Source organism: Verrucomicrobiia bacterium (assembly GCA_023953615.1).
Taxonomy (GTDB): Bacteria; Verrucomicrobiota; Verrucomicrobiia; order Limisphaerales; family JADLHS01; genus JADLHS01.
On the sequence record JAMLJH010000002.1, the window covers coordinates 1 to 115343 of the forward strand.

Sequence of the window (115343 nt, forward strand, 5' to 3'; positions counted from 1 at the left end):
CCCCCCACCACTCAGACCTTCGAGATCAATGACATAATACATTCCATTCTCGTCAAAGCGCTCCAACTTGTAGCCGCCAACCAAATTCTTGGTTGATGGCTCGCAACCGCAAAGGCAAACGCTAGCGGCAACACTTGCAATCAAAAGTTTCATTCCACACATAAAATTAAGTCCGATTTGCGGCCAGGAAACCTGGAAGGCGGCGGCGGCGCTGCCTGTCAACCGATTTGGATGATCATAACTCTTGGTTGTCGTCATCCGCAGCGTCGCGTTGTTCGTGAACCACAGTTTCACCAATGGTGATTGGCCAAATAGGAATACGTTGCTGAGCGCATCCGGAACGCTGCGTCAGTGCTTACTTTCATTGACGCCACGCGAGCGTTGATTGGCTCGTGGGTGCTATTTCGTCCCCAATCGCTCACAGAGTTTCTTGGTGGCTTCACTCCCGAAGACTTCACAACCGCCTTCCGCGTAAGTCCGCAAGGCCTCTGAGGCTTTAATTTGAGCCGCACTGACATTCTTAAGCGCCTGGTTGAAGACCTCTTCCTTTTTTGCTTTCAAGCTATAGGCGACCAATGCCGTAACGATTTCGAGTTTATCCTGCCCGGTCAATCTGTCCTGCACAGAATTGGTTGTGGCATCTTTTAGCACTAACAACCGCTTCAATAGTAGGTTTTCAAAAATATCCACTCGATCAGTTGAAAGTGCCAGCAAACCGATCGTGGCAATATTTCTTTCGCTTCCAAGCCGAACAACATTGGTCGCCGCCATCAATGCTTCGTCATGCGATTTTAATCCTGCTTTGGCTCCAGCAAGCAAGCTCCAGCCCTTCCAATCGTTTGAATAAGTATTGACGTACTCCCGTGCTAGTTCTGCTGCTTCAGGGTATAAACTAAACATGGCGTAACTGCGACCAATGGGGAGTTTCATTTTGGTCGTGATTCCATTGGTATGCGCCAAATGATAGGCAACAATTTTTCCCATGTTCGCTTCGTTGACGACTTTGGGCACCTCTTCTACCGGCACTTTCCCTTTATCGTATTGCTCCAGTTCATTCCGGATTTCTTCAGCCTCAGCTTTTGTCAAAGGCGGAAATAATTTCTTTAATTCCTTGGAACGCTCTTGGGCCGTTGACAGGAAAGAGAAAACCATAACAAGGGCCAGAGTGATGGCGATTTTGGTGTGTATTTTCATTTTATCAAAATCTCAGGTCCGACCAGAGGGTTTTGGTTTTGACTACTATGTATTTCATTTCCGCAACATTTGCTTACGTCACCAATGTAGTGGTCTCCGCTCATTCCTCGGCCATCATGCCTCCACAATGGCGACAATCAAGCCCGCCCGAAAGCTCAGGATCACAACTACGCGGCGCGGGATTCGACTGCGGCAATGCAGCGGCGGCAGATGGTCGGGTGTCGGGCATCCGCGCCAACATCGGTTTCCCAATGCCAGCAACGTTCGCATTTTTGACCGGCGGCTCGGGTGACGGTGAGGGCCGGCGTCTCGTTGTCGCCATCCGCCAAGGTCACAGCCGAAACGTTGAGCAGTTCGCGCAGGGAATCCAAGTTCGTGCGTGCGGCTTCCCAAAGCGGTCCGCGTCCGGTCACGGTCAGTTGCGCTTCCAGTGATTTGCCAATCCGCTTGGCCTGTCGCGCTTGCTCGAGCTCCGGCAAGGCCAGTTCGCGCAACGCGAACAAGTGCTTCCAGGTGGTGATTTCAGATTCCTCGCGCTGGAATCCGCTCGGCGACCATTGCGCCAAATGCACGCAGGCTGTCGGTTTGGCGGGTATGAACTCCCACGCTTCATCGGCGGTAAACACCAGAATGGGGGAGAGCATCTGGCACAGCCCCGTCACCAGCTGATGCAACACCGTCTGAGTGGACCGACGGCGCGGCGCGGCGGCCGGATCGGTGTAGAGCCGGTCCTTGATGATATCGTGATAAACCGCCGACAGCTCGACGGCGATGAACTGACTGAGCTTTTGGTACACCACATGAAACTCGCTCGCAGCGTAAGCCGCAGCCACCTCGGTTTCGAGCCGCGCGAACTCGCCCAAAATCCAACGGTCCAATCCGGTGAGCTGCGCCGCGGCCACGGGGTGCCGGGCGGGATCAAAATCGTAAAGATTGGAGAGCTGGTATCGCAGCGCGTTGCGGATGCCGCGATAGGTTTCACCGACCTTGTTGATGCGCTCTTCACTGACGATGATGTCGTTGCGGAAATCCTGCGAAGCCACCCAGAGCCGCACCACGTCCGCGCCGTATTTTTTAACGTACGCCTCGGCGGTCTGCGGCTTTTCGTAACCGCCCTGTTTGCTCTTGGAAATTTTCTCGCGATCCGCATCCACCATGAAGCCATGCGTCAACACGGTTTTGAACGGCGCCGCGCCGTTGCCGGCCAACGACAACAGCAGCGAGGACTGAAACCAGCCGCGATGCTGGTCGCTGCCTTCAAGGTACATGTCCGCTTGAAACGGCTGGGTCGCTCCGGCGATTTCAGGTCGGCGGGCAATGACCGAACGCGAGGACGAGCCGGAATCAATCCACACGTCAAGCGTGTCCTGCGACTTGGTCACGGCTTCCGCGCCGCGCCAATCTGCGGGCCTCACCGCAGTCCAAAGTTCGGCGGCGGATTTTTCAAACCACACGTTCGAGCCGTGCTGCTCGATCAAGGCGGCGGTGTTGCGGACGATTTGCGCGTCCAGAATGGCTTCGCCGTTGGCGTCGTAAAAGGCCGGGATCGGCACGCCCCACGTGCGTTGGCGGCTGATGCACCAGTCGGGGCGCGATTGCACCGCGCCGCGGATCCGGTTAACGCCCCAGTCCGGAACCCAGCGCACCCGGTCAATCTCGGCGAGCGCGCGCTGGCGAAAATCCTGGTGATCAATCCGGATGAACCACTGATCCATGGCGCGAAAGATGATCGGCGTTTTACTCCGCCAACAATGCGGGTAGCTATGGTGGTAATTCTCCTGATGCAGCAACGCCCGGCGCTCGCGCAGTTCGTGCAGCACCACTTCGTTCGCTTCGCTCCGACCGTGCTTTGCCAAAGTGGATTTGCCGAGCATGTGTCCCGGCATCTGCTGCTCGATCGGCAGATCGGAAGTGTGAACCAATTCGCCGTCGTCGTTCACCGGCGAATAGATGGGCAAATCGTGTTGACGCCCCAGATGGTAGTCATCCAGACCGTGTCCCGGCGCGATGTGGACGAAGCCCGTGCCGGTGTCGTTGGTGACGAAATGGTCCCCGGCAAACAGTCTGCCGGTGCGCTGACAGAACGGATGGTGATATTCGAGCGTTTGCAGGAATGTTCCGTCCAGACTGCGAATAATCTGGTAACTTTCCCAACCACACTTCGCCGCGACCGCGGGCAGCAACGCGGTTGAAACGATGAACTGCTCCGCGCCCGCCTGCACCTGCGAATAGCTAAACGTGGAGTTGTAGGCGACGGCCAGATTGGCGGGCAACGTCCAGGGCGTGGTGGTCCAGATGACGATACTGACGCCGGGTTGTCCGAGCACGGGGAACTTGACGAACACACTCTGACTAACGTGATCCGCGTATTCCACCTCGGCTTCGGCCAGGGCCGTGCGCGCGGGGATGCTCCAATAAATCGGTTTCTTGCCGCGATAAACAAACCCCTGCGCCACGATGTCGGCAAACAGACGCAGCTCGTCCGCTTCGTATTCCTTGTTGAGCGTCAAATACGGATTTTCCCAATCACCGAGCACCCCGAGGCGTTTGAATTGGGTGCGTTGGATGTCAATGAACTTGCGCGCATAAGCGTCACAGGCTTTACGGATGGTGGCGGCATCGGCGGCGGTGTTGCCGGCCTTGCGCATTTCCGTGGTCACCTTGAATTCGATCGGCAGGCCGTGACAATCCCATCCGGGAATGTACGGCGCGCTTTTACCGCGCAGCGTCTGATACTTGATGATGATGTCCTTGAGAATCTTGTTGAGCGCCGTGCCGATATGCACGTCGCCATTGGCGAACGGCGGTCCGTCATGCAGGACAAATTTTTCCGCGCCGCGCCGCGCCGCCTGGATTTGCGCGTACAAACCGGCCGCCGTCCATTGCTGCAATCGGATTGGCTCCCGCTTGATCAGGTCGGCTTTCATCGCGAAATCCGTGTGCGGGAGGTTCAGTGTATTCTTGTATTCCATTACTAAAAGGAGACGGAACGGTATCAAAAGAGCCGCATACCCGTCAAACGCGCCGCGAAATGAACGTGCAATGAACGCTTCGTCTTAAAGTGGCACGGTCGTTCATCATCAGGAATCAGATTAGAACCGGCGCGCGCAGCGGACATCATTCCGGCCACCATCGCTCATTGGGAAATGCGTGAAAACCGCCAAAACCCCTAAAAACCCCTAAAAACCAGATGCGCGGCCCTACCACTTGTGAGAAAATGCGTCCATCGGAATGTTACGCAGAAAAATCTTTCAAAACCCAAGTCTGATGCTGCTGCTGTGCGGCGTCGCGCTGGTTTCGCGGGTGCCGGCCGCACCCACCTTCGCCAACGGGGTGACGGCGGGTGTGGTTTCCATTCCACAACTGGACGAATGTTCCGGCTTGATCGCCAGTCGCAACAACGCCGGAGTGCTTTGGGCTCACAACGACTCGGGAGATGACGCCCGCATTTTTGCCTTGAGCACGCAGGGGCAACTCCTGGGAATTTACGAATTAACTGGCAACGCCACGCACGTGGATTACGAGGATATCGCCATTGGTCCCGGGCCGGTGCCGAATGTGTCGTATCTGTATGTGGGCGACATCGGCGATAATAATGCCGACCGGAAGAACATTCGCATTTATCAAATTCCGGAGCCGGCCGTTTACGCACGGCAGCAGGCCAATCCGCCCACACGCGATTTGAAAGGCACCCGGCGAATTGTTCTCACCTATCCCGATGGCGCGCACAATGCCGAAGCCCTGTTCATTGATCCCACAACTGGCGATCTGTTCATCGTGACCAAGGAACCCACGACCAGCCGCATTTACACCGTGACCCAGGCCGCGCTCAACGCGGGCAACAAAGCGGAGTTAACTTACGTTTGCGACCTGGTCTTCGATGTTCCTTCCGCGGCAGACATGTCGGCTACGGGCAGGGAAATCATCATTCGTCAGGAAGACTTTGCCCGCTTATGGACGCGCACGAATGGTGAAAGCATTGCTGCGGCTTTGGCGACGACCCCGATCGTGGTGCCGGTGATTGGGCGACCTCTCGAAGGCAATGGTGAGGCAATCACTTTCGACGCCGACGGCAACGGTTACTTTACCCTGAGCGAATCCAGCAGCGCCGAACCGCTTTATTACTTTGCCCGCACCAGCCCGGATGGTTCGCGCCCCACCCAGGTGCTGGTGGCCGCGGGCGCCACCTGGAAATTTTTGGACGACGGCAGCAATCAAGGCATGGCGTGGCGGCAGACCAATTTTGATGACTCCACCTGGAACGCTGGTGAGGCGCAATTCGGTTATGGTGACGGCGACGAACAAACCGTGATCAGCTACGGCGCGAACGCCAGCAACAAACATCTCACCACCTACTTCCGCAAAAGCTTCGTCGTGAACCACGCGCCCTGCCTGGAAAACGTCACGCTCAAATTGCTTGTGGATGATGGCGCGGCCGTTTTTCTGAACGGCACGGAGATTGTGCGCTACCGTCTGGCAGCCGGGGCGAGCTTCAACACGCCCGCAGCCAGCGCGCAACCTAAGGACCTGGAAGACACCTGGTTCAGCTTTCCGATTGATCCCAATCTGCTCGTGCGCGGCACCAACACGTTGGCGGTGGAAGTTCATCAAGTCGCCGGCAACGATTCCGATCTGAGCTTCGATCTGCAACTGACCGTCAAGGAAAGCGGCGCGGTCAACTTTATTGATTGGACGGTGCTGAACCACGTCGCAACTTTGACCCTCTGCGGTCCCAGTGGTTCAAGCGCCGTGCTGCAAGCCAGCACCAATCTGACGACGTGGACCAATCTCGGCAGCGTGCAATTCACCGACGGCACCGCGACTTTAACCGTGCCGCAATCGGCGAATCAGCCCCACCGATTTTTTCGCGCCGTTCAATGAACGAAATGCCGGCGGCAGCAACGCGCGGCTCAACTGATCACGGACGCTTCTCTTCGGCATCAATAAAGTCCACGAAATTTTTAATGTCGTCGCGATCGGACAATCCGGCCTGTTCCTTGCGCATCTTGAGGCGCGCCTGACCCTCCCCGTCATCGGGCTGCGGATAATTCAGCATCTTGGCCAGCAACGCCGCTTTGTCCGCGGCCGGACGCTTCACATGATGCTTCACCCAATCGCAGACTTGTCCATCCGTGATGGAATTTTTCACCACCGCCACCATTTGTTCGTGGGTGACTCCAGCGGCTTCAAGCCAGCTTTTATCAAAACCGCGCGCGCCGAAGTTCGGCTGGTAATCCGGATGTAATTTACCTGCCAGGTGCAGGCGGATTTTGTCAATGTAACGCGGCAAGTGCGACCAGCCATCCATCGTTTCACGCGGGCTGCGGGGAAAAATAATCTCGCTCATGTCGGCATGATGGCAGGCAGCGACCCGGCCTGTCAATTTTACGCCTGAGCCTGCTGAAAGACGCGGCACGAGTCGTCGCCACACGGACATGCGGATTGCCATTCGTCCCGGCAGCCGGTAAAAACGCAGCGCGTGATGATCATCAGAAAATCAAACCCGGTTCGTTGGCGCGAGGTAGCGGTTGGAATTCTCCTCGGTGCCGTGCTGCTCTCCGGTCATTGGGCGACTGCGCAGAGCCAGTTGTCGCTCCGCGTCATGACGGCCAATCTGACCTCCGGCAATCAGCAGAGTTATCTCGATCCGGGGATTCGGATTTTTCAGGGGCTGCAACCGGACATTGTCTGTGTTCAGGAGTTTAATTACGGCGGCAGTTCCCCGGCGGAACTGCGCAGTTTTGTGGACACGGCGTTTGGCACGAACTTCCATTTCATTCGCGAGAGCGAATCAGGCTACGACATTCCCAACGGCATCATCAGTCGTTGGCCCATTCTCGCCGGCGGCTCGTGGGATGATTCAGCCGCGCCGAATCGCGGTTTTGCGTGGGCGCAAATTGATCTGCCGGAGACCACCAACGATCTGTACGTCGTGAGCGTGCATTTGCTCACCGCCAACGCCAGCACTCGTAACGCCGAGGCAACCCAACTGAAGAATCTCATTCTAACGCATTTCCCGGCGGACGCGTGGATCATCGTCGGTGGCGACTGCAATACGGATTCACGCGCGGAAGCGTGTCTGACGACTTTCAAAACCTTCCTCAGTGACTCGCCCCGACCGCACGACGGCAGTTTGGAGAGCAACGAAAACACGAACGCCAGCCGACAGAAACCCTACGACTACGTGTTGCCCAGTTTTTCGCTCACCAACTTTCTCACCCCGGTCGTCATTGGCGCGCGCGCTTTTCCAAACGGTTTGGTGTTCGACTCGCGCGTGTATTCCCCGCTCAGCGCCGTTGCGCCGGTGCAGGCGGCGGATTCCGGCGCGCTCAATATGCAACACATGGGCGTGATCAAGGATTTCGTTCTGCCGCTGGTGGGCGACACGGATGCGCCGATCATTCTCGCCCAACCGCAAAGCCAAACCAACGTGATCGGAGCAACCGTGACCTTCACCGTTTCCGCCATCGGAACTCCGCCGCTGGTCTATCAGTGGCTTTGGTTTGGAACGAACCTTCCGTTCGCCACCAACGCCGCTTTGTCCCTGCCGAATGTGCAGTCCACAAATGCCGGTGCTTATGCGGTTGTCATTACCAACGCGTTCGGCAGCGTCACGAGTCACGTCGCGCAATTGGTGCTTCAGGAAGCGGTTCCCGGCGAGATCGTTGTGCTGGCGGGTTGGGAGGTGGGCGGTTTGTCGAACTACGGCCCTTCACCCTTTGCGCCGACTACCAATGCCGCGCACCTCACCGTCACGGGGTTGACGCGCGGGACCGGAGTGGGCGTCAGTGGCACGGCGGCGGCCAGTGCTTGGGGCGGCAACGGTTTCGATTCCAGCTCATTGGCAACGGCGGAAGCTGCGGGTGATTTCGTCACGTTTGCCATAACCGCCGCTGACGGTTACACGGTGTCCTTCACCAATCTCAATCGGTTCGATTATCGTCGCTCCAATACCGGTCCCGCCAATGGTGCTTTGCAATACCAGCTTGGCGCGGGCAATTTCATCACTCTGGCTAATCTGACTTACCCGGTGAACGCCAGCAGCGGGGTGTCGCTCGATCCCGTTGACCTTGCCCACGTCAACGCGCTGCAAAACGTTCCAGCCGGGCAAACCGTCACCTTTCGGATCGTGAACTTCGGCGCCACCAGCGCCGGCGGCACCTGGTATATTTATGATGTTGCCAAAAGCCCCGCGCCGGATTTCAGCATCATGGGTTCGGTCAACCCATCCCGTCCGCCCACCGATCCCCCTGCGCTGCCACCCACGCTGGATCAGGTCGGGTGGATGAATGGACAATTCCAATTCACGGTTAACGGTACTACGAGTTCGAATTATGTCGTTCAGGTAACCACCAGTCTTCACGACGGCAACTGGCGTTCCGTACGCACCAATTCCGCGCCATTTATTTTTGTGGAAACTGACTTCGGAGAATCGCCGCAGCGCTTCTATCGCGGTCTGATTGCCCCGTGAAATTCAAACCGAGTTCACGGGTAAGTTTACTGTTCCACCGTGCTCCGGATTTCGCCGGTGTGCAGTCGTGTGCGCAGGGCTTGTCCGGGTTTGACCCGGACGGCATCCCGCACCACCGTTCCGCTGCGCGCATCCAGCGTGATCGAATAACCGCGCGCCAGCACTTGCTCGGGACTTAACAACCGCAAACGGGTGGTGGCGGCGCTGAAGCGCTCCTGTTGTGCGCGCAGTTGGAGGCGACCTTGTTCCAACAACCGGCGCGTGTTTAATTGCCACCGTTCGCTCTGCTGTTTCACCAACCGCTCCGGTCGCACCAACTTCAGTCGCGCGGTCGCATTGCGCCAGGCCGCGATCTGTTCTCGCGTGCCTTGTCGCGCGCAGCGGGTCAAGGAAGCGCCTAAATCATCCAAGCGCTGCGCCTGCTCACCGAGCCATCGGTTCGGATGCACGCGAGCGAACCGGTGGGCAATGGTTTCAAAATCCTCCCGAGCGGCCGAGCAACCACGCTGCAAATAAAACTTCAACATTTCCGCCGCTCCCAGAATGAATTCACGACTGGAAAATACGCCCTCCGTAATGATTTCCGCCGCCGCGCTGGGAGTCGCGGTGCGCACGTCCGCCACAAAATCGGCAATGGTAAAATCAATCTCGTGACCGACTGCGGAGACGACTGGCAGCGCTGATTCAAAAATCGCCCGCGCCACGACCTCCTCATTGAATGACCATAAATCTTCCAACGAACCGCCGCCGCGCGTCACCAAAATCAAATCCAAACCGTGGCGCTGAGATTTGGCGGCGGCACCGCCACCTGCTTCTGACCGAACCAGACTCCATTCATTCAGCCGACGAATGGCCGCCGCGATTTCGCGCGCCGCCTCGGCGCCCTGCACCCGACAGGGAACCAGAACAATTTCCAAACCGGGGTCGCGCCGCTGAATCACTCGCAACACGTCGCGAATCGCCGCGCCGCTGGCCGAGGTCACCAATCCCAGGCGCTGCGGATAGCGGGGAAGCGCCCGCTTGCGTTCGGCAGCGAATAATCCTTCCGCCGCCAGTTTTTGTTTGAGCTGCTCGAACTTCAGTTGCAACGCGCCCACGCCCTGCAACTCCACCGCGCGCACCAGCAATTGATACTGGCCGCGCGCTTCATATACCGTCACCTCCCCTTGCAACAAAACCTTCTGTCCGTCAGCCAGCAAATCGCGATGCGTTACTTTTTCCTGACGAAACAACACGCACGCCAGTTGCGCACCCGCGTCCTTGAGCGTGAAATAGATGTGGCCCGAACTGCCCTGCCAGCGGAAGTTGCTGATCTCGCCGCTCACCCAGATCGTTCCCACCTGCTTTTCCAGCAACCGCTTGACCTGCGTGGTGAGTTCGCTGACGGAAAGCACGCGGCGGGTTTGTTCCGGTGAAAATAATTCGCCGAAGTCCCACTGCGATTTTGCTTTTTTACTCATTCAGTCATCGGGTAACAAATTTGCAATCGGGTTCGCGGAAGGATCAAGCGCCTCAATCCAATCGTCGTCCGGCCCTAATTGGTCGGCCCGGCTTCGATGCGCAAGAATTCCGTTGGTTGAGCCGCGACCACCTCCGGCTGCGATAAAGCGGCCGGCAACAGACAAAACCCGCCGGCTCGAACGACTACGTTTGGCAGGCGAACCTCGCCGCGAATTACTCCAATAATCTGCATTCGCGCCGCCGGCAGTTTGACTCGTCCAGAATCAATCACGCGATACTGTTCCACCGTGAACAGCGGATCGCGCACCAATTCGCGCCGAGATAAATTACCCGCCACGATCTCCTCGGCCTTCACCAAGGCCGGCTCAAAGTCGTTGAAATCAATGCTCGCCAGGGATTGCGAAAGGTGCAGCTCGCGCAGCTTGCCATCCAAGCCGACCCGATTCCAATCAAACACGCGATACGTGGTATCGGAGTTTTGTTGAATTTCAAAAATGACCAATCCCGCGCCGATGGCATGAACGCGGCCACTGGGCAAAAACATGGTGTCTCCAGCCCGCACGAGCACGCGATGAAAACAATCCGCCACACTGCCGTCCGCGAGCTGGCGTTCAAAATTCGTCCGAGAAATTCCACGTTTCAATCCCGCGTAAAGCTCGGCGCCGGATGCGGCGTCAGCCACAAACCACATTTCGGTTTTGGGATCGCCCCGCAATTTTGCCGCCTGCGCCGCCGGAGGATGCACTTGCAGTGAAAGTTTCTGTTGCGCGTCAAGCAACTTGATCAAGAGCGGAAACCGACCGGCGGCCAACGGAACGTCCCCCAACAAATCCGTCCGATGATTTTCCAGCAGCCAATGCAGCTCGCGTCCGGCGAAAGCGCCGTTGGCGATGACGCTGACATCATCAGGGCGATCGGAAATTTCCCAGGATTCGCCAATCGGTCGTGCGGGGGGCAGATGCTTGCCGTAGAGCCGCTCCAGGTTGCGCCCGCCCCAGATGCGCTCCTTGAAAATCGGCTGAAAAGTTAGTGGATAAAGTTGAGACATGGCGCGAATCAAACCCGCATCAGACCGGCCTGGCCAAATGTTAACGCAGCAACCATTACTCAGGCGCCGTTGGGTTGAAGTGGCGCGGCTGCGCTCTTGCGACTCCGCCGCGTCGTGGTCTTGATGGGTGGGTTGGCCTTTTCCTCGAAATAACCATAAGCGCGGAATTTATCGTAGCGCTGCTTGAGGCGATCGGCGGGTTTCAGGGCGCTTAACTGTTCGAGATGCCGCAGCACCGCCGTCTTGAGCGCCGCGGCCGTTTTCGCCGGATCCGTGTGCGCTCCGCCGAGCGGTTCGGGAATGATTTCATCCACCAACTTCAGCTCCAGCAAATGTTTTGCGGTAATTTTCAGCGCTTCCGCCGCCTTGGGTGAAGCGGCCCGATCCTTCCACAAGATCGCCGCGCAACCTTCCGGACTGATGACCGAGTAATAGGCGTTCTCCAAAATCAACACGCGACCCGCCACCCCGATGCCTAACGCGCCGCCCGACCCGCCTTCGCCAATCACCGCCGCAATGATCGGCACTTCCATCAGCATCATTTCGCGCAGGTTGACGGCGATAGCCTCGGCGATGTGACGTTCTTCCGAGGCGATCCCCGGATACGCGCCCGCCGTGTCAATCAACGTAATGATCGGCAGTCCAAATTTATCCGCCAAACGCATCAAACGCAGCGCTTTGCGATAGCCTTCGGGATGCGCTGAACCGAAATTCCGCAGGATGTTTTCCTTGGTGTCCCGGCCCTTTTGGGTGCCGATGACCATCACGCGGTGTTCCCCCAGTTTGGCCAAGCCGCCGACCACCGCGCGATCATCGGCATATAACCGGTCTCCGTGCAGTTCTTCAAAATCCGAGAACGCCAGTTTGATGTAGTCCAACGTGTAAGGCCGCAACGGATGCCGGGCCAGTTGGACGCGTTGCCACGGAGTCAGGTTGGAGTAAATCTCGCGCCGGGTTTCTTCGATCTTGACCTGAATCTGCTCGATCTCCGTTTCGAAATCCACGTCGAGCGAGTGGGATTCGGAGTGTTGGCGCAGTTCTTCGAGTTTTTTCTGAAGTTCAAAGATCGGCTTCTCGAAGTCGAGCTGATGTTTCATGCGGAGGACATGTTAGGACAGGCGAAACAGGAATCAAACGCGAATCTTCGAGGGTAAAACAGAGGGCCGGACTTGCGTCCGGCCCCGAAGTGACGAGGTTTTAACGCCTTCACTTAAGGCGCTCAGAAGGGCAGCACGGCCAACTTGGAGGGCGCTGTTCGCACCGTGCTGCGAGCAAAACCTCTATGCCAACCCTAAACGAACAGCGAAATTCTATTCCACCGATACTAATGAGATACCCAAACCCAAGTCTTCGTTCAAACTTTTCAAGGAACTCTCCGCTCTCTACTCCCTTGTCACGCCATTACGACTTGTACGAAATCGCGAACCGTAAGAATCTGGATACAACCTGTAATGGGAGTAGAGCAAATCCCCCAAGCCGCCGCAAGCCTTTTTCAAAAATTTCTCAGGAGTAAAATTCATCCGGCAACTTCGGAGAGAAATTCACCCCGCTAATGTGAGGTTTCACGGGAATTTCACTTGCATGACCCGGCAAATCTGCTTAACAAACAGACATGGATTCCCGTCGTGATTTCCTGAAAAAAGCCGCTCTACTCGCCGCTGGCGGCGCCAGCGGTGGTTTGTTCCCCGCCTCCATCCAACGCGCGTTCGCCATTGATCCGCCCGCCGGTTCAACGTACCTCGACGCTGAGCACGTGGTCGTGCTGATGCAGGAGAATCGCTCGTTCGATCACGCGTTCGGTCGCTTGCGCGGCGTACGTGGCTTTAATGATCCGCGCGCCGTCAAGTTGCCGGATGGAAATCCCGTCTGGCTGCAAAGCAACAAACAAGGTGAAACCTACGCGCCCTTCCGGCTCGACCTGCACGGCAGCAAATCCACCTGGATGAGTTCGCTGCCTCATTCCTGGGGCGACCAAACCGCCGCGCGCAACAGTGGTCATCATGACGGGTGGCTCGATGCGAAGCGCTCGGGCAACACCGCTTACGCACAACTGCCTTTGACCCTGGGATTTTATGATCGCGAGGATCTGCCGTTTTATTACGCCCTGGCGGATGCGTTCACTGTCTGCGACCAAAATTTCTGCTCTTCCCTGACCGGGACCACTCCCAACCGGCTCTACCTGTGGAGCGGCACCATTCGCGCCGAACCTTCCATGCAATCCAAGGCCAACGTCTGGAATTCGGATGTCAGCTACGGCTCGGAAGCGCACTGGAAAACCTTTCCCGAACGCCTGGAAGAATCCGGCATCTCGTGGCGGATTTACCAAAACGAACTCAGCCTGGAGACCGGCTTCAAGGGCGAAGAGGAGGCGTGGTTGGCCAACTTCACCAATAATCCGCTGGAGTGGTTTTCGCAGTATCACGTGCGCTTCCACGAGCGATTCCGGCAAGAGTTGCCCGCCATGGAACAGGCGACGGAAACGCACTTGAAACAATTGGAGGCCAAAACAGATCCCACCGATCAGGAGCGCAAAAAAATCACCCAGCTCCAGGCCGAATTAAAACGCATCCGCGGCTGGCGGGAAACTTACACCGCCGCCAATTTCGCCAAGTTGCCGGTCCGCGAACAGAACCTGCACCGAAAAGCGTTCACCACCAATCTGGGCGATCCGGACTACCGGAAACTCACCAGCCAAACTTATCAGGACGGAGCGCAGAAACGGACCATGCAAATGCCCAAAGGCGACGTGCTGCATCAGTTTCGGAAAGACGTGCAAAGCGGACAGTTGCCCACCGTATCGTGGGTCATTGCTCCGGAACGGTTCTCGGATCATCCCGGCTCCCCGTGGTACGGCGCATGGTACATCAGCGAGACCTTAGACATCCTTACCAAAAATCCCGAGGTTTGGAAAAAAACCATTCTGGTGCTTTGCTACGACGAAAACGATGGTTACTTCGATCACGTTCCCCCCTTCGCGGCGCCGTCGCCAAATGTTCCCGGGGCCGGAAAGGTTTCCGTGGGAATTGACCCTTCAGTGGAACACGTTCCCACGTCACCGGACCGTCCGACGCTGCCCATTGGTCTGGGATTCCGCGTGCCGCTGGTCATTGCCTCACCGTGGAGTCGTGGGGGCTATGTGTCCTCGCAAATTTTCGATCACACTTCGATTCTGCAATTGCTTGAAAACTGGCTGACTCATAAAACCGGCCAGGCGATCAAGGAAACCAATATCACCGACTGGCGACGCACCGTCTGCGGCGACCTCAGTTCCGTTTTTCGACCGTTTCACGGTGAAAAGATTCCGTTGCCCAAGCCGGTCGAACTCGCCCCCTTCCTGGGTTCGATTCACCAGGCGCAATTCCGTCCTCTGCCCTCTGGTTTCAAGCGCCTGAACTCCGAGGAACTCGCCGCCACCCGCAACACCCCGCGCCCCCTCCGCGGTATGGTCGAGCAAGAGCCGGGCACTCGACCGGCCTGCCCGCTGCCGTACGAATTGGCGGTGGACGGTCGCTTGAATGTGGAGCGCAAAGCCCTGCGCATTTCCTTTGTCGCGGACAACCAATTCTTCGGCAAACACGCCGCGGGCGCACCGTTCCGCGTGAACGCTCTGACCAAGACCCACACCGCCGCGGGCAAGCTGGAGACCAATCGCGTTTGGGATTACACGGTGAAAGCTGGAGATCGCTTGATGGACGATTTCGCGTTGTCAGATTTCCTTGATGAGCATTATCACCTGCAGATCAATGGCCCCAATGGCTTCCGCCGCGAGTTTCAAGGCAATGCGGATGATCCCGCGTTGGAAGTGCAACTGAACCCGACCTCCAAGAGAAATCCGGCCAGCACGGTCTTGCACCTGACCAATCACCACGCCGATCGTTCCCTGACGGTGACCATCACTGACCTGGCCTATGGCACGGGAGTGCAGACCGTAACGCTGAAGCCAGGCGAAACCCGCAATGTCGCGTGCGATCTGGCCGCCAGCCACGGCTGGTATGACTGGCAGATTCGCGTCAAAGACGCGCCGCGCTACGAGCAACATTACGCGGGCCACATCGAGACCGGCAAGGAAAGCTCCAGCGATCCTCAAATGGCCTGATCGCACCCGGCTTCATTCGCCCTCACCTTTATCCGTGGGGTCGGCGCATTTTAGAACCTGGGGACATCGTGACCTCGATGTTAGAGTTTGGGTAAGTAGGCTGGCCGTGGAACGGCCAGCCTGGTCGTTTTACCCGGACTCCAAGGAGTGCGAAGAGCCGCAAAAATTTACGGCGTCTGCAGTAACCGTCGCACCCAGTCGGCGGTGCGCTCCAGGTAATGATCCGCAGCCAGCGGTTGATAATCCAGGTAGGTGAAGCTGGGAATCCACTTCGGCATGGCGCGTTCAATCTGCGTGCCCTCATGCCATTCGTTGAACGAGGTGATGGCCACCAGTTCCGGAGTCACGTTCAGCGCTGCCGTCCACATGCGATCGTAATACGCGTCGCCTTCCCGATCGCGGGTGTTCCCGCCGTTCCACGGTCGAATGCGGGTGTCAATGTAGCCCGGCGCAACGCAGGGGATGAATAGCTTGCCGTGGGCGCGCGCCCATTCCATCAACTGCGGCCAGTTTTTCACCGTCGAACCATAGGTGAACCCGTCCGTCGCAAAGTAGGTGTAGAAACCATCGAATCCGCCGTCCGTCATGAACTGTTCCTCCCGCTCCTTCACCCACAGGCCAATGACCACGGCGTCAAAGGGGGTGCCGCGCAGCGTTTGCTGGCCGTTGGGTTGCAGCAACGTCGCCCAGTCGCTCACCGGAGTCAGGTAGGAGTCATAAACAAAAAAGACGGGACGCTGATCATGGCTCGCGAGTCGTTGCAGTGCGGGTGAGTCGCCAAATTTCTCCAGCAAATAAACCACCGCTTCCCGCGTGGTGGTCGCGTTACGTCCGGGAAAGGGTTCAAGATGAAAATTGATCTTCAATCCGGTGGCCTCCGCCACTTGGAACAACGCGGGTAACGCGCGGTCGGTGAAGGTGTCGCGGCCCCACCAACTCACGGAAATTGTGCCCACGCCGGCCTGTTTCAACTGTCGGACGTGTTCCTGTAATACTTCCGGATCATTCACGCTGTAACAACCCAGCGCCGGATAGAAATCCGCTCCGATGTCCGCGCCGCCCGGGAAGGCCCGGGGTGGTTCGTTGCGCACGGCGACGGGATGATTCCAATTGGCATAACGACCGTCGCGCGTCGGATTGCCGTACCACGGATAATAAAAAGCAATGACGCGATCCGTTGCGGGCGGATTCGTCGGCGGTGTTGCGGCGGTGAAGCGCTTGAAATACTCGTCGCGCCAACGGTGGCCGGCGGCGGGATCAGTGACGCAATCGTTCCAGTCCAGATCAGCACGAACCTGGGGCGCGGTGCGGGGCAAACCTTCAGTCGTGAAGCGCCGGGCCAGTTGCTGAAATTCGCGTCCCCACGCTTTGATCGTGCCGTCAGCTTGGTACAGACCGGTTAGTTCACTGACATCGGTAGCCTCGGGTTGATCGTAAAAGCCCCAGTTAAGCCACCCGCAGGCCAGACCAGTGGTGGTTTCAATCAACCGCCGACACCATTGCGCTTGTTGCGCTTCCGAAGCGAACGGATGGCGTCCCTGGTCGAAGCGCGGTTGGCCGCCGCCATACCAACCAAACTCGGCTACAATTACGGGCTTGCCAGTTTTAGCCACTTCCGAGACGACGCTGTGCAAATAAGCGAGGTTGCGATTTTCCTCTCCGGCATCGCGATACTCAAACGCGCCCCGGTCCAGCGGATAGAAATGAATTTCCATGAAGTCCAGAAAGCGAGCCTGCCGACCGGGATGGAACGCGGCATAATGCTTCACACTGGGGAGCAGACTCGGCACCGACCATTGCACCAGACCGACGGTCACGAGCGCCTGCGGATCAGCGGCTTTGAGCGCGACGACCTGACGGCGCGTCCATTCGTCCGCAATGGATTCACGGAACGATTGATAATCCCGCAGCTCCCGGCTGCCCGGCGAGGGTTGCGCCGGCGGTGGCGTGAAGGCGCCGAACGCCGGAAGATTGATTCGACCCCACGCTTGCGTGACGTTGGCCATCGAGTCGTACTGCCGTTTCAGCCAATCGTTCCATTTCACGCGCAGCGCCGGAGTATCCCACGGGACTTGTGGTTCGTTCAGCAGATCGTAGGCGAAGATGACCTGACGATCGCGGTAACGCGCCGCAAACGCCGACCAGAATTGCTCCAGGGCGGCGAGGAACGCTTCGTCCGCGTAACGATCCGGCTTGGCCCAATCCGGCAAGCCTTCCCAATGATCCGGGCCGGTCGGATGCACGTAAATCCCGTTGGCCTCGGCAATTTGCAGAAACTCGTCAAATTTCGCGAGGCCGGCGGCATCCAGTTGCCCCGGTGTGGAGTAGAACGAGCCGAAACTCAGAAAGACCCGGACGCAGTTCACGCCGGCGGCTTTCATGCGTTGGAAATCGGCGCGCGTGGCGGCGGCATCGAATTGCTTCCATACCTGCGGCGCCCAACCCGTGCCGGGGCGATAGTAGTTCACGCCGAATGGAATGAACGGTCGCCCGTCGCTGGTGACAAATCCCCGGGCATCAGGCGCGATTTGAATGCGTGGCAGCTCGGGAGTCGTCGCGGCGCTGACGGTCGCCAGTGCGGAAGCAACCAACCCGACGCTGATCGCCAACAGTGTGATGCCGCGCCGACGCAAGAGGGGTTGCGATGAGCGACCTGACTTTATCGAGTGGCGCGATCCGACGATTGATTTGCAATTCATGAAAGGCATGGAGCAAAGGGATGAATTAGTCCCCACGTTGTGGCGGGGAGAGTGAGGCGTGGAATGGCCGTTGCGCGAGAAAACACCGGATGACGGTTACGCCAGTTCCGTGGCGTATTGTTGAATCTTGCGGATGGCGGCGGCGATCTGCTCCATGTCGGTGCGCGGGCCGAGCAGCATGTTTTGCGTGAACCACACCGCTTGTTCACAAACCCGATCATTTTGCGGACAGTTTTGAGTTTGCTCCAACCACTCCCGCATACGCTTCTCGCCATACACCTTCAGGAAATGCGGGTCCTGCGCGAGATTGGCCACGTACGCGCCCCGGTGCATCGGACCGTAACCGCCGGAAGCGCCCACCCCTTCCTTGCCGAGTGCGGCGAGAAATTTGGCGCGTGGCAGTCCGGCGAATCGCTCCGAATCGTAGCGGAACATGTACAAGTGATACGCGCTGCGGGTCGTGCCGGGATACAACTTGGCGGGCGTGATGCCGGGAACCTCCCGGAGCAATTGCGTCAGGTAGTTAGCGTTTTCGGTGCGGCGTTGAGTCTGTTCCACCACGCGGGTCATTTGCGCCGTCAAGAGGCTGCCTTGGAATTCGCACAGACGCAGATTTGAGCCGCGCGTCCCGGCGTAGCTGAAATTATCGCCCGTGACTTTCTTGGCCTGACCTTGGGTGTGAAAATGGTAGCAGGCATTGGCGAATTGGTCGTCATTAGTCAGCACCGCGCCGCCTTCGCCCGAATTCAAATTTTTGCTGGCCTGAAAACTGAAACAACCGCCCAAGCCCAGTGTGCCCACTTTCTGTCCGCGCCACTCGCCCAGATGCGCCTGACAAGCGTCCTCGATGACCGGGACGTTACGTCGCTTCCCAATCGCCAGAACCTTATCCATGTCCACCGGGCTGCCCGCGATGTGAACCGGAAGCAGCGCCTTGGTTTGCGGAGTGATCGCCGCTTCGATCCGATCCGCGTCTATTTGAAAGCTTTCCGGATCCACATCCACAAAGATGGGCAGCGCGTAGTTCAGCACGATGACATTGTAGGTCGCCACGAACGTGTAGGGCGTGGTGATGACTTCATCGCCGGGGCCGATGTTCAACGCGCCCAACGCAGTGGTCAGCGCCGCGGTCCCGCTGGCGGTGGCGAGCGCGTGTTTGGTTCCGGTCAGCTTTTCATACTCGGCTTCAAAGTGCGCGACGCTTTTGCCCGAGCCACGATACCAATGCTTCGATTGCAGCGTGGCCAACAGCGCCTGCTCCTCGGTTTGATCAATGACCGGCCAGCTCGGGAAGCTGCCGGGAAAAGCTTTAGGCCCGCCGAGGGCGGCCGGTTTGGCGGCGGTTTCCGCACCGCGAGTGATTTGGGGCATACCGAAAGCGAGACTGGCGCCGGCGACGGTGGTGGTGCCCAGAAATTGACGGCGGGTAACTTGATTTTGCATAAGGCGTTCTTGATGTTTTTGTTGGCCATCGGTTCGAGCGGATTGCGGCCCAACCGGTGAATTGCTGGCACATGCGTAGGCCATCCGGCGCGGAGCGGCAAGCAGAATGTGCCGTTGCCGACACGGAAACGCCGCTTCCGCGCGCCGCCGGACCGGAATTGGCAGAGATTTTGCAATAATTACCCGAATGAACGACGTTCCGTCATGGCTTCCGCGTTGGTTTTCGCCCACCATCTTCATGCTGGTGCTCGCCAATTTAGTTCCCATTTACGGCGTAATGGCGCTTGGTTGGGAGGTGTACCCCGTGGTGCTGCTGTTCTGGACGGAGAATTTGATCATCGGCGGTTTCAACGTGTTGAAGATGTTGAGTTGCCGTCCGCAGGAGGCCGAATCGTGGCTGGTTAAAATATTTTTCGTGCCGTTTTTCTGCTTCCACTATGGCATTTTTACGCTGGTTCATGGAGTATTCGTCGTGGTTCTGTTCGGTGGCGGCTTGCGTCAAGGCGCACCGCCGCTTCAGTGGAGCGAGGTCTTTCACACGATCGGACAACTTCACCTCGGTTATGCCGCCGCGGCGTTGCTGGTGAGTCACGCGTTTGCGTTCGGTTACAATTTTTTGTGGCGCGGCGAATACCGCACCGCATCGGTGCCGACCCTGATGCAGTCGCCTTACGGTCGGGTGATTGTATTGCACCTGGCGATGTTGGGCGGCGCGTTTCTGATTTTGAAATTACACGCTCCTCAAGGAGCTTTGGCGTTGTTGGTGCTTTTGAAAATTGCGCTCGATGTCCTCGGGCACCATCGGGAACTGAAAGGCCAAGCTTCGAGAACCTTTACGCACCATTTTCCCACGCAACCCACCCAATTCACCGCGCCGTAATGGCCGTTGGGCCGGGTGACTATTCGGTATGCACGCGGTAGAAACGCATGGGGCCGGCGGCTGATGAGTTGGTCAGTTGGATCAAACCACCCGTGCCCGGAACGGTTTGCTGGAGCTGCCAGGTGATTGGCGGCGTCAAATTGGTGGTCTGCTCCACCACGTAGGTCAGCCCAAACTGGCTCGTAAACGACAGAGTATATTGCCCGTTGCGCCAGGCGCCGACGCCAAGTTGCGGCGACAACCACGGTTGCACTTCCACCGTGGCTTGGGCCGAAACGCCGCTCGGATGATCTGCGTTGTAAGCGGTCAAGGTTACGGTGTAAGTGCCGGGCGTCGCCCAGGCATACCCGGTTTGGTAGGATAAATTCGTGGCGATGACGCCGTCGCCGAACGCCCACTCGATCCGGGCGGCGCGCCCGTTGATTTCTCCCGTCAGTAATTGCGGTATCGCCGCGGCGACTTGCGGATGCGGAATCGTGAGCGTCACGGTCAACGGGCCAACGAAGGCGGCTTCCACGACTTCGTCGCAACCCATGGATGGCGGATTACTCCAGGGATCACCGTCCAGGTCCAAGCCGCTGGCGGCTGATGCCAGACCCGCGCCGCGACACGGCGAAGTAGCGGCCAGATGGAAACCATCTACGAACTGCGGGTCACCGGTGATATTGCCCGCACCGTCAGGCAAGGGTGCAGCGCATGAATACGACACCTCGGAAGCATACACATTGTCATTGGTGTCGTTATTGTTTGCCTCCGCTTGATTAAAGTAAATGATGCTATTAACAGCCTTGGAATTCGCGATGCCGCCACCACTGTTGGTAGTGGAGTTATTGACCACGGTGCAATTGAACAGCTCGCTGGCCTTGGCGCCGCCGCCGGATCGTCCACTGCTGTTACCTTTAATCAGACAGTTGTGTAGTTGACTGTCATAGACACCGCCACCGTCCCACCCACTCTGATTAGCTTTGATTACGCAGTTACGCAGTTGACTGGCATAGGCGCCACCACCCTCGCGAGTTGATGTGTTCCCAACTAGAATGCAATTGTCCAAGCGACCGCCCACTATGCCGCCACCCGCACGCCCCGCCGAACAATTGGTGATGATGCAATTAGCCAACTCCGCAAAAACCGCTTCGCAGAAAACACCCCCTCCACCTACGATCGACTGCATGGTTTCACCTTCGCGCAGTGTGAAGCCACTTAACCCAGCCGGATCCGCAGCCACCCACGCACAACGGGTCGCGGCCGGTGAGCTGGCGCCGCCATATCCACTGATGTGAGTAACCTCCGGGCCATTCACACTGGTGACCAGCAACGGTCGATCCAGCACCATTCGATGCCGGTACCGTTCGGGACCGGCGACGATACGGCCTCCGGTGTTGTAGAGGCCATTGGTCACCAAGACGATGTCACCGGCCTGAGCGGCATCAATTGCCTCCTGAATGTTTGTCGCTGCCGTGCTCCAATTTAGATACGGTGATTGGGGTGTCGTCCCAGCAGCGTCAACGCAGTGTACCGTTACTTGCGTCACCGCACTGGTGGATGATCCGACCGTGTTGCTGATAACAACCTGATACGCCCCTGCATCTGTCGGATCGAAAGCGTTTATCAACAAGTCCGGTGAATCCGCCGCGGCGTATTTCGTTCCGTTGGTCAATACCAGACCGTCCTTGGTCCACATGGCGGTGAACGGCGTCTCCCCGGCAGCAACGGCACTGAGCCGAACCTGGCCGGTATGGGGACTGGGTCGGGGATAGGGCTTGCCAACCAGTGGTTCAGGCAGCCATTCATCGCAGCCGATGGCGGGTAGATTGGCCCAAGGTTGACCATCCAGATCCGTGCCGATGACCTGCGTCGGATCACCCGCGCCGCGACACGACGAAGTGGCGGCCAGATGGATTCCATCCTCGAGTAATTGCGGGTCCGCGTCGGTGTTCCCGACCCCGGGCAAGATGGGATAAGTGCAACAGTAGCTCAGGACCGGTGGCTGCCCTGGGTGATTTTGTAAGATCGGAAAATTACCGGAGAAGGAGTGCCAGTTGTCCCAAATGATGGAGTTCACGGCGATACCACCAGTCATGCCGCCGATGCAGTTTCGAGTCACGGTGCATTGGTGTAGAATGCTGTTGACAACCGCTGCCTGCGCCGAAGTCGCAAGGCTAGTATTTCTGACGATGGCACAGTTGGTTGCACGGGACAGACTGATCCCTCCGCACTGGTTGTCGGTAATCAAGCAGTTCACCAAAACAGCTCCGTGCGCGGCCCCTTGAACTGCGTTAGGAGCGAACTTGATGCGATTTTGTGAAAGCACACAGCGTTTCAAAAACCCGGAATAGGCGCCGCCTCCGAACCTAAACGCATCGTTATCGGTGATGATGCAATCGAGCACGAAAGTATCGTTCGAAGAGGTGCAAAAAACGCCGCCGCCACTCGATTCAAAATCCAGTCCGCTACTCAGTGTAGCGCCGCCGCGCAGAGTAAAACCGCGCAAGGTCGCGCCGTTGGTTAACCACGCACACCGCACGCTGAGCAAGATGTTTAGTGACGAGTAACCCTGAATAATAGTAGCTTCCGCTCCGTTCACGCTTTGCACCGTAATCGCTTTGTCCACGGTAATCCGGTTGGTAAGCATTGAGGTCACCGGAGGTAAGTTGGGAGAGGGCGGCGGTTGCGGCGGCGTCAGTTTGCCGCCGGTGTTGTAAACGCCGTTGGTGACCCAGACGACGTCACCGTCGTTGGCGGCGTCAATGGCTGCCTGAATGTTCGTGGCGGCACTGGCCCAGTCTGTGAACGGCGTGACATGCCCGCCGGTCAGGGAGACATACCGCTCAGCCGTCCAAGCCGTGGTGGTGCCCAGCCCGGCCAGAATCAGACTCAGCAGAACGGGTGTTGGTTGGGTGACGCAGCGGAGAGCGCTCTTCATGGTTTTCATGGTCGGTTGCATGAGGTTCAAACTCGAACGCCCAGAGATTGATCCGGTTTGTTTCTTATGAGAACGCGATCATTATCCCGTTAATCCGTTAAAAAACAAGAGAAATCAATGGGTTCAAACCCGGTTCTCGAGTGAGGCATGTTCACGCTCGGTGTCGAGGCTAGCCGGTGGGAATTGGAGGGGGCGGTTTGCGAGTGGATGGCGGTGCGGGCTTCACATTGTCGAGCGCACCCAGCGAAGCTGACGCTGCAGTTTTCCAAGCGATTTCCCCGGCTTGCTTCGTTTTTGATGCTCCGCTATCGTCCTTGCGTGGCATGGAGAAAGTTGAGTGGGTTGGTTGCGGTCTGGATCGTCATGGGTTCAGTCGCGCTGGCTGACGTCGTGGAACTCAAGGATGCCGCTTCCGTTTCCGGGAAAATTTTATCCGAAAAAAACGACTCCATCGTGGTGGATGTTGGTTACACCGTCCTGGTCATTCCGCGCGCGGCGGTGGCCAAAATTATCCCGGGCGATTCAACTCCGTCGTCCACGCTGGCGGCGGATTCAACCAACCAAACCGAGGCGGCGGCTCCGTCCGCTCCGGCGCTTGAAACGGCGGCGGCGGGCGGATTTTACCAGGTCGGTAATGGCGCGGGTGGCGACCGTAGTGTGCGCGAGTTGGTGAAGCAATTGGGCGAGGCGGTGGTGCAAATCCGCACGCCGGCCGGACTTGGTTCGGGTTTCTTCCTTAACGAGGACGGTTTCTTGATCACCAATTTCCACGTCATCGAAGGCGAGACGCAGATTTCGGTCGAGGTCTATCACCAGAAGAACGGACAGTTGGAGCGCAAGGTGTATAAGCAGGTGCGGATTGTGGCGATGAACAAGTTTGCTGATCTGGCCTTGTTGCAGGTGGAAGACCGGGACGCGCCCAAGTTCAAGTTCGTGCGCATCGGCAACTCGGATGTGCTGGCGGTGGGCGAACGGGTGTTTGCCATCGGCAGTCCGCTGGGTTTGGAACGCACGGTGACGGAAGGTATTCTCAGTACCAAGACCCGGCAGATGAGTGGCGATTTGTATTTGCAGACCACGGCCCAGATCAATCCCGGGAACAGTGGCGGCCCACTGTTCAATCTACGCGGGGAAGTGGTGGGCGTAACCAACATGAAGGCCACGTATGGCGAAGGGTTGGGCTTTGCGATTCCTGCCGAGCGCCTGCGCTACTTTTTGGATCATCGCGATGCGTTCGCGTACAGCAATGACAATCCGGGCAATCCGTACCGGTATTTGTCCCCGCCAACCCCCGCGCAATCCGCTGAGACCCAAGCCACGCAATGACTGTTCTTACCGATGGGCCGATTAAACTGACAACCCTATGACAGAAAATTATTGGCGCCGGAGCTGGCGGAGTCGGGCGGTGAGTTATGTGGCGGGTTTCGTCTGCGTCTTGAGTTCGTTGGGACGCGCCGCCGTTCCTCCCGCGGAAAAATTGTTGCCGCCTGAAACCCTGTTCGTCCTGACCGCGCCGGACTGGAACAAACTGGCGGCGGCGTTCCGTCAATCTCCGCAAGCGCGACTCTGGGACGATCCCGCCATGGCGCCGTTTCGCGCCAAGGTTGTCTCCAAGTGGACGGAGGAAATTGTAAAACCTTTGGAGCGCGATTTGGGCATCAACTTTGCCGATTACCGCGCGTTGCTCCAAGGGCAGTTGACGCTGGCCGTTTTACCGGAAGGCTGGCTCGATGAAAGCGGGGTCGCCGGAACTCCGGGGATCGTGCTGCTGCTGGATGCGCGTGATCAGGGCGAGTTGCTGACCAAGAATCTGGCGACGCTACGGCAGCGTCTGGCGGCGGCCGGGAAGCCGCTGCGCACGGAGAAAATCCGTGAGGTCGAATTTTCCATTGTTAATCTGACCACCAACGACATTCCGGCCACCGTGCGCCGGCTGTTGCCGCAAAAACAGGAGGTGCAGGAGCTGGGCGCGAACGCCCCCGCCAAATCAGATGCGACGCAGTTGGTGTTTGGTCAGCGCGGATCGCTGTTGATTTTGAGCACGACCTCAGCCGCTGCGGAAAAAATTGTGACCCGTTTGAGCGGTTCGGGCAGCCCCACCCTGGCGGACGCCACGGAATTTGAAGCGGGTCGTCAGGCACTCTTTCGCGAATCGCCTTTGTTCGGTTGGGTCAACGCCAAACTGCTGCTGGATCTGGCGGTGAAAAGTTTGGCCGCCGGTCAGAGCGCCGAAGCGCCCAGCCCCATTCCGCGGCCGAACCTGGAAAAAATAATGACGATCACCGGTCTGAACGGCTTGAAATCGCTGGCGTTCGATTATCGCAACAGTCCTGGCGGACCGTTGCTGGGATTGTTCTTGAGCGCGCCGGAAGCCACGCGAAATGGATTGCTCAAGTTGCTGGCGCTGGAGGCCCGGGACGCCGCTCCGCCCGCCTTCATCTCGGCGGACGTGTTGAGATTTGCGCGTTACCGCATCGCGGGGCAGCAAGTCATCGCCACGCTGGAGGCCGCGTTGAATGAGATTTCGCCGGGTACGTTCAATTTTCTGCTGAGCAATGCGAACGAAGCGGTCCGGCTCGATGAACCGGATTACGACCTGCGAAAAAACATTTTTGAAAACCTGGGGGATGACGTTATCACCTTCCAGAAACCGCCCCAGGGAAAAACCCTGGCGGATTTGGAAGCAACATCGAGCGTCGTGCTGGTCGCTTCTCCCAACGCGGAGAAACTGGCCGCATCACTCAAGGGGCTGTTCATTGTGGCGTTGCCCCAGGGCGGCTCGCCGCAAACGCGGGAGTTTCTCGGTCGTAAAATTTATACGGTGAAGCTGTCCGGCGTCATCGGCGGCGACGACGCCAACGCGCTGCATTACGTGGCCAACGGTGGTTACGTGGCTTTCAGTTCCCGCGCGTCGGCGTTGGAAGATTATCTGCGCAGCACGGACGATCAGGGGCTGGCCCTGCGCGCCACGGCTGGATTTGCCGCGGCGGTTGAACAGGTGGGCGGCATGAACACCGGTTGGTTGAGTTACGAGGATCAGCGCGGGACCATGCGGTTCACCGTTGATGCCCTGATGGCGTCGGCAGCCATGACGAATCGCAGTGAGTTTGACGCGGTGTTTGCCAGTCTGATTCCGTTTGCACCACCCGAGGCGGAGATGAAAGAGTGGTTTGACCTCTCGTTGCTGCCGAGCTTTGACAAAATCGCGAAATACTACGGCTTCACCGTCACCACCAGTCAGACCAGCGTGAAAGGGATTACGTTTCGATACTTCGCTCCCACGCCGCCCGAGTTATTGCAACCAGCGTCCCAATAGTTCACGCGGGCGCCGGCAGCGGTGGCGGCGGAAGAATCGGCGTTGCTCCGAGGTGTTCGCCTGAGGTTGCGGGAAAAATTTTCCGTCACGTCAATTCGGAGTGATCAGGGCTTTACTGTTCAACAACCAGATCATCCCGGCCACCAACAACAGGATGAGGAGGATGAGCAGGCTGAACAGAACCACTTTTAGTCTGCGCCCGCGACTGCGCCCTCGCCGGTGGTAACGGTTTGACTGGTTGCGACGGGTCATGCCCACAGTCTTTGCGGATTCAGGCGCGGCTGGCAATCAAAAGTTCAATCAAAATTCCACCGGGCCATCAGAGCGCTTCAAGTATTTCGACAGCCGTTGTGAGACGGCGTCCCCCCGGCTTCAAGCCAAGAGCCGGTATCAAACTGACGACCGCTTGTTGGTTCGCGACGAGATTCGCGCTCCAGCAGGTTGCCCCAGGCCAGACCCTCGTGGACATGTACTCCGTTTCTCCATCCAGGCTCAGCCTTTGAATGTTGAGATGCGTTCGATTATTTCGGCTGGCTCCAACGCCAATCCGAATCCTGTTTCACGTAGAGCGTTTGCGTGGGGAAGGCGAAGCCGATGCCCTCGGTATCGAAGCGTTCCTTCAAGGCGAGATTCATCTCCTGCATGCCGTTCAAGTATTCAGCATAATTGGTCGAATGCCACCAGTGGATGACAAGGATGTTCAAGGCCGAATCTTCAAACTTGTTGAAACTGATGAGGCAATTGGACGAGCCGGGATGCCCCTTGTAAACGTCTTCAATGATTTTGAGTGCTTGCTTGACCTGTTCGGTAGGGGTGTCGTAGGTGATGCCGATGTTCATCACCGTTTGAATGGTGGGGCGCGCGCTGATGTTGATGATAATGGCGTTGCCCATGGTCTTATTCGGAATGGTGACGAGGAAGCCGTCCAAACTGCGCACCCGGGTGCTGCGCATGCCGATGCTTTCCACCGGACCATCTATTTTGTCGAGCACGATGCGGTCGCCGATGCGGAACGGCTTGTCGAGAAAAATGGCGATTCCACCGAACAAGTTGGCCAGCGTGTCTTGCGCGGCCAGACCAACCGCCAGACCGCCGATGGAGAGCGAGGCGATGGCCGCCGTGATATTGACGCCAAGATTGTCCAAAGTCACCAGTGCGGCCACCACGATGACGAAGGCTTTCAAGCTCTTGCGGATGATCGGGAATAGTTGTTTGTTGAACGCGTCGTCTTCTTCCGCATCTTTGCGTTGCCGCCAGAAGTTGATGAGGAGATCCACAAACTTCATCACCATGTAGGTGAGGGAGACCGCGACAATGATGGTGAGGCCCTTGGCGAGCACTTTCTCGACGATTTCCGGCCATTCGAACACGTCCAGGCCAATCCGCAGTAGAACGATAAAAGCGACGACTTTGATTGGTCCGTTCAGGACCTCCAAAATCATGTCGTCCAGTTTGGTCTCGGTTTTGGCGGTCCAGCGTTTCAGCCAGACGCGAGTGAGGTAATCCAAAAACTTGGAAACGTAGAACGCCAGGAAGATGTAAATGAGGGAGAACAGATATTTCCAAAGTTCATTGCCCCAGAGCGTTTGTTTCAGAAACGGAAGTTGTTGGGAGAGCGATCCAATCCACTCCGGCGTTTCATGTGCTGGCGGCAACGTGACGACGGCACTGGTGTTCGTGGCGGCGGTTGGCGCCTTGTCCTGGGCGGCCAGATTCCACACCGACCAAGTCAGAATAACCAGCAGGATGAAGAGAGCGATCCGATGAACTTTTGTAAATGACATCCGCATGATGTCATTAAACGGAAATCAGAAAAGGGTGACAAGCCCGGGGATGATTTCAGCCGCCCGCGACGACTTTGACGATCTCCAACCGGTCGTTGGCTTGAAGTTGGCGCTGGGCAAATTCCGACGGCGCGACGGCTTCGCCGTTGTGCTCCACCACGACGCTGCGCGGCAACAGTTTTTGTGCGACCAAAAATTCCTCAATGGTGCAGGGAAGCTTGGTCGTGATGGTCTGACCGTTGGCGATGATGGCGTTGGCGCTCATGTGAACAGGTTATCAAATTCGTTATGCGTGCCGATCCAAATCCACTCGATGGTAGCGCCGCTTCGTACGCCGCCGGCGCGATATTGGTCATTGATGCGCACCGACCAGATATGGTCATGCGCTTGAAGTTTCTTGAAGCGCAGGGAAGGGTGATCAGGATTTTAGGCAAATAGACGATACGCGGCGCAGGCGCGCGGTCTTCACCAAAAGGGCCAGCGGTAGATACGCGCGTCAAAAAGCGGGCCGGGCTTTCGAGATCACAGTTTGTCCGGATCAAGCGGTTCCGCCGAGCCTTCGCGCAGCGCGTCCGCCGCGAACTGCTCCAGCTTGGGATGGGATTTTTCTGCGGCGAGGATGCGTTCCCATTCGCGGTCGCCCGCTTGTTGTTGGAGGAAGCGCGCGAAATCCACCACGGCGCGGGCTTTATCTTCCGGCAGGCTGCCAACAATTTCAATCAACTCTTTCGCCGCCGTTGTCATGAGCAAAGACTAATCCCGCTGAGAAAACTCGGCAAGTGCGCGTCCCACCACGACGCGGCGCGGCAACAGTTTTTGCGTGACCTGAAATTCCCCGATGGTGCAGGGGAGCTTGGTCGTGAAGGGCTGACCGTTGGCGATGATGACCGCGTTGACCAAAGAACACACGGGCTGCCGCTGGGCCGGGACGAATTGGAAGCGAAGTTTAGGCGACCGTTTGCGATAGCAGGGCATGGAGAAGAAACCCTCCCGCGACCGATTGGTTCAATCTTTCTTCCAAAAACTTCACCCGCCAGTGCAACTCCCAAAGCAAACGCTAATGTCTGGAGTGTTGTCGAATTGACTCCAATTAAATGTTATCGGAGCGGGCTGGCGAACGGGAGTTTGCTGATGCGTTGCCCCAAATCCATGGTTGCCAAAGATCTGGTCATGAGTTTATCCACCAAACGCGAATTGCTGGCTCACATTCACGCCTCTCAATTCTCATTTCTTTGCCGTCCACTCCCTTGCCTCTTTACGGAGATGGCTGGGCGCGACAATACGCTGATCTCGGATTGACGGGATTGGAAATCGCCAATGTTCGGCGGCTCAACGCGCCAAATAAGAAGCCGGAGAACTTTCGCTCTCCGGCTCAATTGGGGGCGCAAATTTTTGCTTACGAACAACCGAGGCTTTCGCCGCAGTTCAAGCACTTGTAGCACGATGCGTTACGCACCGCAATATGACCGCAATTCGGACAGGTCGGCGCGTCTTGTTGAAAATGCTTCACGGAATCGCCCAGGGTTTTAACGACCCCATCCTCAAGCGGCGACTCAGCCCGGGTAACCGTCGCCGTTTTTAACTCGAGAATGTCGGTGTCATCCGCGAGCGGCAGATCCGGCACCGGACGGTTCACTTTTTTTTTAATTTCCTCGATCAGTCCGGGAATCGCCAGCTCGGGTTGGTTGCGCAGCTCCGCGTTCTTTTCACGGTATTGGGGAATAAACTGCATGGCCATCCAACGGAACACGTAGTCCGTAATGGACGAGGCGTTGCGGATTTCCGGGTTTTTGGTGTAACCGCTTGGCTCGAAGCGCTGATGCGCAAACTTCCGCACGAGCGCTTCCAACGGAACGCCATATTGCAGCGCCATGCTGGTCAGAGTGCCAATGCCATCCATCAGGCCGCCAATCGTCGAACCTTCCTTGGCCATGGTGATGAACAGTTCGCCGGGCTGGCCGTCTTCAAACAAACCGACGGTGAGATAGCCTTCGTGTCCGGCAATATCAAATTTATGAGTCAGGGCACTGCGCGTTTCGGATAACCGGCGGCGCAAGGGTTTGCCCGCCATCTCTCGCAGCCGGGTCACCTCGCTGTCCAGCTCTTTGAGGCGCGTTTCCAACGCGGCGGCGTCCGCCGGGGTCGCCGCCGCGCCAGACTGATTCTTGTCACCATCTTTGGTCTGCTTGGTGTTGAGGGGTTGAGAGCGTTTCGAGCCATCGCGATAAATCGCCACGCACTTGAGTCCCATCCGCCAGGCCTCCACGTAGGTGTTCCGAATGTCCGCGACCGTGCAGTCGTTGGGCATATTGACGGTTTTGGAAATCGCCCCACTGATAAACGGCTGGGCGGCAGCCATCATTTTGAGGTGCGCCAGATAGCCGATGCTCCGCTGGCCGCGAAACGCTTTGAACGCGCAGTCAAAAACCGGAAGATGCTCGGGCTTCAAGCCGCTGGCAATCGTGACGCCGTTTTCCTCGACGTCTTCAATGGTGTCGAATTTTTCGACGTGACCGACGATGGTTTGAATCTGTTTCTCGTCGTAACCCAGGCGTCGCAAACCTTCGGGTACGGTGCGGTTGACAATTTTCAACATGCCGCCACCGGCGAGCAGTTTGTATTTCACCAAGGCAATGTCCGGCTCAACTCCTGTCGTGTCGCAATCCATGAGGAACGCAATCGTGCCGGTGGGTGCGAGTACCGTGACCTGCGCGTTGCGGTAGCCAACTTGTTTGCCCCGGCTCAACGCGCGTTCCCAGCAACGCCGCGCTTCGTCCTTTAAATAACCGAACTCCTCGCTCGGATGGATGTTTTCCACGGCGGCGCGATGCAGCTTGATCACATCCAGCATGGACTCGACGTTGCTTTTCTTCTCGGGATGCGAGACTCCGGAGCATCGCGCATCCTGGTAACCGGCAAACGCGCCGCTGTTGGCGGCGATGGCCGCGGATTGCTCGTAGGCGTGTCCGGTCATGATGGCAGTGATGGCGCCGGCCAAAGCGCGACCTTCGTCGCTGTCGTAGGGCAAGCCATAGCTCATGCAAAGTGAACCGAGATTGGCAAATCCAAGTCCGAGGGTGCGGAAAATATGCGAGTTTTCCGCGATATCCTTGGTGGGATAGCTCGAGTTATCCACCAGGATTTCCTGAGCGGTGATATAAATCCGCACGGCGGCTTTGAAGCGTTCGAGATCAAACTGGCCGTCATTCCGCTTGAACTTCATCAGGTTCAGCGAAGCCAGATTGCAGGCGGTGTTGTCGAGAAACACGTATTCACTGCACGGATTGGTCGAGTGAATGGCTTTGGTGCCCTTGCAGGTGTGCCATTGCTGAATCGCGCCGTCATACTGCATGCCGGGATCGCCGCAGACCCAGGTCCCTTCCGCGATTTTGTCCAACAATTTGCTGGCGTCCTTTTTCTCGAGCGGTTTGCCGGTGGTGGTGGCGCGCGTCCACCATTCCTTGCCGGCCAATGCCGCTTCCATGAAGGCGTCACTGGCGCGCACCGATAAATTTTCGTTTTGATACATGACGCTGCCGTAGGCATCGCCATTGTAGGAGCCATCGTAGCCCTGCTCGATCAGCGCCCACGCCTTCCGCTCCTCTTTTTGCTTGGCGTCAATGAACTCCTCGATGTCTCCGTGCCAATCGCGCAAGGTGTTCATCTTGGCCGCGCGACGGGTTTTGCCGCCGGACTTCACCACGTTGGCGACCTGATCGTACACCTTGAGGAAGCTCATGGGGCCGCTCGGCCGACCGCCGCCACTAAGTTTTTCACGCGCCGAACGGATCGGCGTCAAATCCGTGCCCGTGCCCGAACCGAATTTGAAGAGCATCGCTTCGGCATAGGCGAGGTGCATGATGCTTTCCATATTGTCCTCGACGGACTGGATGAAGCAGGCGCTGCATTGCGGAAATTCGTATTGGGTCGGGGCGCGCTCGGCCTGCCGGGTCTTGCGGTTGATGACCCAGTTGCCTTTGTCAGAGTTCTTGCCGATGCCGTATTGGTGATAAAGCCCCACGTTAAACCAGACCGGCGAATTAAACGCGCCGTATTGATTCAGGCAAAGCCACGTAAGCTCATCGTAAAAAATCTCACCATCGGCTTTGCTGAAGTATCCATCCTTGATCCCCCAATCAGCAATGGTGCGGGTGATGCGATGAATGAGCTGGCGAACGGATGTCTCGCGTTCGGGCGTGTTTTGCTCACCGTAGAAATACTTCGAGACCACCACCTTGGTCGCCAGGACGGACCAGGACTTCGGCACTTCGACCTTTTCCTGCTTGAAGATGACCTTGCCGGCGTCGTCGGTGATCTCGGCAGTGCGCTGATCCCATTGCAATTGGTCAAAGGGATGAATCCCGGCGCTGCTGAACACGCGTTTAATGGGCAGCGATTTATGAGACCCTGATTTTTTGGTTGGCACACCACGCGAAACGGACGCCGCGCCGGCGGCTCGGCGATGGGCGGATTTGGTGGGAGCGGTCATAACATCTTCACGTGCGTCAATCATGTTTCAATACCTTCAAATTAGCGATTTTTCCTGCGTTATGCCCAATCTTTCCGAAGACAAAAAATCAGCCAAATTCGGCTCAAAACGGTCAAACTTTCGGAATTCCGGGCGCTGTTTGTTGGAACAAAATCCCCCAACTAATTGGGGAACGCGGGCATGTTGCTACTACGGATTGTGTGGCTCAAGAAATTTTTTCAAAAATAATTATTAAAAGATATTCGCAATTAAAAACTCTCAATTTTGCGGGCAGATTGCGATTTTTTCACAAGATATTCACCGACATTAACAACCCGAATGACCGATATGAGGCACGACCAGTTTTTCAGCTGAAGATTGTCAATGGAATCGTCGCCGCGAGCGCACGGATTCAAGCCAATTTCCGATCCTTCAAATATCGAAAACTTCGGAGCTTTTCGCATCAAGCAAAGCATCCGGCGGCGGTAACCCAAGCAATTCTTTCGTGGATTTCATTCGTTCTCGGTTATAGTGGGCGCATGTTTGATGACTTGAACGACCTCTACCAGCAGGTCATTCTCGACCACTGCAAGAAACCACGGAACTTCCACACGCTGCCGGCGGCCACTTGTTCCGCCCAAGGTCACAACCCGCTTTGCGGGGATCAGTTGAAACTTTTTTTGGTGATGGATGCCGACATCATCACCGACATCAGCTTTGTCGGGTCGGGTTGTTGCATTTCCAAAGCCTCGGCCTCGTTGCTGACGGAATTCGCCAAGGGGAAAACCAAAGCCGCGGTCGAGAGCATGTTTGGCAAAGTCCACGACATGATCACCACTGGAAAGGCTGAAGCGGACGTGGGCAAGCTGGCAGTGTTTGCCGGAGTGTATAAATATCCGTCCCGAGTCAAATGCGCCATCCTCGCATGGCACGCGGTAATGAGTGCGCTGAAGGAAGGTGGCGGTTCCGTGTCCACCGAATCCGAAGCCGCCTGAAAAAAGCGTGCGGAATATTCAACCGCGCTTGCCGCGCCCCGAATAAACCAACCCGACGCCTGCTGTCACCAAAACGGCGCCGCCGACGTACGTCCAGGTGATGCGATTGCTTACCGAGGAACTGAAAGTTTGGTGCAGTCTGCCTTTGACGGTTTGCGACTCGCGGTAGCCCCAAACCAACAAACCGGCTCCGACAACCAGAAAAATAATGCCCAGGGTGCTTTTCATCAGTTTGAATTTGTTTCTACGTTACATCCGGTGATGGGTTAACCGCATGGCGATGAATACGCCTTGAAACAAGGCGAAAATCACTAAACACGCGCCGGAAATCCGTTCCATTTTCAACAAAGTTCGATCGGTAAACTTTTTTTGCCCCAGGGAAATGGCCCAGCTCAAACCCATGAACCAAAGCCCGACTCCGGCCGTCACGCCGGCGAGGCAGGCCAGTTTATCTTCCCAGGTGGGCCTCACCAAACCGCGGGAAATGAAGATCGCCCCGAGCACAATCCAGCCGAGCAATACGCCGGGATTTGCCAGCGTGCGCACAAACCCGGTCACGAATGCCGAGTGCGGTTTCAATCGTTGTTCGAGTTTCAACTCAATTTTATGTTCGATCCGCGCCATCGTGGGAACAGATTTGGCCAGCAAGAATTTCACACCGAGAAACAGCATGAACGCAAAACTAAACACCTCCATCAGCGCTTTGATCATGCCTTGCTCGAAGAAGGCGGCAAACCCGGTAAACGCAATCGCGCAATAAATCATTTCCATCAGCGTCGCGCCGATCCCGATCAAGGCCGCCCACTTGAATCCACGCCGCGCACCTTCGTTCAGGATGGTGAGATTGACCGGCCCCACCGGAATGGACAGAGCCACGCCCGCCAAAAATCCCGTCAAGGCGGCAATCAAAGCAGGGGGCAGTTCCGGCATGGTCGGTCGCTATGCTGGCGAGGCCTCATCCTCGTCATCCTCCAAATCTTCCTCAATGATATCGCGCCGGATCCGCCGCGACACATAGGGTCGAACAAAGCCGTAAATCAGATAAGCGGTGAAGAACAGCGGCAGGATAAACATTAACGCCTCACCGCGTGTCACCACCACGATCCCCAACAATAAAATCGCGACCAGCATCCCCGGAAAGGATCGGGTGGTGCGCAAATTGAGCACCTTAAAACTCGGATACTTCACGCGGCTCACCATCATCCACGATAAAAACAACATCAGAACCGGAAGCAGATAACGCCAGCGAGTGTGCGTGATCCGCTCATCCATCAACCCCATTTCGTTGAGCCAGATCATGAACAGGGTCAGCGAAGCCACCAACGCCGCCGCCGAAGGAATGGGAAAGCCCAGAAATTCCCGACCGCCGCCACCACCGGGCGCACTGGCCATGGTGTTAAAACGCGCCAATCTAAACGCGCCGCACACCAAGTAAATCGAGGCGATGAACCACCCCAGCTCCGCGTACTTGATGAACACATCCTTGAGCACAATGCGATGCACCAGAAAGGCCGGGGCCGCGCCAAAAGAAATCAAGTCCGCCAGCGAATCAAACTCGCGTCCAAAGGGGCTGTCCGCACCGACCATTCGCGCCACCCGCCCGTCAAACAAATCAAAAACACAGGCGGCCAAAATAAAGGCCAGCGCGACTTTGATCGCCGAATAGTCTCCCGCCCGCAGATCCGCTTCCACGATCTTGGTCAGGGCAACGAACCCGCAAAACAGGTTGCCCGCCGTCAAGAGGTTGGGCAGGAAGTAAATCTTGAGTTTTGCTTCCAGCGGCGCACCGCCAGCTTGCTTTCGATCGTCAGCCATGCTTTGCCGTGGTCGGAATTTTCTCAGTCCATGCTTCGGCTTCACCCGCCGAATCCAACCCCGAGCATGTTTAGAGTAAGGTTGGATTACGCTTGCACAAAGTACAAAATCAGCGGTTTTCTGCTTTTACGCCAGGCGGTTCATTGGCACAGTGCCAACGTGGGGATCACCCTCCGTCAATTCAACGAAATGTCCGCGCGCGTCAACGGCTCGAAGTCGTGCCGAACCGCGCGCCCCGCCGCCATCCAACCGCCTCGGGCCGCCGCGCATCGGATCATTCTCGGCTTGGACCCGTCCCTGCGCGGCACGGGATACGGGGTCATTGAAACCGGGTCGCCACATCCGGACGCGCTGACGCACGGCACCATTTCCTGCCCGCGCGACTGGACTCATTCCCAATGCCTGGCGCATATCGCCAAAACGCTGCGCGGAATCACCGGTAAATTCCAACCGACCATCTGCGCCGTCGAAGGATTATTTTTCGCGCAAAATTTGAAAACGGCGCTGGTCATGGGTGAAGCCCGTGGCGCCGCGCTGGCCACGTTGGCTGAAGCGGGTTTGGAAATTTACGAAATCGCCCCCCGCAAGGTAAAACAAGCCATTGTGGGCTACGGCGCCGCCCAAAAAATTGCCGTGGCCAAAATGGTGCAACGACTGCTACGACTCTCGCAGCTTCCCGCCGCCGACGCGGCGGATGCCCTCGCGCTTGCCTTGGTTCAGGCGCAGAATCTGGAACGCAGTCGCTTCAGTTTGAAGCCCCTCAAACCCGTTTGAGCATCCGCTCGCCTGTTCATGATTTCTTTTCTTCACGGCAAACTGGTGGAAGCGCTGCCCACGCAAGCAATCCTTGACGTTCACGGCGTGGGTTACGACGTGCTGATCCCGTTATCGTCCTATGACAAACTGCCCGCGCCGGGCGAAACGGTGAAAATTCTCACCCACCTGGCGGTGCGCGAAGATGCGCAAGTGCTGTATGGCTTCATGACCGTCGCGGAACGCGAACTGTTCCGCATGTTGATCCACACGGTCAGCGGCATTGGCCCCAAGCTCGCGTTAAATATCCTGAGCGGTATGAACCCCGTTACGTTTCGCGGCGCGGTCGCCAACGGCGACGTCAAAGCCCTCTCGCAAATTTCCGGCGTGGGCAAAAAAACCGCCGAACGCATTGTTGTGGAACTGCGCGATAAAATTGGCGCCGCCGGAGCGTGGGAAGCCTCCAGCGCGGCGCGCACGCTGTCGGCCGCCGATCAAAAAATCAACGACGCGGTGCTGGCCTTAATGGCGCTGGGATTCAAGCAACCCGAAGCGCACGACTCGATCCGCGCCGCCCTGGCGATGTTGGGCGATAACGCAACGGTGGAGGCCCTCGTCCGATCAGCACTGAAAAAAGGCTCATGAAGCCCGACGCTTCACCATCCCATCCCGGCACGCCACTCCGCGCGGCCCGCCCCCGATCCGGAGTCGTGGTCCCGTATCAAGCCAGCCGGTCCCAACGGATTTTTGCGCGCGTGATCTGGCTGTTGCTGTGCGGGCTGGCGGCGACCGTCCGATTCAAAATTACCGATGAAGCGGGCTACCTGAGCAAGCCGATGGAAAGGCCAACCATCTTCGCCGTCTGGCATAACCGCCTCGCCTTGGTTCTGGAATTATACAACCAACACGTTTGCCGTCGGCAACCGGGACGCCGAATGGCCGCCATGGTCAGCGCCAGCAAGGACGGCGGTTTGTTGGCCCACGCTTTGAAATTATTCAAGGTGGAGCCCGTCCGCGGTTCATCCTCGCGGCGCGGCCCGCAGGCTTTACGCGAACTGGTGAGCTGGGGGGAGCGAGGTTACGATCTAGCCATTACTCCGGATGGTCCGCGCGGCCCGCGTTATACGGTTCACGACGGCGTGATCGCCTTGGCGCAACTGACCGGTTGCCCCATTCTGCCGGCGGCGTATCACTTGAACTGGAAAATCCAACTGAAGAGTTGGGATCGCTTTCAAATCCCCCTGCCCTTCGCGTGCTGTCGGGTTACCATTGGCACGTTGATGCACGTTCCGCGTGATGCTTCGGATGCTGAGCGCGAAGAGTTCCGCCGCCAACTGGAAACCGAACTGCGCCGCATTACGAAAGACTGAGGCCCGGCCCTCAAGGCCGCGGCACAAAAAAGGCGCAGCCTTTTGAACTGCGCCCAAGACCGCGGTGAATCACGCTTACTTTTTCAACTTGTCCAACGCGGCGGTAAATGCCTTCGGTCCACCTTTCATATAACCGAGGGTGCCCACCTGTTTACCCTCGCCGTTCAGAACAATGATGGTGGGATACCCCTTGATGTTATACTTCGCCGCCAACGCATCATTCGCCTTTGTCTGTTCCGCGCTCAGTTTTTTCTTCATGGGGAAGTCCACCTCCACACAGACCAGATTCTGCTTCGCGTAAGTCGCGAACTCTGGTTGCGAAAAGACTTCCTTTTTCAATTTGATGCACCAGCCGCACCAGTCCGAGCCGGTGAAATCCAACATGACGAGTTTGTTCTCCGCCTGCGCCTGCGCCTGGGCTTTGACCGCATCCGTCTGCCAATTGACCGCATCCGCGGCCATTACGCCGGTTACAGTCAATGCCGCAATCATTCCGAAGATAAGTTTTTTCATAATCATTCCGTATTTTAGCAACTTTTCGTTAGACGGCCAAACTGGCTTTCTGTTCAAGCTGCGTCCGCTTCCCGGCCAGAACCGTCGCCACGGGCTTGCCTTTCAACGGCCAGCCGTAGAACGGATTATTTTGCGCCTTGCTCATCGTGGCGTCCTTGTGCCAGACCCACGACCGGTCCGGATCAAAGATCGTCACGTCAGCGGCGGCCCCAACCGACAACGTGCCTCGCTCCAAACCCAGCAGCCGGGCCGGGGCAACCGTGTATTTCGCAATAAGATCCGCCAATCCTAAACGGCGCGAGTGATACAATCGCATGAGCGCCAGCGCAAATTCGATTTCCAATCCCGTGATGCCAAAGGGCGCGCTGTCAAACTCCACGTCCTTTTCAAAATCACAGTGAGGCGCATGATCGCTGCATAAAATTTCAATCGTCCCATCCACAATTCCATCCAATACCGCTTCCCGGTCCCGCGCCGAGCGCAAGGGAGGATTCATTTTGAAATTCGTGTCGTAGCTCGGCCAGGCCGGAAGCTCGGACGACGCCTCCGAACCGCCAAAGACGGGCAGCAATTCCTGTCCGTCCCGCGCCCAAAACTTCTCGCTGCCCGCGATCGCCGCATCCGTCAGCGTGTAATGGTGCGGACAAGCTTCGCCCGAAATGCTTACGCCACGGCGTTTCGCCTCGCGCAACAACGCCACGCTGCCCGCCGTGCTGATGTGCTGACAATGGATGCGCGCGCTCGTCAACTCCGCCAGCAGAATATTCCGGGCGACGATTACCTCCTCACCCGCCGCCGGCCAGCCTTGCAAACCCAGGCGCGTGCTCCACTCACCCTCGTGCATGACCCCGGTCGTCACCAACGCGTAATCCTGACAATGATCCATCACCGGTAGATCGAACATCCGGGCGTATTCACAGGCGCGACGCATCAACTCGTTGTTTTGCACGCAATGACCGTCGTCCGTAATCGCTTTAACGCCGGCTTGTTTCAGTGAACCAATGGGCGACAACTCCTCCCCGGCAATCCCCTTTGTGATGGCGCCCGCGACGAACACATTCACCAGTCGCTGGTTTTGCGCGCGTGCGCCCACCAAGACGACGTTGCCCGCGTTGTCAATCGTCGGTGCGGTATTCGGCATGCAGAGCACGGAAGTAAATCCGCCCTTGGCCGCCGCCGCCGCCCCCGTGGCAATGGTTTCCTTTGCCGTCTGCCCCGGCTCGCGGAAATGCACATGCAAATCAATCAATCCCGGACAGACCACCAGCCCGCTCGCGTCAATCGTCTCGTCAACGGAGGCTGGCGGTACGGTCGCGTCCGCCCCGACGGCGGCGATCTTGCCTTGGCGGATCAGGACATCGGCAATCGCATCGAAGCGGTTCGCCGGATCAATCACCCGGCCACCTTTGATCAGCAATGAACTCATCGGGTCGAGGCTAACGACGGTGCATTGACAACGCAAGCGCACCCGGTATTATTCGACCCCGACCGGCGCGGGCGTAGTTCAATGGTAGAACGGCAGCCTTCCAAGCTGCACACGAGGGTTCGATTCCCTTCGCCCGCTCCATTTTCAGCACAACGCCGCCTCACCTTTTCTTGGCACATCAGGCATTAAAGCTCCCACCGCAAAATCACATTTCTGAAAATCCAAAACCATCTTAAGCACATGAGGTGAGGAGGTTAGCTAATGAGTAAATCACACCGAGAAGCATCTGACCCGTTCCCTTGAAGCTGCCGACCACAAAACGACCTTGAAAATTTTCCACATCGAATCGCGAGCCTTGATACAAAAAACAGAAAAATTTCGTTGAAAAATTAGTCTTTGCTGATAAAATCGCCAGCGTATGAAAACCCAAACCAACAGAGTAGATAAATTGCGAGAGACAATTTCGACTCCCAACGTCGCGGTTCTGACGGCGATCGTCGCCTTGGCGATGGCGGCGTCCTGCGGCCAGGCCCAAACCTCGGTACTGCATTATAGTTTTCCCGATTCTTGGGATGGCAGCGGGGCGACGGTTTTGGATTTGAGCGGTGCCGGCAATAATGCCGATGTGAAAGCCACCTTGGCGCTGGCTCCAACCGTTCCTTCATGGGCCACCTCAGGTTCCCAATCCATCAACACCAGCAGTGGAAGTCTGCTCACTTCGGCGACGATGCTGCTCGACAATGCGAGTATCGCGGCGGCAACCGGTTTCCGATTCGACGTCTCCTTCCTCTGGGATGGTACCGACAGCGAATCCTGGGGACATGTCCAAAAAATCATTGATTATGCGGGCACAGAATCCTTGCAACTGGTCACCTCCGCAGGCGAAGCCGCATTAAGCTTCCGGTTCAGCGATTCCACCGATGTCCTCACAACCACCATCCAACCGAATACCTGGTATCACGTCACGGCACTATTTGATACCGGCGGTAATGCGGTTGATGGCGATGGAAGTCTCGCGGGTACCGCCAGCATGATTGTAAATGGCGGTAGCACTCTCTCGGGGGCAGCCATTAAATCCAACTTTGGCGACAGTTTGGACCGCGGAATCGGTGTCGGCCAATTGGCCTTGGCCAGTCACTTGGTCTTCTTCAACGGACTGATTTATGATCCACAAGTGACGCTGGTGCCCGAACCCACGTCACTGACACTGCTGGGGCTGGGCGGATTGGTAATGTTGGCTCGCCGCAAAAAAGCCTGAAGTAATCCGTTTTATTCAACGCCGCAAGCACTGCTCACGTAAGCACTCTTGCGGCGTTTTTGCGTACCGAAAGTCAGTGTTCAGGATAATGCTCGCAACGGGAAGCCTCGGACGAATTATCCAGCAAGTAAAACCAATCAGCCGCGCTTCCTCACCCGACGCAAATCCCGCGACTCCAGGCTAACGACGCATCAAAGCTTCAATCGTCTCAGCTTCAATTGGCACGTCCGCCATCAAGTCGCGTTGGCCCGTTTCCGTAACCAAGATCGTGTTTTCCAACCGGATGCCAAAACCCTCGTCTTTCAGATAAATCCCCGGCTCGCACGAGAGCACCCAGCCGGGCGCGATTTTAAGGTGGTTATACGTCACGTCATGCACATCCAACCCGATCGGATGCGAAACGCCGTGCATGAAATAAGGCCGAACCAGTTCACGAGCGGCGCCGGCGCTCCGAAGCTTCGAGGCTTTGATCAAACCAAGCTCGACACATTCCCGGGCGATCAATTCCTCGCACTCGGTTCGCAAATCGCGGGTCGTTTTGCCGGGCACCATCGCTTTGACCATTGCGCGGAAGACCCGCAATACCGCGTTGTAAACCTGCCGTTGACGGCGCGTGAAACGTCCGCTTACGGGAAGGGTGCGCGATAAATCGCTCATGTAATTGCCCAAACCCGCCGCCACGTCCAGCAGCAGCAACTCGCCCTTCCGACAGATTTGATCGTTACGCACATAATGCAAAATGTTGTTGTTCGCGCCGCTGGCGATGATGGGCGGGTAGGCGAACTGCCCTTTGTGCCGGATGAATTCGTGCGCGAACTCGGCCTCGATCTCCGCTTCGTTGACGCCCGGTCGCACAAACCGGGCGGCGCGTTTTAATCCCTTGCCGGTCAGTCGGCAGGCGGCTTGGATGGCGGCGACTTCATGATTGGATTTGACCGACCGCAAAGCGTGCATGAGCCGCGCCAGACGCTCGTAACGATGCAAGGGAAACTGTCGTTGGCACTCACGCACAAACCGTTCGTCGCGCGAGACCACTTGGTGGTCGGCGCGCTGATGTTCGTTGGAGTTCAAATAGAGAGTTTCCGCTTCACACGCCAACTGACGGAATAGACCGGGAAAGTCCGACAACCATTTCACGTTTTTGATGCCGGAAATTTTTGTCGCCTCCTCCCGGGAAAGCTTGTGCCCTTCCCAAATGGTCAAATGCTCGTTGGGCTGGCGCAGAAACAAAATTTCTCGTTGCTCGGGATCGAACGCATTGGGCGCAAGCAACAACCGGGTTTCCTCCTGATTAATTCCCGTCAGATAAAACAGATCGGCATTTTGCATGAATCCCATGGTGCCGTCGGCATTGGTCGGCATCACATCGTTGGCGTTCAAAACCGCCACAGAGTGCGGCGCCAAGGCCTTGACCAGACGCGCGCGATTGAGCGCAAACAATTGCTGCGGTAACGAAATCGGTTTCATGACGTTTTACTTTGACCGGAGCAAACTCTAAAGAAACTGGTGCGTAAAACTAAGAAAATTCCGATTGCGGCGACGCCCCCAACCCACCGATAACCCAGTTGTGCGCGGGCTAATCTGGCGTAGATTCTCCCCATGGAAATTCGCCTTCACTTCAGAAGCGTCGCAACGGTCGTTTTCAGCCTGTTGCTGGGTGCGACCACCTGCGTTCAAGCCGATTTGATCGAAACGAAAACCGGGGATCATTACAACGGCACACTTATTTCGATGAACGCCCATAATTTGATCATGACCAATGAAATACTTGGTCGCATCACATTGCCCCGAAACAAAATAGCCCGGATAACGCTGGCTCCTGACCTCGCCCTTTCGACCTCAGCCGTTGCCACCAACCCCATCGTCCCGGTAACTCCCACCAATGCGGCCGCACGGGCACGCAGTCTTTTGCAGCAACCCGCCACCGCTACCGGTGCGTCGAACATCATGCAATGGGTGCAACAAGAGCTGCTCACCGGAGCGGATCCAACCGCGCAGACAAAATTTCAAGCCCTGGCCGGAGGACTGTTATCCGGGCAAATTTCGGAAGCGCAAATCCGGGCGGAAGCGCAGACCGCAACCCAGCAACTGCGCCAGTTGAAAAAAGACTTGGGAGACGACTTCGGCGATGAACTGGACGGCTACCTGAACATCCTGGATCATTTTCTATCGCAACCAGGCAGCACCGCGCCAATTTCCAATTCTGTCGCGCCCCCAATCCCAAGCTCATCCGCCAATCACTGAAATCACCCGTTATTTCCGGCCTTCAATTTTCCGACAAAAAATATTGACCGTTGTAACCTGAATAGTTACTTTAATTCCGTTGTTATGCGAACCAGTTGTCGGTTTGCCATGGCCGTGCATGTTTTGGCGGTTCTGGCGTACAAAGAAGGAGAGCGGGTGACGTCGAGCTTTCTGGCCGGAAGCGTCAATACGAATCCGGTCATCATCCGGCGGCTGTTGTTGGCGTTGCAACGGGCGAAATTGGTGGACACCTGCAAGGGCGCGGGCAGCGGATCGCGACTCAACCGCGCCCCCCGGCAAATCTCGCTGGCGCAGGTTTATCGGGCCGTCGAAAATGCCGAGACTTTTGCCACGCCATCCCGGAAACCAAATGCGGACTGTCCGGTGGGGAATTGCATCATTGAAACCTTGGAACAAATTTTCACCTCGGCCCAAAAAGCGATGGAACAGGATCTGGCCAAACAATCGCTGGCGGATGTGATTGAACACATCAAAGCGGCCGGACTGTGCAATAAAACCAAACGCCGCTGAAATTTTTTTGAACGGTATTGTAACTAATTTTGTTACATACGGAGAAATTTAAGATTATGCAAACATTTGCGAATCCCGAGAAAACGAGTCTCAAGGCCGAATCCGTTGATTCGGAATCCCGGTTTGCGCAGTTGCGCGATTGGTTCGCGCAAATCGCGAAGGTTAAGCCGCTCCGAGGATTGATTGATGTGGAGAAAATCGCGGAAGGACCGCGACTAATCCGCGAGCGCATCGAAATAGCTTGGGCGATTGCGCCAATGACGCCGGCCCTGGTGCCGGTCAGGAGCCGGAATGACGGGAGAACGAAGATTAAAAATCATTGAAGGTTGAAGAATGAACATGAAAGCGACAATTGAAACTGATGAGAAAAATTTCCAATCAGAAGTGCTGGCGGCCACGCAACCTGTAGTCGTGGATTTCTGGGCGGAGTGGTGCGGCCCCTGCAAAATGTTGGGTCCCGTGCTGGAAGAAGTGGCCCAGGAAAAAAACGGCCAGGCCAAGGTTGTGAAGGTGAACGTGGACCAAAATCCCGGCCTCGCTTCACAGTACGACATTCGATCCATTCCGACGTTGCTGTATTTCCACGGCGGCAAGCTGCGCGATTTGAGCATCGGCGTAACCAGCAAAAAGAACATCGTTGATAAAATTGACGCATTAATTTCCGCACCGTGAAAAAGAAAGATTCCAAAATGAAAACTTTAACTGGTCCCAAGTCCGCGACCAAAACCCGTCGGACACCCGCAAGCCTCCGCAAGATCAGCCGGGCAATCACTGGGTTTACCCCCGTTGCCGTGCCGGGACGACGCGCGGCCAAAGCGCCCATCCTGCGGGAGACCATTCCCGTCGAGTCGTCGAGTTCCAATGGCGCGCGCGGCGATCTCTTGCAGTTGTATCTCAACGAAATCGGGCGGGTCAAACTGCTGACGCCGGAGGAAGAAGTCACGCTGGCCAAACGCATCAAACGCGGCGACAAAGCGGCGCGCGAGCACATGATCAAAGCCAACCTGCGGCTCGTGGTAAAAATCGCCCGGGATTACGAAGGCATGGGTGTGCCGCTGCTGGATTTGATCAACGAAGGCAACATCGGCTTGATGCGCGGAGTGGAAAAGTTTGATCCGCGCAAAGGGGCCAAACTCTCGACCTATGCGGGTTTGTGGATCAAACAACAAATTCGCCGGGCGCTGGCCAACCAGGCTAAAACCATCCGGTTGCCGGTACACGTGGTGGATCGCGTCGCGGATTTGCGGCGGGCGGAAATGAAATTGCGCGAAACGCTCAACCGCGAACCAACCGACGAGGAACTGGCGCATGAAGTCCAATTGGACGAACGCCGGGTGCGCCGTTATCGGCAGGCGGCCAAGGCGCCGCTGTCGTTGGACGCTCCGATTGGCGATGATGATTCCAATCCCATTTCAGAAGTCGTCGCCGACCCCAATGCGGCGCTGCCGTATGATCGGCTGGTGACGGAAACCGACACCAATCTGGTCCGCGAAGTCATGTCCAACCTGCCGGAGCGCGAGCACAAGATTCTTTCCTTGCGGTTCGGTTTGAAAGACGGACGCGAACGCACGTTGGAAGAAATCGGCGATCACTTTGGATTGACCCGTGAGCGCATCCGACAAATCCAGGAACAGGCGCTGAAAAAATTACGCGCCCGGATGGAAGCGCGCGACAAAATGGAAGTCAACGACGCGCTGGCTTTCGTGGCCTGAGTTAAACCTGAGTTTCAAAAACCTGCTGAATATGAGCCTAAACTTCAAATCGCCGGATCTGACTCAACATCCACCGCGCAGTCCGCGAGTGCGGCTGGGTGGTTACGCCCTGTTGCCACGAATGCTCGATAAATGCCGCGCCACCTTGGCTGGCAAGAATGGTGACTACTCATACAACTGTCCGCTGGATCAGGAGCTTCTGAATTTTCTTGGACTGGATCCGGAAGCGTTGAAACGGGAGGTCGCCACCGGCAAAGGTGATGGCGAGCTGTTGGAATGGATCAAGGCTCATTCCCAGCACCAACGTGCGGCGTGGGAAATTGCGCAATGGAGCGCGTATCAAGACACGCGCAGTCCGGAAGGCGATCCCGAAATATTGGAGTGGTTCGCCGAAACCATCGGTAAGCTGACGGCGACCCGAAAAGATGTTCGCACTTATGCCGAACTGCTGGACCTGGACGATTACGTCAGCTTCGGCGGCCAGGCATAGTAGCCTGCGGCATCCTCGCGCCACCGCGCGGATTGGAGTTCAGTACTTAACGCGATCCGGTTTTTGACTCCACGCGGCAAACACGTCGAGCGCGTCCGCACGTAGCAATTGGCGCATGGGAATCTGGCGCTTCGCGATCGGCGCGGCCACTTCGTGATAGATCAGCGCGTCATCAAAATCAATCCGCTGCGCGTCCTGGCGGGTGTTGGCGTAATAAACCTTGCGCAGCCGCGCCCAATAAATGGCGGAAAGACACATCGGACAGGGTTCGCAACTGGTGTACAACTCGCAATCGTTGAGTTGGAAAGTCCGCAAACGGCGGCACGCATCACGGATCGCCGCGACTTCCGCGTGGGCGGTCGGATCATTTGTCGCCGTCACTTGATTCCAGCCGCGACCCACAATCTTTCCCTGGCGCACCACCACGGCGCCAAACGGCCCGCCCTGATTGCCCCGCAACGCTTTCCGCGAGAGCCGGATGGCCTCGCGCATGAACTTGGAATTCATGGAAACAACACGGCGGGATTTTCCGTTTGCGCCAGGAATTTGCCTCCCGACCATACCGGCGCAATCCCGCCATTACTCCACTTCCGGATTCGATGAAGCGCCGCAAAGCGAAAATTCGGAGCCGCGCCGCCCTGCCCGCCCACCAGTTCCGCGCCGCGCCGGACGTTGTCCATCATCCACGCCGGCAGCAAATGGTGATAGGGATTACGTTGGACTTCGCCGACGTGAAAACTGGTGCCGGTGATCAAGTCCGCCAGATCGGCGTCACTGAATTCCACCGCGAGGTTGGGATCATCCATCGCGCCCCAGAATTCGGTTTCCGCCGTATAGCAGGAAAAGCTGGCCGGCAAGGTGCGCAACGCATCCATCACCAGATAATGCACGCCAATGTGCGTTCCGTTCCAATCGCGCTCATGCGGAAAGATAATCACCTTGGGCTGGTGCTTGGTGAGAATGTCAGCGATCACCTTGACCATGCCTTGCCAATGTGCCGCATCGGTTTGGCGGGTTTTCGTCGTGACTCGTTCCAGGCCATTCGGGCCGGTCGTCTGCACCTCGAAACCCAGATAGGCGCACGCCTCGCGTAATTCCGCCAGTCGTCCCGCTTGGCGCTCTTTTTTGCTGCCTTGAGTTACGGCCACGTCCACCACTCGGAATTTGCCTTCGCGCAACAGTCGTAATGCCAGTCCGCCGGAGATGGTTTCATCATCAGGATGAGGCGCAAAAAACAGGGCGCGCGGCGCGTCTGGCGCGAGCGTTGGGCGCGCGGCGGGCGGAAACCCGCCCAGCGGAATCCCTTTGGCCGTTTCCATTAAACGAACCGTTTCCGCGACGAATTGATGATAGTTCTTCATGATTATTTTCCTTTGAGGTCCGGCAAACTGGCCGCCGCAATCGCTTGTCCGTGCCGCTTGTCCTTTTCATCAGGAATATGAAACGCAATCTGCCCGGCCAGTTCCGGAAATTCCACCTGCAGGACTTTGCGCGCCTCGGACAAAATCAAATCGCCGCCCGCGCCCGAGGTGACTCGTCCCAAGATCAACACGTGATGCAGATCGTAAAAATCGGCGAAGTGCGCGATGCCATAACCCAGATACACGCCGATGGTCTGATAGATTTTGCGCGCGCGCTCGTCCCCTTGCAACATCAGCGCCTGCACCCGTTTGAGCTGCTCCGGCAACGGCAGGTCCTGCGGCACTTCAATTCCCGCCGGGGCCAACAAACGGCCGACGCATTGTTGTGAAAAATACTGCACGCCGCAGCCGTAATCACCGGACCACTCATCACAAGGCGCTTCGGGATGATAATCCACCGGCACGAACGCCAGTTCGTTCAACCAGGTGGTGATATTGCCCTCGGCATTGACCCAGCCGCCCGCGGTGCTGGTGCCGAGTGAAATGCCCAACACCGAATTCACGCCCAGCGACATCGAAGCGGCCAGCGCCGTGACTTCACCATCGTTCACCACTTCCAACGGAACGCGCCATTGCTTCTGGATATCGAGGAACATGTCGCGCACGCGGCGTTGGAATACGTCTGGCGGCACCCCGCGAAACAGCGACGCCACCTTCACCCGGTTGTTCACATAAACACCCGCCGCGCTGCCTCCGATGGCATCCACGCGCGGCAGATGCGCCGCCGCTTTACGCAAGGAATCCATGATTCCATCGAAGTGATATTGCGGATCGCTTTGGAAATAGGGATTCCACTCCGTCTCCTCGCTGAAAACCACCTTACCATCAATCACCGCCGCCGCTTTCCGATCGCTTCCCCCCAAATCGAACCCAATCCGGCAACCGTCCAGGTGGCGTCCGAGTGCTTGTGTAAAGGACCGCTCCGGGGGCAGCTCGTTTTGATGCACCACTTCGATCGGATGATCAAACATGCGTTGGCCGACCGTTTCCGAATCGAACTTGCCCGTGGCGGACTCGCGATAGTGCGCGGCCAGCCGGGTCGCCAGCCGGGCCGGGCCGTTCAGGTGAATCCGCCAACCGCCCCGCGACCAAAGCAGAAATTTCGTGATGCGTTCCAAGTGTTCGTAATTGGCGTCGTCCTGATTCGCCGCCTCCGGAAAAATCTCGGTTTGAAAGTGATAAACCGCTCCATCGGTCTGCTCCAACGCCAGGCGCACGGACTGCGGGGGACCGGCTTGCCGGGCGGCGGCGCGGAACGCGCGCCCGGCCAGAGCGGCGGGACGAAATTGAGCGTCCAACACCGGCACACAACGCGGAGCGACCAACGGAAGACAAGTTTGCTTAGTTGCCATGCTCTTCTTTTAGGCGACTCGTTCACCTACTTCAAGCAATTCACGCGCGCCGGCCGAGAACCGGTCAAGCAACGGCGCGAGCGATTGCGCCTCAAACCACCAGCACCGGACACGGCGCGTGACGAATAATTTTCTGCGCCGTCTCGCTCAACGAGGTATAGCCGCCACCCGCGCCAATCACCACCAGGTCCGCGCCCAAAGCCTGCGCGGATTCCGTCACCTCGAAGAAGGCCAGACCGTTGCGGATCGAAGTTTCCACCAACCGACACTTTCCGAGCATCTGCCGCCCCAACGTGCTCAGTTCCAATTTGGCTTCGGCATAATCTTCCAGTTCCGAACGCGTGGTGTGCCGTTGCGGCTGCCCGGTGGTTCGACTCGGGAAAGACGGCTCCACGACATGCACCAGCATCAACGACGCATCACACCGCACCGCCAGTTCGGCGGCGCAGGCCAGCACCGCTTCGTCTTCCGTGGAAAACTTCACTCCCACCATAATGCGACGGAAGCGCGACTCGGCCGGCGCACCGGACCTTCCCGCTCGGGACGAAATAACCGCTTTCATAAACACCTTGTCATTTAGTGAAAGCCTAAGTTCACCGGCCTTCACCGGCTCCACTTCTCTTGTCGTTTTATCATCCTCTTTTGTGGGCGTTTCGCGGCTTGTCGCGCTTCGGGGTTCTGGCTACGTTGCCGCTGTGGAAAGCGGTGAAAAAAAGAAATTCATTGAGGCACTGTCGCAGTCCCAGATTTATCAGGACTACGAACGCGCCTTCACCAAGGCAACCGGCCTGCCGCTTAGCCTGCGTTCCGCGGATTCCTTTCAACGCGCCCACGATGGCAAAAAATCTGAGAACCCGTTCTGCCTGTTGATGGCGGGAAGCAACCGCACCTGCGCGGCCTGCCTGGAAACGCAACAGAAAATCGTGGACACGGCCAGATCCGGCCCGCACACGGTGAAATGTTTTGCCGGTTTGTGCGATACGGGCGTGCCGGTTTCCGTGGGCGATGAAATCCTCGGCTTTCTACAAACCGGCCAGATTTTTTTGCAACGCCCGACCAAGGCGCGCTTTGCCAGGACCGCGAAACAACTGGCGAAATGGGGTTGGAATTCCGATCTGAGCCAGCTCGAGGAGGCGTACTTCCAGACGCGCGTCATTCCGCCTCAACAATACGAATCGGTGCTACGCTTGCTGACCATCTTTGCCCAGCACCTCGCGTTGGTCAGCAACCAACTGCTCACGCGCCGCGCCAACTCCGAACCGCCGACCATCACCAAGGCCAAGCAGTTCATCAGTGAACATCAAACCGAGGAGATTTCGCTGAGCGATGTCGCCAAAGCCGTGAATACCAGCACGTTCTACTTCTGCAAAATGTTCAAAAAGGCGACCGGCCTGAACTTCACGGATTACCTTTCACGCGTGCGCGTGGAAAAAGCGAAAAACCTCCTGCTGAATCCCAACCTGCGCATCAGTGAAGTCGCGTTCGCCGTTGGCTTCCAATCACTAAGCCATTTCAATCGCGTCTTTCGTCGAATTGCCGGAGAACCTCCCACGCAATACCGCGAAAAGCTGCCCAAAAATTGATCGCCGCGGCGGCCCGCAGACCTCCATTAGCCACGTGCATCAGCTGCCGACAATTTAAGCGGCGTTTTTCCAGATGCATTCGGATGGCAACGTGCGAGATTGCCTCATGAAAAGCCTGCCCCCGCATTACGATGACCAGGCCACCGGCGCGAGGTTCCTGCGCGCTTCCGTGTTGACCACTGAAACGACGACCTTGTCCAGCGACGAATCCGAACGGCACCACGAGGCGCTGCCGCTGGAAAAAACCTTGCAGCATCAGGCCGCCGCCATGAGTGATCTCCTCGCGGAAATTTTGGAACGTCCGATGACGCCGCGGTTCTGGGGCATCAATGAATAAGGTCCGGCGGTAAGCCGGGCGTTGAAACTTGTTTTGCCGCCAAAACGAGCGCGGGAGGTAATGCAACTATTCACTCACCAAGGCCCGCCCGATTCGGAATTACTTGAAAAATCTCGTCTCGCGTCCATCATGTCGCCCGAACGCGTTCATTAAGACATGACCCAGCAAGCTACCCGCAGCGCACGAAACGTGGCCATTATTGGCGGCGGACCTGCCGCCGGCACTTTGGCGATCCAACTCATCCGCTCCGGCTTTCGCGTGGCGCTCTGGCACAAACCCAAAGCCGCGCCGTTGATTGTGGGCGAATCCCTCGTGCCGGCGCTCATTCCGATGCTGCGCCAATTGGGAATCGAAGATGAAGTCCGTGGCTACAGCGTTTTGAAACCGGGGGCCACGTTCAACCTGGGAGCGGAGCAATCCTTTTCTTTCTCCTTTGAAACTTTGCACGGGCTGCCTCGCTACGCCTACAACGTGCCGCGCGAAAAATTCGACGCCACTCTACTGGCGGCCGCCAAAAAAGCCGGAGCAGCCGTCTTCGAGTCTCCCGCGCAAGTCACTGCGGATCCCAAGACTGACCGCGTTGCTCTTGCGCCGGAAACCTTGGCCGCCACCAACGGGTTCTTTACAGCACAACCGGATTGGATCGTGGACGCCACCGGACGCTTTCGGTTGCTGCCCAACCTGCTTGGCATTTCCAGTCAGGAAGGCAATCGGAAAGACGCGGCATTGTTCGCGCACGTGGACTGCGCGCACCTCGACCACGAGGGGCACGTCCACACGACGCGCATGGATCGCGGCTGGAGCTGGCGCATTCCCCTGCCGGGGCGCGTCAGCTTGGGCATGGTGGTGCCGGCCGAGCATCTGTCGCAATTCGGCGCCACCCCCGAAGATCAATATGACGGGTTGTGCCAGCGCGATTCACAGTTGCGCCTCGTCGCCGGCCATTCGCGGCGCCTGACGCCCGTGATGAAATACGCGAGCTACCAGCTCGTTTCCGAACGCATGTTTGGCGCGAATTGGGTCCTGGTGGGCGATACGGCCGGTTTCGTGGACCCCGTATTTTCCAGCGGACTTTTCCTCGGCATGAACGGGGCCTTTCTGCTGGCCCGCGCGCTGGCCAAAGGTTCGACGGAGGCGTTGCAACATTATGAGCGCGAACTCAAACACCATTTGAAAACCTGGCAAGGCATCGTGGAGTATTGGTACAACGGACGCTTGTTCACCTGCTTCAAAGTCGGTCAAAAACGCCGCGACACGCTGTTGGTAAAATTGATCTTCCCGCACATGAACAAGCACATGGGGCGCATCTTCGCGGGCGCCGCTTCCAACTCTGCCTACAGCGTCGGCTTGCTGCGGTTCGCCATGAAATACGCGCTGGAAGATGAAAACCCGGACGACCTGAAAGTCCGTTAGGACCGGAATCCCAATCGCGCCGCTCAAGCCCGACGACACTTCAGCCAGGTGTGAAACTGGCCGACCTGGTCCCGCTGTTCGATCACTTGCAATCCCGCCTCCCGCAAACAACGCAGTAAATCTTCCGAGTGGTACATCTGGCTGTTGCCGTTCGCGATGCACGCAAAGTAAAGCGAAGTTTGCTGGAGACAAAACGCGGCGGTTTCGTTGGGTTGCCGATCCCAGAACAATTCCAGAATGTGCAACGTGCCATTATCGCCCAGCGCGCGCGCCGCGCGCTTCAAAATCGAAACAATCTGCGCCTCGGAAAAGCAGTCCAGAAACTGGCTCATCCAAATGACTTCATAACCGCCGGGCAATTCCTGTCGCTCATCCAGCAGGTCCACCGGGTGAAAGGCCACGCGCTCGGTACCATCGCCTGATTGTAGCGCCGTGCGCGCCAGCTCCAGTTGCGGAGGCAGATCCGCAATGGTGACGCGCACCGTCGGATCGTAACCGACACACTGCATCGCCCAGCGCCCCGTATTGCCGCCCACATCGAGCAACTGTTGGGGGCGATCGGCAAACACCAGCGGCAAGGCGGCGGGAAAGGCTTGATCGGAATAATAATGGTCGAATGCCAGCCAACTGGCGCGCGCCGGTTCGGGTAAAGCGGAAAGGCCTTGATAGAAAGTTTCCCAATTTCCCAGCGTCGGCAATCCCGCCGGACGACCGGTGGCGAGAGCTTCATCCAGATGATAAAAACCGCGATAGCAGATGTCGTGGACCACATCCATGTTGATGCGGGTCATGGGATCCCGGAGCATGAAATACCCCAGTCGCGTGAGGATGAATCGGTCTTGATCGTGGCGAAACAACCCGATGCCCAAGCCGGCTTCCAGCAACACTTTCACGCCGTAACGCGGCACACTGCCTTTGGCCACCACCTCGGCCAGAGTCAGGCCGGGATCGCCGGCTTGTCGCACGATTTCCAAAATCCCCGTCTGCCGCAGCACCCGGCAGGCTTGGAACGCCACCGGCCCGAACGCCAGCCGCTGCGCCGCAACCTTGGCGTCCAGGGCCGACAGATCATCCGTGGAGAAAAATCGTTTCGGGTCGCTCATTAAAACTCGACGCCTTAGTTCCGCGCCGCGCCCATCCCGGCGGAAACCGTGGCCAACGCGCGCAAAGCGCGGTCCGCTTGGGCAACAAACGGATTCGCCTTGTCCCAGACATATCCCGCCAACACGGAGCACACTTTCGGCATCATGTCGGGATTACGTTGCGCCGCGAACAAAATTTCCGGCAGCCGCCCGTCATACCACGCGTCAATATACGCCCGGAAGGTGTCCACGCCTTGCATGATGAAGTCCGCGTAATCGCGCTGCCAGTCCACCGCCTCCCCGCGTAATTGTCGCGCGACCACCTGCGCGGCGCGCAACCCGGATTCCATCGCCAGGGTCACTCCGGAACTGAACACGGGATCGAGGAACTCCGTGGCGTTTCCCGCCAGCGCGTAACGCGGTCCAAACAACTGCTTGATGGAAATCGAGAACCCCTTGATGCGGTGCGGCGGAAAAACAATTTGCATGTTCGCCAGACGTTTTGCGCCATTCGGCTCGCTGTTGACGATCGCGCGCAGTTGCGTCTCCGCATCGCCGGGGTAGCGCGCGTAAAATTCCGGTTCCGCCACCACTCCGATGCTGGTGCGCCCGTTGGAGAATGGAATGATCCACAACCACGCGCCCTCCGGGTGCATGCACACCCAGATTTTTCCCTCGTCCCGACCGCGCGGACGGAGATCCCCCGTCACGTGCGTGAATAACGATTCCCGCACCGGATAATGTGAGGGCGCTTCGAGATCGAGCATGCGTGGCAGCACCCGACCGTAACCGCTGCAATCCAGCACAAACTGCGCAATCACGCGGAGGGTTTCGCTATCGGGCTGTTTGATCTCGGCCTCGACCTGCGCCTCGCTGAAGCGCACCTGCTTCACCTCATGCTCGTAGCGGATGTCCACACCTCGGGACGCGACCGTGTCCGCAATGACCTGGTCAAACTCCGCCCGCGGCGCGTGGAAAGTGTATTTCCAACCGTCCCCCGCCTGATGTTCAAAATCGAAATCGCAGATTTGATCCCCTTGGCGAAAGACCGCGCCCGTTTTATGAATGAAACCACAGGCTTCCACGGGCGCAAGAAAATCCATTTCCTTCAGCAGGTCCATCGTGCGCGGCAACAGACTTTCACCGATCACGAACCGTGGGAATTTCAATTTTTCGACCACGAGCGTCCGCACGCCTTCCCGCTGTAAACTAGCCGCCGCCGTTGCTCCCGCCGGCCCGGCGCCGATGATTAACACATCCGTTTTTATGGTTTTCATTTCGTTGTCCTTAGTGGTTAAAAATTCGCTTTCAGTATTTTGCGACGACGCTAAGCGAGCGACGTTGCTCCCATGCCATCAATCGCGCAAACACTCCCGTTGCGCCGATTCGGACTGCAACAACTCCGCCACCCGCGCAATATCACCGGTCAACGGCCGGTCGCATTTCATTTCCGCCGAAACGCCCCGCACCAGGTCATACAATTTCCGGTAATCGCCGCCCAGCGTCTGCTCCCGACCCCGCGCGTCGGCGGCCTGCGCCAAAGCGAGCGCTTCAATCGCCAGGAGCTTCCACACCAACGGCAGCGCCCGGCGCGTTTTTTTGGCCGCGATGCAACCCATGCTGACCACATCCTGATTGTTGGCGTTGGTGGGTATCGTCTGAATGGACGCGGGCGTTCCCAGCAAACGCGCCTCCGCCGCCAGCGAGGTCGCCAACAACTGCACACCGCCGAAACCCGTGTTCAATCCGGGCGCCCCCGCCGCCAGCAACGGCGGCAACCCGCGGCTATAACGCCAGTTCACCAAACGCTCGATCTGCCGGTCCGCCAACAGCGCCAGCTTGATCAGACCGAGACACAAATAATCGCTCACCATGGCGATTTGTTGACCGTAAAAATTCCCGCAGTGAATGACCATGCCCGTGTCCGGAAAAATCAGCGGATTATCCGTGCTGGCATTCAACTCGCGCGTCACCACTTGTTCGACGTGCCACAACGCTTCCTGATAGGCGCCAAGAATCTGCGGCGTGCAACGCAACGAATACGGGTCCTGAATTTCCGTGCCCGGATCCACCGGCTTCGCTTGCGTGCCCCACTGGTGCTCGTCAATGCGCCGTGCGTATTCCGGATGCGTCCGCAACGCGTTGGTAATGCGTTGCGCCACCAATGCTTGTCCGCGAAAGCCGCGCGCGCGTTGCGCCTGCTGGCACAACACTTCCGGCTCGCCGTTCAACACCTGAAATAAACACGCCGTCAACAGTTCCGCCCAGCGCAATGCGCGATCCGCTTCATGCGTGGCCAGCGCCGCCAGCCCGGTCATCACGGACGTGCCGTTCACCAGCGCCAGACCTTCCTTGGCCTGCAACACCACCGGCTTTAATCCCACGCGCTGCAACGCTTCGATGGCGGGCAATCGCGTTCCGTCCACCCAGGCGTAACCGAATCCAACCAGCAACCCGGCCATGTGCGCCAACGGCACCAAATCTCCGCTCGCACCCACGGAACCTTCACTCGGAATCTCCGGTAAAACGCCGCGATTCAACGCCGCCAACAGCAGTTCAATCAGTTCTTCTCGAATCCCGGAATAGCCCCGCGCCAGCGCGTTGGCGCGCGCCACCATGATCGCGCGAGTTTCCACCGTGGAAAACAAGTCTCCCTGCCCTACCGTCAGGTGATGCAGCAGATTGACCTGATGCTGCGCCAGGTCGGCATCCGACACGCGAAAGCCGCTTAACGGTCCAAAACCGGTGTTGATGCCATAAACGGCGCGCGGTTCCGCCGCCAGTTTTTCCACCAATTGCCGGCTGCGCTGAACTCCCGATCGTGCTTCCGCCGCCAGCGCGCAGGGAGCGGCCTGCGTTGCGATCTGCCAGGTGTCAAGAATTGATAAATTATGCCCGTTGATTGGAATCATGCGCGACAAACCAGCCGGCATTTAATCCCAAACAACCCGGCGAAGCAAGCGATACACCGAAAGCGGGTGTGTTTCCCCCCAGACATTAGCGTTTGCTTTGGGGGTTGCACTGGCGGGTGAAGTTTTTGGAAGCAAGATTGAACCAATCGGCGGCGGGAGGGTTTCTTCTCCATGCCCTGCTATCGCCAACGATCACCTAAACTTCGCTTCCAATTCGTCCCGGCCCAGCGGCAGTCCCCCCTGGGCGGGCTGCCGGCCCTTGAAGCGCTGGCCCAACGGTTTGATCTCTGGAACCAGGTCCGCCGTCTGCCCGGCCTGGACCCGCGCACCCGCCGCTCCCACGGTTACAGCCCCGAACTGATCGTCGCGCAAACCAGCAGAGGCAACGTACACAGGCAGGCGATGAGGCAAATCTCTTTCATATATGGCCAACTACTGGGCCACGGATTACTGCAAAGTGCGTCGGTTAACAACTCGTTTTACCAAAAAAACCAAAGGAGTGCGACGTTTCCGGTCGCAGTGTTTGACGCAATGTCAAACCATCTCCACGAGACGGACAAAGAAATGATTGGCAAGGTAATGGGAATTTGGGGGAGCGCTGCCGTCCTCGGCGGTGGTCGTTCGCGGCCTCGTGGACGATATTCGCACCGTCTCCAAATGATTGCAGAATGTATCCATGCGCTTGTGCTGTCGCCGTGCCGAAAGGTAAAACCGGGTTGCGCTGGTTGGCAGATTTTATTTCCACCACCATGTGAAGAGCGGCGCGAGGATCAGCGCCGGGAAGTAGTCGGCCAAAGGCGCGCGACGAATTTCAAAAATCACCACGCCGACGACGCAAACGATGAGGCCGCCGACCGCGTTCACGGAGTTCAACAACTCATGCGCGCGCAGCCAGGGTTGTAGATAAATGCTCGTCGCCATGGTGATGGTGCCGAAAAACACAAAAACCGGCACCGCCGAAACCATGGCGCTGCTGCCAAACATCATCACGAAACCCATCGTCGCCAAGCCATCCATGAGCGCTTTGACGGCCAGCGGATAAAAATAGCCCGGTTCGCCGGCAACGATCGGCAGCGCGTCTTGAATCGCACCCAGCACCCCCAACGGGGCCGCGCAAAATAAAATGGTGCAGGCATTCATGCCGTGGCTGAAGCGATGTCGCGGATCCGAGCGGGTGGCTTCAATCAGCTTTTTAGCCAGTTGCCCGAGTTGGTTCAGGCCCGCTTGCGCGCGCAGCAATCTTCCCAGCAGACTCCCCAGCATCAGCGCCAGAAACGCAATGCCGATTTGTTTGATCATCTGGCCGAAACTGCCATCGAGACTGAGCCAGGTGAGGCGCAGACCGAAGAACATGGCGCCCATTCCCAACGTCACCTTGAAGAACATCTGGACCGAGAGCGGCAGCGGCTTTCGGTAAATCAGCCCGCAAAGGCCGCCCAGAATGATGGCGCTCGCGTTCAAAATGGTTCCAATCACGCGCAGACTGAAACATTTAAGCGCCGAATCGAGAAGCTAAAAATTTTGTCGCGCCGAGGATTTCTCCCCCCGTATTTCATTGCATCCGGGTTTGCACCGCGCGCGACTTTCCGCAATACTCGGCCTCCATGAGCAATTCACCTCGGGCGACCATGACTCCCTGGTATCGCGGGTTGACGGGTTATCACTGGTTCGTTTTCGCCGTGGCCAGCGCCGCCTGGTTTTTCGACTGCCTGGATCAGCGCTTGTTTTCGCTGGCGCGGATTCCAGCGCTCAAATCGTTGATGGTGGACGCGCAACCGGGCGCCATTCAGGCCGCCGGGAAAGAGGTCACGGCCATCTTTCTTATCGGCTGGGGCATTGGCGGACTCGTCTTTGGCGCGTTGGGCGATCGGTTTGGTCGCGCCAAAATGCTGACTTCCACCGTTCTGCTCTATTCCGTTTGCACGGGACTCACTTTTTTCAGCCGCACCTGGATTGATTTTGCGCTGCTGCGCATGATGACCGGCCTGGGCGTGGGCGGGGTGTTTGGTCTGGCGGTGGCGTTGGTGGCGGAAACGGTACCCGACCATTCCCGCACGGGGGCGCTGGGCATGTTGCAAGTGTTGTCGGCGGGCGGAAACATTTCCGCCGGGTTGATCAAGATGCTGATTGATCATTTGGAGACGGTGGGCACCATCACCGCCGGCGCGGGCTGGCGCTGGGCGTTTCTGGTGGGCGTATTGCCCGCGTTGCTGGTGGTGTTGATTCAACGCTATCTCAAGGAGACGGACCCCTGGTTAAAACTCAAAGCCGCGGGCCGATTGCCCACCGGCAGTTTCTTCGCGCCGTACCTCGGATTATTGCGCGAGAAACGCTGGCGTAAAAATCTCTTTGCGGGCGCCCTCATCGCTTCCACCGGCGTGGTGGCTTATTGGGGCATTGGCGAATACGGCGTGGATTTGCAACGCAATGTTTTCCAAACCTATTATCAAAACCTGGGCCTGTCTCCGCAGGAAATTCAAGCGCGTCTCAGTCACGCCATCAATGTTTCCTACATGCTTTCCATGCTGGGGGCGGCCATCGGCATGTGGATCTTTACGAAAGCCGCTCAGCACCTCGGGCGGCGTCCGGCTTTCGCCCTGGGCTTCAGTCTCGCCATGGTGGTGACGGTGATGGTGTACTGGAAAATGAAGTCGCCCGCGGACGGTTATTGGATGTTGCCGTTGATGACCAGTTGCCAATCGGCGATGTTCGCCGGCTTCGCCATCTATCTGCCTGAACTGTTCCCGAGCCGACTGCGTAGCACTGGAACGTCCTTCTGCTATAATCTCGGTCGCTTTGCCGCGGCGATTGGCAGTTTCTTTTCCGCCACCCTGGCCACGCAGGTGTACGGCAAGTTCGGTTCGCCCCTGACGGAGCGTTACTCGGCCATGACCATGTGCGCCATCTTCCTGTTTGGTCTGCTCGTTCTGCCGTTCGCGCCGGAAACCAAGGGCAAGCCGCTGCCGGAAGATTGACGGATCGTTACATGGTTGAATCGTTAAATCGCAGCCGCGTACGTCGGCGCTGATCACTCATTTACAATCTCCAACCACTTTTTTCTTTCGGGTGTTTTGTGGTCAAGAAATCCGTGTCCATCTGTGGACATCCGTAGTTTAATTTTCTCCCATGCAACGCTGCGCCTGGCCCAAGACGGAACTCGACATCGCTTACCACGACCACGAATGGGGGGTGCCCGTCCATGACGACCGCCGGCTGTTCGAGTTGCTGATTCTCGAAGGTGCGCAGGCGGGATTGAGTTGGACCACCATTTTGAAGAAACGCGAAAATTACCGGCGCGCGTTCGACCATTTTGCGGCGCGTAAGATTGCGAAGTACGACGCGACCAAGGTGAAATCATTGCTGGCCGATTCGGGCATCGTGCGCAACCGCTTGAAAATTGCGGCCACGATCCAAAACGCGAAAGCCTTTCTCGCCGTGCAAAAGGAATTCGGCAGCTTTGACGCCTACCTCTGGCGATTCGTGGGCGGCAAACCGATTCAGAATCGTCGCCGCTCGCTTCAGGACATCCCGCCCCGCACTGCCGAATCCGACGCTTTGAGCCAAGACCTGTTGCAACGCGGCTTCAAATTTGTCGGCTCGACGATTTGCTACGCCTACATGCAAGCCATCGGCATGGTGAACGATCACACAACGGATTGTTTTCGACACCGGGAATGTCGGTGATCGGGATCAAAACATCCACTGACTAAAGTTCGCCGGTTTTGTGGCGTGATGGATCGCTGCTCCGCGTGGAGCGTTACACGCGGAGGAAAATTTTGCGCTGGTAGAGGAAGCGTACGATCCAGAACGCAATGAGCAATCCGCCCAGTGAAATCATCAAGTCGCCAAACCCCTTGGTGACGCGCGCGTCGAGCCAGACCTTGACATCTCCCCCGAGCACTCGGGTGGACAAGCGGCTGAAGGACCCGCCGAGGAAATTTTTAATGAGATAAATCGTGATGGCGTTCATGCCCATCCAGACGAACGGCTGACACCATTTCTGAAATTTCCAAACGTCCACAATCAGATAAAACGCACCCAGCAGCAGGGCCGAATAGCCGCCCGCCACCAGCACGAACGACGAGGTCCAGATTTTTTTGATGACGGGGAATTGCAATCCCCACAACCAGCCGAGGGTCACGCACGCCACGCCGCCGCCGAACAGGCAAAGCAGTTTGCGGCGGTCCGGCAAGGTCTGGTGGCGCAGGATCAAGCCCGCAAAAATTCCCAGCAACGCGGTGGCCACGGCCGGCAACGTGCTCAAAATACCTTCCGGATCCCAAAACGAATCCCACCGGCGCCCCGGCAGATATTTGAAGTCAACATGGTTCGCCAGGTTGTAACCCTCGTCGAATTTACCGGTGACGCGCTGGGTCGTTTCGTCATACATCCGTTCGGCCGCCAGCCAGGCGGGATTGTTCTTGGTGGCGGATGGATTGGCCGCGCCCGAACCGATTTTGCGGAACAGTTCAGCACTGGCGGCGTCGCCCGCCTGTTCGGCCCGGGTGATGAGGGCCGATTTTTCCAACTGAATGTCGCGGATCGGCACGAACGTCAGCAACGCCCAATAGCCCACCAGGATGCCCGCGCAGACGCCGACCAATACGCGCGGTTTCAAATAGATGAACAGCAAACCGGCGAAGGTGTAGGCGAGCGCGATGCGATTCAACACTCCCATCAACCGGATGTCCGGCCACGGATTCGTGACGCCGCCCGAGTAGAAAATACCGATCAAGAACAGCAGCACGCCGCGTTTCAACACGCGCCACAAAGCGCGGCCCCGACCGGATTCATTGGTGATTTTGCTGAGCGAAAAAACAATGGCCGCGCCGACCATGAAGACGAACAGTGGAAAGATCAAATCGTAGAAATGAAATCCTGCCCAGTCCGCGTGGTCCAACTGGTTTGCGAGGAATTTCGTCGCAGGATTTCCGCTCATGCGATTGAGCGCATAGACCAGGGAATCGGCGCCAATGATCCAGAACATGTCGAAGCCGCGCAGGGCGTCGAGCGACATGAGCCGGGTGGATTTGGTTGGAGGAACGGGAGTATCAGTCATAGAATCCAGGTGAAAAGAATGACGGCCACGAGTGCCAATCCCACCAGCCACCAGACCCAGTGGAGGCCGCGTGGTTTGGGTGAGCGCGGGCCGAATTCGCGCTGCACAAATTCGTCGTAATTGAAGTCTTCATCGGGCAGGCCCAGATCAGCGGCGGTGGCGTATTCCGCCGCCTCAGCCCAGCCGGTCTCCGCGTCCGCTCCGCAATGAGGACAGGCCCTGGCCTGGGGTGGCACAGGCGTTCCGCAATGGGGACAAACTTCCGGCGCTTTCATCAATCTCGGAGCAGAAAGTGTGGGCGCGAGGCTGTCAGTTCAAGCCTGATTTCCAATCCGGATTTTCCAATCCAGGAATTATTGCGCCTCTGGCAACATTGCGCTGGCCGCCCCGCTCCCCGAATCTGCCGGGCTGGTTTTTCCCGGTTTGCTTTTTCGCAGGGGATTGAGCAAAGTTTCGACGCTTGATTGAACTTCTCATTTTAGCGGGCTTGGGTGGTTTGGCTGCCGGGACGATTCACGTCTGGAGCGGTCCGGATCATCTCGCGGCGATTGGCCCGCTGGCAATTCAGCGGCCCAAGCAAGCTTGGTGGCCGGGGATTCGCTGGGGGTTGGGACACTCGGCGGGCGTCACCGTGATCGGGCTGTTGTCACTCTGGCTGCGCGATCTCATTCCCGTGGAACTGCTGTCCACCTGGGGCGAACGGATGGTCGGCGTGCTGTTGATCGGAATTGGATTTTGGGCGTTGCGGCTGGCGCTGAAAAATAATCTTCACACTCACGAGCACGAGCATGACGGAGAGCGGCACGTGCATATCCACACGCACGCTCCGGGGGAAACCCACTCCGCTCCCGCGCCTCACTATCATTCTCACGCGGCCTTTGGCATCGGCACGCTGCACGGGCTGGCGGGCAGTTCACATTTTCTCGGAGTGCTGCCGGCGCTCGCTTTTGAAACCAAACCGCAAGCGATCACTTACCTGGTTGGCTTTGCCGCGGGCACCGTGCTGGCCATGGCTTTGTTTTCCTGGGGCGTGGGTTGGATTACGACCCGGTTCGGCGCGACCGCCTTGAAAGTTTATCGCGGCTTGATGGGCACGGCGGCGGTGGCGGCTTTGGGAGTGGGTATTTTCTGGTTGGCCACCAGTTGGGGTTGACGCTGCGGACCACCGCTCGCGCCGGTTTCTTGCCGACGAAATTTTGATTCAACCAATTCGTTGCTTGACGGAAGTGGGAGCGTGAGTTCAGAGTCGCATGACCCGAAATCAGGCGGGCGAAGATCATGAAACGGCACGCGCTACGCAATTCTGATTCCCGGCTCGGCTTTACCCTGATCGAGTTGCTCGTGGTCATTGCCATCATCGCCCTACTTGCCGCCATGCTGCTGCCCACGCTGGCCCGAGGCAAAGCCGCCGCGAAATCCGCCGCGTGTAAAAGTAACCTGCGGCAGTTAGGAATAGCACTGACCCTGTACGTGGGCGATTATGACAAGTATCCGGGGAATGGAATAGTGGTATTTCCCGGGGCAACATCGGAAGATTCTGGGGGTTCGTCTGTTATGTTTTCGAGGAGCGGGATGAGTTGGCTAAAACCATACCTCGCGGAAAAATATGACATAAACTCCCTTTACAATGTTACCCTAGGAGCGATGACCGTACTTCATTGTCCAGCGGAAAAGCCCATACCTCCGAGTCCGTCTGGGGGGCTTCCCGGCGCGACACTTCCCGATTCTGACTATGGATATAATGAACTCGGCACGGCTTGGAGGAATAGTTTTCACGGACTGGGGCTAGGATTCACGATTCAGTTTAGCGGCTTTGATGAAGCGGGGCGACTGTCAGGCGAGCAAAGCTATATTAAAGCTGGTGATGTCAAGAATGCTAGCGACCTCATAGCGATCGGTGACGGTAATTCTTGGCTTGCTCCCGAGTATCCCTATCCGTTGGGACCTTTAGAGGATCGGCCGCACGCCGGGTCGGTTTTTCTTCCTCACGATGGCCGAGCAAACATGGTGTTTTGTGACGGCCATGTGGAACAGGCGAAAGGCGAGGAATGGACAAAAGCGACTGATTCGGCCCGCAAGCGGTGGAACATTGACAACGAGCCACACCCCGAGACGTGGTGACCCAGATCTGATCAATTCGACTCAGTGGATACCGAAGGAGTGTACGCCGTTTGTGATCTGGGGTTTTCAAATATTACCCGCGATGGCAACAATAGCATTACCGTATCTCTCAGTTGTCTCAGGAGGGTCACCGTGCTGCCATCAACGGGATTAGGGCATTTTAAGTATTCCTATAGCCGCCGACACGGCGCAGCGGCCTTCCAACCTCAGGCCAAGCGTTGGGGTCAAACGGGCGGCCGCCCTTGGTTCGAAACGAGCACCGGCGCGACCGCGTCTTGGACTGCGGCAGTCCGCTGCCGCTGTGGAATCATCGGCCCGCGACCGGAAAGCGGCAGAAGACTGCCGCAGTCCAAAACCTCGCGGACAGAGGCGCCATTCCCCATCCGGACCCCACCTTCATGGGGTTACACTCGCTCGGCGCCACGGCTACAACTTTAATTAAACCGCTATAGTGTCATAAAGCCGTAAGTACATCGGTCTCATTGGCTGATTACATTGTTAGCTTGAATTGGCCGACCTTGATTCATCTTGCCAGTCCCGCGTGTTTTTTCCATGCTCGGACATGGCTGCGCCCTCGCGAAACCTCGACTCCCAATTCTATCAAAACGCGGATGATTTCTTTCAATCGCAATGTCACGCGGGATTGACCTTTGACGATCTGACTCTGGCGACTTTGTATTCGGAAATTTTGCCCCGGGATACCGATCTCAAAACGCAACTGGCGGAATCGCTCCAGTTGAACGTGCCCATCATCTCGGCGGATATGGACACCGTCACCGAGTCGCGCATGGCCACGGCGATGGCCTTGAATGGCGGCATGGGCCTCATTCATTACAACATGTCGGAACGTCAGCAGCTCTCGGAGGTCAGCCGGGTAAAGTATCACGTGCCGGGCATGATTCCCGATCCCATCAAAGTGGCGCCGGATCAACTCGTCGGCGACGTGGTGCAAATGGTGGACGAACGCAAGTTCAGTTTCAGCACCTTTCCGGTGGTGAATGAAAAGGGGGTGTTGGTCGGTTTGCTGTCAGGACATGTGGTCAAACCGCGTTACGCGAAACGCACGGTGGCCGAGGCGATGACGCCGCGGGCGCAGGTGCAGACGATCAACAAAAAGGAGCTGGGCAAAGACCCGATCGCGCGAGCGGACAAGTTTTTTACGGAACGACCGGGCATGCACAAATTGCTCGTGGTGGACGACAACGATCAGTTGCACGGTTTGTTCACGATGAACGACATCGAGCGGATCACTCAGGAAAAGAAGGCGCAATTTCGACCGGCGCGGGATGCGCAGTTCCGGCTGGTCTGCGGCGCGGCGGTGAGCGCCACGCGCAATGCGTTTGGCGAGTTGGATCGCGATCGCATCGTGGCGCACGTGGGGGCGCTGGTGGAACGCGGCGTGGATGCGGTGGCGGTTTCCACGGCGCACGGTCACAGCAAAGGGGTGGGGGATACCGTGAAGTTGCTGCGTTCGGAGTTCAAGCATTTGGCCATCATCGCGGGCAACGTCACCAGCGGGGCCGCGGTGGAATATCTGGCCGAGTGCGGCGCGAACGCGATCAAGATTGGTCAGGGACCCGGCTCAATTTGCACCACGCGCATTGTTGCCGGAGTTGGGATTCCGCAGATGACCGCGCTTTACGTGGCTTCGCGCGCGGCAGCCCGGAAGGGTGTGGCGATTCTGGCCGATGGCGGCATCACCAAGAGCGGCGATCTGGTAAAGGCGTTGACGCTGGCCGACGCGGTGATTTGCGGCGGTATTTTGGCGGGTTGCCGCGAAGCGCCGGGCGAAGTCATGGAGATCAGCGGCAAAATTTACAAGCAGTATCGCGGCATGGGCAGTCTGGCCGCGATGCGCGCCGGTTCGGCGGCGCGTTATGGTCACGACAAGAACCCCACCCAAAAAGTCGCGGCGGAAGGGATTGAGGCTTTGAAAGAAGTGGTGGGGTCAGTGGAACGGGTGTTGAGCCAGCTTGTCGGCGGTATTCAATCGGGTATGGGCTATCTCGGCGCGGCGACCTTGCCGCAGCTCCGGGCCAAGGCCCGCTACATTCGCGTCAGTCCTGCCGGCATGAAGGAAGCCGTGCCGCATGACGTAGTGGAATTGAAGACGGGGAATTGACGGGCCGCGAGCGGTCCCCCCGCTCGCAGCGCTCCGCAAGGTCGAAGACTTGGAATTGCTCGAACGCGTCTCTCATCATCCATGCGCTGCGGATGGAGACCATCCGCGCTCCGGTATCCTCTCGGGTCGCGAGCGGTCCCCCGCTCGCAGCGTTCCGCAAGGTCGAAGACTTGGAATTGCTCGAACGCGTCTCTCATCATTCGTGCGCTGCGGATGGGGACCATCCGCGCTCCGGTATCCTCTCGGGCCGCGAGCGGTCTCCGCTCGCAGCGTTCCGCAAGGTTCGAAGATTTGGAATTACTCGGGCGCGTCTCTCATCATTCACGCGCTGCGGATGGGGCCCATTCGCGCTCCGGTATCTTCTCGGGCCGCGAGCGGTCTCCCCTCGCAGCGCTTCGAAAAAGCTGCGCATCAGCCTTGCCTCGCGAAGTGTTTCCCGGCTCAATTATCGCCATGTCTCAGCCACCCAAATTGCGCTCCGACGGTCCTCCGCATAATCCGGGCGTGCGGGAATTGATTGCTGGTAAGCGACGATGGGCCGCCCCGCAGGCGAAGCAACAAGACGTCGCCAAGCTTGGTTTTCCGGGCTGGCATGAGCGTGGTTATCTGCCGCACCGCGACGAGCCGAGATTGACTCAATTCGTCACGTTTCATCTGAATGATTCTTATCCCGCCACGTTGCGGGTCGAATGGGAGGCTCTGTTGAAAGTGGAGGATAATCTGGAAAGACACCATCAATTGGAAGCCTACCTCGACAAGGGGCGGGGTATTTGTCATCTGCGCGACCCGAGGATCGCCGGTCTCGTGGATACGGCTTTCCAGTTTTATCATCGGCGATACTTTGACTTACGTGCCTGGGTAATCATGCCCAACCACGTCCACCTCCTGTTCGGGATGGACGTAATTCCGTTGGGTCGGATTATCAAGCAACTCAAACAATACACGGCGCGGGAAGCTAACAAGCTGTTGAGACGGTGCGGCCAATTCTGGGCGGAAGATGCGTGGGACACGTATATGCGTGATGCGGCGCACGAGTTGAAAACTCGGAAATACATCGAGAATAATCCGGTGAAAGCCGGGTTGGTGAAAACTGCCAAAGACTAGCCGTGGAACAGTGCCCGGTTTCGCGATGAAAATGGAGTGCTGCGTCTCTGGCGGGCCGCGAGCGGTCCCCCGCTCGCAGCGCTCCGCAAGGTCGAAGATTTGGAATTACTCGGGCCGTCTCTCATCATTCATGCGCTGCGGATGGGGACCATCCGCGCTCCGGTATCCTCTCGGGCCGCGAGCGGTCTCGGCTCACAGCATTCCGCAAGGCCGAAGATTTGGAATTACTCGGACGCACCTCTTGCCATTCACGCGCTGCGGATGGGGACCATCCGCGCTCCGGTATTCCCTCGGGCCGCGAGCGGTTTCGGCTCGCAGCGCTCCGCAAGGCCGGAGACTTGGAATTGCTCGAACGCGTCTCTCATCATCCACGCGCTGCGGATGGCGACCATCCGCGCTCCGGTATCTTCTCGGGCCGCGAGTGGTTTCGGCTCGCAGCGCTTCGCAAGGCCGAAGACTTGGAATTGCTCGAACGCGTCTCTCATCATCCATGCGCTGCGGATGAGGGACCATCCGCGCTCCACAACCGTGCCACAACTGTGCGCTGCGCTTGCCACGGTAACCAAGGCGCGCCAGTTTCCCCGATTGTGGGACTTGCTTTGGTTGAGCCTGTTTCTAATCCTATCGCATGAAATTTTGTTTCCTGTTGGCCGCTGTTTTATTGAGCGTGCTGTTGTTCGGCTGCGTCACTACGAAAACCAAGGTTCAATATCCAACGACTGCCATCACAAATCAGGTGGATGTGTATCACGGCGTTGCGGTCAAAGATCCGTATCGCTGGCTGGAGGATGATAATTCCGCCGCGACGAAAGCATGGGTCGAGGCGCAGAACCGGGTCACGTTTGATTATCTCGGCCAGATTCCACAGCGCGCGGCGATCAAGGCGCGATTGACCGAGCTGTGGAACTTCGAGCGTTACGGCACACCGTTCAGGGAAGGCGGACGTTATTTCTATTACAAGAACGACGGCCTGCAAAATCAAAGTGTGCTCTACACGTTGCCCACGCTGCAAGCCGAGCCGACCGTTCTGCTCGATCCGAACAAGCTCTCGACCGATGGCACGGTGGCGCTGGGCGGTATTGCCATCAGCGAGGATGGCAATCGCATGGCGTACGGATTATCCACGGCGGGATCGGACTGGCAGGAATGGCGCGTGCGCGACGTGCGGACGGCAACGGATTTGCCGGACGTGATCAAGTGGGTGAAATTCTCCGGCGCCTCGTGGACCAAAGATGGGAACGGCTTTTATTACTCGCGTTATGATGAGCCGACCGAAGCCGCGAAGCTCACGAAGGCGAATTATTTTCACAAACTTTATTTCCATCGCCTCGGCACGGCGCAGAGCGAGGACAAGCTGATTTATCATCGCCCCGATCAGAAGGAGTGGAATTTTGGCGGCGACGTCACGAAAGACGGGCGTTATCTCGTCATCACTTCCAGTCAGGGCACGGACCCGAAGAATCGCGTGTTGTATCAGGATTTGCAGACACCGGACGCGCCGGTGGTTGAGCTGTTAATGGAGTTCGATGCCGATTACTCGTTTATTGATAACGACGGACCGGTGTTCTGGTTCAAGACGGATCTCCACGCGCCGCGCCATCGGGTCATCGGTATTGATACCCGGAATCCGGCGCGCGCGAACTGGAAGGAAATCATTCCGCAAGCCGCCGAAACGCTCACGGGCGTGAGCGTGCTCAATCATCAGTTTGTATGCACCTATCTCAAGGACGCGCGCAGTCAGGTGAAGGTGTTCGGGCTGGATGGCAAATTCGTGCGCGAGATCGCATTACCGGGCATTGGCTCGGTCGGCGGGTTTGCCGGGAAACGTCAGGATACGGAGACGTTTTATTCGTTTACCAGTTTCACCACGCCGGGCGTAATTTACCGGCTAAATTTAGTTACCGGGCAAAGCATGAAATTTCGCGCGCCGCAGTTGAAGTTCAATCCGGGGGATTACGAGACCAAGCAGGTGTTTTATGCCAGCAAGGACGGAACAAAAGTGCCGATGTTCATCACGCACAAAAAGGGGCTGAAACTGGATGGCAAAAACCCCACGCTGTTGTACGGCTACGGCGGATTCAACATCAGCCTCACGCCATCGTTCTCCGTGGCGAACCTGGAATGGATGGAGATGGGCGGCGTGTATGCGATGCCGAACTTACGCGGTGGCGGCGAGTACGGCGAGGCGTGGCATCAGGCGGGCACGAAGTTGCGGAAACAAAATGTATTCGACGACTTCATCGCGGCGGCGGAATGGTTGATCGCCAACGGCTACACGAATCCGAAGAAGCTGGCGATTGCGGGCGGCAGCAACGGCGGTCTGCTGGTTGGCGCTTGTTTGACGCAACGTCCGGATTTGTTTGGCGCGTGTCTGCCGGCGGTAGGTGTGATGGACATGCTGCGCTTCCAAAAATTCACCATCGGCTGGGCGTGGACGAGCGATTATGGTTCATCGGACAACGCGGAGGAGTTTTCCGCGCTCTACAAGTATTCGCCGTTGCACAACCTCAAGCCGGGCACGAAATATCCAGCCACTCTGATTACGACGGCCGATCATGATGATCGCGTGGTGCCGGCGCATAGTTTCAAATTTGCGGCCACGTTGCAGGCCGCGCAAGCGGGGTCGGCGCCGACGTTGATTCGCATTGAAACGAAGGCCGGTCACGGCGCGGGCAAGCCGACCAGCAAAATCATTGAGGAAGCGGCGGACAAATGGGCGTTTCTGGTGAAGGCGTTGGAGATGAAACCAGTGCTCGGCGGCAAGTGATGTAGCGTGTGTTGCGTTCGGAGCGCAGCCGGATTGATGAAACTGTGGCCGCGCAAGTGCAGACGGTTGGGTTCGGAGTGCGGGCGGTCTCCGCCCGCAGCGTTCCGCAAGGTCGAAGACTTGGAATTGCTCGAACGCGTCTCTCATCATTCATGCGCTGCGGATGGGGACCATCCGCGCTCCGGTATCCTCTCGGACCGCGAGCCGTCCCGGCTCGCAGCGTTCCGCAAGGTCGAAGACTTGGAATTGCTCGAACGCGTCTCTCATCATTCATGCGCTGCGGATGGGGACCATCCGCGCTCCGGCATCCCCTCGGGCCGCGAGCGGTACCCCGCTCGCAGCGCTTCGCAAGGTCGAAGACTTGGAATTGCTCGAACGCGTCTCTCATCATTCGTGCGCTGCGGATGGGGACCATCCGCGCTCCGGCATGGATTCGACGCTTGCTGCCGAATCGAAGTTTGCGCCGCCTTACTTGGGCGGCTACAGTCCGGCGCGTCGGTCGTTTCAAGCCTGATTGGAACATGAAATCATTCAAACACTTATTGTGCTGCCTGGCGGTTGTGTCAGCCGCTCATTCTGCTTCGGCTCAAGTTCCGGAAAATCTCGTCGTCGAAGGCGTGCCGCCGCATCCGGAGGAGTTGAAAGCGGCAGCAGGGCGGTATCTGGAATTTCGCGCGGCAGGTTTTACTGGTTGGCATCCGACCAAGCGCGAGATGCTCATCAGCACGCGCTTCGCGGATACGCCGCAATTGCACGAAGTGCGCCAACCGGGCGGGAGTCGCCAGCAACTCACTTTCTCCGCCGAACCGGTGCGCGGCGGCGTCTGGCAGCCCAAACACGGTCGCTACATTGTCTTTGGGCAGGATCGGGGCGGCGGCGAGTTCTACCAGTATTACCGGTTGGATCCGGACACCGGCAACATCACGTTGCTGACCGATGGTCAATCGCGCAACGGCGGTGGACGGTTTTCTCACGACGGCGAATGGTTCGCTTACACTTCAACGCGGCGGACGGGGCGCGATAACGACGTCTGGCTCATCAATCCCGCGCGCCCCGAGACCGACCGGTTGCTGAGTGAACTTTCCGGTGGCGGTTGGCAGGTGAGTGATTGGTCGCACGATGGCAACCAACTTCTGTTGCAGGAATATATTTCGATCAATCACAGCCGGTTGTATCGCCTGGATCTCAATAGTGGAGCGAAGACCTTGATCACGCCCGATGGAGCGACGCCCGTAGCTTATGGTAACGCGCGTTTCGCCCGGGATGGGAAAGCCATTTATTGCACGACGGATCGGGGCGCGGAATTCGAGCGCTTGGTTCGATTGGATTTGGTCACGGGGACCATCACGGTTCTGACCACGGACATTCCCTGGAACGTCACCGAGTTCGAGGTGTCGCCGGACGGCAAAACCATTGCGTTCATCACGAACGAAGCGGGCATCGGTCGGTTGCGGCTGATCAAGGTTCCGTCCGGAAAGCGCTCGCAGCTCGTCCCGTTGCCGCTGGGGGTTCCTTCAGGGGTGAAATGGCATGAGAACGGGCGTGAGCTGGCCTTCAGTTTCAACACCGCGCAATCACCGACAGACGCTTATGCCTACGACGTGAAAAAGCGGCGGTTGGAACGGTGGACGCAAAGTGAAACCGGGGGATTGAACCCGGCCCATTTTCGCGAGCCGGAATTGATTCGCGTCAAGAGTTTTGATGGCCTGGAAATCTCGGGATTTTTATATCGTCCAGACGATCAAAAGTTTCCTGGCCGCCGACCGATCATTGTGAACATCCACGGCGGGCCGGAAAGTCAGTCGCGCCCGATTTTTCAAGCGCGCAACAATTTTTACCTGAACGAGCTGGGCGTGGCGATCTTGTTTCCGAACGTGCGCGGCTCAAGCGGTTACGGCAAAACTTTCCTGACGCTGGACAACGGGTTCAAACGGGAGGATTCGGTCAAGGATATCGGCGCGTTCTTGGATTGGATCGCCACAGACGAGTCGTTGGATGCCGGGCGGATCGCGGTGATGGGGGGCAGCTACGGTGGTTACATGACGCTGGCGAGCTTGGTGCATTTTAGTGATCGTTTGCGTTGCGGCGTGGACGTCGTGGGCATTTCCAGTTTTATCACGTTTTTGAAGAACACCCAGGATTACCGGCGTGATTTGCGCCGGGTCGAATATGGCGACGAGCGTGATCCCGCCATGGCCGAATTTTTCCAACGCATTTCGCCGCTGACCAACGTGGACAAAATCCGCAAGCCGCTGTTCGTTGTTCAAGGACAGAATGATCCGCGGGTGCCCGTCACCGAGGCCGAGCAGATGGTCCGAGCGCTGCGCGATCAAGGTGGCGTCACCTGGTATTTGATGGCTAGGGATGAAGGCCACGGTTTCGCCAAAAAGAAGAACGCTGATTTTCAGTTTGTCAGCATGATCCAGTTTCTACAGGAATATCTACTGCGATGAACATCCAGCTTCGGCGCGGCGCGTCCGTTTGGTTGCGGGAAGGCAAATTCCTCGTTGGCGCCTTATTCCTGCTCGGGCTTGGGAGCTTCAACGCGAAGGCGGAAGCCTGGCGGGAGGCATTGCGGCAAATGCCTTTGATTTCGGGGCCCGTGGTTTTGGATCAATCCAATTGTGCGCCGGTGATTTTGAACAGCTTTTGCTCCAACGCGACCGTCAAAGCGCTGATTTTCATGCCGGGAGCGACGGATGAATTGTATTTTTTCAAACGCATTAAAGTCGCCGTGACCAATGCCCAGCCCAGTGTGTTGGACGCAATGGCGGCGTTGACCAACCAATCACCGCTCCGGGTCACGTTTCAATCACCGTTTGTGTTGTTGTATTCGGGTGAGGACGTCTTGCCGTTGGATTACACCATCAAACATGAGCGCACGCAAAAGAAGTTGATGCGCGCCAAGCCTCTGGCGCACGTGGAGTCACTGGATCGGGATTGGTCGCACTTGTTGCGCCTGATTAAAAATCAGGTTCCTGCGGTGTTGATTCCTTACGAGGGCACGATCGGGTCGTGGCATTTCTATCGGCACACGTTCGCGGGCTGGAATCTGACACCGTGGGAAGTGCTGGAAGCGGCGGCGCTGGCGGGCAAGACCAAGTTCACCGTGGTCCGCAACGGCGTCGTGTTTGAGGTGGACCCGCGGATGGGTGAACTGCCGGATTTGAATCGGACCCCCGGGCCGTGACCGGGATTTTCCCGGGGAAAATTCTTTTGGCGCAGAGACAACGAAGACAAGTTTTTGTCCGCGAACGGGACAAGCAAACCGTGGTCAAATCGAATTTCCCGCGAGTGCTGGTGCTGGTATATGGATTGCTTTTTGAGCGGCATGAAAATGCGAAGCGCAACTCTCTCCGAGCTGGTTTCGCGTTTCTTTCCGGTTACGCCTCAGCGCGTAAACGAAAGCCCCATCATAGTTCCGCTAGTTACGTATCGGGCGCACGCCTGATATTCTTCTCTACTGGGTTTGGTTTCTGGGGGCTGGCTCGCACCAGCCCCCAGTTTTTTCGTCCACCGATTAAAAATCGTGGGTCAGAATGGCTTCCGCGCGACGACAAAGTTCGCGTCCGTAATCCGTCCAGATGCCTTGTCCCCAGTAGCGGTAGCAACTGGTTTGCGAGCAGAGCAGGTAGAACAGCGCGTTGCGATAGCGGTGCTCACGGGGAGAAATTTTTGCCTGTAAAACTTTCTCGTTGAACAGCGAGCTGACCTTCTCCATCGGGCCGAGAACATTTTCATAACCGCGCACCCAGGAAATGTCGTTCGTCCAACTGCCGCCCTCCATGTTGAAATGGTGATCCTCCTGTTTCAATTGCGCGATGACTGCCGCGAGTTTTTGGACTCCCGCTCCGGGCGAAAAGCGCTCCCAGATTCGTTTTTGGTGAATCGGTTGCAGCGGAGGAAAATCCGTGGCTTTCAGGCCGAGCGCGTAAAGCTGATCCAGATATTCCGACACGTTCAACAACGGCGTGGCCGAGCCGCTCGCTTCACGCACCACTTCCATGAATTTCGGCGGAAACTCATTCATCATCACGCCGCCGTTTTCGCCGTCGGCAATTTGCGTCACCAGCGGGGGCACGGATTTTCCGGCCAGTTGCCAGCGCGACAAACCTTTGGCTTCGTAATAGGGCTGCATTTGGGCCACGAGTTTCGTGTCGCTGCCCTGGGTTTTGATGATGGCGATGATGCTGGCCTCGTCGCCATTTGCGTTCCGGCAGATCAACCGATGGGGTAAATGCTTCTGCTCCGGGCCGCTGCCGGTGGCGGGCTGCTCCACGGTATGTTCCTGCACCAACACCCATTCGTAACCGCAATCCTTCAAAGTTTTGACGAATTCATACGCAACATCCGGATGATTCGGCAGCGCCATTTCGGCGGGTGAAAAACCGCGAATGCGTTGGAGGGCCTCCAAGCCAAAGATGGCCGCGAAGTGATGTTGAAACGCTTTCACATGCAGACGAAAATCCTGGACCGGTGTGGAAGGCGCCACCGCGTGTCCCCAGGCCATTCCCAACCATTCCACCGCCGACTGATAGGCAGGTTCACAAGTGATGCGCTTGAGCTGGTCAAACACGTCGTGCAGCCCCATCTGCCGCAGGCCATGAAACAGAGTGCCGGAGTATTCGAGCATGACCCGGGGTTGTTTACCTTCGGCCACGAGCTGCGGAATGAACTCGCCCATGCGCTTGTAACACCAATGGAACACCGTGGCGTTGTGGTTATCCCCGATGTTGGGGTGGTCCATCATGTATTTCAGGTTGCTGATGACTTCCGCGGTTTGCAGATTGGCGCCGCCGGCGGGAATGAGCGGTTGGTGCATATGCAGCGCAATGGCGCACGCGCTGTTGAGGTTGCTGAAATCAATGCCCCCGCGCGGCGCGGCGTGGTGGCGGTCGCGCAGTTTTTTTTCGACAATGGCTTCGTTGCCACAAAGGTTGGGAAGGCTCTCAATGTATTCCGGGAAAGCGTTAGCACTCATAAATCGCGACGTGATGCTCCGGCAGACGGAGCGCGGAGTCAATGAACCACTGACATGCGGAGGCGGAGACACCAGGAAAATTGAGCACCTGGTGGATTAGAGCACAAGGTGCGTGCATGTTCCTCGATAAACATGCGTGAAGATAAGAGGTTTACGCATTGGATAGTAACAGGATGCGCCTCAGTGTACAGGGCCGATTATTTACCACTTACCTTCGGCGGCGCGGCGTGATAGGATGCCACCATGAAAACGGAAGTCGTCGCCATTCCCACCAGCGTTCTTTCATCCGTTGAAACATTGGATGAATTGCAGGACTGGCTCACCGCGCAAAATCCCAAGCTGATCGCCGAGTTGCGCGAAGCGCGCCAGCAAGACCTTGACGGCGGGTTCAAACCTTGGAAACCCCGCCATCTGCCATGTCCTACCGAGTCGAAATAGGCGGGCGGGCCGACGCGCAACTGGCCGGACTGGATACCGCCATCGGCGCCAGCGTGGAGCGCAAGATTCAATGGCTCGCTGAAAATGCCGCTGACATGGTGCATCGGCGGCTTGTGGGAATGCCGGAGGACCTGGCGGGACTCTGCAAACTCCGCGTGTGCTCCCGGCGGCGGTGCTGATCACCATCACTGGCTATACCGGCGAGCCAAAGTCATGCCTTTGCCTACTGCAGCCTCCGGTGAGCGCGGTTATCGGCAACAGCGTGGCGAGCATTGGATTTTAGTCACGCCATTCGTCAGCCATTCCACTTTGGTAATTGTGGGCCGGATCAAAGTCAGCATGTCGCTTGTCCACGTTACCCCCTTCACCAAAATAACGTGTCACCGGCACCCACCCTTCACCCAGTGCCGGCGTGGGCGCTTCCGGCGGGAGCGTTTTGGTATGGAACGCTGCCATCAATTCCTTTCTAGCGTTGCAATCGTTGGCGTATCTCGCCAGACTGGCGCGGTTAAAAAATTATCGAGCCATTAAGTGAAAGGCTGACGTTGTTTATGAATATCAATCCGGAAACGGACCTTGACCTGGAAAAGTTGTTTCTGCCGGCATGGGCGCAACAAGACGCCAATACCGCCAATCGCTACGCGAAGTACACCGGCGAAGAGGGCGCGGCCCGATCGGAACGCGGCGAACACCGCGGTTCGCGGTCACGCCGTACTGACGGCGGTTTCGATCGCAACAAACGTCGCCCGGACGGCTTCCGAAAGCCCCGCCATGATGATCAATCATCGCCTCGTTCGCGACCGGGTGAGGCTGGTGCGCGCGGCCAGGGAGCGCGGCGGGATTTCCCGCGCGGTGAGCGGCGCGAGGCGCGTTACGCTCCGCGTCGGCCGGAACTGCCGCCGTTACCGGAGATCACGGCCGCGATTGTTCCCGATGAGCGCGGCGTTGAGTCCATGGCGCGTCAGGTCAAGATGACGGGGCGGGCCTTTCCCTTGTTTGACATTGCTTTCCTCATCATCCAAAAGCCCGAGCGTTACAGCGTGAAATTCACGGTGCGGAAGGATCCGCAGGGGAAGGTTATTCAGCCGTTGTTTCGTTGTGGATTGGATGAGACGGTCTGGTTGACTGAAGCCGAAGCGGTGGCGCATGTGTTGCAGAAGCAATTCGCGACCTTTTATCAGGTGGACAAAGTGGCGGCGGAAGCGCCGAAGGGCGTTTATACATTTGTGGCGCAGTGCGGTTTAAGCGGCGTGATTTTAGGCCCGCCCAATTATCATGATTATCAGACCAAGTTGCGCAAATTACATGCGGAGCGTTTTGCGCGCATGCCGTTTGAAGCCTTCAAATCGCGCGTGAAAATTGTGCGCGATGAGGCCGTGGTGAAGCAGTGGGTGGAGGAGCAAAGCTGGAAAACGGAATACACCTGCCTCAATGTGCCGGAGCCGTTGAAACTGATGACGCGGGAAGCCGTCGAGGAACACTTTGTGGCGACGCACAAGGAGGCCATCATTAAACCCACGGAATCGCATCTGGTCGGCGGCGTGGCGGCGCGCTCCTTGCACGGTGGGTTGGGGCGTCTGGTCGGTAATCTGTTGGCGGAACAGCGTCGGTTTCCGATGCAGATCGCCACCGCTTTGAGCCAGGCGTTTGCGCAGCAGGGGTTGCAATTTTTCAAGGTGAATAAAACCGTGACTCATGTCGCGGTGGCGCGGCCGCATTATTTGGACTTGGAAAACACTCCGGTATCCGTCGGAGTAAAGCGCATTGTTGAGTTCATCAATGCGAATCCCAAAACCACTCGCCGAACTTTGGTTGAAGCTTTGGCCCCGACGCCGGCCGCGCCCACGGTGATTCCAGTCGCGCCGAGTGGGGAAGCAACAGCCACCACGCCGCCGGTTGGCGAGCCAGCCAAACCCGAACCGACCCCTGAGCAGACCGCGTTGATTTCTGATCTACACTGGCTCATTCACCAAGGTCATGTATTGGAGTTTGCCGATGGCCGGTTGGAAACGGCCAAAAAACCGGTGCCAAAGCCGCCCAAGCCAGCGGCTGTGTCGCCCCCGGCGCCGGCGGAAGCAGCGCCGTCGGTCGAGGCGGCAACCGCGCCGGCCGCAGCACCTGCCGTCGTTAGCGCGCCGAGCGAAAGCGGTGCGGTGGCGCGTGCGGACCTCGCTGATGGAACGAGCCAAACCAATCCGCCCGCAGTGAATTTGCCGGCAGCGAATTTAACATCGCCGACTTCCGAGACTTCGGCGCCGCCCGTTGATTTGCCTCCGCCCGGGTTGGGCTGATTTCGCGAACCCTTGTCAAATAAGCAACCGCGCCTGAGCAGTCCCGCAGCAGGCGCGGTTTTTCGTTTCAATGATTCGCGGAAAAATCACGCCTTGGCCAGGCGCTCAAAAATTCCGGCAAAAGTGGATTTGGGTTCTGCCACCGTTTGCCGGACTTTGAGCTGGCCGAGAATTGCGTGCCAGCCGATGTAAATTTTATGCCACTGGTTTTCGAGGCTGCGCAGCGCCCCTTCACTCATTTCGCTGAGGTAGCGCAGGGAAGGGGAGTTGCCAATCAAGCCGTGGATTTCCTCCTTCGTCGGCGAGGCGACTTCCATTCCCGAGAGGATGAGTTCGAGTTCCTGCACGAGGACGCTCTTGATTTCCAGGAAGTGGGTTTCATCGTCGGCGTTGAATTTTTTGGAGCGCGCCAGATTGATGAAACTGTTGAATTGCTTCCAACATTCGAGATAGTTCTCGGTTTGCTGGATTAACGGATTAACTTTGGTGTTACTCATAATAGGGACTGCCTGCGTTTATAGGACGTTTGACTTTGCGGAGTAGTAAGAAAAATGATGGCCCCGCCGCGCATTTCGCGCGCGGTAATTTTCAAGCCGGGAAAATGAATAACCAGTTCGCTCAGCGGCAGCCGGGCCTCTTGGGCTTCGGTGAAGGCCCGCACCACCGCATCGCCAATTGAGGTCAACAAACCGTTGGGAAACGCCGAGGGAATGGTGGTGGCCAAAATCCGGCCCGTGCGATCAATGCTAAAGCTGCCCGTGTAGAGCTGCAAAAGTGGTTTGCTGGATCGGAACCAACTGGTTATGAAGCCCATAAAGTGACAATTTTGTTCATGCGCTGACGTAACTCGTCGGCGCTCAGTTCCGTCTTCCAGCCGACACAAAGATCCGTGCCGCCCTTGTTGGCAATGGTGAGGTTTTGTTGCGGTCCCATGCCGGTGATGAGGTCGAGGTCGCCGGCTTGCAAAGATTCACCCAGAGCGCGAAAGCGGTTGACGGTCTGGCGCACCCAGGTGGCGACCAGATCGGGATTGTTGAGACCGCGTGAATCAATTCGCGTTTCCGCCACCAGTTTCAACGCGAACTCAACCCCGTCCGTTTCCATCAGGGTATTCAGACCGCTGGAGGTGTTTAATGGAGCGGCGTTCGTGCTAATGGGTGTGTCGGCATTATCCGTGGCGATGGGCGTTTCTTTGCTCTCATCAATCGCCTGTGCCGTTTCAAGCAGGAGCGCGTTGTACGGTTTGAAAATGGTTCGTGGCCGATCCGGTTCGGCGGGGAGGAATTCAAAGTTACCCGCCCTCCAACACAGGATGCGTTGAAAGGCCTCCTCGCCCCGGACCTCTTCGGTCTCCGCGTCAACTACATCCCCGTTGCTGATCCAGATGCGTCCGGTAAGTGGGCCATTGGTAATGCGGAGCACGGTTGAAGTTTGCGAGATACATTCCAGTTGTACGAGGTCCACCAGGCTCTTGCTCTGGACGCCGCGGAAACCGACTTCGTCTTCCCGGACAATCAAGGAGTCCATACACTCGACGAACTGCGCCATTTCCTGTTCCGAGGAAGGTTTCGACCAATAGAGATCCACTCCCAAAGCGTAAACTCGCGAGCGGAAACGCTCGTCGGCATTCGAGGTCAGCACGACCGTGCGCAGGTCCGGCCATCTGCGTCGCGCGATGGTCAGTAATTGTAATCCATCCATGCGCGGCATGCGCAGATCGGTGACGAGCAGACGGTACTCATTGCTCTCCAACATGGCCAACGCCTTGGTCCCGGTGGTGGCGGTGTCCACCTCCGGCTGGCTGGATAACTCCGCGAAGGTATCGCGATAGATCTCCAGTAACTCCGGGTCATCATCCACTAACAGAACTTTGCGTCGGATCTCCATTGTTGACGTGCGTATCATGCCGCGACCTCTGGTTCGACTGCGACCAGAGTGACGCTGTGCCATCCAAGCAAGAGACGTTCCGATATTTTTGCCGCACCAACATTTTGCGCAAATTGTGAACTGGTTGCGAAACCCTGACGGTTCGAGCTGGTTTTGCGGCCTTGGTGAGTACGGCGTTGCGGAGCCGGGACGTGGACAAGCAGTCCATCAACGAGACAACTCGTGCCTCGCCAAGTCATCCCGTGGTGACGCGCGAGTTATCTCGTTGCCTTGGAATTTTGGTCTTTCGCGGTAAAGAACCGGTCAATTGTCATTCATTGGCGCTCATGGCATGTCATCTGCAAGAGGGCGGACAAGTCGTAAACGGTTTTATAGTGGTAAGTTGAAGAATCACACTACTGATGTCCGGCGCTTCACTGCAACGTGGTGCCGCGCAGCAAAACAGCGAAATGGCTGATACTAGACGATTGTATAAAAATATGAGCGCATCCTCTTCCAAAGGCGTCCGTTTTGGCATTTGGGGTTTTTTCAAAGGTTTGTTTCATCGTGCGGATGACGCGGATTTGCTACTCGCTGATGATGAAGCTTCGCTGGAAACGGCTTCGCAACTAACGCCGCCACCGGTTGAAGTTGCTCCCCCGGTCGCTCCGACCGGCAAATCCGCTGCGGCCACGCCATCGCAAAATCTCAACGTGGATGTGCAAGACGCGGGGGTGGCGCCCAGTGTCGCCATTCCGTTGCAGGCGATTTTGAATAATTTTCCCAACGAGTTGCGCGGTCGGGTTCGGGTGCAAACCGTTGGCGATCTGGCCATCAACGTGGCCGCTGATAAAATTTTGGCACAGTTGCCGCAAGGTCAGGTGCGATTGCCTTTTGGTGAAATCCGCAAATCCGCGCCTCAAGTGTTCTCCGCCGGGGTGGATTACGATCGGATCTCAGTTGCTTTGCCGCTGAACGAAGTGCTGTCGCGATTGAATCCTGGGTTGCTGTTGCGTCGCTCGCAATCGCGGCATCGGGTGGAAATTCCCGATGAAATCACCAGCCCCTTTGATGGGCGCGGTGAAGGTCTTTCGGTGGGGAACGCAAAACCGGTGCAGCCCGCTGCGCCACGTAAAACCGCGCCCGAGCAGCTAATGCCGGAGCGCGGTCCGATTTCACACGCCCCCGCGACTCCGACTCCCAAGCCCCGGGCCAAAGTCGCCTTGCCTCCCGAATTGGAAGCTATTCCAGCGCTGTTCGGTCCCAAGGCCGCTCCCGCTGCGGCTCCAAGTGCGGCTAGCACCCCATCGGCTCCGGAGCCGATTCCATTTAAGATGGCGACCCCACCGCCATCTCGCCCGGTATCGCCAGCACCGGTTTCCGTTGCCGCTCCCGCCCCAAGCATTCCAATGCCGACGGTGGCCGCTGCCGTCAGTAAACCCGTCGCGGCGACGCCAGCCGTGTCGAGCGCGGTCATTTACGCTTCGTTGCGTTCGTTATCGGAGAGCTGGCCGGAGGCGGTGCAACAGGAAATCACACAGGCGGGTTTGGGCGAGTCCAAAGTCGCTTTGCCGGTGGACCAGGTGGAGACAGCGCTCAAACGTGGCCGGATTGTTTTTCCTTGGAAACTGGTTCGCTCGTGGATCAGTCCGGCGGCGCCCGTCTCGGTTTCCGCGCATGATGCGGCTGAGTTGGAATTGCCCTTGAAGATCGTTGCGCCGCTTTTCCTGAGTCGCAAACATTCTGGAAATGGTGCCGCCGGCAAAGCCGCGGTGGGTCAGGATATTCCTGATCTCTTCTTCGGTGGACCCGCGAAAACGGATGCGGCCCCACCGGCGCCAGTGGCTCCGGCTGCCGCCCGGACGGCACCCGCTCCCGCGGCGCCGGTTGCTCCAGCAGCTCCCGTGGCTTCACTGCCGCCCCAACCCGTTGCGCCTCCGGCGCCGAGTGTGGCCAAATCGCCGGCGGGGATCGTGACTGGGCTGGTTCCTCCCGCGACCGCGAAAGCTGCTCCTGAAGCCGATTCGCTCAACGCCAAGTTGCCTGGCGGGGCCACGGATCGGATCGAAGACACTAATTTCTATCTCTGGAGTGACGCGTCGGAGACGACCCGACTCCACCTCGAAAGCCTCAAGAAGACGGGGGCGAAGGGCACCGAGTTTGCCAAGCGTTACTCCTCGCCCAATGAGATTGTGGATCGCGCCATGAAGATTCCGGGAGTGGCTGGCGCGCTGGTCGCTTTGCCCGACGGTTTGATGGTGGCCAGTCGGATTCCGCCGGAATTCAATGGCGACACCTTGGCCGCGTTTCTCCCGCAGATTTTCGTCAAGGTGAACTCTGCCGCAAAGGAATTGCGCATGGGTGAGTTGAACAATGTCAGTTTCACCGTGGGCGTCACCCCATGGAAGATTTTCCGCGTGAACGCGATTTTCTTTGCCGCCTTTGGTCAAGGGGCGCAACCGATGCCGACGGCGCAGTTGGCCGGGCTCGCAGCGGAGTTGGACCGCAAAAATAAGTAAGTTATGGCTATCATTAATCAGGCAACCAAAGAATTACAGGTCAAGGTCGTCTATTACGGTCCCGGCATGTGCGGGAAAACGACGAACCTTGTCCAGGTTCATGATCATGTGCAGACGCAGGCCGGGAACAAGGGTAAACTGGTCTCACTGGCCACGAGCTCGGACCGGACCTTGTTCTTCGATTTTCTGCCCATCGAGGCAATGTCCATCAAAGGCTTCAAAACGAAATTTCAGCTTTATACCGTGCCGGGGCAGGTGATTTACAACACCACGCGCCAGCTCGTGTTGCGCGGCGTGGATGGGATCGTTTTCTGCGCGGATTCGCAATACGAGAAGATGCAGGAGAATGTGGAGAGCTTCCAGAACCTGCAGGAGAACCTGCGTAATCTGCGGCTGAACCTGGATGAAATCCCTTACGTGTTGCAATACAACAAGCGGGATTTGCCGAATGCGGCGCCAATCGAGTACATGGAATTTTTGCTCAACAATCGAGAAGTGCAGGTGCCGTCGTTTCCGGCGGCCGCGCACAAATGCGAGGGCGTGTTCGAGACCTTGAACATGATCACGCGCATGTTGTTACACAAATACGTGAATCAAGGTCAACCGCACTATGCCTGACATGACTACGTTACCGCAATTATTGGAAGAAGACGTCCAACGGATGGATCGCGTCCTGGTGGATTACCTGGACCGGAGCGACGCCGTGACCGCACTGGTCATTGACAAAGGCGGATTCCTGATCGCGCATCAAGGGGACAACCGACACTTTGATTTGACCACCATTGGCGCGCTGGCCTCCGGTGCGTTTATGGCCAACCAGACCATCGCCAATCTGGTGCATGAGGACAACTTCGAGAGCGTGTATCAACAGGGCGGCAAATACAGCATGTTCTGCGCAAGCATTGACGAGCATTGCCTCTTGATGGTGATCTTCCCGTCCAAAACCGGCGTCGGCGTGGTGAAATATCATGCGGCCGAAGCGCGGAATCAAATCGCCAGCCAACTCAAGATCGCGCAACAACGCGATCCGGGTCGCGGGGTGGATTTGTCCGTGTTGAATCTGGCGGATCCCAGCGAAGTTTTCCGGCGCAAGCTCTGAGGAGTTTCCCAAGACGCTTGCGTTAATGAATTACGGCGATCCTTCCACGCAAGCGCCAAGGTATCCGGGTTAGTACTTTGCGGCGAGCCAGTCAGCCCGAGGCGCTTCTGCGAGTACGGAAGCGCGACTTCAGTGTTTGGAAGAATCGTCCGGCTTCGGCTCGCTATCCTTGGTGAGCCACCAAACCACCAGTGCCGGACCAAAGCAAATCGTAATGCCAATCGGCACTCCCATGATACTCCAAAAGACATCCATAATTCGGTCGTAGCATTGCGGGTTTCACCTGCCTTGTAAAGTTGGTTCTGGTGTGTCTGCCGACGGGATCCTCGTTTCAGGCCGCGGATGAAAAATCAACCGGCTGCACTCTCTTACAACTTGGTCAACCAGTTTAGGATTTGCTTGTCAGTCGCCGGCTCCCTCTGAACCGTGAAGTCACGTGTCGCGCGGAGTGCTTGATAGCCTTGTTGAATGGCACTCTGCTCGAATTGGTCGCCGGTGTTATGAATCGCCAACGGCTGCGGCGCCGCCAGCAACGCGGCGGTTTCAAATCCGCCCAGGCTGAGCAACCCCGGGCAAAACAGATCGTCATCCAGCCAGGCGGCTTCCCCACCGGTTGATAGATTGTTCAAATCAGCGACCACGGCTTGCGCGCCCGGCGCAGCCAACAGCGACCACCAACCGGCGCGACCTTCACCGCACAAGATCACTCGCGGCGCGGCTTGGCCGGAGGGGAACAGTTTGCGGACGCTGTCGCAAACGGTGAGCAGATCACCAACACGCTGTTGGAGGCGGGTGCGATTGTAGGTGGTGTAAAAATTCTTGAAAGGATCCGCTGCGGGGCCGGACGAGAATTCGGAAATGACCACGACCGGATAACCCTCCTTGAGCAAGGCCGCCGCCAAGCCTTGCGGATTTTGTTCCGCGGCACAATATCGCTGCGCGCCATTCTCATGCGCCAATACGATCACCCGGTTGGCTTTGCTGGATCGGCGCCGGGGTTTATCGGGCTGAAACCGGATTGCTGTGACCGCGTCCGCGTTGTTCTCGGAACGAATGCTGAATTCCATGGCTGCCCAGCCGTCTCCCGCGCGCACCGGTTTGAGATTGAGTTGGGTTTCCGTGATGGGCCAGTCCGCTTGCAGCGTATGTCGCCAGAGCGGCTGCATGGTGGAACGGAACGCATCGAAGTCGCGTTTCTGTTTTGGCTGCCCGTTGGCCAACTGGACGCGGTGCTGCGTTTTCAAGTAATCCATCAATTGCTGATCCGTAATCGCGTCGGCGGGCAACTGGTCATCCGGCCACACGCGCAGCTCTTGGTCCGGATCCTTGGTATAGGGTTTTTCAGCCAGGGATTGCGCGTCCGGCGCGTCCAGCAACCATCGGTTCAGCCAGGCGTAAACGGCTTCGCGGCTGGTTTGATTGTAATTGTGGTCAAAGTTGAAACGGAGGTGGCGCAATTGATCGGGAACGCCGAGTATTTCATACGCGCTGGCCACCGCCGGTCCCTCCACCGTCGGCGTGTCCTTGGTCCAATCTCCCGTGGCGGCAATCAGAATTTGCGGGCGTGGTGCGGCGGCGGCCGCAATGTCCATGTTGGAGAATTTCACGCGTAACCCCGGCGCGTTTTCACAGAGACAACCGCCCTGCATGGAATGGGAAACCATGCAGACAGGTGCTTGCACCACCAGGCGGTTTTCGATCGCGCCCAGAATGAAAGTCTGCGTGCCACCCCCCGAGGCACCGGTGCAACCGAGACGCGATTTATCCACATCCGGCAGTGATTCAAGGAAGTCCAGCGCGCGGATGGAATTCCAGGTTTGCAAACCCATCAAGCTGATGTTCCAGAGTTGGCATAGTGCGTTCGTGCCAAAAAACCGGTGTCGCGATCCAAAGTCGGCTCCCGGCTGACCGGCGCGTGGGTAATTGGCAAAGCTCGTGTCGTTGTAACCGACCATGTCATAGGCGAACGCGATGATGCCCTGTTTGGCGAGGTTGATGCAGCGCCCCGGAATGGAACCGTCCTGGCCGTCGGTCAGGCGACCGTTGCTCCAATGGCCGTGCGGATTGAGTACGGCGGGAAATGGTCCGGCGCCCTGTCCACGGGGACGATAAAGATTTCCGCCTACATAAAACCCCGGACAACTTTCGAACGTCACCCGTTCCACCGTGTAATCTTCATGTTCGATGCGTCCGGAAACTTGCGCGTTGAGCGGCGTCTTTTCCGGCTGCAGCCACAGACCGCAACTGATCCGCACCTGTTCGCGAATGTCCTGGGCGCGCGCTTCCCACTCGCTGCGTGAGGTCGGTGGCGTAAAGGTGCGCAAGGTGTCCAACGTGTGCGTTTCCGGCTCGACGGCCGGGAGTGCCAACGGTAACGCGACGAGAGCAAGCAAGACCGAGCGGATAAATTTCATAAGCGGAGCTGGCCGACGTCTTCGTCCGTTCGTGCTGACGACGGGGCACGCCGGAGTTGCGCCGGATTTTTCAGAGATGGTGTTGAATTGAGTCAGTGACCGCGCGTTCATGATGGTGCGTCATTCTGCGTGTCAAAGCGGGAAACTGCCAGGATAAATTTCCTGATATGACCGGAGCCACGGGCTGAATCACGCCCCGTCGCCGTTGTTGGCTGGCATTTGGCTTGACGCCGATGTGTTGTTTAATGAAGCTGGCGACGAAATGAAAGCCACTTGAGTTGTCACGCACGCTGGAGCGTAGCCGATGAGAATCGCGATTCATCGCCGCCGATCTGGCGAGTGGTCGTCCCAAATCCAGGGCGAAGTGGTTTTTTACTAGATCATTAAAAAATCCATCGGCCGCTTAATGCGGCACAAACCAAAAGGAAGCAGCATGAAATACTCGTTCGTAGGGGCTGGCGTACTCGCGCTGGCGTTGGCAATGGGACCGCAAGCCCAAGCCCAAACCGGTAGTGACGGCATGATCATTATTACCACCCGCAAGAATCAGGATCTGACTTGGGGATATACTGACGCTTGGAGCGCCTTGGGACCCGGTCAAATTTCACCGGGGGATGTCTTGATGGGGTTAGTACTCGGAGATAACGGTTACTCCAGTCGCCTGATCATTGATGCCGAGCTTAATCCGATTCAGGTCAACCCTCTGCTCGGCACCCCGGGAGACCAGAACTTATATCTTTTCCCCGATAATTCGGATTTCAACGCGAGTCTGATCATCCATTCCGGCTCCAGCGCTTCCGGAGACATCAGCGCGCCCAACACGTCCGGTGTTCCGATTATCATGGGGGAACATTCATGTATCGCCAACGGTTACCGTCTGGCGCACAACAGCCTGTATCTCTATGCGACCCCCAACCCGACCAGCACGGGCACGGACGACGTGAGGAATAACGAAGCCAGTCAGGGCGGCACGAACCAGTATATGAAGGTGCTGCTGCCCAACCATCCGATCATGCAAGGCATTCCGTTGGACGCGAACGGCATGGTGAAGATATTCCGGGATCCCTACCCAGAAGAAGGTGGCCTTCCGGGTGACGGCGGCGACGTGGGTAATCATACCCCGACGGGCGGAAAGAAGAACTATGAATATGCCTGGACCGTGGCGAACGCCAGCGATGCCGCCCCCGGCACTCAGGTAATTGGCGTTCTCGGCGGGTATCCGGAACGGGCCTGCTTCGCCGTTGCCGACGTGGGCGCTCAGTTGGGAGATTATACCAATGAGGATCCCGAGCACCCATGGTCCATCGCTTACGGAGATAATAAGGCGCACCAGCGGCTGGTACACTTTTGGGTCAACGAACAAGGCTCCGGCGGTTCCCGACGTTGCTTCAATTCGTTGACTGACATTGGCAAGGTCATTTTCATCCGCACCGTCAAGTGGGCTTTGGGTGAAACGCTGGAGCCGTATCAAGGTGTGGGACTCATTCGAGTATCAAAAGTGGATGACCAGCAAATTCAACTGGAATGGGATGGAAATCCAGCCAAGCACTATAAAATTCTCGCCACGCGGAATCTTGCCGGCGTCGCCGACCGATCCAACTGGCAGACTGTGGTCCAGGATCTCGCCGTGGTGGGGGGCGTGGGCACCGTGACCTTTGACGTTTCGGAAGCGGGGCAATATGCCTTTCTCCGTGTTGCGGAGATGAATTGACTCTTCGGTTGCGACTGAAGGACCATTTGAATTCAAACCACAATGGCCCTGGTCATTGTTGCCTCTCGTGTCAGCGGCCGTGGGTAATCAACAACCCAACGGCCGCTGATAACGGAGCTCCGTCTCGAGGCAGATTGAATCAATCCGGTTGGATCGACTTAAAAAAGCGTGTAGATGAACGGGGCAACACCCGTGCCCGCCAGCAGGATCAGCAAACCGAAAATCAGGAAAACCACCAGAATGGGAATCAGCCACCACTTCTTGTTGTGACGCAGGAAACCCCACAGTTCGGCGAAGAAGCCAGGCCGCGCCTGCTCTTGGGCGGCGCGCTCGAATTCTTTTAGGTCCCGCTTGCTCATGGTTTGATTCGCCGCGTCACTTTAGTACTGGCGAAAATATCGGCGCAGGTCTTGGGGTTGCTCTTTCGACAGCCACAAACTTTGTGAATCCGGTCGGGCGCGCAGGAGCATATCGCGTCCGCGCCAGCGGAAGACCAACGCCAGCGGGGTGATTAGTCCGTAAAAAATCAGCGCCAAGACGAGTTGCGAAACGACCCAGCCGATGGGAAAGGCGATGAGCATTGCCGCCGTGTAGCCCCAGCGAATGGCGGCGGGGTGAATCAAACCCACTCCGCCGATAAGCACGGCAACGCTCACCAGGATCAGCGCGGCAGTTTGATGCCCATACTTCATCCATTGTTGGCCGGCGACGAGCAGTCCGAACCCCAACCCGGCGCCGGCGAATTGACGCAAGACTTTCTGACTCGGCGGCTTCCGCAGGTCGGTCCATTTCATGAGGTCGCGAAGGTTGGCGGTCTAATCGAGTTCAAATCGGGTCAAATGTTGTGTGCGTTGTGCCGGGGTGAGTTTGTTTTTCTGATGTTCCTTGTGCAACACAAAATCTTCCAGAACGAGTACGTCCAAGTCCGTGGCCAGAAAGCAATGGTAGGCGTCGCGTGGCGAGCCGACAATGGGTTCACCGCGGATGTTGAAGCTGGTGTTGACCAATACCGGACAACCGGTCTGTTCCATGAAGGCCTTCAGCAGACGATAAAACCGGCCGTGCCGGGCGGCGTCCACCGTTTGCAAACGGGCGCTGTAATCCACATGGGTTACGGCGGGTAGTGTGGAACGCACGATGTTGATCCGTTGACGCAGATCGGGATCGGTCCGCATTTGATGAACCTGAGCTTCGGAGAGTTGTCGGCGGTGTTTTTCCAAGAGGTCGGCAACGAGCAGCATGTAGGGGCTTTCTTGGTCGGAACGGAGTGCGAAATAATCCACGGCGTGTTCCCGCAGCACGCAGGGTGCAAACGGACGAAAACTTTCCCGGAATTTGATGCGCAGGTTCATTTTGGCCTGCATGGCGGGGTCGCGGGGATCACCCAGAATGCTGCGCGCTCCGAGCGCGCGCGGGCCGAACTCCATGCGACCCTGAAACCAACCGATGATTTTTCCCTCCGCAAGCCAGCTCGCCACCGCCGCCAGCAGGCGAGCTTCGTCGTCAAACCGGGTATAAGTTGCCTCGGTCTCGCGTAGAAAACTTTCGATTTCTCCATTGGAAAAATGCGGTCCGAGCAAGCTGCCTTTTTGGGCGTCGTAACCGCGCGGCACGCGGGGCTTTTCCAGGAGCTGATGCCAGACAAACAGCGCCGCACCCAGCGCCGCGCCGGCGTCACCCGCGGCTGGTTGAATCCAGATGTTTTCAAATGGCCCTTCACGTAACAAGCGACCGTTGGCGACGCAATTGAGTGCGACACCGCCGGCCAGGACCAGATGCTTCATCGCGGTCCGGCGGTGGGCTTCGCGGGCCATGCGCAGCATAATTTCTTCGGTGACCGCCTGAATGCTGGCGGCCAGATCCATGTGCCGTTGTTCCAGAGGTGACTCGGGCTGACGCGGCGGACCGCCGAAGCAACGATGGAACTTCGCGCTGGTCATGGTTAATCCCTGGCAATAATTGAAGTAGTCCTGATCCATCCAGAAACTGCCGTCGGGTTTCAGTTCAAGCAGTTCGCGGAGAATTAAATCGCGGTAGCTCGGCTGGCCGTAGGGCGCAAGTCCCATGAGCTTGTATTCGCCGCTGTTGACCTTGAAACCGCAGTAATACGTAAACGCGGAATAGAGCAATCCCACCGAATGTGGAAATTGCAGTTGGGCTTGCAGTCGCAACCGGTTTCCTTCGCCCACGCCCAACGTGGCCGTGCTCCATTCACCCACGCCGTCCACCGTCAGAATTGCGGCCCGCTCGAAGGGGCTGGGAAAGAACGCGCTCGCCGCATGGCTTTCGTGATGGTCGGTGAAAACCAGCGGTACGTGTCGGGCTTGCGGAAGATGGCAACGCAAGGTGCGGCGCAGGTGCAGTTTGTCCTTCAACCAAATGGGTACGGCGAGGCGGAAACTGCGGAAGCCGGCGGGAGCGTGAGCGAGATAGGTTTCCAGCAACCGTTCAAATTTCGTGAGCGGTTTGTCATAAAAGACGATGTAGTCGAGGTCCTTGGCATCCAAGCCGGCTTCCTGCAAACAGTAAGCCACGGCTTGGGTGGGGAAGGTCGCATCGTGCTTCTGCCGGGTAAACCGTTCCTCTTGAGCGGCAGCCACGATCTCGCCATCTACCAACAATGCGGCCGCGCTGTCGTGATAAAATGCCGAGATGCCCAATATGGTGGTCATGATGACTCGAGTTCTGACGCGCGATGTTAATAACCCATGCGGGCCAGTTTGCAAGCGTCACCGCGAAACGTCATCCGCTTAAGGCGATCAGCTGCGGCAGGTGGAACAACCGTTTTCTCGTAGCGTAATGGCCGTTGGGCCGGGTGACTATTCGGTATGCACGCGGTAGAAACGCATGGGGCCGGCGGCTGATGAGTTGGTCAGTTGGATCAAACCGCCCGTGCCCGGAACCGTTTGCAGGGGCTGCCAGGTGATCGGCGGCGTCAGATTGGTGGTCTGCTCCACCACGTAGGTCAATCCAAACTGGCTCGTAAACGACAGAGTATATTGCCCGTTGCGCCAGGCGCCGACGCCAAGTTGCGGCGACAACCACGGTTGCACTTCCACCGTGGCTTGGGCCGAAACGCCGCTCGGATGATCTGCGTTGTAAGCGGTCAAGGTTACGGTGTAAGTGCCGGGCGTCGCCCAGGCATACCCGGTTTGGTAGGATAAATTCGTGGCGATGACGCCGTCGCCAAACGCCCACTCGATCCGGGCGGCTCGCCCGTTGATTTCTCCCGTCAGTAATTGCGGTATCGCCGCGGCGACTTGCGGATGCGGAATCGTGAGCGTCACGGTCAACGGGCCAACGAAGGCGGCTTCCACAACCTCGTCGCAACCCATGGATGGCGGATTACTCCAAGGATCACCGTCCAGGTCAAAACTGCTGGCGGCTGACACCAGACCCGCGCCGCGACACGGCGAAGTAGCGGCCAGGTGGAAACCATCTACGAACTGCGGGTCTCCGGTGATATTGCCCGCACCGTCAGGCAAGGGTGCAGCGCACGAATACGACACCTCGGAAGCATACACATTGTCATTGGTGTTGTTATTGTTTGCCTCCGCTTGATTAAAGTAAATGATGCTATTAACAGCCTTGGAATTCGCGATGCCGCCACCACTGTTGGTAGTGGAGTTATTGACCACGGTGCAATTGAACAGCTCGCTGCTAATGGCCCCACCACCTTCGAGGCCGCTGCTGTTACCTTTAATCAGACAGTTGCGCAGTTGGCAGACTGCGGCACCGCCGCCGTCCCAGGCTGATTCATTCCCGATCAGGATACAGTTGTCCGCTCGACCACCAAGTATGGCGCCACCTCGGCCTGCCGAGCGACAATTGGTAATGACGCAGTTGCCCAACTCGGACGATGGCCCCTGACATAAAACACCACCACCTTCACGAAAGGGCGAGGTGGTGCTGCCGTCGCGCAACGTGAAGCCACTCAACCCCGCCGCTTCAGTTAGCCAGGCGCAGCGCATCTTGGCTTCCATTGTTCCTTCGCGGACACCGTCGATGTAGGTGACTTCAGGGCCGTTCACGCTGGTAACGAGTACCGCCTTGTCCACTTCCACCCGATGTTGGCTAAGATCAAAGTCTGAAAGACGGCTGCCAGAGTTGTAGATACCATTGGTGACCAGAATGACGGCGCCCGCCTGGGCGACATCAACCGCAGCTTGGATGTTCGTTGCGGCCGTACTCCAGTCAAGATACGGTGGCTGCGGATTGGCCCCAGCCACGTCAACGCAATGAACTGTCACTTGCGCAACCGCGCTGGTGGAGGTACCCGCCGCATTGCTAATGACGACTTGATACGCCCCTGCATCTGTCGGATCAAACGCGTTCACCAGCAAGTCAGGCGAATCAGCGGCCGAGTACTTGTTTCCGCTGGTCAGGACCACTCCGTCCTTGCTCCAAGTGGCGGTGAACGGCGCCGCACCGGCGGCCGGGGCACTCAATCGCACCTGTCCATTGCGGGCGCTGGGCCGGGGGCGCGGTTTGCCCGCCAAGGCGTCGGGATGCCATTCATCGCAACCCATGGCGGGCGGATCGGCCCAGGGTTGACCATCCCAATCCGTGCCGATGATCTGCGTCGGATCACCCGCGCCACGACACGGCGAAGTGGCGGCCAGATGAATGCCGTCATCCAGCAATTGCGGATCGTCGGCAATATTGCCGGTGCCGGATGGCAACGGATAAGTGCAACAGAAACTCATGACCGGGAGTCGCCCAAGGTAGTTGCGGATGATGACATGGGTGGGGTACAGGACTGACCAATTATTCCAAATGATGGAGTTCACTGCCAAACCTTCAGATACGCCTCCCCCGGTGTTGAGAGCCACGGTGCATTGGTGCAGGATGCTATTCACAACTGCTACGTCGTCCCGATCCCTGACGGAGACATTTCTGACGATGGCGCAGTTGGTGGCTTTGGACAGGCTGATGCCGCCGCACTGATTCTCCGTGATCAAACAATTATTCAATACCGCGCCTTGAACGGCACCCGGAGATATGGCGGGCCTGAACCGAACGGTGTTCTGTGCAATCACACAACAGTTCAGAAAACCGGAATAGACGCCGCCCCCGATCCTAAAAGCAACGTTATCGGTGATGATGCAATCGAGCACGAAGGTATCGTTCGAAGAGGTGCAAAAAACCCCGCCGCCACTCATGTCAAAATTCAGTCCGCCACTCAGTGTAGCGCCGCCGCGCAGAGTAAAACCGCGCAGGGTCGCACCGTTGGTCAACCATGCACAGCGGATTGCCATGGGGCCGTTGGTGATTCCGGGTTGCCAGTAACCCTGAATAATAGTGGCTTCCGCTCCGTTCACGCTCTGCACCGTAATCGCTTTGTCCACCGTCACTCGGTTGGTGAGCATTGAGGTCACCGGAGGTAAGTTGGGAGAGGGCGGCGGTTGCGGCGGCGTCAGTTTGCCGCCGGTGTTGTAAACGCCGTTGGTGACCCAGACGACATCGCCGTCGCTGGAAACGTCAATGGCATCCTGAATGTTTGTGGCGGCATTGGCCCAGTCCGTAAACGGCGCGACATGCCCGCCGGTCAGGGAGACATACCGCTGAGCCGTCCAGGCCGTGGTGGTGCCCAGCCCGGCCAGAATCAGACTCAGCAGAACGGGTGTTGGTTGGGTGACGCAGCGGAGAGCGCTCTTCATGGTTTTCATGGTCGGTTGCATGAGGTTCAAACTCGAACGCCCAGAGATTGATCCGGTTTGTTTCTTATGAGAACGCGATCATTATCCCGTTAATCCGTTAAAAAACAAGAGAAATCAAAAGCAGATTATTCGTTCGTGCCTCGATCCGAGTTTTGGGGATCTAGCATGGCCAGACGGTTCGTCGGAGGGAAATTCCGAACCGCAGGTCTGCCGCTTGCGTCACGATAAATCTCCAGACGTTCGGCACTGAAGCCGGTGGCTTGGGGCGAAGGGCAATTACAACCTTGAGGATTTAACATGCAGCGCGGCGGCGCCGGGGAAGGGAGCTTTGAATTCGTGGGCCCCGTCGCCGGTCTGGAGGCGTTCCGGCAGCGCGCGTTCCGATTGCGTTGGGTGAATCCACTCGATTTGGTAGGTGCCGGCCTTGAGTTCGAGCGAGAACGGCTGCGCTCCGACTGGTTGGTAAACGAGGTATTCTTCGCCGGGACAGGCAAGGCAATAGCCAGTGGAAGCGAGTTCATTGCGAGGCGTCAGGGACGCCAGATTCATTTGTTCGGCAATGTGCCGGGTCCGGCCCAACGCCGCGCGGATCGGCTCCCAACCGCGATCCACACCCAATACCGAACCGTCGTATGGATCCATGAAAATTGGATTGTGACCCCGGACGAAGCTCTTCCAAACCCAGTCGGCATTGCCGCCGACGCCCCAGATATGATCGGTGTCCAACAGGCTGACTCGCTTTTCATTCCAGGCGGGCGGGTTTTCTCCAAAACCGTCCGCGCGTCCGGGCGAAACCCAATCCGCCGGACTGGCCAGTAGCGAGGGCAGGCGTTCCGCGCCGTGCCCCGTATTTCCGACCGGATGTTGTTTCGGTTGGGTGCGCTCGTAATCCTGAACCGTCTGGATCACCCACCAGTTCCATTCCTTTTCGCCGCCCTCGTTGATCACTTCGTAGAGCACGTTGTCCAAGTCGTTCAGCGTGGTCACGACTTTGCGGAGGTACGCGGCTTGCCAGACATTGACGTCGGGGTTGCGCCGGGTATGAACGTGTCCGCTGAACGCGTCCGCATCCACGACGGCGGGGGCTTGAAGATTGTTGGCAGGATTCAGGGGATGGGAGCGCCAGGCCCAACCATCATCGGTGCCGCGCCGCCGGTTGCCGTGAAACAAACCCCAACCCTCGAACAGCATTACACTGACATAGATGCCGCGTTTTCCAGCGGCCTCCACCCGCGCGCGCAGGCGCTGGAAGTATTCAGGATTGAACTCGGTCAGATTGAATTTCGGTTCGCCATCCAGAGCGGTACCCGGACCGGTTCGTCGCCACGGCAAGGGGGCGACGTGATGAATGAAGTCTTTTTTCAAAGCGCCATTCGCGCGGGTGTCCCAAGTGGTGGAATCCCAAGTCCACAAGCGAATGAAGTTATGACCATGATTTTCCAGAAAATCGAGATAAGCCTCCCAATCGAACGGCTCGGGTGGATTGCTTCGCCCCATGTCCACGAGATTGTTCCAAGTGTGCGATCCCGTGAGATAGACCGCGCGCAGCGCGCCATTCGGCAAGCGGGTGCCGTCCGTGAAATAGCGCGGATTATCCGGGTGGGCGCGCAGCGGTCCGGCGGCGGGGGCTGCCGTTGAATTCAGCACCAGGAAGCACAAGGCCGTGCTGAGCCGCAGCGCCGATCGGCCCGCTGCGTTGATAAAAGTTTTTAACGCCACCTGGTCGCGTGAGGCGGGCGGTATTCCAGCGGGCGCGGCTGGTTTTCTTGGCGTGTTCATCGGCATGGGTGCGAGCATGATGCGCGCGGCGGTGCGCTGCAAGTCCAGACCCGGGCAAATGATTCGCGCGCCGTGCCGCGGCTCTGCTCGGTCGCCCGGTCGTTTGACCGTAACGCTACAGTGGGTTTGAGCAAATGCCGCTGCGGGTTCGACGGCTTGAGCTGCACCACACCGGGGTCACGATGTCCCAGACTTTCCCACGCTGCGGGCATTTTGTTTTGACAACCGACGGGAAACGCGTTGGCATGACTCGCGACACGGTCAGTTGATTAAGTTTAACGGATGCAACCATGAAAAAACTCAATGTAGGAATTATCGGTTACGGTTGGGTCGCCACCGCGCACATTCCGGCCATCAACGCCAGTTCGCTGGGGCAGGTTACTGCGGTTTGTTCCCGTCGGCCGCTGGACGGCGGCGCGCTCAGTCGGCAATACGGTTGCGACATCACGGTTTACAATGACTTGGAGGTGATGCTGGCGAATCCCGAGATTCAGGTCGTCTCGATTTGCAGCATGCCCAGTTTGCACGTGCGGCAGGCGGTGCGCGCGGCGCGCGCGGGCAAGCATTTGATTTTGGAAAAACCGCTGGCGCTTTCGCTCAAGGATTTGCACACGTTGCAACAAGCGGTGCGACAGGCGCGCGTGAAAACCTGCGCCGGATTTGAGCTGCGTTATTCCAGTCAATTTCAAACCACCCGCACCGTCCTGGAAGCCGGAGTCCTCGGCAAATTGCATTATGCGGAAGTGGATTATTATCACGGTATCGGTCCGTGGTACGGCCAATTCCGTTGGAACGTGAAACGTAACGAGGGCGGCAGCGCGTTGCTTTCCGCCGGTTGCCACGCCCTGGACGCCTTGCTCTTTTGCATGGGTGGCGAAGTGGAAAGCGTCGCGAGCTACAGCGCCAAATCGGCTAATCCCACTTTCCGCGCCTACGAGTATCCCACCACCAGCACCACGATCTTGAAGTTCAAGGACGGGCGCATCGGCAAGACGGCGGTGTCCATTGATTGTTTCCAACCTTACTACCTGCACACGCATCTGGTCGGCAGCGAGGGATCGCTCCTGGATAACAAATTTCATTCCAACAAACTGGGCACGAACAAGCAGCAGTGGAGTGAGTTGGCGCTGAAGCTGGCGGATTCCGGCGACGTTTCGGATCACCCGTACGCCGCGCAATTTGAAGCCTTCTTCAAGGCGATCGCCGACGGGAAGGAAATGCCATTCACCAATCTCGAATCTGCCGCCAAAACCCACGAGATTATTTTTGCGGCGGATAAATCGGCCGCCACGGGGAAACCGGTGCGACTCTAACGCGACCCCAAAACCAACCTTATTTTTATGCCCAAACCCACCGCCCTCGCCATCGTCGCGCATCCGGACGACATCGAATTTTCCATGGCCGGCACGCTCGTGCTGCTGCAACGCGCCGGTTTCGAAATCCATTACCAGACCCTGGCCAACGGTTGTCATGGCAGTCAGGAGTACGGTCCACGGCAGTTGGCGCGCCTTCGTCTGGGCGAAGCCAAACGCGCGGCCAAAGTCCTGGGCGCGCACTTCCATCCGCCGTTCGTCAACGACATGGAGATTTTTTATGACCTCAAATTGGTCCGGCGCGTGGCGGCGGTCATCCGCGAGGTGCAACCCACGATTGTGCTGACGCATCCGCCGGTGGATTACATGGAGGATCACACCAACACCTGTCGCGTGGTCGTTTCAGCGGCCTTCACTCACGCGATGCCGAACTTCCAATCGCTTCCGCCCCGGCCAACGGCCGATTACGATCTAACCATTTACCATTGCATTCCGCACTCGATGCGCGATCCGCTGCGCCGCCTGACGCCACCGGAAATTTTCGTGAATATCACCGACACGCAACCGGTGAAGCGGCGCGCCTTGTTGGAGCACAAGAGCCAGATCGCGTGGTTGGTCGCCAGTCAGGGCATGGATTCCTTTGACGCAAAGATTGAGGCGGACGCCAGATTGCTCGGCAAACTCTCGAAGAAGTTCAAACTGGCGGAAGGGTGGTCGCGCCATTTGCATTACGGTTTCAGCGCGAACGAAGTGGATCCGCTGCGGGATGCTTTGGGGAAAAACTACGCGCTCAATCGCTCCTACCAAAAATTCCTCGGCTGATCCGGCGGTTTGCCCTGATTGCGACAGCAACTGAATAATTAGCCGGAACGATCAGTTGGTCCGGGTGGAACGGCCAACTTGGCCGTTCTGGGCGGCAACCTGCCGCCCAGCTGAGCGTGCGGGGATCGCGCCCCATTGGGTTCGCACTCTTTGCGTTCGGCTGTCGGGCTGGTAGCCCGACAGAACGGGCCAGTGGCCCGTTCCACCGGAACTCCAATCGAATGGTTACGGATTAGTGCTTGTGGACCCGGTGCTATTGCGCCCACCGCACGCGATAAAAGCGCGTGGCGGGCGTGCTGGTCGGATCGGTGACTGTGGCGGTGTTGCCCGTAAGCAGAATGCTTGTCAGCACGTTCCAGTTCAGTAGCTCGGTCGAAGTCTGTACTTCGTAAATGTTGCCGGCGGCACCCGCGAATGAAAACTGCGCCTGACCGCCGCTAAAATTCAACGAGCTGACGTTGATCAATGGCGTGGTGTTGGTGTCGAGCGTGTCGGCGCTGAAGTTGTCGAAATGCGCGCCGCGCGTTCCCGGATAAGTTGCCGGACTGCCCGGATGCCAACTGTAACCCACACCGCAAACTCCGGCCGGGTGAGCCGTATCGTTCATCTGAACCAACAACGCGCCATCCAGATAAAAGCGGAGGTTGTTGCCGCGCGCTTCAACACGCATTCGATGCCAGCCGCTGGTGGCGCGATATTGTGGCGTGGCAAAAAAATCCGTGATGGCCGCGTCGGTCAATCTGGCCGCGCGCAACCGCCCGTCGTCGCTGTCCCAAAGGAACGCGTAGCCATTACCCGCGCCTTCGAAGGTGGTGTCGAGTCCGGCGAACCCATCGTCACGTAGAAAAATTCCGTAGCGTTCCCACGCGCCATTGGCGAGGTAGCCGGGCGCATAATTGAAATACACGTCGCACTGGACGTAATAATTCTGGTGGCCGGGTTTGCCCACGGTCACCGATTCCGTGGTGCCGTAACCGAAATTGGTGCGATCCGTCACCAGCAACGCTTTGCCGTCACCGCCCGACGCCGGTGGACTGAAAGTTTCCACCACCGAACGGTTGAACTTGGGTCGCCCGAACATGGATTTGCCGACAGTGCTGAAATTTTCCTGAATGGGAAACGTGTTGTTCGTCAACGTGGCCAGATCAATCCCGGGCCGCGTCAGTTGGGGATAGACAATCATCCGCGCGGTGGGTTTGACCCAACCCCACGCGGGCGTCGCGCCGGGCAGCGGAATGCGATAAAACCCGTTCGTGCTCTGATCCGCGACAAAGCGTCCGCCGCCAAACAGAATCTGTCCGAGTTGGCTGGCGCTTTCATTGGGTGTGGCGCGCATGGCGAACTTCGTGGCCAACTGCCCGAGTTGGGTAAAGGGAACCTTATCCGGCAGCGTCTGAATCACCGTGCCGTCAAAGACTTCATAGGCGTCCGCGGCGCGAATCCAGCCGCTGCGGTACGCGGTTTGATTCGGGATGAACACCAGGTAATAACCGTGCTTCGGGTAGCTGCAAAAATAAAGTTGATCCCGGTGCGCGGTGGTGATGACGGGGCTGCTAACGAATCGGTCGGCGCGAATGGGGGTGCTCGTTGCCGCGACGCGAATGACTCGTCCCACCTGCATCGTTCCGGTGGGATTGAACACGATCGGATACTTGAAATGTCCCCAGTAGAACGGACCTGTTTGCGTGCCGCTGCCGCGCACCTCGGTTTGCACGTGAACGTGCTCGGAAGTCGAGTTGCCCGTGTTGTCGGAGTAACCGACCAGATCGCCCACGTTGACGGGTTGGTTCACGGCCACCGTCACTTGCAGCATGTGCAGATACAGCAGGTCCAGCGGTTCGCCGTTGGGCGAAAAGCCGTTCGCCTGAATGCGCACGTAATTGCCGCCGTAAGTGGAATGATCGTTGGGGGGAAGGCCGTTGACCACTTCCGTTACGAGGCCCGAAACGGCGGCGTACAGCGGCGTGCCGCTTTGCACGGAAAAATCGGAGCCGATGTGGTTGTCATAAGCGTGAGGTGAAACCCAACTGGTCCCCGACCAACCCGTCCAATCCGCAATGACGCCATTTGCCGGGTTCAAATCCTTGAAGGCCTCGATGATGAAACCGTCCGCAAACGGGAGGAACTCGTAAGGCCCGGGCGCAACCTGGGCGCCCGCGGTGGTTGCGATGGCGATGGCCGCAAGACCGCCAAACCATCCGAGTGGTGCGGCCAGCGAACGACGAAACTTCTGATTCACGATCCCAGCATACGAGCGCCGTCAGTTCAGGCAATGGTCTTTCGCCATGCACTTTTTGTTTGAGTTATTTGCTTGAGTAACGAGACTACCGCGACGAACCGATTTAACCAGTAACGAAAACCGCTTATGTCACGCAAACTCAGCGCCATCTCGCCCGATTGGTGGGACTACACCACGCTCGACGACGAAATCATTCGCGACACCGTCAAGCTCACTCCGGAAAAAATGCTCCAGCTCTCGCGGCCCGGCTTCAAGGTCGCGATGTATGACACGCTCGAAGATTTTTATCTGGCCGAAGCGCTGGAATACGTCGCGGCCTGGAAGCAATCCACGCCGGATAATCCGGTGGGCATTTGTGGCCCGATCGGTCCCACGGAACAATTGCCCCTGGTGGCGCGGATCGTGAACGACCTCGGACTCAGCGTGCGCTCGGGACATTTTTGGGGCATGGACGAATGGGTGTTGGATGGCCGGGAGGTGCCGCCCAGTCATCCGCTTTCCTTTGAAAAGGCTGATCGCCAATTGTGCTTCAATCGCATCCGCAAAAACCTCGTGATGCCGGATGGGAATCTGCACTTCCCGAAAGTGGACGCGACGGCGTTCAAGCGGAGTTGGAATGTCGGGGTGCGCTGCGCGGTGATGCAGGGCGGTCAGGGCGACGTGAAACATTGGGCTTTCAACGATCCGGTGCGTCGTACCGGCAAGTACAAAAAGGCCCCTCCGACGCCGGCGGAATACCGCAAACTCGGCACGCGCGTGGTGAATTTGCATCCGCTTACCGTCGCGCAAAATGCGCGCACCTCGGGCGGCGGCAATATTTCGCTCGTGCCCACGCAGGCGGTCACCGTCGGTCCGGTGGAAACCTGGAAAGCGGAGAAAGTTTCCATCTGGCACGCCGGGCATCACGACAATCCTTTCGGGCAACGCCTGACCTGTTTGATGGTGGCGAAGAAAATCCCCGATTCGTCCGTGCCGATGTCGTTGTTGGCGGACCATCCCAACGTGCAATTCAATTATTATCGTCCGGGGATCGGCACGTGCGCGGTGGCCATGCATTGAACCGGATCGCGCCCGACTCCGCGGACCGACTGCGCTTTGAGCGCGAGTTGTGGCAAAGCGGCCTGACGCGCGTGGCTGGTGTGGACGAAGCGGGACGCGGACCGCTGGCCGGCCCCGTCGTGGCGGCGGCAGTGATTCTTCCCCGCACCTGGTTGCAATCCGGGTGTGACCAACGCTTAATCGAACTGAACGATTCCAAGCAGCTCGCGGAGGCCCGGCGCGAGGAATTTTTCGCGCTGCTGATGACGCATCCCGACCTCTGCCACGCCATCGCCGTGGTGGACGCCGCCGCGATTGATCACCTCAATATTCTACGCGCCACGCATCGCGCCATGAATGAGGCACTGGCGCAGTTGCCGCATCGTCCCGACCACGTCCTGGTGGATGGCCGACCGGTGAAAACCATGACGCTGCCGCAAACCGCGCTGGTGAAAGGCGATGCGCGCAGTTATTCCATTGCCGCCGCCAGTGTGTTGGCCAAAGTGACCCGGGACCGGTTGATGCAGGAGTTCGATCGGCAATTTCCCGAGTATGGATTCGCCACGCACAAAGGCTACGGAACGGCGCAACACTTGAAAGCCCTTGCCGCCCACGGCCCCTGTCCGATCCACCGCCGCAGCTTCGCACCGTTACGGCCGCGCGAACCGGACTTGTTTCGTTCCCACCTTTGACGCGGAGATTGTGACGCGATCACGCCTTGCCGCACCGCCTTGGGTGCGGCGAAATGAGGTTCCATGGTCTGGCGTTTTGAGTTGAAATGACTAACAGTCACTTACGTATGAAGTTGTTGAACCAGTATATTGTCCTTAAAAAGGAAGAAGCGAAGAAACAGCTCATCTCCATTCGTTTCATAATTAGCACAGAGGTATGAATGGTCAGCAACAGAAAAGGCGATGATCACAATCTTAATCTTGCGTTTGATTGCGGTGGTTGCACTCGTTGTATCAATCTACGCTTACGATAACTTGATCCGACGATTCTGCGGGAAATACCCAAACGAGTGGCGGCTTGCAGGTCGTCCGTGCGGGGTTATCTTTCAAGGTCGCCAATGGTTGCAAGTGAGTTCGCTCAGACAAATTGCAATATTCATCAAAATAACTTTCAGTAGGCCTGGCTGGGTTGCAAAAGATGAAAGACTTGCATCGCTTTGGAAGCTCCACCTTATAAGCTATGGCACTCTTATGGTGGATGCCATTCTGCTTGGCTGGCACGCGCTTTCTTCACAGGCTGCCTGACCGATTACTGTTGCCGTGAATAATCGCCTGTGGGGCACGACGTCAAAAACCAGCACCAGCACCTCACTCCACACGTTCCGCGTGGATGGAAAGAACCAAGTGACGAAATGGAACCGATCAGCGGTTCAGTCCGATTCGATGAGGTGATTACTTCTGGGAGCGCACTCGTCTCGGGTGCGGTTCGCCGCGTCTCGCGTCGAACACCGGATGGTGCGGATTGGCCGCAAGTTGGTGCGATTTCTGTCGGGCGGGACGCCCGCCAGCACACGCGAGACGCGTGTGCTCCCCAGTTGCCGTTGCACGATCGCGACCGCGAAATAAGCCAACGGCGCGGTGGCGGGGCAGTTTGAATATGACCCGTTTTTGCAAGTTATCCGGGCGACGGAGCTGTTGGCGTATCGGATGTCGCTCTCTCGGGCGGCGAAGTATCACGACGGTCTTTTATCAAAGCATTGACAAAGCGAACCAAACTAATGAGGCTGGTCTCTGTGAAAGCCCAACCGACCAGCAGTGAACTTCGCGCCTTTGCACACTCGTTAAACTTTTTTTCGAGGAAAAGAATGAACTTCGCAACGAGGTACAGACCATATCCCTTGTGTCTGGGGCTGATATTTGTTCTATCGTTGGTTCAGCTTACCAAGGCAGCGCTGCTGTTCGAGGACAATTTTGATCGTAGCTTTCCGGGCTGGGAGGTTGTTCAGCCGCCGGGGCAGTACATAGACGGCCCTTTGTCCTGGCGATACGACGTTGTCAGCGGCGCGTTTACCGAGCAGAGCAACATTTACACGGACAACGCGAGTTACTCTCCCACCGCTGTGGCGCCCATGTTGATCAATGCGGCAACTACGACCGGTGCGTTTACCTACCAAGCGCGTTTGACTGCGGGGGACGATGATGGTTTTGGTCTGGTTTTCGGCTATCAGAATCCCACTAACTTTTATCGGATTGTTTTTGCGCGTCAGGCGCGCAGTGCCGGGTTTCCGTGGACCGGGTGGAGTGTGGATCGCATGGTGGACGGTACCGCCACCAACTTGTTTGGGTACGGCAAACCGGGATATGCTCAAACCTTCATCAATCGCGCCGGGATTGCGTTCGACGTGACCGTGTCCGTGAATGTCGCCAACCAACTGACTTTGCAAGTGGTGGATAATCCAACCGGCAGTTCAGTAACCTATCCGCTCGTCACCGCCCAGGAACTCCCAGAGCCGGTGGTTGGGCGGGTGGGCATTTTTACCTGGGGAATGAGCGGCGGATCGCCCAACGGCTTCCGCATCGAAAACCTGGATTTGTCGCCGAACGGCTTGGCGGGGAACCCGAACGCCCTGACAGATTGGACCGCGTTGATCCCTCCGCGCATGGCGGGAAATAACGCATCACTTTCGAGCCAACCCTTTTGGTCTTTGCCGACCGGGACCGATGGCGCTTACGGGCGGCTCGAGGAAAGTGGAGATTGTTTTGCGGGGAACGATGCGGCCGGTCAGGTGGATTTCACGGGGCCGACCTTGGTGGCCGGAAATGAAAACTGGTCTGATTACGTCTTCGCCGCGCGAATTACTCCTTGGGACGATGACGGTCAGGGGATCATTTTTCGTTACCAAAATCCGTCGAATTTTTATCGTATTGCGTTGCGAGCCCAAGCCTCCAACATCGGCATCCCGACCGGACTTTCCATTCAAAAAAATATCAACGGTGTCTATTCAGAAATTTATCGGGATAATCCTCCCATTTACCGACCGGCAACTGGAGTGCCGTACGATCTCATCGCCAAAATCAACGGAGAGACATTGGACGTCGCGCTGGTAGTGGACCCCGACGGAACGGCGGAAGTTTTCGACTACGGCCCTTTCACCGTTACGGGCAGCGATCATGGCAGGATCGGACTCTTGAGCTGGGCCATGACTCGCACGGATTTTGATTGGGTATCGGTTCACGATGGGGCCGCGCTTTACGTTTCGTCCGCTGAAGGTTCGCCCAGTCCCGCTCGCGGCGTGCACAGTTATCCTCCCGGACAGGTGGTGAACTTATGGGCGGGGCTGCCGGATTTCAGCGTTCCGGGAGTGCGAAAATTTCCCATCGGATGGGCTGGGACCGGTGTCGTTCCCGCCACGGGCAACACCACTAATTTGACGATTCGAGCCAATGATTTCTCTCGCCTCGCCTGGCTTTGGCAGACGGAGTATCAATTGACGGTGACCAATCAATCCGGCGGCACGGTTTCCTTTCCGGCTGGTGAATGGTTTCCGGACGGCAGCAACATCACCGTTAGCGCTCACGCCGATCCGGGTTTCGTTTTCGAGGGTTGGTTGGGAGATTTGCTGTCAAGTTCGCCGACGCTGAACTTCGTGATGGATCAACCCTATCACCTGCGGGCGATGTTTACGGCGGATAGTGACGGAGATGGATTACCGGATTCCTGGGAGCTGGCGTATTTCGGCAATCTCTCGGAAACGGCCGCCGGGGATCCAGACGCCGATGGCCGCACCAACTGGCAAGAATTTCAGGACGGCACCAATCCAACCGTGGCGGATATTTTACGGATCGAAAGTTTGGAACTGGTCAACAATCAGAGCGTCCTCATCATTTCAAACAATACGGGCACGCGCTTTAGTATTCAGGATGCCATCACCATCCCCGGCACTTGGACGACTCTGGCAACGACTCAGTATCTCAACACTTACACCTCGGCGTTACCGTCCACTTCCACCGGTTTTTGGCGTTTGCAACAACCCAAACGCGCTCCGGAGGTTCTGCCGTTTGTGCCGGGTTCGTGGACGCTGGTTTTACTGCCGGACACGCAAGTTTATTCGCAAAGTTATCCTGAACTCTTCAAAGACCAAACCCGATGGGCGGTTGCCAACCGGGAGCGCTACAATATCAAATACGTGTTGCAACTTGGAGATATCGTCAATGTGCCGTACGCGTTGAATCAATGGACGAATGCGCGCGCCGCGATGTCCATCCTCGACGGGCAGGTACCTTACGCCATCGCCACCGGCAATCATGATCACGGCTCAACGGGAGTTTCTTCGGATCGCACCACTGTGGTGAATGACTTCTTCCCGGTTTCCCACTTCACCAACTGGCCAACCTTCGGCGGCACGTGGGAGCCCAATCGCATCGAAAACAGTTACCATCTGTTCAGTGCGGGCGGAGTGGATTGGATAGTGCTCGCACTGGAATGGGGGCCGCGCAATTCTCCCGTAGCCTGGGCCAATCAAGTGTTGGCCAATTATCCCGATCGGCGGGCCATCCTGATCACGCACGCCTACATGTATCATGACGAAACCCGTTATGATTGGGCCACGCGCGGCGCCACCCAACAATGGAACCCTCACTCCTACGGCACGGCCAGCGATCCCGATGGCACCAACGACGGCGAAGAGTTGTGGGGAAAACTGGTCAAACGCCATCCCAACTTTGTGTTGGTCTGCAACGGCCACGTTTTGGGTGATGGTTTGGGGCGACTCAGCAGCACCAATGATTTTGGCGGCGTCGTTCATCAAATGCTGGTGAATTACCAAATGAAAGCGCTTGGCGGTGAAGCCTTTCTCCGGTTGGTGGAATTCCTGCCCGATGGTAAAACCGTGCAGGTTAAAGCCTATTCGCCGCTGTACGGCACTTACAAAACGGATTCACAAAATCAATTCATCCTCACGTTGGATCCACCGTTGTTTTGACAAGTTGACCTGCAGCTCATGACTCCCACAAAGCTCTGAACGGCGCGAGTCTTTAAGCGACGACGATTCAGGAAAATTCTGGCGTTGCGAAAATTCGATAAAATTCGAGCTTGACTGATTAAGGAATTTAGTCTTCGATGCACTCAAGTTACGCCAAATCAAGCCTACGCCTGAAAAATTTGCACAAGGCGAGTCAGTGTATTAACGCGTACCAAACAACTAAGCCTGAACGAACGTACAAACTATGAAATCCTCAACGACTCACCAATGGTTTGCTCTTCCCACCCTCACCGTCGCTGTCCTGCTCGGTGGCGCACTTTCCCTGCGCGCCATCCCGGCAGAGGTTCTATACTCTGACGATTTTGAAGGGGGCATCCCAGGTTGGACGGTGGCGCAATCGCCGGGAAGTTACACAGACGGCCCCGTGCTTTGGCAATTTGTCAAAGTGGATAATTCTTTCCGCGAAAACAGTAACATCTACTTCGACAATGCTACGACTGGAGTTTCGCGGCGCACGGCCATGTTAATCAGTGAAGCCACCGTGCCCGATAATTTTACTTACACCGCGCGCTTGGCTGCCGGTGACGACGACGGTTTCGGTTTGGTCTGGGGGTATCAAGATTACGCAAACTTTTATCGCGTTTCCTTTGCCCGCCAAAATCGCGCAGAGTGGCCGCATACCGGCATCATGGTGGATCGTATGGTGGATGGAGTTCCCGAGGATCTTTCCGGTCCGCATCCTGGTTACGTGAATACCGTGGCTGGGCGGCCCTTTGATGTTTCCATCGGGGTCACCAATGGCTTGCTGACCTTGCGAGTGGTGGACGATCCGCTGGGCGCAGTGGGTGGCCCCATTCCCTACGACCTGATTGTAGATCAACCGCTGCCCACCATGGCCAACGGTAAAGTGGGCCTCTTCACTTGGGGCATGCAGGGACCTAATTCACCAGCTGGGTTCTCCGTCCAGAGCCCGGCCCTCAATGGTAATCCGCTGGATACGGAAGCCATCAACACTGTCCTGACCAACGGTTGGAGCTTCACGGTTACTCCGAGTTCGTCCAATGATTACCCCAACGACACCGGCAATTGGGGTTTTGGTGTCGGTCTCGATGGTTCGCTGGGGATGATGATCGAGAACAACGATAGCGCTCCGGAAAATACTACTGCCACCAGCACGAACACCCCGGTGAATGCGGCCGTGGCCGGAGATGTGAACTGGACCAATTATATTCTCAGCGCCCGCTTCGTCACGCCGGATGATGATGGTTTTGGATTGCTGTTGCGTTACCAGGATCGAACCAATTGGTATCGGATCGCGTTCCGGCGGCAGAACAGTCAGTCGGGCATCAAGCAGGGAATTTCCGTGCAGAAAAATGTCAATCGAACCTTCGACCAAATGTTGTCGAGCACGGCTTTTATTCCTCCGATCAACGCTCCTTTTGATGTGCATGCCGCCGTTCGCAATAACCTTCTGCAAGTCATGTGCGTGGTGGATCCGGATAGCCCGATTCCGACGATTACCAGTTTCGGCCCCATTGACATGGGGGCCAGCGCGTTAGTGCCGGATAATCTGCCCAATGGCAAGGTTGGCGTTTTTAGTTGGGCCCAGCGGAGCGCCGGTTCTGGCGGATACGGGACGGGGGTGGATTGGCTCCAAGTCCGAAAGGTCAACAACGAAGGCTTGCTGATCTCATCAACCTATGGAAGCCCCGAGCCGCCGGTGGGTCTGAATGATTTTCCCATCAACGGCTCGATCACGGCTCGCGTTGATAATGTTGTGGTGACTGCGCCCGGGATTCGTCAGGTGTCCATGGGCTGGTCAGGCGGCGGCTCTGCACCTACTTTTGGCTCGACCAATGAAGTCGTTTTCACCCTCACGCAACTGTCGTATGTGAGCTGGAACTGGCAGACTCAGTATCAGCTCGCCGCCGGGGCAACTCCAGGCGGCTCAATCGTAACTTCGGACGGGCCTTGGGTGAACCGGGCGGCCGATGTCACCCTTGAGGCGGTTACGAATCCAGGTTACGTCTTCACTGGTTGGAGTGGCGACACTCGATCCACTGCGCCGAAGCTGACTTTGACCATGAACCGGCCGTACTCAGTTACCGCCAATTTCGCGGTGGATTCCGACGGCGATGGCTTGCCGGATGAATGGGAATTCCAGTTTTTTGGCAATCTTTCGCAATCGGGGGGCGCCGATCCTGACCAGGATGGAAAAGATAATCTCACGGAGTTGCTAATGGGTACCAACCCTACCTCGCGCGAAGAAGTGGTGCTGACCGATGAGTTGTCTTCCCGGTGGATCAATGAAGCCCGCGATCGTGCGTTGCCGGGGTGGTTCGTAGTCACCAATTTCGGCCCCGACTTCCGCGGCGTCTGGGATACCAGTGATCAGTACCGCTATGCAGATGCGCCGGGACCGGACGATTTTCCGTTTATTACGCAAACCTCTTTCGGCACCAACGCCAGCTTCCAAGGTCCGGCCATTGTTGTTCGTCCGGATTCGTGGAACCCGGCTTGGGCGGATAATTTTTCCCTCTCGGCCGAATGTAGCGTTGGGGACAACGACGGCATCTGTCTCTACTTCCGCTACCAAAATCTCACCAACTGGTACCGGGTCACCTTGTGCGGTACGGATGCCCCGGGCCTGATTCGTCCGTTCACCGGCATTTCGGTTCAAAAACGCGTGGACGGCTGGTTCTCGCTTGTCGAGACGAATTTGATCCAAGGCGAAGGAGTACTCGGGGCGGTATTTCCGGACCCGTTGGATACGTCGGGTTTTAAGAAACTGCGGATTACAGTCAATGGGCAGGGTAATGACTTCGAGGTTCGGGTTATTGGCTGGAATAGTTTCCTGTTCCCGGCTGACTGGGATCCTGGCTTTGAAGTGGTGCTTGGCTTTACCGATGATTCACTGTCCACTGGACGTATCGGAATCGGATCTTGGGCCGAAGGTACTTTTGGCAATTGGAATGCCACCGAGAGTAATCCCGTCGGCTCGGGAGTCTTGATTGACAACATCAACTTGCAGGTCAACGGGACCGACGTCTTCACGGAAGATTGGGAAAGCGTGCCGGATCATGCGCAGTTACCAGCCGGTTGGGAGAATCCGTATGCTGGAGAACTCTATGGATTGGCCGGTGATTGGCACGTTTCTGCGCACGGAACATTGGCCAACTTTACCCGTCGCTACGGTTCACCGCAATCCGGTACCGTGGAGTCTCCCCGTGCGGATGGAGAAGGTCCCATTTTGCTCGCGCCAGCGATAACCAACGCCTCCTATGTGTTGGCGCTTGGAATCCATCCTCTGGACGACGGAGGCATGGGCTTCGTCTATGATTTTCAGGGTACCAACAATTACGCCCGTGTGCTCTTCAACTCGCGCGCGCCAGGCACCGGAGGCATGCTCCAAGGCGTAAACGTCAGCCGAAAAGTTAACGGGACGTGGTCCGACGTTCTCGTTGGTGATAACACCTTTGTTTACGCGCCGGGCAGGCCGTTTGACGTGAGCTTTGCCAATAACAACGGCTATTGCGTACTCGTCGCCTCGCTCACGGATGATCCCGCCCAAGTCCATCGTTGGAGCTGGGCGGATCAACCAGCTGCCGCCGGCAACCGCGTGGGGGCGGCCATTTGGGATATGCCCGATGCACACTACACCTACTTCCAGGTCAGCAGTCTGGTGCCCTCGACACCTTATGAAACCTTGAAGATAACCTCCGCCGCGCTTGTCTCCGGCAATATCGTCTTGGGAATTCAGAAACCGGCCGGTGCGACCTATCACCTCCTGAGCGCCCCGAATGTGCTCGGACCGTACAGCACCAATGCGCTAAACCAAACCGGGGCAGAATATATCGAACCGGCGCCAACCGGGAATCGGTTCTACCGACTCCAACTTGTGCCGTGAATGGGAGCCACCACGCCAGTGAGGTGTCACCAATGAATTCCCAGTTTGAGAAATTCGCGAGTGAACGTCATCGTCAGATCTGTAAGGTTGTGGCGTTCACTCTGATCGAACTGCTGGTGGTGATTGCCATTATCGCGATCCTAGCCGCCATGCTGTTGCCGGCTCTTTCGCGGGCCAAGGAAAAGGCGTATCGGATTAGCTGCCAGAACAATAACCGGCAGGTAATGATCTGTGCTCAACTCTATTCTGAAGATTGGCCGAATTACTACTACTACACCACCAGCATTGGCGATGATTCGGCGCCGCAATCGTATTACCCCGCACTCATTCCCAATGTTAAGGTGTTCAATTGTCCGAGTACCCGAAATCAAATTCGGATGGATTACAAGGATCGCACCGGAAAACTGCTGGATCTTTCAGAAACCTGCCGAGGTGATCGGCTCTCCAAAGTATATCAATATGGCACCAGTTATGAGTTCTTCGGTAAATTTGAACGCGAGCCGTATCGGGATATTTACAAAAATCCCCGGACCGTTGCGCCGATGGGCGCCACCCGTGTCGTAATCGTGGTGGATGCTGACGATACCAGCTCGGCTTTCCCAGCCAACAAACGAAACAACCGACCTGACCCACCCAATAACCACGGCGAAACCGGTTGGAATTGGGGGTTTGCCGACGGTCACGCCGAGTGGGTGAAAGCAATTGACACCTATCAAAAACTTCTCGACAGCTACATGACCAGCGGCACCGAGTACGGCCCGGGACCATAGCGACGTGAACCTGTGATGTCCGTGGAAGTTCCACGGGATCAAAGATTTCCTGAATTGGGGGCTTGACGTTTTGGGATTGCGGTTTATACACAGAGACAGGCAATCATTCACAACAACGACCTCTTATGACACTAACAAAACGTGACTTGGTGGTTCGGATCAGCCAGGCGACCAACCTGAAGCAGGAAGACGTATTGAATGTCGTGCAAAAAACCCTGGATAACATCGCCGAGGCGCTTGCCAAAAACGATAAGGTCGAGTTGCGAAATTTCGGCGTGTTTGAAATCAAAATTCGCAAGGCGCGCGTGGGGCGAAATCCCAATCAGCCGGAGACGGACGTGCCCATTCCCGCCCGGGCGGTGGTGAAGTTCAAGCCCGGCAAGGAAATGGCGGCCGCCGTGCTGAAGTTGTCGTCCACGTCGCCCGCCGCCTGATTTACCGCTCGACCGACCCGCTTTCGCACTGCGGAGCATCTTTTTCTTTTTTGCTCCGGGCGGCTTTCGCGTAAGCTGCGGACTTTATGGAGCATTTGCCCGGTTTCCGTGATTTCTACCCCGAACCGTTGCCGCATCAGGACGTGTGGAGCGCCGACGCGCGCCAATATCTTTTCGGCAAGTGGCGTGAAACGGCGCGGCGTTACGGCTTTCGCGAATACGACGGACCGCCGCTCGAACCATTGGAATTGTTCACGCTCAAAAGTGGGGCGGAGATTGTCGGTCAGCTTTACAACTTCAAGGACAAGGGCGATCGGGAAATTGCACTGCGGCCGGAGATGACACCAACGTTGGCCCGGATGGTGGCGGCGCATGAGCGCAATTACAAGAAGCCCATCAAGTGGTTTGCCATGCCGCAATTGTTTCGTTACGAACGCCAGCAAAAGGGGCGATTGCGGGAACACTTCCAATTCAATGCCGACATTTTTGGGGAAACGGATGGCGCGGCGGACGCGGAATTGATCGCGTTGTTGATTGATACGTTGCGCGCGTTTGGTCTGACCACGCAGGATTTTGTGGTGCGCCTCAGCAGCCGTAATGCGTGGCAGGATTATTTCACCCAACACGGCGGACCCGCGGGACGCGAGTATGATTTTTTTCAGGTGATTGATAAATTGGAGCGAACATCACCGGAAGAATCGCAGAGCCAGCTCGTGGCGTTGGGCTTTTCGCTCGAGGCGGTGCAGGGCTTCATCCGTTCCGGCGAGCCAACGGCTGAGTTGGCGGCGATTCTCGACAACCTCGCCGCGCGCGGTCTGCGCGAGTTTGTGAAGGTGGATTACCACGTCGTGCGCGGCCTGGCGTATTACACCGGTCCCGTTTTCGAGGCGTTCGACGTTCAGGGCGAATTTCGCGCCATTGCCGGCGGCGGGCGCTACAACAATCTGGTGAAGCTGATCAGTGGCGGTAAAGTGAATCTGCCCGCACTGGGATTTGGCCTGGGCGACGTGGTTTTGCTGGAGCTGCTCAAAGCGCGCGGCCGGTTGCCTGGGTTCGGCGCACAGGTGGATGTCGTGGTGTTGATTGAAGATGAAAAGTTGCGCGCTGGCTCGTTGCGGTTGGTGCAAACTTTGCGCGAGGCGGGGCGAACCGTCGAGTATGCGCTGACTCCCACCAAGCCGAACAAACAGTTCAAGCAGGCGCAGGAATTGCGCGCCGGATGGACGATAAAGTTGCAATCGGAAAACGCGGTGGAAGTTCAAAACCTGCAAACGCGCGTCCGGCAATCCGGTCCCCTCGCGGAAGCACTGAGCTTGCTGACAACCGCATAGGCGCGTTCGCCGGATGATGGGGGCGGCTTTGATTTCTCGAATATTTTCAACCTGATTTCACACGCATGAAATTAAATCCGGAGCGGCGTCTGGCCGGCATACTTGAACCGGTCTTTGCCATTCGCACGGAAACCGACCTCGGCATTGGCGATACGGATGGCGTGCGGCAAATGATTGATTGGTGCGCGCGGCTGGGACTGAACCTTTTTCAAATGCTGCCGATCAACGAAACCGGCGGCGATAATTCTCCTTACAACGCGATCAGTTCGATGGCGATTGAACCGGCCACGCTGGCCGTTACTCCAGAGGCCATCCCGGATTTATCCGCGGCGGAATTTTACGCTCGCGCCACGGAAGAACGCGTCGCGCCCTTGCGTCGCGGAGCGGTGAACTACCCGGCGGTCAAGGCGCTCAAGCACGAATTGCTCGAAGCGGCTTTTGCAGGATTTTTGGAACGGCATTTTGAGCGCGGCACGCAACGCGAGGCGGACTTCAGGCAGTTTTGTAAAGCTCACGCGGTTTGGCTGGCAGATTACGCTTTGTTCCGGACGTTGCTCGAGCAGCACGATCATTCACCCAACTGGGAACGTTGGCCGCAGGAGCATCAGTCTCCGCAAGCCGCGCGCACGTGGCTGGCGACCTTGCCCCCAACCGGGCGCGCGGAGTTGGAGCGCCGGCAGCTTTATTTTTCCTACGCACAATGGCAGGCGTTTTTGCAGTGGGAACAACTGAAAACTTACGCGACGCAAAAGCAGGTCTATCTGATGGGCGACATTCCCTACGGCGTCGGACGGAACAGCGCCGACGTTTGGGCGAACCGGAGTTTGTTCGATCTGGATTGGAGCGGCGGCGCACCACCTGAAACCACCTTCAAAACTGATCCGTTCATTGTCAAATGGGGGCAAAATTGGGGCGTGCCGTTGTATCGCTGGGACGAGTTGCGCCGGCGCGATTTCAACTGGTGGCGTCTGCGGGTTGGTAACATCCGGAAGGTGTTCCACCTGTTCCGCATTGATCATGTGCTGGGGTTGTTTCGCATTTATGCGTTTCCCTGGACGCCGGATCGCAATGACGAATTTCTACCACTGACCGAAGCGGAAGCCGCGGCGCGCACGGGGGGGCGGTTGCCGGGTTTCAAGGCGTGCCCCGATGATACGCCCGAGCATAAAGCACGCAATCAGGCACAGGGTGAGGAATTGTTGGAAATGATCCAGGCCGCGGCGGGGGAGACGGTGGTGATTGCCGAGGACCTGGGATTGGTGCCGGATTACGTGCCGCCTACGTTGCAGAAACTGGGCATTCCGGGCTTTCGGATTCCGATGCTGTTTCGCGATCCGGATTGGAACTATTCCGATCCCCGGAAGTATCCGCGCCTTTCGCTGGCGCAACCGGCCACGCACGACCATACCCCGCTGGCACTGCTCTGGCAGCAATGTTGGACGGACATTGACGCAAACCGCGATCGCGAGCACAACCATTGGGAACTGCGGCGCATTATGAATTTCGCCCATTGTTACGACGAGGTAACGCCGCGCGAATTTACGAACTCCATTCACGAAGGATTTTTGCGCGCGGTCATGGAAGCCAATTCCTGGCTGGCGGTCTTTCAAATCCAGGACGTGTTTGGACAGACGGCGCGATTCAATGTGCCGGGTTCGACCTCGACCGCCAATTGGTCGGCGCGCATGGAGGCGACGGTGAAACAGTTCGGCACGGAGGCTCAATTGCGGCACAAGGCGAACGTTCTTGCGCGGTTGGCCAAGAGCGCTGGACGCGGCGCGGGGCTGGATTAGTCACTCGCTATTGGGGGTGCGCTGTGTTCAAAGGCGGTTGCCGAATTGAGGGTGGAACAACCGTCCCGAGGGTGGGTTGCGTGGGTGAATTGCTGTAAATAATTATCGGGGTCGCCGTAAAAAAATCTGTAGTTTTGGTCATATTTCAGCGAAAAACGCGGCTTTTTAAGGATTTTTAGAGTTACGCGTTTGGGTTGCGGGTTGACCTACCGGGTTTGTATCTCCAGACTGCTGCGAACCGCCGGGCGCATGGTGTGTCGCGGACGGCAATCTAATTATGGCCGAAGGATACTGCGTTAAGTGTAAAGCCAAGAAGGAAATTGCTGACGGCATTGAGGAAACCATGAAGAACGGTCGCAAGGCCATCAAGGGTAGATGCCCGACTTGTGGCACGGTAATGTTCAAGATCCTCGGGGGGAAACCCGTGAATCCATCCGTGGCCACCCTGCCGACCGAACCGCCCCCGACCGCTTAAATCTATGTCGCAAGAGCTTGCTTACGTTGTTCTCACTCCCTATTCACTACATAAATCACGTACCGGCGGTATTCTAAGCCGCCTTATTTCTCGCACCGGGCTTGATCTGGTTGCCGCGCGGATGTTCGCGCCGAGCGCCCAGTTGGTGCAACAATATGTCGAATCAGCCGCAGCCATCAACGGCGCTTCTGATGCCAAAATCCAAAGATGTTTGCGGGATTACATTCTGGGGAAATTCAGTCCCGATCCGCATACCGGAAAGCGGCGGCGCGCGATGGTGCTGGTATTTCGCGGCGATGATGCCGTCCGCAAGGTGCGCGCGGTGGTCGGGACGCTGGAGGCGAACCGTCGCGGCGGGGAAACGATTCGCGACACCTACGCGGATTTGATCGAGGATGCCAGCGGTCAGGTGCAGTATTTTGAACCGGCGGTGCTGGCGGCGGTGAATTCGGCAGGCGCCGCGGCCGAACTGAAACTTTGGGCGCAGTACTCGGATGCGGATGGCGGTTTGCTGGAAAATGTCAACACCTACGCACCGGGGGAGCAACCGGAGCGCACGCTGGTCTTGATCAAGCCGGATAACTTTCGCTTTGCCACGGGGCGTCCGGGTAACGTGATTGATTTCTTTTCGCGCACGGGATTGTTCATCGTCGCCATCAAGGTGCATCGCATGAGCGTGGCGGAGGCGATGGAATTTTACGGTCCGGTGCGTGAGGTGTTGCGCACCAAACTAAAAGATATGGTGGCGAACAAAGCGAAGGCCGCCGTGGAAAAGGAGTTGGGATTGGCATTGTCCGGCGAGGTGGTGAAACAACTGGGCGAACTGCTCGGACCGGTGTTTGGGGATAATCAATTTGATAACATCGTGCGCTTCATGTCGGGGCGCGCGCCATCAGAATGTCCCGCCGATGAGTTGAGCCAGCCGGGTTCGGAAAAGTGTATCGCGCTGATTTACGAAGGCGTTGGCGCGATTGCCAAGATTCGGGATGTGCTCGGGCCAACGGATCCTTCCAAAGCGCCGCCCGGCTCCATTCGACGCGAATTTGGCTCCAGCATCATGGTCAACGCCGCCCACGCCAGCGACGCCCCGGAAAGTGTCGTGCGCGAAGTGGGCATTGTGCAACCCGCTGACAACACTTTCCGCCGCGAGATCGAAGCGTTTTACGCGAAGGCTTGATCGGTGCGACAAGGTGGCTTCAGGTCGGGCGTTGCCGTTGGGTTTTGCGGTTTGTCATCCAAGCCGGACTTCGAGGCGATCGGCCCCGTCCGATTTTGAGGTGGAGGCGTAATGGCTGTTTTCTTCGACACCCACGCGCATCTGGATTATCCCGATTTTCAAGCGGATTTCCCGCAGGTGTTGGAGCGGGCGCAAGCTGCCGGAATCACGAAGTTGATTTGCATTGGCACGGATTTGGAGAGCAGCCAGCGGGCAATGCGTCTGGCCGGGCAGCACGATTGCGTTTTTGCCGTCATTGGCTGGCATCCCGGTGACGCGCTGAATGCGCCGGAAGACATCCGTCCCGCGTTGCGCGAATGGGCGCGTCACCCGAAAGTTGTGGCCATCGGTGAAACCGGATTGGACTACTATCGGCTGCCGAGCCAGCAAGAGCTGGGAACGGTGGCGGATGATGAGCGCTATAAACTCCGGCAAGCACGCCTCTTTCAACAACAACTCGAGGTGGCCGCGGAAACGGGACTTAATTGCGTGATCCATCAGCGTGGCGATTGTTTCGAGGATACGCTGCGCTTGTTTGAGCCGTTCATCGGGCGGGTGCGCAGTGTGTTTCATTGCTTTTCCGGCGATGCGTCGTCGCTGCGGCGAATCTTGGAAATGGGATCGCTGGTCAGTTTCACGGGGATTGTCACGTTCAAGAACGGACAAAATGTGCGGGACGCACTGGCCGCCACGCCGATGGGGAAATTCATGCTGGAAACCGACGCGCCGTTCCTCGCTCCGGTCCCGTTCCGCGGTAAACGTTGCGAATCGGCTTACGTAAAAGAAATTGCCGCCGTGGTGGCGCAGGTGAAAGATTGTACGCTGGAAGAATTGAGCGCGGCGACGTGTCAAACCGCCTGTGAGTTTTTTCCCAAACTGAAGTAAAGCCACCTCCACCTGCGGAGTAAGCTCCGGCGTTTCTTGCCGACCGCCGTTTTTTGCAAGTCCGGAATCCTAATTCCTCCTCTTGGCTCGCGGGGCCAGTTACCTTGAAACAATGGAAACGGGCGGAGTTGGGGAGGATATTTTTTCCAAATTTTAGGGGTTCACAAATCGGTCGTATGTGCTACGGTTTCGCCGATGACCCAATTTCAAGCCACCAACACCGCCCGATTTGGCGAACGACGCCCGGCGAAAAAAGCGTCGTTGGC

90 protein-coding genes, 1 tRNA gene and 1 pseudogene are annotated in these 115343 nt (G+C 57.5%); 51 read left to right on the forward strand and 41 right to left on the reverse strand.

The window, feature by feature from the left end; all coding sequences use genetic code 11:
• Positions 1 to 399: 399 nt before the first annotated feature.
• Positions 400 to 1194 (reverse strand): hypothetical protein, encoded by a 795-nt coding sequence (locus M9920_10280; GenBank protein MCO5052679.1) that lies wholly within the window; start codon positions 1192 to 1194, stop codon positions 400 to 402.
• A gap of 167 nt (positions 1195 to 1361) precedes the next feature.
• Complete coding sequence (ileS, locus tag M9920_10285) at positions 1362 to 4166, reverse strand: isoleucine--tRNA ligase (protein ID MCO5052680.1); 2805 nt, start codon at positions 4164 to 4166, stop codon at positions 1362 to 1364.
• 259 nt (positions 4167 to 4425) lie between these two features.
• Between ileS and M9920_10290 the strand changes: the two genes are divergently transcribed.
• Positions 4426 to 6075 carry a hypothetical protein gene (locus M9920_10290; GenBank protein MCO5052681.1) on the forward strand — a complete coding sequence of 550 codons (1650 nt, stop codon included), beginning with the start codon at positions 4426 to 4428 and terminating at the stop codon, positions 6073 to 6075.
• A gap of 37 nt (positions 6076 to 6112) precedes the next feature.
• On the opposite strand, the gene M9920_10295 is transcribed toward M9920_10290, so the two are convergent.
• Positions 6113 to 6541 (reverse strand): DUF5069 domain-containing protein, encoded by a 429-nt coding sequence (locus tag M9920_10295; protein ID MCO5052682.1) that lies wholly within the window; start codon positions 6539 to 6541, stop codon positions 6113 to 6115.
• A gap of 135 nt (positions 6542 to 6676) precedes the next feature.
• Between M9920_10295 and M9920_10300 the strand changes: the two genes are divergently transcribed.
• Complete coding sequence (locus M9920_10300; GenBank protein ID MCO5052683.1) at positions 6677 to 8665, forward strand: endonuclease/exonuclease/phosphatase family protein; 1989 nt, start codon at positions 6677 to 6679, stop codon at positions 8663 to 8665.
• Between the two features lie 26 nt (positions 8666 to 8691).
• Here the strand turns inward: M9920_10300 and xseA are convergent, their stop codons facing one another.
• From xseA to M9920_10315, 3 genes are all read right to left on the reverse strand, one after another.
• Entirely contained in the window at positions 8692 to 10125 is a 1434-nt protein-coding gene (gene xseA / locus M9920_10305; protein ID MCO5052684.1) for an exodeoxyribonuclease VII large subunit, read from the reverse strand.
• Between the two features lie 74 nt (positions 10126 to 10199).
• The gene (locus M9920_10310) at positions 10200 to 11174 is read right to left on the reverse strand and encodes a class I mannose-6-phosphate isomerase (protein ID MCO5052685.1); all 975 of its coding nucleotides are present in this window, start codon (positions 11172 to 11174) and stop codon (positions 10200 to 10202) included.
• Positions 11175 to 11233: 59 nt separating this feature from the next.
• A complete protein-coding gene (locus tag M9920_10315) occupies positions 11234 to 12271 on the reverse strand; it encodes an acetyl-CoA carboxylase carboxyltransferase subunit alpha (GenBank protein ID MCO5052686.1) in 1038 nt (345 codons plus the stop codon).
• Positions 12272 to 12786: 515 nt separating this feature from the next.
• Here M9920_10315 and M9920_10320 point away from each other — a divergent pair.
• Complete coding sequence (locus M9920_10320) at positions 12787 to 15270, forward strand: phospholipase C, phosphocholine-specific (GenBank protein MCO5052687.1); 2484 nt, start codon at positions 12787 to 12789, stop codon at positions 15268 to 15270.
• Between the two features lie 167 nt (positions 15271 to 15437).
• On the opposite strand, the gene M9920_10325 is transcribed toward M9920_10320, so the two are convergent.
• Together M9920_10325 and M9920_10330 are read right to left on the reverse strand one after the other, a co-directional pair.
• The gene (locus tag M9920_10325) at positions 15438 to 17969 is read right to left on the reverse strand and encodes a cellulase family glycosylhydrolase (GenBank protein ID MCO5052688.1); all 2532 of its coding nucleotides are present in this window, start codon (positions 17967 to 17969) and stop codon (positions 15438 to 15440) included.
• 96 nt (positions 17970 to 18065) lie between these two features.
• Positions 18066 to 19412 (reverse strand): DegT/DnrJ/EryC1/StrS family aminotransferase, encoded by a 1347-nt coding sequence (locus M9920_10330; protein ID MCO5052689.1) that lies wholly within the window; start codon positions 19410 to 19412, stop codon positions 18066 to 18068.
• A 187-nt stretch (positions 19413 to 19599) separates the two neighbouring features.
• Between M9920_10330 and M9920_10335 the strand changes: the two genes are divergently transcribed.
• Positions 19600 to 20292, forward strand: a complete 693-nt coding sequence (locus tag M9920_10335) for a DUF6498-containing protein (protein MCO5052690.1) — start codon at positions 19600 to 19602, stop codon at positions 20290 to 20292.
• A 19-nt stretch (positions 20293 to 20311) separates the two neighbouring features.
• On the opposite strand, the gene M9920_10340 is transcribed toward M9920_10335, so the two are convergent.
• Positions 20312 to 23215: a right-handed parallel beta-helix repeat-containing protein gene (locus tag M9920_10340; protein MCO5052691.1), complete on the reverse strand. Its 2904-nt coding sequence runs from the start codon at positions 23213 to 23215 to the stop codon at positions 20312 to 20314.
• A 342-nt stretch (positions 23216 to 23557) separates the two neighbouring features.
• Here M9920_10340 and M9920_10345 point away from each other — a divergent pair, with 342 nt between their 5' ends.
• Both M9920_10345 and M9920_10350 read left to right on the forward strand, forming a co-directional pair.
• Complete coding sequence (locus M9920_10345) at positions 23558 to 24541, forward strand: trypsin-like peptidase domain-containing protein (GenBank protein MCO5052692.1); 984 nt, start codon at positions 23558 to 23560, stop codon at positions 24539 to 24541.
• A gap of 37 nt (positions 24542 to 24578) precedes the next feature.
• Positions 24579 to 26531, forward strand: a complete 1953-nt coding sequence (locus M9920_10350) for a hypothetical protein (GenBank protein MCO5052693.1) — start codon at positions 24579 to 24581, stop codon at positions 26529 to 26531.
• 521 nt (positions 26532 to 27052) lie between these two features.
• Here the strand turns inward: M9920_10350 and M9920_10355 are convergent.
• The 3 genes from M9920_10355 to M9920_10365 form a co-directional block, all read right to left on the reverse strand.
• Positions 27053 to 28315 (reverse strand): mechanosensitive ion channel family protein, encoded by a 1263-nt coding sequence (locus M9920_10355; protein ID MCO5052694.1) that lies wholly within the window; start codon positions 28313 to 28315, stop codon positions 27053 to 27055.
• Between the two features lie 55 nt (positions 28316 to 28370).
• Positions 28371 to 28580 carry a sulfur carrier protein ThiS gene (gene thiS / locus M9920_10360; protein MCO5052695.1) on the reverse strand — a complete coding sequence of 70 codons (210 nt, stop codon included), beginning with the start codon at positions 28578 to 28580 and terminating at the stop codon, positions 28371 to 28373.
• Between the two features lie 257 nt (positions 28581 to 28837).
• A complete protein-coding gene (locus M9920_10365) occupies positions 28838 to 29059 on the reverse strand; it encodes a hypothetical protein (GenBank protein ID MCO5052696.1) in 222 nt (73 codons plus the stop codon).
• A gap of 72 nt (positions 29060 to 29131) precedes the next feature.
• Here M9920_10365 and M9920_10370 point away from each other — a divergent pair, with 72 nt between their 5' ends.
• Positions 29132 to 29614, forward strand: a complete 483-nt coding sequence (locus M9920_10370; protein ID MCO5052697.1) for a hypothetical protein — start codon at positions 29132 to 29134, stop codon at positions 29612 to 29614.
• A gap of 97 nt (positions 29615 to 29711) precedes the next feature.
• Here the strand turns inward: M9920_10370 and M9920_10375 are convergent, their stop codons facing one another.
• A complete protein-coding gene (locus M9920_10375) occupies positions 29712 to 32828 on the reverse strand; it encodes a vitamin B12-dependent ribonucleotide reductase (protein MCO5052698.1) in 3117 nt (1038 codons plus the stop codon).
• Between the two features lie 494 nt (positions 32829 to 33322).
• Between M9920_10375 and M9920_10380 the strand changes: the two genes are divergently transcribed.
• Complete coding sequence (locus M9920_10380) at positions 33323 to 33778, forward strand: SUF system NifU family Fe-S cluster assembly protein (protein MCO5052699.1); 456 nt, start codon at positions 33323 to 33325, stop codon at positions 33776 to 33778.
• A gap of 18 nt (positions 33779 to 33796) precedes the next feature.
• Here M9920_10380 and M9920_10385 read toward each other — a convergent pair whose 3' ends face one another.
• The 3 genes from M9920_10385 to pssA are packed head-to-tail and all read right to left on the reverse strand — an operon-like array spanning position 33797 to position 35593.
• A complete protein-coding gene (locus M9920_10385; protein ID MCO5052700.1) occupies positions 33797 to 34006 on the reverse strand; it encodes a DUF3185 family protein in 210 nt (69 codons plus the stop codon).
• Positions 34007 to 34027: 21 nt separating this feature from the next.
• Complete coding sequence (locus tag M9920_10390) at positions 34028 to 34708, reverse strand: LysE family translocator (protein ID MCO5052701.1); 681 nt, start codon at positions 34706 to 34708, stop codon at positions 34028 to 34030.
• Between the two features lie 9 nt (positions 34709 to 34717).
• On the reverse strand, positions 34718 to 35593 hold the full coding sequence (pssA, locus tag M9920_10395) for a CDP-diacylglycerol--serine O-phosphatidyltransferase (protein MCO5052702.1): 876 nt from the start codon (positions 35591 to 35593) through the stop codon (positions 34718 to 34720).
• 189 nt (positions 35594 to 35782) lie between these two features.
• Between pssA and ruvC the strand changes: the two genes are divergently transcribed.
• Genes ruvC through M9920_10410 form a run of 3 tightly spaced genes read left to right on the forward strand, consistent with a single transcriptional unit; the run spans position 35783 to position 37716 of the window.
• Positions 35783 to 36367, forward strand: a complete 585-nt coding sequence (ruvC, locus tag M9920_10400) for a crossover junction endodeoxyribonuclease RuvC (protein ID MCO5052703.1) — start codon at positions 35783 to 35785, stop codon at positions 36365 to 36367.
• A gap of 18 nt (positions 36368 to 36385) precedes the next feature.
• The gene (gene ruvA, locus M9920_10405) at positions 36386 to 36991 is read left to right on the forward strand and encodes a Holliday junction branch migration protein RuvA (protein MCO5052704.1); all 606 of its coding nucleotides are present in this window, start codon (positions 36386 to 36388) and stop codon (positions 36989 to 36991) included.
• Complete coding sequence (locus M9920_10410; protein MCO5052705.1) at positions 36988 to 37716, forward strand: lysophospholipid acyltransferase family protein; 729 nt, start codon at positions 36988 to 36990, stop codon at positions 37714 to 37716. Before ruvA ends, M9920_10410 begins: the two co-directional genes overlap by 4 nt.
• Positions 37717 to 37791: 75 nt before the next feature.
• Here M9920_10410 and M9920_10415 read toward each other — a convergent pair whose 3' ends face one another.
• Together M9920_10415 and M9920_10420 are read right to left on the reverse strand one after the other, a co-directional pair.
• Positions 37792 to 38229, reverse strand: a complete 438-nt coding sequence (locus tag M9920_10415; protein ID MCO5052706.1) for a thioredoxin family protein — start codon at positions 38227 to 38229, stop codon at positions 37792 to 37794.
• 28 nt (positions 38230 to 38257) lie between these two features.
• Entirely contained in the window at positions 38258 to 39655 is a 1398-nt protein-coding gene (locus tag M9920_10420) for a dihydroorotase (protein ID MCO5052707.1), read from the reverse strand.
• A gap of 67 nt (positions 39656 to 39722) precedes the next feature.
• Between M9920_10420 and M9920_10425 the strand changes: the two genes are divergently transcribed.
• A tRNA-Gly gene (locus M9920_10425) sits at positions 39723 to 39796 on the forward strand.
• Positions 39797 to 40073: 277 nt separating this feature from the next.
• Positions 40074 to 40913 (forward strand): PEP-CTERM sorting domain-containing protein, encoded by an 840-nt coding sequence (locus M9920_10430; protein ID MCO5052708.1) that lies wholly within the window; start codon positions 40074 to 40076, stop codon positions 40911 to 40913.
• Positions 40914 to 41093: 180 nt separating this feature from the next.
• On the opposite strand, the gene M9920_10435 is transcribed toward M9920_10430, so the two are convergent.
• Positions 41094 to 42380 carry a Xaa-Pro aminopeptidase gene (locus M9920_10435; GenBank protein ID MCO5052709.1) on the reverse strand — a complete coding sequence of 429 codons (1287 nt, stop codon included), beginning with the start codon at positions 42378 to 42380 and terminating at the stop codon, positions 41094 to 41096.
• 132 nt (positions 42381 to 42512) lie between these two features.
• Here M9920_10435 and M9920_10440 point away from each other — a divergent pair, with 132 nt between their 5' ends.
• The 6 genes from M9920_10440 to M9920_10465 all read left to right on the forward strand — a co-directional run bounded on the left by M9920_10440 (position 42513) and on the right by M9920_10465 (position 45890).
• Positions 42513 to 43157, forward strand: a complete 645-nt coding sequence (locus M9920_10440; protein MCO5052710.1) for a hypothetical protein — start codon at positions 42513 to 42515, stop codon at positions 43155 to 43157.
• 84 nt (positions 43158 to 43241) lie between these two features.
• Positions 43242 to 43688 carry an Rrf2 family transcriptional regulator gene (locus M9920_10445; GenBank protein MCO5052711.1) on the forward strand — a complete coding sequence of 149 codons (447 nt, stop codon included), beginning with the start codon at positions 43242 to 43244 and terminating at the stop codon, positions 43686 to 43688.
• Between the two features lie 56 nt (positions 43689 to 43744).
• Complete coding sequence (locus tag M9920_10450) at positions 43745 to 44011, forward strand: hypothetical protein (protein MCO5052712.1); 267 nt, start codon at positions 43745 to 43747, stop codon at positions 44009 to 44011.
• A 16-nt stretch (positions 44012 to 44027) separates the two neighbouring features.
• Entirely contained in the window at positions 44028 to 44360 is a 333-nt protein-coding gene (trxA, locus tag M9920_10455; GenBank protein MCO5052713.1) for a thioredoxin, read from the forward strand.
• A 17-nt stretch (positions 44361 to 44377) separates the two neighbouring features.
• Positions 44378 to 45400: a sigma-70 family RNA polymerase sigma factor gene (locus M9920_10460; GenBank protein MCO5052714.1), complete on the forward strand. Its 1023-nt coding sequence runs from the start codon at positions 44378 to 44380 to the stop codon at positions 45398 to 45400.
• Positions 45401 to 45431: 31 nt separating this feature from the next.
• Positions 45432 to 45890, forward strand: coding sequence for a DUF5069 domain-containing protein (locus M9920_10465; protein ID MCO5052715.1), 459 nt, complete (start codon positions 45432 to 45434; stop codon positions 45888 to 45890).
• Between the two features lie 39 nt (positions 45891 to 45929).
• Here the strand turns inward: M9920_10465 and M9920_10470 are convergent, their stop codons facing one another.
• The 4 genes from M9920_10470 to M9920_10485 form a co-directional block, all read right to left on the reverse strand.
• Entirely contained in the window at positions 45930 to 46397 is a 468-nt protein-coding gene (locus tag M9920_10470; protein ID MCO5052716.1) for a nucleoside deaminase, read from the reverse strand.
• The gene (locus M9920_10475) at positions 46394 to 47251 is read right to left on the reverse strand and encodes a PIG-L family deacetylase (protein MCO5052717.1); all 858 of its coding nucleotides are present in this window, start codon (positions 47249 to 47251) and stop codon (positions 46394 to 46396) included. The genes M9920_10470 and M9920_10475 overlap by 4 nt, the downstream gene beginning before the upstream one ends.
• 2 nt (positions 47252 to 47253) lie before the next feature.
• Positions 47254 to 48663 (reverse strand): ROK family protein, encoded by a 1410-nt coding sequence (locus M9920_10480; protein MCO5052718.1) that lies wholly within the window; start codon positions 48661 to 48663, stop codon positions 47254 to 47256.
• Positions 48664 to 48754: 91 nt separating this feature from the next.
• Positions 48755 to 49225 carry a universal stress protein gene (locus tag M9920_10485; GenBank protein ID MCO5052719.1) on the reverse strand — a complete coding sequence of 157 codons (471 nt, stop codon included), beginning with the start codon at positions 49223 to 49225 and terminating at the stop codon, positions 48755 to 48757.
• Positions 49226 to 49358: 133 nt separating this feature from the next.
• Between M9920_10485 and M9920_10490 the strand changes: the two genes are divergently transcribed.
• The 3 genes from M9920_10490 to M9920_10500 all read left to right on the forward strand — a co-directional run bounded on the left by M9920_10490 (position 49359) and on the right by M9920_10500 (position 51996).
• Positions 49359 to 50246 (forward strand): helix-turn-helix domain-containing protein, encoded by an 888-nt coding sequence (locus M9920_10490; protein MCO5052720.1) that lies wholly within the window; start codon positions 49359 to 49361, stop codon positions 50244 to 50246.
• A 106-nt stretch (positions 50247 to 50352) separates the two neighbouring features.
• Entirely contained in the window at positions 50353 to 50583 is a 231-nt protein-coding gene (locus M9920_10495) for a hypothetical protein (protein MCO5052721.1), read from the forward strand.
• A 156-nt stretch (positions 50584 to 50739) separates the two neighbouring features.
• Positions 50740 to 51996 (forward strand): tryptophan 7-halogenase, encoded by a 1257-nt coding sequence (locus M9920_10500; protein MCO5052722.1) that lies wholly within the window; start codon positions 50740 to 50742, stop codon positions 51994 to 51996.
• A gap of 23 nt (positions 51997 to 52019) precedes the next feature.
• Here M9920_10500 and M9920_10505 read toward each other — a convergent pair whose 3' ends face one another.
• From M9920_10505 to M9920_10525, 5 genes are all read right to left on the reverse strand, one after another.
• The gene (locus M9920_10505; GenBank protein ID MCO5052723.1) at positions 52020 to 53099 is read right to left on the reverse strand and encodes a methyltransferase domain-containing protein; all 1080 of its coding nucleotides are present in this window, start codon (positions 53097 to 53099) and stop codon (positions 52020 to 52022) included.
• Between the two features lie 14 nt (positions 53100 to 53113).
• A complete protein-coding gene (locus M9920_10510) occupies positions 53114 to 54355 on the reverse strand; it encodes an FAD-dependent monooxygenase (GenBank protein MCO5052724.1) in 1242 nt (413 codons plus the stop codon).
• Between the two features lie 78 nt (positions 54356 to 54433).
• On the reverse strand, positions 54434 to 55990 hold the full coding sequence (locus tag M9920_10515; GenBank protein ID MCO5052725.1) for an aromatic amino acid ammonia-lyase: 1557 nt from the start codon (positions 55988 to 55990) through the stop codon (positions 54434 to 54436).
• A gap of 192 nt (positions 55991 to 56182) precedes the next feature.
• Complete coding sequence (locus M9920_10520; protein ID MCO5052726.1) at positions 56183 to 56401, reverse strand: hypothetical protein; 219 nt, start codon at positions 56399 to 56401, stop codon at positions 56183 to 56185.
• 324 nt (positions 56402 to 56725) lie between these two features.
• Positions 56726 to 57466 carry a DUF554 domain-containing protein gene (locus tag M9920_10525; GenBank protein ID MCO5052727.1) on the reverse strand — a complete coding sequence of 247 codons (741 nt, stop codon included), beginning with the start codon at positions 57464 to 57466 and terminating at the stop codon, positions 56726 to 56728.
• 128 nt (positions 57467 to 57594) lie between these two features.
• On the opposite strand from M9920_10525, the gene M9920_10530 reads away from it, so the two are divergent.
• Positions 57595 to 58965 (forward strand): MFS transporter, encoded by a 1371-nt coding sequence (locus M9920_10530; GenBank protein ID MCO5052728.1) that lies wholly within the window; start codon positions 57595 to 57597, stop codon positions 58963 to 58965.
• Positions 58966 to 59116: 151 nt separating this feature from the next.
• A complete protein-coding gene (locus M9920_10535) occupies positions 59117 to 59674 on the forward strand; it encodes a DNA-3-methyladenine glycosylase I (protein MCO5052729.1) in 558 nt (185 codons plus the stop codon).
• 73 nt (positions 59675 to 59747) lie between these two features.
• On the opposite strand, the gene M9920_10540 is transcribed toward M9920_10535, so the two are convergent.
• Both M9920_10540 and M9920_10545 read right to left on the reverse strand, forming a co-directional pair.
• The gene (locus M9920_10540) at positions 59748 to 61049 is read right to left on the reverse strand and encodes a DUF5009 domain-containing protein (GenBank protein MCO5052730.1); all 1302 of its coding nucleotides are present in this window, start codon (positions 61047 to 61049) and stop codon (positions 59748 to 59750) included.
• Positions 61046 to 61324 (reverse strand): zinc-ribbon domain-containing protein, encoded by a 279-nt coding sequence (locus tag M9920_10545; GenBank protein ID MCO5052731.1) that lies wholly within the window; start codon positions 61322 to 61324, stop codon positions 61046 to 61048. The genes M9920_10540 and M9920_10545 overlap by 4 nt, the downstream gene beginning before the upstream one ends.
• 185 nt (positions 61325 to 61509) lie before the next feature.
• Between M9920_10545 and M9920_10550 the strand changes: the two genes are divergently transcribed.
• The 7 genes from M9920_10550 (at position 61510) to M9920_10580 (ending at position 72353) form a co-directional block, all read left to right on the forward strand.
• On the forward strand, positions 61510 to 62202 hold the full coding sequence (locus tag M9920_10550) for a sulfite exporter TauE/SafE family protein (GenBank protein ID MCO5052732.1): 693 nt from the start codon (positions 61510 to 61512) through the stop codon (positions 62200 to 62202).
• A 125-nt stretch (positions 62203 to 62327) separates the two neighbouring features.
• Positions 62328 to 63170, forward strand: coding sequence for a DUF1559 domain-containing protein (locus M9920_10555; GenBank protein MCO5052733.1), 843 nt, complete (start codon positions 62328 to 62330; stop codon positions 63168 to 63170).
• A 562-nt stretch (positions 63171 to 63732) separates the two neighbouring features.
• Complete coding sequence (locus M9920_10560) at positions 63733 to 65292, forward strand: IMP dehydrogenase (protein ID MCO5052734.1); 1560 nt, start codon at positions 63733 to 63735, stop codon at positions 65290 to 65292.
• 453 nt (positions 65293 to 65745) lie between these two features.
• Positions 65746 to 66396, forward strand: a complete 651-nt coding sequence (locus tag M9920_10565) for a transposase (GenBank protein MCO5052735.1) — start codon at positions 65746 to 65748, stop codon at positions 66394 to 66396.
• A gap of 628 nt (positions 66397 to 67024) precedes the next feature.
• Positions 67025 to 69163, forward strand: coding sequence for a prolyl oligopeptidase family serine peptidase (locus M9920_10570; protein MCO5052736.1), 2139 nt, complete (start codon positions 67025 to 67027; stop codon positions 69161 to 69163).
• A gap of 521 nt (positions 69164 to 69684) precedes the next feature.
• Positions 69685 to 71616, forward strand: coding sequence for a prolyl oligopeptidase family serine peptidase (locus tag M9920_10575; protein ID MCO5052737.1), 1932 nt, complete (start codon positions 69685 to 69687; stop codon positions 71614 to 71616).
• Positions 71613 to 72353 (forward strand): hypothetical protein, encoded by a 741-nt coding sequence (locus tag M9920_10580; protein ID MCO5052738.1) that lies wholly within the window; start codon positions 71613 to 71615, stop codon positions 72351 to 72353. The genes M9920_10575 and M9920_10580 overlap by 4 nt, the downstream gene beginning before the upstream one ends.
• A gap of 330 nt (positions 72354 to 72683) precedes the next feature.
• Here the strand turns inward: M9920_10580 and M9920_10585 are convergent, their stop codons facing one another.
• Complete coding sequence (locus M9920_10585) at positions 72684 to 74144, reverse strand: glycosyl hydrolase family 57 (protein MCO5052739.1); 1461 nt, start codon at positions 74142 to 74144, stop codon at positions 72684 to 72686.
• A gap of 243 nt (positions 74145 to 74387) precedes the next feature.
• Between M9920_10585 and M9920_10590 the strand changes: the two genes are divergently transcribed.
• From M9920_10590 to M9920_10600, 3 genes are all read left to right on the forward strand, one after another.
• Positions 74388 to 74582 carry a hypothetical protein gene (locus M9920_10590; GenBank protein ID MCO5052740.1) on the forward strand — a complete coding sequence of 65 codons (195 nt, stop codon included), beginning with the start codon at positions 74388 to 74390 and terminating at the stop codon, positions 74580 to 74582.
• Positions 74561 to 74761, forward strand: a complete 201-nt coding sequence (locus tag M9920_10595) for a hypothetical protein (protein MCO5052741.1) — start codon at positions 74561 to 74563, stop codon at positions 74759 to 74761. The genes M9920_10590 and M9920_10595 overlap by 22 nt, the downstream gene beginning before the upstream one ends.
• A 372-nt stretch (positions 74762 to 75133) precedes the next feature.
• Entirely contained in the window at positions 75134 to 76873 is a 1740-nt protein-coding gene (locus M9920_10600; GenBank protein MCO5052742.1) for a hypothetical protein, read from the forward strand.
• Positions 76874 to 76959: 86 nt separating this feature from the next.
• Here the strand turns inward: M9920_10600 and M9920_10605 are convergent, their stop codons facing one another.
• Genes M9920_10605 through M9920_10615 form a run of 3 tightly spaced genes read right to left on the reverse strand, consistent with a single transcriptional unit; the run spans position 76960 to position 78733 of the window.
• Entirely contained in the window at positions 76960 to 77370 is a 411-nt protein-coding gene (locus tag M9920_10605) for a hypothetical protein (protein MCO5052743.1), read from the reverse strand.
• On the reverse strand, positions 77367 to 77687 hold the full coding sequence (locus M9920_10610; GenBank protein MCO5052744.1) for a hypothetical protein: 321 nt from the start codon (positions 77685 to 77687) through the stop codon (positions 77367 to 77369). The genes M9920_10605 and M9920_10610 overlap by 4 nt, the downstream gene beginning before the upstream one ends.
• On the reverse strand, positions 77675 to 78733 hold the full coding sequence (locus tag M9920_10615; GenBank protein ID MCO5052745.1) for a response regulator: 1059 nt from the start codon (positions 78731 to 78733) through the stop codon (positions 77675 to 77677). The genes M9920_10610 and M9920_10615 overlap by 13 nt, the downstream gene beginning before the upstream one ends.
• A gap of 506 nt (positions 78734 to 79239) precedes the next feature.
• On the opposite strand from M9920_10615, the gene M9920_10620 reads away from it, so the two are divergent.
• Genes M9920_10620 through M9920_10630 form a run of 3 tightly spaced genes read left to right on the forward strand, consistent with a single transcriptional unit; the run spans position 79240 to position 82357 of the window.
• Positions 79240 to 81258 carry a hypothetical protein gene (locus M9920_10620; GenBank protein MCO5052746.1) on the forward strand — a complete coding sequence of 673 codons (2019 nt, stop codon included), beginning with the start codon at positions 79240 to 79242 and terminating at the stop codon, positions 81256 to 81258.
• A 3-nt stretch (positions 81259 to 81261) separates the two neighbouring features.
• On the forward strand, positions 81262 to 81876 hold the full coding sequence (locus tag M9920_10625; protein ID MCO5052747.1) for an ADP-ribosylation factor-like protein: 615 nt from the start codon (positions 81262 to 81264) through the stop codon (positions 81874 to 81876).
• Positions 81869 to 82357, forward strand: coding sequence for a roadblock/LC7 domain-containing protein (locus M9920_10630; protein ID MCO5052748.1), 489 nt, complete (start codon positions 81869 to 81871; stop codon positions 82355 to 82357). The genes M9920_10625 and M9920_10630 overlap by 8 nt, the downstream gene beginning before the upstream one ends.
• 368 nt (positions 82358 to 82725) lie before the next feature.
• Here M9920_10630 and M9920_10635 read toward each other — a convergent pair whose 3' ends face one another.
• Positions 82726 to 84771 (reverse strand): acetylxylan esterase, encoded by a 2046-nt coding sequence (locus tag M9920_10635; protein ID MCO5052749.1) that lies wholly within the window; start codon positions 84769 to 84771, stop codon positions 82726 to 82728.
• Between the two features lie 433 nt (positions 84772 to 85204).
• On the opposite strand from M9920_10635, the gene M9920_10640 reads away from it, so the two are divergent.
• Positions 85205 to 86482 carry a hypothetical protein gene (locus tag M9920_10640; protein MCO5052750.1) on the forward strand — a complete coding sequence of 426 codons (1278 nt, stop codon included), beginning with the start codon at positions 85205 to 85207 and terminating at the stop codon, positions 86480 to 86482.
• A gap of 158 nt (positions 86483 to 86640) precedes the next feature.
• Here the strand turns inward: M9920_10640 and M9920_10645 are convergent, their stop codons facing one another.
• From M9920_10645 to M9920_10665, 5 genes are all read right to left on the reverse strand, one after another.
• Positions 86641 to 86769: a DUF5989 family protein gene (locus M9920_10645; GenBank protein ID MCO5052751.1), complete on the reverse strand. Its 129-nt coding sequence runs from the start codon at positions 86767 to 86769 to the stop codon at positions 86641 to 86643.
• A 93-nt stretch (positions 86770 to 86862) separates the two neighbouring features.
• A complete protein-coding gene (locus M9920_10650; GenBank protein MCO5052752.1) occupies positions 86863 to 87276 on the reverse strand; it encodes an SxtJ family membrane protein in 414 nt (137 codons plus the stop codon).
• 21 nt (positions 87277 to 87297) lie between these two features.
• The gene (locus M9920_10655) at positions 87298 to 89154 is read right to left on the reverse strand and encodes a carbamoyltransferase (GenBank protein ID MCO5052753.1); all 1857 of its coding nucleotides are present in this window, start codon (positions 89152 to 89154) and stop codon (positions 87298 to 87300) included.
• Positions 89155 to 89301: 147 nt separating this feature from the next.
• A complete protein-coding gene (locus tag M9920_10660) occupies positions 89302 to 92142 on the reverse strand; it encodes a PKD domain-containing protein (protein MCO5052754.1) in 2841 nt (946 codons plus the stop codon).
• A 276-nt stretch (positions 92143 to 92418) separates the two neighbouring features.
• The gene (locus M9920_10665) at positions 92419 to 93963 is read right to left on the reverse strand and encodes a hypothetical protein (protein ID MCO5052755.1); all 1545 of its coding nucleotides are present in this window, start codon (positions 93961 to 93963) and stop codon (positions 92419 to 92421) included.
• A 248-nt stretch (positions 93964 to 94211) separates the two neighbouring features.
• On the opposite strand from M9920_10665, the gene M9920_10670 reads away from it, so the two are divergent.
• Positions 94212 to 95234 (forward strand): Gfo/Idh/MocA family oxidoreductase, encoded by a 1023-nt coding sequence (locus M9920_10670; protein MCO5052756.1) that lies wholly within the window; start codon positions 94212 to 94214, stop codon positions 95232 to 95234.
• 27 nt (positions 95235 to 95261) lie between these two features.
• On the forward strand, positions 95262 to 96056 hold the full coding sequence (locus M9920_10675) for a PIG-L family deacetylase (GenBank protein ID MCO5052757.1): 795 nt from the start codon (positions 95262 to 95264) through the stop codon (positions 96054 to 96056).
• A gap of 253 nt (positions 96057 to 96309) precedes the next feature.
• Here the strand turns inward: M9920_10675 and M9920_10680 are convergent, their stop codons facing one another.
• Positions 96310 to 98295 (reverse strand): M23 family metallopeptidase, encoded by a 1986-nt coding sequence (locus tag M9920_10680; GenBank protein MCO5052758.1) that lies wholly within the window; start codon positions 98293 to 98295, stop codon positions 96310 to 96312.
• Between the two features lie 126 nt (positions 98296 to 98421).
• On the opposite strand from M9920_10680, the gene M9920_10685 reads away from it, so the two are divergent.
• The 11 genes and pseudogenes from M9920_10685 (at position 98422) to M9920_10735 (ending at position 115077) form a co-directional block, all read left to right on the forward strand.
• Positions 98422 to 99354 carry a glucosamine-6-phosphate isomerase gene (locus M9920_10685; protein MCO5052759.1) on the forward strand — a complete coding sequence of 311 codons (933 nt, stop codon included), beginning with the start codon at positions 98422 to 98424 and terminating at the stop codon, positions 99352 to 99354.
• Entirely contained in the window at positions 99333 to 100025 is a 693-nt protein-coding gene (locus M9920_10690) for a ribonuclease HII (GenBank protein MCO5052760.1), read from the forward strand. Before M9920_10685 ends, M9920_10690 begins: the two co-directional genes overlap by 22 nt.
• Before the next feature lie 1124 nt (positions 100026 to 101149).
• Positions 101150 to 104266: a hypothetical protein gene (locus M9920_10695; GenBank protein MCO5052761.1), complete on the forward strand. Its 3117-nt coding sequence runs from the start codon at positions 101150 to 101152 to the stop codon at positions 104264 to 104266.
• A 244-nt stretch (positions 104267 to 104510) separates the two neighbouring features.
• The gene (locus M9920_10700; protein MCO5052762.1) at positions 104511 to 108173 is read left to right on the forward strand and encodes a hypothetical protein; all 3663 of its coding nucleotides are present in this window, start codon (positions 104511 to 104513) and stop codon (positions 108171 to 108173) included.
• A 32-nt stretch (positions 108174 to 108205) separates the two neighbouring features.
• Complete coding sequence (locus M9920_10705) at positions 108206 to 108943, forward strand: prepilin-type N-terminal cleavage/methylation domain-containing protein (GenBank protein MCO5052763.1); 738 nt, start codon at positions 108206 to 108208, stop codon at positions 108941 to 108943.
• 125 nt (positions 108944 to 109068) lie between these two features.
• Positions 109069 to 109377 carry an integration host factor subunit beta gene (locus tag M9920_10710; protein ID MCO5052764.1) on the forward strand — a complete coding sequence of 103 codons (309 nt, stop codon included), beginning with the start codon at positions 109069 to 109071 and terminating at the stop codon, positions 109375 to 109377.
• Positions 109378 to 109463: 86 nt separating this feature from the next.
• Positions 109464 to 110708 (forward strand): ATP phosphoribosyltransferase regulatory subunit, encoded by a 1245-nt coding sequence (locus M9920_10715; GenBank protein MCO5052765.1) that lies wholly within the window; start codon positions 109464 to 109466, stop codon positions 110706 to 110708.
• 65 nt (positions 110709 to 110773) lie between these two features.
• Positions 110774 to 112501 (forward strand): 4-alpha-glucanotransferase, encoded by a 1728-nt coding sequence (locus M9920_10720; protein ID MCO5052766.1) that lies wholly within the window; start codon positions 110774 to 110776, stop codon positions 112499 to 112501.
• 277 nt (positions 112502 to 112778) lie between these two features.
• Positions 112779 to 112910, forward strand: a pseudogene (locus M9920_10725) (DUF5679 domain-containing protein).
• A 70-nt stretch (positions 112911 to 112980) separates the two neighbouring features.
• Complete coding sequence (locus tag M9920_10730; protein MCO5052767.1) at positions 112981 to 114153, forward strand: nucleoside-diphosphate kinase; 1173 nt, start codon at positions 112981 to 112983, stop codon at positions 114151 to 114153.
• A gap of 111 nt (positions 114154 to 114264) precedes the next feature.
• Positions 114265 to 115077 (forward strand): TatD family hydrolase, encoded by an 813-nt coding sequence (locus M9920_10735; GenBank protein MCO5052768.1) that lies wholly within the window; start codon positions 114265 to 114267, stop codon positions 115075 to 115077.
• Positions 115078 to 115343: the final 266 nt, after the last annotated feature.

Bases quoted from the DNA above. Each gene is read 5' to 3' on its own strand.
- M9920_10280 (MCO5052679.1), bottom strand. From the start codon at position 1,194: ATGAAAATACACACCAAAATCGCCATCACTCTGGCCCTTGTTATGGTT.
- ileS (MCO5052680.1), bottom strand. From the start codon at position 4,166: ATGGAATACAAGAATACACTGAACCTCCCGCACACGGATTTCGCGATG.
- M9920_10290 (MCO5052681.1), top strand. From the start codon at position 4,426: ATGTTACGCAGAAAAATCTTTCAAAACCCAAGTCTGATGCTGCTGCTG.
- M9920_10295 (MCO5052682.1), bottom strand. From the start codon at position 6,541: ATGAGCGAGATTATTTTTCCCCGCAGCCCGCGTGAAACGATGGATGGC.
- M9920_10300 (MCO5052683.1), top strand. From the start codon at position 6,677: ATGATCATCAGAAAATCAAACCCGGTTCGTTGGCGCGAGGTAGCGGTT.
- xseA (MCO5052684.1), bottom strand. From the start codon at position 10,125: ATGAGTAAAAAAGCAAAATCGCAGTGGGACTTCGGCGAATTATTTTCA.
- M9920_10310 (MCO5052685.1), bottom strand. From the start codon at position 11,174: ATGTCTCAACTTTATCCACTAACTTTTCAGCCGATTTTCAAGGAGCGC.
- M9920_10315 (MCO5052686.1), bottom strand. From the start codon at position 12,271: ATGAAACATCAGCTCGACTTCGAGAAGCCGATCTTTGAACTTCAGAAA.
- M9920_10320 (MCO5052687.1), top strand. From the start codon at position 12,787: ATGGATTCCCGTCGTGATTTCCTGAAAAAAGCCGCTCTACTCGCCGCT.
- M9920_10325 (MCO5052688.1), bottom strand. From the start codon at position 17,969: ATGAATTGCAAATCAATCGTCGGATCGCGCCACTCGATAAAGTCAGGT.
- M9920_10330 (MCO5052689.1), bottom strand. From the start codon at position 19,412: ATGCAAAATCAAGTTACCCGCCGTCAATTTCTGGGCACCACCACCGTC.
- M9920_10335 (MCO5052690.1), top strand. From the start codon at position 19,600: ATGAACGACGTTCCGTCATGGCTTCCGCGTTGGTTTTCGCCCACCATC.
- M9920_10340 (MCO5052691.1), bottom strand. From the start codon at position 23,215: ATGAAGAGCGCTCTCCGCTGCGTCACCCAACCAACACCCGTTCTGCTG.
- M9920_10350 (MCO5052693.1), top strand. From the start codon at position 24,579: ATGACAGAAAATTATTGGCGCCGGAGCTGGCGGAGTCGGGCGGTGAGT.
- M9920_10355 (MCO5052694.1), bottom strand. From the start codon at position 28,315: ATGTCATTTACAAAAGTTCATCGGATCGCTCTCTTCATCCTGCTGGTT.
- thiS (MCO5052695.1), bottom strand. From the start codon at position 28,580: ATGAGCGCCAACGCCATCATCGCCAACGGTCAGACCATCACGACCAAG.
- M9920_10365 (MCO5052696.1), bottom strand. From the start codon at position 29,059: ATGACAACGGCGGCGAAAGAGTTGATTGAAATTGTTGGCAGCCTGCCG.
- M9920_10375 (MCO5052698.1), bottom strand. From the start codon at position 32,828: ATGATTGACGCACGTGAAGATGTTATGACCGCTCCCACCAAATCCGCC.
- M9920_10380 (MCO5052699.1), top strand. From the start codon at position 33,323: ATGTTTGATGACTTGAACGACCTCTACCAGCAGGTCATTCTCGACCAC.
- M9920_10385 (MCO5052700.1), bottom strand. From the start codon at position 34,006: ATGAAAAGCACCCTGGGCATTATTTTTCTGGTTGTCGGAGCCGGTTTG.
- M9920_10390 (MCO5052701.1), bottom strand. From the start codon at position 34,708: ATGCCGGAACTGCCCCCTGCTTTGATTGCCGCCTTGACGGGATTTTTG.
- pssA (MCO5052702.1), bottom strand. From the start codon at position 35,593: ATGGCTGACGATCGAAAGCAAGCTGGCGGTGCGCCGCTGGAAGCAAAA.
- ruvC (MCO5052703.1), top strand. From the start codon at position 35,783: ATGTCCGCGCGCGTCAACGGCTCGAAGTCGTGCCGAACCGCGCGCCCC.
- ruvA (MCO5052704.1), top strand. From the start codon at position 36,386: ATGATTTCTTTTCTTCACGGCAAACTGGTGGAAGCGCTGCCCACGCAA.
- M9920_10410 (MCO5052705.1), top strand. From the start codon at position 36,988: ATGAAGCCCGACGCTTCACCATCCCATCCCGGCACGCCACTCCGCGCG.
- M9920_10415 (MCO5052706.1), bottom strand. From the start codon at position 38,229: ATGAAAAAACTTATCTTCGGAATGATTGCGGCATTGACTGTAACCGGC.
- M9920_10420 (MCO5052707.1), bottom strand. From the start codon at position 39,655: ATGAGTTCATTGCTGATCAAAGGTGGCCGGGTGATTGATCCGGCGAAC.
- M9920_10430 (MCO5052708.1), top strand. From the start codon at position 40,074: ATGAAAACCCAAACCAACAGAGTAGATAAATTGCGAGAGACAATTTCG.
- M9920_10435 (MCO5052709.1), bottom strand. From the start codon at position 42,380: ATGAAACCGATTTCGTTACCGCAGCAATTGTTTGCGCTCAATCGCGCG.
- M9920_10440 (MCO5052710.1), top strand. From the start codon at position 42,513: ATGGAAATTCGCCTTCACTTCAGAAGCGTCGCAACGGTCGTTTTCAGC.
- M9920_10445 (MCO5052711.1), top strand. From the start codon at position 43,242: ATGCGAACCAGTTGTCGGTTTGCCATGGCCGTGCATGTTTTGGCGGTT.
- M9920_10450 (MCO5052712.1), top strand. From the start codon at position 43,745: ATGCAAACATTTGCGAATCCCGAGAAAACGAGTCTCAAGGCCGAATCC.
- trxA (MCO5052713.1), top strand. From the start codon at position 44,028: ATGAAAGCGACAATTGAAACTGATGAGAAAAATTTCCAATCAGAAGTG.
- M9920_10460 (MCO5052714.1), top strand. From the start codon at position 44,378: ATGAAAACTTTAACTGGTCCCAAGTCCGCGACCAAAACCCGTCGGACA.
- M9920_10465 (MCO5052715.1), top strand. From the start codon at position 45,432: ATGAGCCTAAACTTCAAATCGCCGGATCTGACTCAACATCCACCGCGC.
- M9920_10470 (MCO5052716.1), bottom strand. From the start codon at position 46,397: ATGAATTCCAAGTTCATGCGCGAGGCCATCCGGCTCTCGCGGAAAGCG.
- M9920_10475 (MCO5052717.1), bottom strand. From the start codon at position 47,251: ATGAAGAACTATCATCAATTCGTCGCGGAAACGGTTCGTTTAATGGAA.
- M9920_10480 (MCO5052718.1), bottom strand. From the start codon at position 48,663: ATGGCAACTAAGCAAACTTGTCTTCCGTTGGTCGCTCCGCGTTGTGTG.
- M9920_10485 (MCO5052719.1), bottom strand. From the start codon at position 49,225: ATGAAAGCGGTTATTTCGTCCCGAGCGGGAAGGTCCGGTGCGCCGGCC.
- M9920_10495 (MCO5052721.1), top strand. From the start codon at position 50,353: ATGAAAAGCCTGCCCCCGCATTACGATGACCAGGCCACCGGCGCGAGG.
- M9920_10500 (MCO5052722.1), top strand. From the start codon at position 50,740: ATGACCCAGCAAGCTACCCGCAGCGCACGAAACGTGGCCATTATTGGC.
- M9920_10505 (MCO5052723.1), bottom strand. From the start codon at position 53,099: ATGAGCGACCCGAAACGATTTTTCTCCACGGATGATCTGTCGGCCCTG.
- M9920_10510 (MCO5052724.1), bottom strand. From the start codon at position 54,355: ATGAAAACCATAAAAACGGATGTGTTAATCATCGGCGCCGGGCCGGCG.
- M9920_10515 (MCO5052725.1), bottom strand. From the start codon at position 55,990: ATGATTCCAATCAACGGGCATAATTTATCAATTCTTGACACCTGGCAG.
- M9920_10530 (MCO5052728.1), top strand. From the start codon at position 57,595: ATGAGCAATTCACCTCGGGCGACCATGACTCCCTGGTATCGCGGGTTG.
- M9920_10535 (MCO5052729.1), top strand. From the start codon at position 59,117: ATGCAACGCTGCGCCTGGCCCAAGACGGAACTCGACATCGCTTACCAC.
- M9920_10540 (MCO5052730.1), bottom strand. From the start codon at position 61,049: ATGACTGATACTCCCGTTCCTCCAACCAAATCCACCCGGCTCATGTCG.
- M9920_10545 (MCO5052731.1), bottom strand. From the start codon at position 61,324: ATGAAAGCGCCGGAAGTTTGTCCCCATTGCGGAACGCCTGTGCCACCC.
- M9920_10555 (MCO5052733.1), top strand. From the start codon at position 62,328: ATGAAACGGCACGCGCTACGCAATTCTGATTCCCGGCTCGGCTTTACC.
- M9920_10560 (MCO5052734.1), top strand. From the start codon at position 63,733: ATGGCTGCGCCCTCGCGAAACCTCGACTCCCAATTCTATCAAAACGCG.
- M9920_10565 (MCO5052735.1), top strand. From the start codon at position 65,746: ATGTCTCAGCCACCCAAATTGCGCTCCGACGGTCCTCCGCATAATCCG.
- M9920_10570 (MCO5052736.1), top strand. From the start codon at position 67,025: ATGAAATTTTGTTTCCTGTTGGCCGCTGTTTTATTGAGCGTGCTGTTG.
- M9920_10575 (MCO5052737.1), top strand. From the start codon at position 69,685: ATGAAATCATTCAAACACTTATTGTGCTGCCTGGCGGTTGTGTCAGCC.
- M9920_10580 (MCO5052738.1), top strand. From the start codon at position 71,613: ATGAACATCCAGCTTCGGCGCGGCGCGTCCGTTTGGTTGCGGGAAGGC.
- M9920_10585 (MCO5052739.1), bottom strand. From the start codon at position 74,144: ATGAGTGCTAACGCTTTCCCGGAATACATTGAGAGCCTTCCCAACCTT.
- M9920_10590 (MCO5052740.1), top strand. From the start codon at position 74,388: ATGAAAACGGAAGTCGTCGCCATTCCCACCAGCGTTCTTTCATCCGTT.
- M9920_10595 (MCO5052741.1), top strand. From the start codon at position 74,561: ATGTCCTACCGAGTCGAAATAGGCGGGCGGGCCGACGCGCAACTGGCC.
- M9920_10600 (MCO5052742.1), top strand. From the start codon at position 75,134: ATGAATATCAATCCGGAAACGGACCTTGACCTGGAAAAGTTGTTTCTG.
- M9920_10605 (MCO5052743.1), bottom strand. From the start codon at position 77,370: ATGAGTAACACCAAAGTTAATCCGTTAATCCAGCAAACCGAGAACTAT.
- M9920_10610 (MCO5052744.1), bottom strand. From the start codon at position 77,687: ATGGGCTTCATAACCAGTTGGTTCCGATCCAGCAAACCACTTTTGCAG.
- M9920_10620 (MCO5052746.1), top strand. From the start codon at position 79,240: ATGAGCGCATCCTCTTCCAAAGGCGTCCGTTTTGGCATTTGGGGTTTT.
- M9920_10625 (MCO5052747.1), top strand. From the start codon at position 81,262: ATGGCTATCATTAATCAGGCAACCAAAGAATTACAGGTCAAGGTCGTC.
- M9920_10630 (MCO5052748.1), top strand. From the start codon at position 81,869: ATGCCTGACATGACTACGTTACCGCAATTATTGGAAGAAGACGTCCAA.
- M9920_10635 (MCO5052749.1), bottom strand. From the start codon at position 84,771: ATGAAATTTATCCGCTCGGTCTTGCTTGCTCTCGTCGCGTTACCGTTG.
- M9920_10640 (MCO5052750.1), top strand. From the start codon at position 85,205: ATGAAATACTCGTTCGTAGGGGCTGGCGTACTCGCGCTGGCGTTGGCA.
- M9920_10650 (MCO5052752.1), bottom strand. From the start codon at position 87,276: ATGAAATGGACCGACCTGCGGAAGCCGCCGAGTCAGAAAGTCTTGCGT.
- M9920_10655 (MCO5052753.1), bottom strand. From the start codon at position 89,154: ATGACCACCATATTGGGCATCTCGGCATTTTATCACGACAGCGCGGCC.
- M9920_10660 (MCO5052754.1), bottom strand. From the start codon at position 92,142: ATGAAGAGCGCTCTCCGCTGCGTCACCCAACCAACACCCGTTCTGCTG.
- M9920_10670 (MCO5052756.1), top strand. From the start codon at position 94,212: ATGAAAAAACTCAATGTAGGAATTATCGGTTACGGTTGGGTCGCCACC.
- M9920_10675 (MCO5052757.1), top strand. From the start codon at position 95,262: ATGCCCAAACCCACCGCCCTCGCCATCGTCGCGCATCCGGACGACATC.
- M9920_10685 (MCO5052759.1), top strand. From the start codon at position 98,422: ATGTCACGCAAACTCAGCGCCATCTCGCCCGATTGGTGGGACTACACC.
- M9920_10695 (MCO5052761.1), top strand. From the start codon at position 101,150: ATGAACTTCGCAACGAGGTACAGACCATATCCCTTGTGTCTGGGGCTG.
- M9920_10700 (MCO5052762.1), top strand. From the start codon at position 104,511: ATGAAATCCTCAACGACTCACCAATGGTTTGCTCTTCCCACCCTCACC.
- M9920_10705 (MCO5052763.1), top strand. From the start codon at position 108,206: ATGAATTCCCAGTTTGAGAAATTCGCGAGTGAACGTCATCGTCAGATC.
- M9920_10710 (MCO5052764.1), top strand. From the start codon at position 109,069: ATGACACTAACAAAACGTGACTTGGTGGTTCGGATCAGCCAGGCGACC.
- M9920_10715 (MCO5052765.1), top strand. From the start codon at position 109,464: ATGGAGCATTTGCCCGGTTTCCGTGATTTCTACCCCGAACCGTTGCCG.
- M9920_10720 (MCO5052766.1), top strand. From the start codon at position 110,774: ATGAAATTAAATCCGGAGCGGCGTCTGGCCGGCATACTTGAACCGGTC.
- M9920_10730 (MCO5052767.1), top strand. From the start codon at position 112,981: ATGTCGCAAGAGCTTGCTTACGTTGTTCTCACTCCCTATTCACTACAT.
- M9920_10735 (MCO5052768.1), top strand. From the start codon at position 114,265: ATGGCTGTTTTCTTCGACACCCACGCGCATCTGGATTATCCCGATTTT.